This window comes from Endozoicomonas sp. 4G, assembly GCF_023822025.1.
Lineage (GTDB): Bacteria > Pseudomonadota > Gammaproteobacteria > Pseudomonadales > Endozoicomonadaceae > Endozoicomonas_A.
This window is the reverse complement of sequence record NZ_CP082909.1, coordinates 1,230,001-1,345,343: the sequence shown is the minus strand read 5'-3', so window position 1 is coordinate 1,345,343 and position 115,343 is coordinate 1,230,001. Positions and strand designations below refer to the sequence as shown.

Sequence of the window (115,343 nt, the reverse complement as noted above, 5' to 3'; positions counted from 1 at the left end):
CCCGCTTTTCTGCACACTTGATGCAAAGATCAGCATAAGGCATGGCAGCCAGGCGGGCTTCGACTATTTCATCACCACAACTGGTACAAAAACCGTAATCATCATGATTCATGCGATCCAGTGCTTTGTTAACCAGGTTAAGCTCGGCCCTGGCATCATTACCCAGCTGATCAATCACCTCGTCATTCTCCCTCTCCTGCGCCTGTTCTGACCAATCGGCACTGGCCCTGCGAGTCACATCTTTACTGATGTTTCCGAGACGAATATTCAACTCTTCTCTGCGAGACAATAACCAGACTTTCAATTTCTCGTAATCAGCCATGGAAATCCCCTGAATAAATATCAACGATTATTCTGTGTGTAAACAATTGGATGCTGAGTCCTTACGCATATTGCTTACCAGCTAAGCATAGCTACTGTTACCCATATTTCGACAGATCATTCACAACAAGTCCGGTGAAATTCGGGAGAAAAGATATTCACTGTCATTATCCCTGATGCCTGACGTGAAACCTTGGATTATAATGTCTTGAATTTTCGGGATACGGCCCGTTTTACCATTATTCAAAGTTGTAAGTCACCCGGTTTAACCGCCCCTTCCCGGGCTTTAAATGAAGTTGGGTACTTTGAGAGACAAGACAGAGTCAACATGCAAAGCCAGACAAAAAGCGCAAAAACCCACTTCAACAAGCTACAGAAGCGCCTGAGACGCGAGGTTGGCCAGGCCATCGCCGAATACAACATGATAGAGGACGGTGACCGCATCATGGTCTGCCTGTCAGGAGGGAAAGACAGCTATACCTTGCTGGATATCCTGCTGAATCTGAAGACCTACGCACCGGTCAATTTTGACGTTATTGCCGTCAACCTGGATCAGAAACAACCCGGCTTTCCTGAGCATGTTCTGCCTGAGTACCTTGAAAGCCTGAATGTTGAATATCGCATTGTCGAAGAAGATACCTACTCCATTGTCAAAGAGAAAGTGCCTGAAGGCAAAACCACATGCGCACTCTGCTCACGCCTGCGCCGTGGCATCCTGTACCGCACAGCCGGCGAGCTGAAAGCCACCAAAATTGCCCTGGGCCATCACCGGGATGATATTCTGGAAACCCTGTTCCTGAATATGTTTTACGCTGGCAAGATGAAAGCCATGCCTCCCAAGCTGGTCAGTGATGACGGTCAGCACACGGTGATACGCCCCCTGGCCTTCTGCCGCGAAAAAGATATTATCCGCTTTTCTGAGTTCAAGGCATTTCCGATTATTCCCTGCAACCTTTGTGGCTCTCAGGAAAATCTTCAGAGACAGGCGATCAAGGCCATGTTCACCGAGTGGGACAAGCGTTTCCCCGGCAGGATGGAGAGTATGTTCAGGGCCCTGAGAAATGTCGCCCCTTCTCACCTGGCGGACAGCTCACTGTTTGATTTCAAGAACCTGACAGCGGATGGCCAGCCTGTTGAAGATGGCGACACTGCTTTTGATCCGGTGGATGTGCCTCTGACCTTCAGGGATGAAAACGATGAAGACGAAAAACCCGAACAGGCTGCAATGGTGAACATTGTGAACCTCTGACAAGGATTCAACAACTTTCTTGTGAATGCCCCTCCGTATTCAAAAACAGACGTTTTGCCGGTGTCTGAATACGGAGGTATGGTTAATATTGGTCAGCGTGTGCCGCCAAATCGTACTTCAGCAAATCATTACTCTCGATCATGGCGATCAACTCTTCCACGTAATCGACCCCTCGCGAGGAGTAAGCATAAAGCCCATGGGCCAATATCGGGCCCGTAACAGGCTGCCCTACTAACTTTCTTTTTGAACGCAGCTCCCTTAAGCCCTCATAATGGTGACTGGTATTGAGATTGAACATATACGAGCGAACCGATTCAGCCGGTGAAGAAAACTTCCTGACTTCGTAAGTCGCACCTTCCGGGCGCTCACCGGGAATCACGCCGCAACCCGGAGTAAAACACCACTGGCCAAAGTAATTATTCGCTTCGACGGCAAACCTTGAAGTTCCCCAGGCCGACTCGTTGGCCGCCTGCACCAGAGCCAGGGATACCGGAATCTCATCCACCCTGTTCAGCAGGTCATTATAAAGCTCATCACTGACTTTAAGCGCTTTATCCACTCTGAACGCCTGGGCGGTATCCAACAACCACTGTTCTTCCGTTTCATGCAGAGCCGGCTTTTCCCTGAGGCTTTTAATTTTCTGACGGATACCTGCCAGACGCTCATTCTCCTCGTCAATCATGAGCTTCATGTAGGCAAAGAACTGGCTTTTCTTCTCTCCGACTTCCTTGATGGCGGCAAAGTCGGGAATGTCCTTCTCAACTTTTTTCTCAGTCCTGACCTCCTGCTCAATGACTTTTTCCACCTGTTTCGCTGCGGGGTCCTTAACCGTCTGCAAATCTCTGTTGTACCAACTCGACAGAGCCACAAGCCCAGCCAGCAGCAAAAGAAAATAACGATCAATTCTAGTCATCATGGTTTCAGCAATTCTCCTGCCCCGAAAAAAACGATACTTTTCAAACACTGCCCCAACAAAAAGCCTGCCCTGAGGCAATAACGCTTTACTTTACGTTATAAATATGGGAACACTGAAGCTAATACTGCCAGGCTCCAAGCCTGTCGCAGTAAATAATAATAACAGGATACTAACCGCTGTTTTGTAGCTGAATACGAATCAAACTATAAGTATTACCAGCTACTGGTGTACAGCCCTAATGGAGGTTGCACCATGATATTAAGTCATTTCTGGGGACTTATCTTTCATCCGGAAGAAGAGTGGAGCAGTATTCGGGAACACCCTCCCGGCATTATCCGTCTCTATCTGGGCCAGGTCATCTGGCTGGCAGCCCTGCCTGCCATCTGCACTTACCTGGGAACTACTCAAAACGGCTGGACACTGCCGGGCAGTGATCAGGTAATCAAGTTAACTGAAACCAGCGCGGCTTACATGGCATTTTTTGCCTGGCTGGCCATACTGGCTGGCGTTGCCGTTATGGGGGCTTTCATCCACTGGATGGCAGAAACCTTTGGCAGCAAAGTAACTCTGGCCCAGGCGCTGGCATTTAGCTGTTATGCCGCAGCCCCCCTTTTCCTGGCAGGACTCTGCGGACTGTATCCATCGATCTGGCTGACTATCGTCGCGGGCACTATTGCCGCTTCCTGCTCGGCCTGGATGCTGTACTCCGGTCTGCCGACGTTTATGCAGATACCTAAGGAGCAGGGATTTGTCTATGCCAGCTCAGTGCTTTGCATCGGGTTGGTTGTTCTGGTCTCCATTATGATTACTACTGTGATTTTCTGGGGTATAGGGATAGGCCCTGAATACATCCAGAGTCACTGAAGCGTCATCGCTGGTAGATGAATTAAGCGGTATCATCTGGCAGCAATTAATGTCTTGCCCCTTCATTTACTGGAGCCATAAACAGGCTGTACAGATGCTACCCCCTTGATCGAAATGCTGGCGCAAACCCGTTCCTTCAGGGGCGGGTCTAGCCAGCGCAAGGCGTTAGCCTTGCTGTGACAGTCGCTTAGAAGTTTTAACAGACTTTTCTGAAGGCGGTGTTCTCTGGCTTTCTCCAGAAGTGTTTCCCCCATAACATCGGCTTTATGCGCTCCCAGTATTCACGCCTTAATGTATAAGACGACTTTCCCTTTGGCTTGCCTACCATTTCCCTGCTGAACTCGTTTGTACGGTATTTAGTAACAAATACTAGATGTACGTTATTCCTAAATACACATGATCTACCAATCTCCATTCGTACATACAAACCTCATATTTGACAGATATTTCTAGCCAGACTAGCATGAAGCCATTCAATTCAACAGGTTATGTAATGCTTCAAGGTATCCGACTCAAAGCCAATCCAACAGATCAGCAAAAGCTGGTTCTGTCTCAGTGGATGGGCTGCGCTCGGTTTATCTGGAATGCAAAATGTGATGAACATCGCTATTACAGCACTTACGCAAAAAAATACTGCCCCATAGGTACGTATGCCCCTGTTGACGCAAAGGCAGCCCATTTCAAAAGCGAAGAGTTATCACCCTGGTTATCCGATTGTCCCAGTCAGATAATCAGAAACTCGGCTACCAACTGGTATAAGACCTACCGGAAGTACATGAATGGCTTGTGCGGCAAACCAAAGAAAAAAGCCAAGACAGACAAGGGTAGCATTTACCTCACCAATGAAGTGTTCCGGTTCGATATCTGTGAAGATGGTGTAACCCGTCTTTTCATTGGTACAAAGACCAACAATATTGGTTATTTGTCGTTTAAAACTCATCGCCCATTCAACGAACCAAAATCCATTTACATTAGAAAAGAGGCTGGTCAGTACTCCGTTTCTTTCTGTTATGACGATGGATCAGAAGAACCAGCAACAGAAAAAGAGCATTTGGAATACCTTAAAGGTGCTTCCAAAGAGTGGCTGGAAGAGCATGTTATCGGCGTCGATCGAGGTGTTGTTATACCTGTTCATACTGGCGTTAAGCCTTACGACTTTACAGAAAACCAGACAAAGAACATGGATAAGCGCCAGCGATACCTAAAGAGGTTTCAGCGTCGTTTGTCTCGCCAAACCAAAGGCTCTAACCGTCGTCAGAAAACAAAGAACAGGATTAGCAGGCAGCACAAGAAAGTAGCCAACATTCGGCAAGATTTCTGTCACAAAACCAGCCGTAAAATGGTTGACAGCAAGGCCAGGGTCATTGTTTTCGAAGATCTGAAAACCTCAAAAATGACTCGCAGGCCAAAAGCAAAAAAAGATCAAAACGGAAAGTTCATCTCCAACAAGGCGAAACAAAAAGCCGGACTGAACAAGGCCATTCTCAACGTAGGATGGCACTTCTTGGAAACCTATACCCGATATAAAGCAGCAAAAGCAGGCAAAGCTGTATTCAAAGTGCCTGCACCCTTTACGAGTCAAGAGTGTGCTGATTGCGGTCACACTCACCCCGACAACCGCAAGACACAAGAACTGTTTCTTTGCGGTCAATGTGGACACTTTGACAACGCTGACAGAAACGCCAGCATCGTAATCAAGAAACGAGCAATTAGGTTTTTTATGGACTCTGGAACGGAGTTGGTTGGCAAAGGAATTCCTGTGCTGACTAAAGGACGTGGAGCGAAATGTAAGTCGGGAAAGGGCAAGCCCTCTTCCGCAGCTCGCAATGAAACGTCAAAAAAGAAAAAAACGGTAACTACTCCGGTAGCTTGCTTAGTATTGGAAGCTCGCTCCTTTAGGGGCGAGTAGTTCACCTATCCTTCCTACATTTTCAAGCCAGTCTACTTATGTCGAACACACCATGCCCCTTTTTGCCTGCCATTGAACTACGGATCAGTGAGCTTTACTGTCTGGCCGAGCGGCACTGTCTCAGGCGATTTCCACGGCCACGGGTCAGCCTGACTTTAAGGGGTGAAACTGCGGGTCAGGCCTGGACAGAAAAAAATCTCCTGCGTCTCAACAAGCAGCTGTTCAAAGAAAATCAGGAGCATTTTCTGAAGCATACCGTGGGCCATGAAGTCGCACATCTCATTGCCCACCAGCTGTTCGGCAAAAAGATTCGTCCCCATGGCAAAGAATGGCAATGGATTATGGAAGTCATTTTCAGGCTACCGGCCCAGAGAACCCATAGCTACGACACCAGCAACGCCAGTAAAAAACCGTTTTTATACCGTTGCAGCTGCGAAGGAAAGACCATTCCACTGAGCGCCATTCGCCACAACAGGGCAACAAAAGGTACGGTCTATCTTTGCGGCCAGTGCCGGGCACCTTTGAAATTTGTTGAACAGACCCACTGTTCAAGTTAGAGTCCATGCATCAACTAATGTTAAAGACAATGTAGAAAAGCAATAATATGAAAAGTCTCAGAACCCCTTTGGAACAAGTTCAACTCAATGTCAACAGACATCCCGATCAGGTATGGCTTAATCAGCCTGATAACAGGCAATGGACTTCTTACACTTGGGGAGAAGCCGATGAGCAAGCCCGCAGGATCGCTCAGGGACTTCTGTCAAACGGACTATCAAAAGGCGATAAAGTAGCCATCATCGCCAAGAATTCAGCTGAATGGTATATCTGTGATTTAGCCATCATGATGGCAGGCTTAATCAGCGTGCCCATCTACCCCACAGCCGGGGCAGAAAATATACAATATGTACTTGAACACAGTGATGCCAAAGCTATTTTTGTTGGCAAACTGGATAGCTGCGCAGCGCTTTCAGAAGCACTTTCAGAAGCTGTGTCGGATGACTTTCTTAGCATCTCCTTTCCCTACCCTACACTTGATTGCAAAGAGCAGTGGCTCAACTGGCTGAGTACTTATGAGCCATTAAAAACGCTCCACAATCCAGATATCGACGATCTGTTTTCTCTTATCTACACCTCAGGCAGTACAGGTCTTGCCAAGGGCGTTATGATCAGCCAGAGAAATGTCGCTTCTTCAGCTATAGCCGCTGGTGAGAAGTTTTTAATTGGCAAAGATAGACGTGTGATGTCTTATTTACCGCTGGCCCATATAACTGAGCGATGCGTGGTTGAACTGCCCTCCATTTACCGCCCTACTGAGATTTTCTTCGTTGAGTCATTGGATACTTTTATAGACGACGTTCGCTATGCACGCCCCACTGCCTTTTTATCGGTCCCCAGATTATGGACTAAATTCCAGTCACAAATTCTGGCGAAAATGCCTAATGAAAAGCTTCAAACTCTCTTGAAAATCCCCTTTGTAGGTAAACTGGTATCAAAAAAAATTCGCACGGCTCTGGGTCTGCAAGAAGCTAAAATCTTTGGTTCTGGCAGCGCCCCTATATCTCCGGAAATTTTGAAGTGGTTCCATAAGCTGGGTATCAGTATCAGCGAAGGCTGGGGCATGACAGAGACCTCAGGCTTATCCTGTTGCAACCTTCCCTTCAAACTCGATCATATTGGCACAATTGGCTCTCCTCAGACTTGCGTCGAAATGTCACTTTCCGAGCAGGGTGAAATATTGATTCGAGGAGAAGCCGTGTTTCAGTCCTACTACAACAACCCTGAAGCAACAGAGGCAGCCTTTGAAAACGGTTGGTTTAAAACAGGTGATAAAGCCGTGGTAAGCCCTGACGGTTCATGGAAAATTATTGGCCGACTCAAAGAACAATTTAAAACCAGCAAAGGAAAATATGTTTCTCCAGTACCTATCGAGTCGAGCCTGGGTCGTAACCCGAATATCGAGCAAGTGTGTGTTATGGGTATCGGTCGCAAACAACCCATCGCAATGATTGTACTGGGAGAAGGCTCTTCCAAACATCGCGACCAACAGAAAAAAGAATTGGCCAGCACGATGAGATCAGTCAACGACGAACTGGAAGCTCATGAAAAGCTGGACCACATCATAGTCACTAAAACAGCCTGGAGCATTGAGAATAACCTGCTCACTCCGACACTCAAGCTAAAGCGGGATCAGCTTGAAAAGCAATATGGTCACTTTTTAACCCTGTCGCATCGTTCAGAAGTTGTTTTTGAAGAGGAGATAGGCTGACAACTGCACGGCTCGTCAGCCCCGCTGCCAATGACAGCTCTATAGCTTGAACAGGCTCCTCAGTGAGCCTCTCTCCCGTCCAATAATCGTACCAGAATGCAGGGTGACCAGAGGTCAATGTCACCTCCCTGGCCTCTTCGTTGTAGTTGAATAAACAATGCAGTTCCTTACCCTCCGCCAATTGCAGAGCAGCCTGATGCAAAGACAGCGAGGTAAATCGGGCAGCCTCTTGGCTATAACCATGGCGCAACATCAATTTACGCAACGTCGTTTTAGCAAACGGAGTGAGGTCGGGCAGCGGGTCACCTGAAAGCAGAAGCCCACCACTGGCCAGTAGGACATTACGGTGAAAGTCGTAATGGCAAGGATCTGCTGCTTGATCCACAAGCGAAACAAAGGTTCCGCAATCAGGATCGATTTGCCACAACTGACGATGTTGCCAACTGCGATAAAAGGTTTCTTTGGCAATTTGCTCAAACCGCTGGGCATCGCGCTCGACATCATCAGAGACTCTCATAGCATCAACCAGCCCTAGAGATGGCCACATGGGCGCGTTACACCCCAGCAACCAGGCATCCTGAGCGCCTTTGGCGATCGCCTCCATACCCATTCGGTAGGCCTGCACTCCGGTGACGCCGCTCTGGTAACGTTTTCCTTTGAGCGTTCCCCAATAATTGGCATCCAGTTTAAACAGCTCGACACCCCACTCTTCCCGCATAGTTCTGACAACCCGGGTTAAATGATTTTGTACTTCAGGGTGAGAGGTATCCAATACATACCAAGGAGTGCAACGCCAGCCTCCATAGGTCACATCTTCGGCTTTGAGCAGATCACCATTTTCATGACGAACAAACCAGGATGGATTCTGCCTGAACAGTTGTGACTCAGGCTGGGCAATAAACGGGGCAAGCCAAATCGCCGGTTTTTTTCCCTTGCGCCGGATATCCGCTATTAACTCCTTCACACCTCCGGAAAATTTATCCGACGGAGACAGCCAGTCGCCCATAAACGCCTGATAACCATCATCCAGCAGCACCCATTCCAGGTCGCTGAGATCACCTGCCATGGCATCCAGGTTCTGGCGAATATTATCTTCGGTAACATCGGCATAATAAGCGTACCAGGAACACCAACCGATGGGGGCTGGCTGCCGGACGCCCGCCCTTGCAGGATGATGCTGAGCGATCAACCCTGCGTATTGTTGATACAGTTGAGCAAGAGAGTCTCCAGTTAGCACAGCCACCGCTTCCAACTCTTTGCTGTCCCAGTCCTGGGGAGAAGTGCCCTCCCCGTCGATACAGGCTGAGATAACAATACCCGCTTCGTCACTGATGATTTCGAAATAGCCGGCATAGCGATAACAACAGGTAAAACCAAACAGGGTGTACCCCGCTGACTCTTCGATAACCAGATAGTTGTAGTAACGCTTACCCTGCTGCTCTCCATAAATCCGGTAACTGCTGTCGTTATCCGGGCAACGACCAATATCGACCGGTTTGTCATAGGTCCCTGAGGTTTGCGCCAACATTTGAAAGCCATCCCCCAGCAAAGTTGCACCCTGCTCGAAATCAAACTCACTGGTGAATAGTGGATAGTTGTCTGCTATAGGATCGTTATGCAAACCGATATAGCGAAAGGTCACTTCGTTGTCACAGACATCACCCAGCAAGTCTGGATTATTCACTGTGATCACTCTGTGACAGGGTAAGCGAATGGTATGAGACATAAGAAACTGCTAAAGCTGATAAAAAACCAATAGCCTAATTCGACAAGCTCCCATGCTCCAGCATAGAAGTGAATACGCTTATCAAACAGTCGAAACAACAAACCCGGCTATCAACTCCACAAAAGTCTGCCCATATTTTTCCAGCTTGTATTCACCCACCCCTGAAATATGAGACAGAGCCTCCAGGCTGGCGGGTTTAACATTAAGCATTTCATAGAGGGTTTTGTCATTGAAAATGACGTAGGCAGGAACGCCCTGCTCTTCTGCCAGTTCTTTACGACGGGCTCTCATGGCTTCCCATAGTGGACGATCATAGTCGTTAATAATAACCCGCCCCTGATCCACACTCCGGGTTTTGCCTGCGGCTCTTTCAGTGGCGTACTCGAAGCGATCCTGGCGGAGTAATAAACGCTCATTGCCTTTGAGCAGGGGGCGGCACTTTTCATTCAGTTTGAGTGCGCCATGCCCTTCTACATCAACATTTATAAACCCTCTGGCCACCAGCTGCCGGAAGACTGAACGCCACTCACTCTGTTTAAATTCGCTGCCGATACCAAAGGTGCTTATCCGACGGTGACCAAACTGGCTGACTTTGGCGGTTTCTTTGCCAATCAGCACGTCAACCAGGTGCGAGACACCAAACATCTGCCCCGTTCGGTAAACGCAGGAGAGTGCTTTTCTGGCTGCCTCTGTACCATCCCAGGTGGCCACCGGCTCCAGACAAAGGTCACAGTTGCCACACTTCTCTTTCAGAGGCTCACCGAAATATTCCAGCAACACCTGGCGGCGACAACCCGTTACTTCACAGAGAGACAACATGGCCTCCAGCTTCTGCTGCTCTATTCGCTGAATTTCAGGGGCAGCGGTAGAATTCGACTGAATCTGCCTGAGCAACATGACGTCCTGGAGGCCGTAAACCATCCAGGCGGTAGCTGGAAGCCCATCACGACCTGCCCGGCCAGTTTCCTGATAATAAGCCTCAATGCTTCTTGGCAGGTCCAGGTGAGCAACAAAGCGAACGTCCGGCTTATCAATCCCCATCCCGAAAGCCAGGGTCGCGACCATGATCATGCCGTCTTCGTTGAGAAAGCGGTGTTGATTGTGCTTGCGATCGTAGCTCGTCATCCCGCCATGATAGGGCAATGCTTTTCGACCCTGGGCATTCAGCCAGGCCGCGGTATCCTCCACCCGTTTTCTGGAAAGGCAATAGACTATGCCGGAATCTTCAGGATGCTCTTTTTCCAGAAATCTCAGTAATTGCTGCTTACCCTGCTTCTTCTGACTGATGCGGTAGAAAATATTGGCCCGGTTAAAGCTGTCAACAAACACCCGGGCCTGTTCCAGCCCCAGACGGTCGATAATTTCCTGACGGGTCCGTTTGTCTGCCGTGGCGGTCAGGGCAATTCTGGGAACGGTGGGAAAGCGTGTCTTCAGTACTGAGAGCTGTAAATATTCGGGCCTGAAGTCATGTCCCCATTGGGATACACAGTGGGCTTCGTCAATGGCAAACAGGGAAACCCGTACCTGATCCAGCTTTCTCAGCATCATTTCCGTCATCAGACGTTCGGGAGCGACATAGAGCAGATCAAGATGCCCGGTGAACAGTTCCTGTTCGATCCGGTACTGCTCTTCCATGGAGACACCAGAGTTCAGGCTTTCGGCCCGAATACCTATCTGCTTGAGATTACGGATCTGATCTTCCATCAAAGCAATCAGAGGGGATACAACAATGGCAGTACCCGCCATTACCAGAGCCGGTACCTGATAGCAAAGCGATTTACCACCGCCGGTCGGCATGAGAACCAGCGCATCACGCCCTTCTGTAACCTCCCTGATGACTTCCCCTTGAAAACCACGGAAAGATTCGAACCCGAAAGTATTTTGCAGAACATTAAGAGCAGGGTCGGCCATTACAGTCCAGTGCACATCTAAACGACAGTGATTAATTAGATTAAAACAGACGGATCAGTATAGCATCAAACTGGCACATGACCTCAACCGGGAATAAACAGGCATCTTTCAGAAAACTGATGTAAACTTCCCAACTTCAATTCATACCGGATTTTCTTTAAATGCAGGACATCTGTTCCACTCTTGAACCGCTGCTGAACAAGTATGCGGATGAGGAAGGCTTAACCTTCCACGCCATCCATGGCTTTTATACCGCCATGGCCATTGTCACCTTCGAATTGAAGACAGATGAACGTAATGAGATTCTGTTCGGAGCTCCGGTAACGCTCACCCGTGAAGACTTAGCCTCGCTCGAACAGACGCTGGACCACTTGTTACTGGCGATCGATCGACAATTTAATAAAGAAGAGGGCTTTGAGCTCTCCTGTGAAGAATTTACCGACCCGTATGATGAAGACTTGATGGACTGGTGCTGCGGTTTTCTCCAGGCCCATATCATGGCGGAAGAACAGTGGTACCAGGAAAATGAACAGGAAGTCAGTGAGCTGATGCTCCCGATCATGCTCGGCTGCGGGCTGCTTGACGATGAGCCTGAGTTTGAAGCGATCCTGCAGGATGAGCAACTGGCTGAAGATATGTGCAGCCAGATCCCGGAAGTGTTAATGGAGCTTTATCTGCTGTTTAACTCACCAGAGGAAGCCAGTGGCAAGCCACCTGCCAAACAAGCAAAACCCGCCCGAAAAGGCTCGCGTCACAAACGCCAGTGAATAGGAATCGCACGGGTAAAATGAGCGGTGTTTCCGGCTGTGAACTATGCCAGAAATATGACACCTTTTAACAAGGATCGTCTGCCTGCCTCGCCAGCTAGCCACTCAATGGAAAAAGTCACGTAGCCATTTATACTGCAAGAATCAAGGAAGATTCTCAGGAGAGAGGTTGTGGGCAATACAATTAATAACGGCGGGACTCCTTCAATAAGTCCTTCTCAAACAGCAGGCGCTGATCCACAGAATTCAATTTCCAAAACAGTCAAGGTCAACGGCAAACTCTACAATTGCAGTGCTTCGAAAGTCTGGGGCTTGAGAGTTGCACGGGAAGTTCTCGGTGTGCACGGCTTGGTTAAACCCGTCTATGACCACTTCCATAGCAAGTTGCATGAACATCGCGCTGACACTGCAGCGAACCCATCAAAACCGCCTTCAACATCGCTTTCAGAAAGAAGTGCCCGCCTACTGCCCAAGCTTCCCAACCAGGTGAATGAGCAACCCAAAACCCATTCTAAACCCGCTAACACACCGCTTGAAGTCAGACGCAGCGCTCCTGAAACCCAGGCAGCTAAAACCCTGACAGCTCCAGAAATCATTAAGAATATAGACCATGGCAAATTTGACGATGCTGATTCCAATTTCTTACTCAACAAGTTCTCGGAAACCGTCCAGCAGCTCCCTACTTCGGATATCAAGGCATTGATATTTGAACTTAGAGATAAAAAGGACTCTAGTTATGATACCGCCAAGCAAGAAGTACGAGAAATTTACGCTGAAAGAAAAGTCCCCGAAGAACTGAAAAAATTTGGTAATAATGTGCAGGGTCTCAAAGACCATTTAGCCAACCATTATGGCCGTGGCTCCAAGCTTGCAGATGCGATGCTTGCAGAGGTTGATCGTCGATTTGGTCTTCAGGAAGCTCCCGACTCCCGAACCCATGAACTTAAGGAACTGACTCCGTCCCTGCAGGGTATCTATGACTCAGACAAAGGCTCACAACTTACATTTGGCACTTTCCGGGGAGCCTCGCTTAAACTGGGCCAGGAGTTCCCCCACCAGCCTGAGGACCTTAACATTAAAAACCAATTCCAAGCTATTCAAAAAAACAGCCCCTACATAAAGGGTGATCTCGATAGAAGCCCTAAATTCATAGATGGAGCAAAGCCAAAATTCCCAAAAGACATCTTTCAGAGTGATAAAGCCCCAGGATTCGCACCCGGAGCTTTCTATCATGCTGCCAAAGTCGACCTGCCTGGTGGCAGCTTTATTGCCAGTCAGGGGCCGCTTGAGGAAACAGAAAATAACTTCATTAAGATGCTAGCTCATCACCGTCCTGCCGTATCCGTTTCTCTTGTTAATTCTATGGAACTCGCAAATCCGAAAGTTTCCAATAAACCCCCCAATAGACATTCTATCGAAGTTGGCCCGAAAACAGTCGGCGAAGAAAAAGACTGTGACGGCGTTAAGGTTAGACTGGATGGGCAGTATTCTTTTGACAAGGGCAACGTGACCGTCAAACAACTCTCCATTAACGGAGAAACACAGTTCAGGGTTTACGATAAAGGCTGGGCAGACCATACCGCCGGTACCCCGGAAAGATTGGCAAAACTGTCGGTACTGGTTGAAAAGTTACGCCAGCACCCCTCTGTTGCAAACCGGTCAGGTAACCCCACCGTCGTCAATTGCAATGCGGGAGTCGGCAGAACCGGAACCTTCATAACGATTGATAACAGCCTGCGGCAGTATCAAAAAACGGGAGAAGTTCCCCAGGATTTCACTAAAACCATTACTACCGCCCGCCAGGTCAGGAACAAATTCGTGCAAACGGCAGGACAGTTCAATACCCTCACAGCGGTTCACGGACAATTCACCCCCCTGTTTGATCCTTTACTGAAAGAAGCGGGACTGACTGTTGCAACGCCCCAAAAAGCCCCGGAACCTGAAGACAATGGGCTGGGGTATGGCTCAGAAGACTATGCCACTGTCGACAGAACAGCAGACAAAATCCGAAGAGAAAATGAGGATGAACTTTACGTAAATACCACTTTTGCAACGAAAAAAGACACTGCTGTTGAAAAGGCTCCGGACTTACCCCCCTCACCACCAGTCGCTGCCAAGAGATCGAAATACACGGGTCCTAAAAATGCCGAACAACTGGTTAATAAAATTGCTGATGGCCAGTATGGAAAAACATTACAAGCATTTAATATCAAGAAGCTGAGCAGTGAACTTACCCATGTCTTACGGCAGGCAGATCGGCAGTCAGATCAGCAGCAGCTCAATCAGATTCTTAGTTATGCCGAGACCTTGCAAGCGGACGAAAACTGGCATCAGATAGGCGATAAGATTCAAAAGCTTATTGATGACTTCAGTCGGAATAGACGCTCGCCCAGGCGCTGATATCCGTACCCCTCCTCGTTACCACTCTCCAGATTATCAATGGCACCCAAACTCCGTTTACCCTGAGCGGAGTTGAAGGGTGGTTGGTGCGGTCCTAATTAAATCTCTTCTGACACTATGATATCGACTGAATTGCTTTGGATTGCCGTTCTCATCCAGAGGCTCAGCCCCCTTATCCACTGGCCTCACGAATTACTCCTCTACAACTTTTCCTTTACCCAGGCCGGATGCAGCTCGCTCCATCTCAAGAAAGGCATGATAAGCCACATTATCACTGAAGGGCGCACTCAACTCGTCCAGCTCCTGCTTTAACTGCACTTTCGGGAATGCTTCCCGCAGGTCATTTAATACCCGACGCTGCCATTTGGGATGCAGATGCAAATCGACTTCATCAATCAGCACAATGCCAGGAGTTTCTAATGGGGCTCTCTCCATCAGATGAGGATTCAGGCGACCCGCTCTGTGTGCGATATCTGCCACTATAGCCAGAGTATTACGATAACCGTCACTCAGATTATCGAAGCTAAATAGCTGTCCGTTTTCCAGCTCAATCATCAGCTGTTGTAGGTGAACTACTCGCCCCTAAAGGAGCGAGCTTCCAATACTAAACACCTAACAAAGTAGATGTCGTTCTTTTCTTTTTTGACGTTTCACTGCCACCTGCAGGAGAAAGCTTGCCCTCTCTCGACTTACGATTGGCTCCACGTCCTATAATCAGCACGGGAACTCCCTTGCCGACCAACTCCGTTCCAGAGTCCAATTAATTGTTCGTTTTTACTACGAGTGCTGACGGTTTATTCAGCTTAAAGTGTCCGATATTATCGGTTGAGTGTGTAGTGGCACACTCTTGACTCGTAGGATATACCATCCACATTGTGGGTGGCCTCTAAATGTTTACGACATTCTGGCTTAAATAAACTTTTTGTCAAATCCAACTTTTAAAGCAAGGCTAACGCCTTGCAAGGGCTTGACCCGCCTCTAAAGAAGCGGGATTGCGCCCTTAATTTCGTTCAATATCAAAATAAAAGTACCTGCATTCAGGTATGCAAAATTGAATCGACTTACGAACCGCTTCGAGCACGCCGAATTTTTTACCTTTCTGGAACGAAGCCTGCTCCAACTGGGCAAACCATCTAAGAAACAACTTGTGACTGGAAGCTGGATCAAGGCAATCACGATAGCCTGCCGATCTGGATTCAGGCTTCGTCAGCTTTACATCTTGTTTGATAAAAGCCCCCCATGAACTTTCATGCCCATTTGCTGTCTTAACCCGCAAAGGGAGGTTTTCATAACTATGAGTTACGGATCAACACCAGTCACCAGTGGCGCGACCAGTTCAATCACCACAACGACCACGGCATCGCTGCCGTCACTGCAGGGTGCGTCGGGTTCAAATACCGGTGCGGTAGGGCTTGCTGAATTTACAATATACCCGCAGGCTACATCGTTTATTCCTGGTATTCAGGGATTTCAGGGCACAGCAACACCTATTACAGACCGACAGGTAACTGCAATCCACGCACCTCCTTTTCTTCCTCCGTTTCATCAGTGGGCCACAAAGACTCCCCCTGAAAGTAGAAAAAAAATCGATGTCGCTTACGCAGTACTAAAAAATGGAAGATTCGAAGATGCCGAAAATGCATTCTGGATCATCATAAATGAACACCTGCTTACACTGGAGATGATCGACTACCAAAGTGTCATCATAGGGCTTGCAAGATCACTAAAAGATCAAACCCGCGCAAAACAGGAACAAGCTCGCTTGCTTCTGGAAGAACTCAGGATGAGCCGAACACTCAACTCATTCGATGCTTCAATCATTCACAACCTTGATCTAACCCTGAGCCTGTGTGAGCAAGCCCTTGGACGATACCTTGATGCTGAAGCACGACTTTTGAGACTGAGACGCAAAAAGCCCAGCCACTCTCGGAAGATCCTGGTCAGAACTTCCCGCGATTTTGACGTTGATATTGCCAATGCCCGACTGTGGCAGTTTACAGGTAAACACAAGCTGGCCCAGGCGTTGCTGTTGAATGTAAAAATAGAATTGATTTACCAGCTAAGATCAAACCCAACCTCTGACGCTGTAAAAAAACTGCATAAACAACTCCACGTCGTAAACATAGCGCTGGCACGACTCTGGCAGGAGATGGGCTGCTATGAACTGGCTCAGGATCTACTGCTGAGCATGAGTAACAAGAACCGCGATGACAGCGAGGAGATTTTGTGCACCACCTCTGGAGATATTGACACTGATCTGGCCCTGGCACGACTCTGGCGATTGATGGGCAAAAATGAACTGGCTGAGAGACTGCTGCTGAACATGAGCGGTAAGCACCCCGATGCCAGTGAAGAAGAACTGTGCCAGCCTAGTGGGCATCTTGACACAGATCTGACTCTGGTGCGGCAGTGGGAAGAAAATGGCAAAAGTCACCTGGCAGAAAGACTGCTGCTGAACCTGAGCGGCAAGCGCCCCAATGCCAGTAAAGAAGAACTGTGCCAGCCCTGCGGGCACCACTCTATTGATCTGATTCGGGCGCTATTGTGGCAGACAATGGATAAATTTGAACTGACTGAAAGACTGTTGCTGAATATGAGCAACAAGAGCCCCTATCATCATGAGGAGATACTTTGCACACCCTGCGGGCATCATGAAACCGATCTGGCACTGGTGCGGTTCTGGGAGCTGGTGGGCAAATATGAGCTGGCTGAAAAACTACTGCTTAACATGCTTGGCAAGCGCCTTGATGCCAGTCTGGAAGAGCTGTGCAAGCCCTGTGGGCACAATGGCATGGACCTGGTTCTGGCACTTCTCTGGCAGCTGATGGATAAATATGAATTGTCTGAAAGACTGCTGCTGAACGCAAGTGGCAAGGGTTTCAGTAGCAGTGAAGAGAGTCTGTGCACAGCCTGTGGGCTTTACAAGATTGATCTGTCTTTGGTGCGAAACTGGGAGACAACAGGCAAATATCAGTGGGCTGAAAGGCTGCTGCTGGACACGATTGGCAAGCGCCCCGATGACAACGAGGATTGGCTATGCACCCCCTCAGGGGATCATGACACCGACCTGGCTCTACTGCGAATCTGGCGCGCAAATGGCAAACAGAAGCAAGCTGAAACGCTGGTTGAACGTTGCTATCCCCTTTATCGTACCGATGAATTTAAATCAGTACGGTTGGGCTTGTTTATTGGACAGCCAAATTTTATGGCAATGGATGCTGATTATCCGGAAAGCGTCAGTACACTACTGAAGACCTCAGTCCATTATTTCACTCTGGCCTGTCATCAGGTCAACGATGACGATATGGAATCAGGAATATCTAACTTAAACAAGTCGCTTGAACTGGTTGAGTTGATATTAAAGAAATACCCCCCGAGTGCAAGTGCTTATTCGCACAAAGCCCACTGTATTAGAATGTTAGGCGGCAGTGAGAAAGAATGGCGAGAATTATTCAACAAAGCAGATGCCCTTGATGGCAACCGTCCACAGAGAGACAAAACCAGGGCCTGGCGAAAAGACGAATCTGATGCTCTTAAGAAGATGCTAAGTCGGGAGTTTTAAATCCGACATTCACCACCCCAATCAGGAATAAATCGACTGGTACGTAGACCCTAAAATTAAAATGATTGTCGACTGGCTTTCCGTAATGCCTACCACATGTTTCTCCGTCCCGTCGATGACCCAAACATGAATGCTCTAGCAGCTGAATGTTGAGGTCTTCATCGTCCTCTTCGCTGTCGCTGTTATAGCGTCTATCGACGTGTATGCTGGTGCCGTCAAGGTTTAGGGCGTCGCACTGGAGCTTGAGATGTTTTAAGACCTTGATAGCCAGTTCAAAATAGACTTTACTGGCATTGAGTTCAAAGAGTTCATCCAGAGTCCTTCCAAGAACCTTGTCGTTTATATGCTCAGGCTTAATACCGGGCCTGATCAGTTTATCAAGGGGTTTATTGGCGAAGAACCGGGGAAACTACACAGAGAGCCTGACTACTCTCATCAGCCTCTTCCTCATACCCTCACCGAATTCGCAGATTAAGAATCTTACCCAATCTACACCTTCTGACTTTTGTGATCGTCTACTCTTTAAAGCTGTCGCTCAGTGTAGCCATTTACACGAGCTAATGAATTTTTACACAAGCTAATGACTTTAGCTCGCTTCATAATTTTACTTTGGTGTTGTCATTATGTTTCGTCTGTTTTTTGATCATTATTATCAACTGTTTAAGTTGTTGGCACTGGCTTTTGTCTCTCTGCTCATGCAGGTTAGCAGCTCCAGTGCTGACGAATGTTCGGGTCATAAAGACCCGGGAACAGCGACTCAATGTAACCCGTCAAGCGCCCCTTCAGCATCAAAAGACAAGGCTGAACCGGAACCTGGGTATTCTTTTGTGGGCAGTGAGTATGTGGGTTTCTTTATAAAAGGCTCCATTCCCCGGGAAAAAGCCATTGAGCTGGCCGGTGAGGCTTTTCAATTCGTGTCGCCGGAAGACTCACCGGAACGAGTACGCTGCGCTATGCTGGTGGTCACCATTAACATAGACAGCGCCTTCAAGATTCCATTGCCCAGCTTCTTTCAATTACTTTACACCGAGGCTATCTGGATGCTGGAACTCAGCAAAGGCTCATATCTGGCAATCAAAGCATATACTGATTCATTGAAAATGAAATATGTTCTCGAATATTTCGACAAATACAATACATCTTATGGCTCAATGACACTCAAAAAAGTAAATGGGACCGACACTTTTTCTCTCCGTTCAGAGGAGGCTCTTTTATTTTCAGCCACCTTTGGCGAATCAATAGAGAGTGATGATACATCGCTAATAGAGAATTTATGGACAAGAAGCGCTAATGGTCACTACTACAAGATTCCATGGGGGACTGCCAAACCTTCTAAGGCCTATTCCACAAAATGCCAGGTAGACGACCACCGTGACAAAAGTATCTTTGCAGACGTCATCTGGGACAATACTGGACTGCTCTACATGAAACGCAAACATGAATGTTCCATGGCGATTACCGCTGAATTACCACCATTGTCCGATTAAGCCTGTTCCAAATCTGCTTAGGGAGTTTTAAATGGAAAACCACGAACTTTTATACCCTTTGACTGTCCAATAGCACAAGTCTCCAGGACGGTCACACGGCTATGAGTTATGGATTACCACCGGCATACAGCAACGCACCCGGCACCGCATCGCAACTATTACAGCAGGGTGCGTCGGGTTCAAGTACCGGCGCGGCAGAGCCTTCTGAATTTAAAATATACCCGCAGGCTACATCGTTTATTCCTGGTATTCGGGAATTCGAGCGCACAGCAATACCTATTACAGACCGACAGGTAACTGCAATCCACCCACCTCATATTCTTCCTCTATTTCATCAGTGGGCCAGAAAGACTCCCCCTGAAATCAGCTTGTGCCATCCTACGTTGAGAATGGCCTTGTTCAGTCCGGCTTTTTGTTTCGCCTTGTTGGAGATGAACTTACCGTTTTGATCTTTTTTTGCTTTTGGCCTGCGAGTCATTTTTGAAGTTTTCAGATCCTCGAAAACAATGACCCTGGCCTTGCTATCGACCATTTTCCTGCTGGTTTGGTGGCAGAAGTCTTGCCGAATGTTGGCTACTTTCTTGTGCTGCCTGCTAATCCTGTTCTTTGTTTTCTGACGACGGTTAGAGCCTTTGGTTTGGCGAGACAAACGGCGCTGAAACCTCTTTAGGTATCGCTTTCGCTTATCCATGTTCTTTGTCTGGTTTTCTGTAAAGTCGTAAGGCTTCACGCCAGTATGAACAGGTATAACAACACCTCGATCGACGCCGATAACATGCTCTTCCAGCCACTCTTTGGAAGCACCTTTAAGGTATTCCAAATGCTCTTTTTCTGTTGCTGGTTCTTCTGATCCATCGTCATAACAGAAAGAAACGAAGTACTGACCAGCCTCTTTTCTAATGTAAATGGATTTTGGTTCGTTGAATGAGCGGTGAGTTTTAAACGACAAATAACCAATATTATTGGTCTTTGTGCCAATAAAAAGACGGGTTACACCATCTTCACAGATATCGAACCGGAACACTTCATTGGTGAGGTGAATGCTACCCTTGTCGGATTTTGGCTTTTTTTTGGCTTACCGCACTGGCCATTAATGTGTTTATGGTAGGTCTGATACCAATTGACGGCAGAATTCCTGATTATCTGGCTGGGACAATCGGATAACCAAGGTGTTAATTCTTTGCTTTTGAATTGCGAAGTCTTCTGATCGACCGGAGCATGAGTACCAACAGGACAATACTTTCTGGCGTAGGTGCTGTAGTAGCGATGTTCATCACACTTTGCATTCCAGATAACCCGAGCGCAACCCATCCACTGAGACAGAACCAACTTTTGCTGATCTGTTGGATTGGCTTTGAGTTGGATACCTTGAAGCATTACATAACCTGTTGAATTGAATGGCTTCATGCTAGTCTGGTTACAAATATCAGTCAAATATGAAGTTTGTATGTACGAACGGAAATCATGTAAATCCTGTGTATTTAGGAATAACGTACATCTAGTATTTGGTACTAAATACCGTAGAAACGTGTTCACCAAGGAAATGATCGACCGGCTACGAAGCGACTGTCACAGCAAGGCTAACGCCTTGCAAGGGCTTGACCCGCCTCTAAAGAAGCGGGATTGCGCCCTTAATTTCGTTCAAACAGGCTCAGGCGTTGCTATTGAATGTAAAAATAGCATTGACTAAAAAGCTGAAATCGAATCCAACCACTGACGATTTAGAAAAACTGAACGAACAACTCTATATCGTAAACATAGCGCTGACACGACTCTGGCAAGAAATGGGCAGCTATGAACTGGCTCAGGATCTACTGCTGAGCATGACTAACAAGGACCGCGATGACAGCGAGGAGATTTTGTGCAGCACCTCTGGAGACCTTGACACTGACCTGGCTCTGGCACGACTCTGGCGATTGATGGGCAAAAATGAACTGGCAGAAAGACTGCTGCTGAACATGAGCGGCAAGCGCCCCAATGCCAGTGAAGAAGAACTGTGCCAACCTTGGGGGCACCACGCTGTTGATCTGATTCGGGCGCTATTGTGGAAGAAAATTGGTAAATTTAAACTGGCTGAAAGACTGTTGCTGAATATGAGCAACAAGACCCCTATCAACATGAGGAGATACTTTGCACGCCCTGCGGGCATCATGAAACTGATCTGGCCCTGGTGCGGTACTGGGAGCTGGTGGGCGAATATAAGCTGGCTGAAAGACTGCTGCTTAACATGATTGACAAAACCCTTGATGCCAGTCCGGAAATTCTGTGCCAGTCCTGTGGGCACAATGACATGGACCTGCTTCTGGCACTGCTCTGGCAGCTAATGGGTAAATATGAATTGGCTGAAAGGCTGCTGCTGGACATGATTAGCAAGCGCCCCGATGACAACGAGGATTGGCTATGCACCCCCTCAGGGGATCATGACACCGACCTGGCTCTGGTGCGAACCTGGAGCGCAAGTGGCAAACTGAAGCAAGCTGAAACGCTGGTTGAACGTTGCTACCCCCTTTATCGTACCGATGAATTTAAATCAATACGGTTAAGCTTGTTTATTGGACAGCCAAATTTTATGGCAATGGATGGCGATTATCCGGAAAACGCCAGTGCACTACTGACGACCTCGATCCATTATTTCACTCTGGCCTGTCATCAGGTCAACGATGACGATATGAAATCAGGAATATCTAACTTCAATAAGGCGCTTGAACTGGTTGAGTTGATATTAAAGAAATACCCCCCGAGTGCGAGTGCTTATTCGCACAAAGCGCATTGTATTAGAATGTTGGGCGCCAGTAAGGGGGAATGGGAGGAATTATTCAAAAAAGCAAATGCCCTTGATGACGAACGTCTACAGAGAGACAAAGCCAAGGCCTGGCGAAAAGACGAATCTGATGCTCTTAAGAAAATGCTAAGTCGGAGGGTGTGACTAGAACTTTTATGCCCTTTGATTGTCCAACTGCACAAGTCTCCAGGAAGGTCACACGGCTATGAATTATGGATTACCACCCGCATACAGCAACGCAACCGGCACCGCATCGCAACCATTACAGCAGGGTGCGTCGGGTTCAAATACCAATGCGGTAGAACCCTCTGAATCTAAATTAAACCCGCAGGCTACAGCGTTTGTTCCTCATGTTCAAACAGCCGCGTTACCTATTACTGACCGACAGATAACCGTAATCCACACACCTCCTTTTCTTCAGCCAGGTCACAAGTGGGGCAGAAAACCTTATCCCCCTGATACTCAAGCAAGAATCGATGACGCTTTCAAAGCACTAAAACAAGAACGGTTCAAAACTGCAGAAGCTGCATTCTGGGTTATTATCAACACAGACCTGCATTTACTGACTCGGTTCGAGTACCAAAATCTGATCGTAGGGTTTGCAAGGTCACTGAAAGATCAAACCCACGCAAAACAGGAAGAAGCTCGCCGTTATCTGGAGCAACTCAGGCTGACTGAAAAGCCCGACCCATTAAAGGCTTCGACCATTCACAACCTTGATCTGACGCTGAGTCTATGTGAGCAGTCCCTTGGACGGTACCCCGATGCTGAAGCACGACTTTTGAGACTGAGAGACAAAAACCCCGACGACGATCGGAAGACCCTGTGCCAGACTTCCTGCAATTTTGACGTTGATATCGCCAATGCCCGGCTGTGGCAGTTTACCGGTAAATACGTGCTGGCTCAGGCGTTGCTATTGAACGTAAAAATAGAATTGACTAAAAGGCTGAAATCGAACCAAATCACTTATGATGTAGAAAGTCTGCATAAACACCTCCACACCGTAAACATAGCGCTGGCACGACTCTGGCAAGAGATGGACTGCCATGACCTGGCTCTGGATCTACTGCTGAGCATGAGTAACAAGAACCGCGATGACAGCGAGGAGACTTTGTGCACTAGCTGTGGAGACATTGACACTGATCTGGCCCTGGCACGACTCTGGCTATTGATGGGCAAAACTGAACTGGCTGAGAGACTGCTGCTGAACATGAGCGGCAAGCGCCCCGATGCCAGTGAAGAAGAACTGTGCAAGCCCAGCAGGCATCTTGAAACGGATCTGACTCTGGTGCGGCTGTGGGAAGAAAAAGGCAACTATCACCTGGCAGAAAGAATGCTGCTGAACTTGAGCGGCAAGCGCCCCAATGCCAGTGATGAAGAACTGTGCAAGCCCTGTAAAAATCGTAACGTTGATCTGACGCGGGCCCTATTGTGGAAGACGCTAGGCAAATATGAACTGACTGAAAGGCTGCTGCTGAATATGAGCAACAAGAACCCCTATCAACATGAGGAGGTTCTGTGCACGCCCTGTGGGCATTATGAAACGGATATAGCCCTGGTCCGGCACTGGGAGCTGATGGACAAATATGAGCTGGCTGAGAGACTGCTGCTTAACATGATTGGGAAGCCCCTTGATGCCAGTCCGGAATTTCTGTGCAGGCCCTGTGGACACCATGTCTTTGACCAGACTCTGGCACTGCTCTGGCAGACGATGGGTAAATATGAACTGACTGAAATATTGCTCCTGAACTTAAGTGGCAAGCGTTTCATTAGCGATGAAGAGATCCTGTGCACGCCCTGTGGGAATTACTGGATTGACCTGGCTATGGCCCGACTCTGGCAGGTAACAGGCAGACTACACTGGGCTGAAAGGCTGCTGCTGAACATGATTGGCAAGTGCCCCGATGACAGCGAAGATCAGCTATGCAAGCTCTCAGGGAATTATCACATTGATATAACTCTGATGAGAATCTGGCTGGTAACTGGTAAACATACACTGACTGAAAAACTGCTGCTGAACATGAGTGGCAAGCACCACTTTAACGATCAAGACTGTAACGATGAAGACAGGCTGTGCGAGCCTTGCGGAAATCAAGAAATTGATATGGCCCTGTTGCGAACCTGGCAAGCAAGGGGCAAACAGAAGCAAGCTGAAATACTGGTTGAACGTTGCTACGCCCTTTATCGTTCGGATGAAATTAAATTGACACGATTAAATGTATTCGTTGGACAGGCAAAGTTTATGGCAATGGTTGCCGAGTGTCCGGAAACCCCCAATACACTTCTGAAGACCTCGATCCACTACTTCACCCTGGCTTGTAAGCAGGTAACGGATGGCGATACGGAGTCAGGAATAGCTAACTTTAATAAGTCGCTTGAACTGGTTGACGCAATATTGAAGCAATACCCCCCGAGTGCGGCTGCTTATTCGCACAAAGCCCATTGTATTAGAATGTTAGGCGGCAGTGAGAAAAAATGGCGGAAATTATTCAACAAAGCAGATACCCTTGATACCGTCCGTTTAGAGAGAGACAAAACCGCGGCCTGGCGAATCAATGAATCTGATGCTCTTAAGGAGATGCTACGTCTGAGGGGCAAAAAAGTCGGAGAGCCTAAATAGATAACCATGAACTTTTATAGCCTTTGACTGTCCAACAGCCTAAGTTTCCAGGAAGGTCAAACGGTTATGAATTACGGATTACCACCCGCATACAGCAACGCACCCGGCGCGACACCGTCGCAATCGACCTTGCCTGATTCTAATAAGCAAACAAAGGCTCCCTTTAAATTAAACCCTGATGCACCGGTGTTTGTTCCTCGTCGTCAACATGCTCACCAACCTTCGATCAGCCCCCAGAATATTCTCCACAGGCAAACCACTGCTTACCAGGAACCTTCTTCTCAGACCTTGTACCCACCGGTGGAAAAGGAATCTCCTAAAAAGGCCAAAGTAAAAATCAATAGAGCTTACAGCATGCTGTCGCGCCAAAACTTCATTGATGCAGAGAACACATTTCGGTCCATCTTGCACGAATACGACGAAGACTCACTGGCTACATTTGACTACCAAAGATCAGTCATAGGACTGGCAAGATCACTAAACGAATCCAATGAAAAACAAAAAGAGGCCCGTTTGCGTCTGGAAAAACTCAGGTCGGAGCACGATTTAAACGAATTCGGGGCTTCAACCGTTCGTGACCTTGATCTGACCCTGAGTCTCAGTGAAGAGAGACTTGGGCGAATAGCTGATGCACAGGCACGACTTTTGAAACTCAGAGAAAAACAACCCGATGCTGATGAAGAAACCCTTTGCCAGCATTCCAGATTTTTTGACGCCGATATGGCTCAGGTACGGCTATGGAAGCGTACGGGAAAACTCCAACTGACTGAAAAACTGCTGCTGAGCATGAAAAAAGGGCTGACTTCAAAGCTGGATTTGCAACCACATGCTGCCAAAGTAAAAAAACTTCAAGATTTACTCCACACCGTAAATATAACGCAGGCACAATTCTGGCGGGAGACCGGCCAATATAAATTGGCTGAAGATCTGATATTACAGATGAGTGACAAACACTCCGATGACAGTATCGAGAAACTCTGTAAATCCTCGAAGAATAATGACGTCGACCTGTCTCTGGTACGAATCTGGGAAGCAACATATCAATATAAGCTGGCTGAAAAACTGCTGCTGAACATCATTGACAAGCAACCCGATGACGACGAGGAGATTCTGTGCACACCCTCTGGAAAACAGGATATTGATATAGCCCTGGCACGACTCTGGCAATTGATGCGCAAACATAAACGAACCGAAATACTGCTGCTGAACATGAGTAACAAGAACCCCGGTGACCGTGAGGATATTTTGTGCAGACCTTCCGGAAATCATGACATTGACCTGAATCTCGTAAGACAATGGGAGATAATGGACAAAAATCATCTGGCTAAAAAACTGATTGAGCGCTGCTATGCACTATATCGTTCCAGTAAATTTCAATTAGCACTGTTATGTTTATCTGCCGGGAAAGCAGAATTTATGGAAATAGTTAGCCACCTCCGGAAAAATGCCGTTACATTGCTGGCTCACTCGATCCATTATTTCAATCTGGCTTGTCAGCAAATAAACGATAATAAGACGGAGTCAGGAAAAGACAGCCTTAACAAAGCGCTTGAGTATGTGCAATCAACCATAGAAAAGTACCCCCAGACTGCGGGCGCCTACGCTCAAAAAGCGCATATTATTAGAATGTTGGGCGCCAGTGATGAAGAATGGCAGAAATTGTTCGATACTGCAGACACCATGGACGGCGAGAGAAACAGGGAGAAAGACATTAGGTGGCGAAGAGAAGAATTAGCAGCTCTTAAGAAAATAGAAGCCACCTGAAAAAAAGATACCAGCAAAAAGGCCTGAAGCGGTCACAAGACGGCCTTGCGCCCTAAAGCCAAAGAATTGTTGGATGAAGCGCGAGAGGATCTCAGGATAAAAACGGAACTAGTGCACCCAAGCTCTGATATCCGTACACCCCCTCGTTCCCACGCTCCAGAGGGTGTCGCAAAACTCTAACAACCCGTTCCCACGCTGGGACTCAAAGGGCCTAAAAGCAAGGGAATCAGAGTTTTGCGACAGCCTCATAAGGCTTATTCCAATTATCAGTGTCAAAAAAACAGACTATCCTGAATAAACTCAGCAACCTAACCGGCTTGGCAATGTACAGCTTTTACACCTTTCTAAAGTTGTTCACTATGGCATTTGTAGCAACAGTACTTTCCTTTTTCACAAATCCTGTAGTGGCCACTGGTGAATATTTAGAATGGCAGTTGCCTGTAAACCAACAAAGTGATTCTTCTATAACCGTTCGAGCCAGAACCGTTCGAGCCAGGCCGGTAAGTATTGCTACAAAAACTCAGGGCACACGAACGCAGTCTTTTACTGGCGAAGTCACTATTTTCGGGCAGATTGACCAGCCATTTATCATCTGTGCACAAGGCTTAGACTCTCAGGGCTTTACTTATGAAGCCAGTGCTGTTGTACCTTTCCCCTTTTCTGATAATGATAAATCAACCCATATTTATGTGCTTACGTTGAGTGAGCAAACGGGCAGAATGGCGATTAAAGAAAGCCAGCCTTGCCCGGTGTCTTTTAATCACCCGTATCCATTCACATCAGGGCAATATCTGCGTTCAAAAAAGCCTTTTTTAGTAGTAAATGGACGAGTAGAAAAAACGCACGATACTCAAAATGCCGGGGCAATTCCCCCTGTCGGCCTACCAATCAAGCCTACGTTGTTTCAAAGCCCTTCAGGTGGTGGCTACGACACTGACGATTACAACGATTTCAAACGCCCGCCCTTTATGCCAGCACCCGACAAAATGATGGTCGACCTGATTCTCCTGCCCACTCTGAGCCTGCCTGCAAACTGTCGTGATTATCAGCCTTTTATCGGAGTGTACCACTGGCTTACCAATACTCAGCCCGAAGGAGTAACGATTGTTGTACGGTTCGGTGATTCGCCGCCGCTTACCTTTCAAATCAGCCTGGCTGAATCCCGGGAACTGACGGATAAGCTGCTTAATACACGGGAGCTTTTACACTGGCTCGCACCTAGGCTCAGTGGCAGGGAGCACCTGATACAACAGCTTCTGGAGCTGACAGCAGACTCAGATGAACTACCCAGCCCATTATCTGAAGAAATCCTTAAATCCCTCCGAAAGCAACTGGCTATCGTGTTGGAACTACCAGATATTGAGTTCAGTCTTGAGTTTGAATGCTCGGAACTGGAACGCACTTTTAGAAGACAGACCAAGACTCAGCCCCCCCCCGGAACCAAACAGCTGGGGAACTCCCAAAGCAAAATTTCACAAAATCCTGCAGTGGCTAAAGGCAACAAACAGAGTTATTCAGGCAACCAGAAACGGCGCAAAAAAAAACAAAACCAGCCAAAGCAGAATTATCCAAAACCTGATAACAAACGTACCGATTACACTCATAATGCATTTTCCGGGCTAAGTTTCCATTTCCAGGAAGGTCAAACGGCTATGAATGATGGATTACCACCCGCATACAGCAACGCAACCGGCGCAACACCGTCGCAATCGCCCTTGCCTGATTCTAATAAGCAAACAAAGGCTCCCCCTAAATTAAACCCGGATGCACCGGTGTTTGTTCCTCGTCGTCAACATGCTCACCAACCTTCGATCAGCCATCAGAATATTCTCCACCGGCAAACCACTGCCTGCCGGAAACCTTCTTCTCAGACCTTGTACCCACCGGTAGAAAAGGAATCTCCTAAAGAGGCCAAAGTAAAAATCAATAGAGCTTACAGCATGCTGTCTCACCAAAACTTCATTGATGCAGAGAGCACATTTCGGTCCATCTTGCAAGAATACGAAGACTCACTGGCTACATACGACTACCAACAATCAGTCATAGGGTTGGCAAGATCACTAAACGAATCCAATGAAAAACAAAAAGAGGCCTGTTTGCTTCTGGAAAAACTCAGGTCCGAGCACGATTTAAACAAATTCGGGGCTTCAACCGTTCGTGACCTTGATCTGACCCTGAGTCTCAGTGAAGAGAGACTTGGGCTAATAGCTGATGCACAGGCACGACTTTTGAAACTCAGAGAAAAACAGCCCAATGCTAATGAAGAAACCCTTTGCCGGCATTCCAGATTTTTTGACGCAGATATGGCTCAGGCACGGCTATGGCAGCATACGGGAAAACCCCAACTGACTGAAAAACTGCTGCTGAGCATGAAAAAAGGGCTGACTTCAAAGCTGGATTTGCAACCACATGCTGCCAAAGTAAAAAGACTTCAACATTTACTCCAAACTGTAAATATAACTCTGGCGCAATTCTGGCGAGAGACCGGCCAATATAAATTGACTGAAGACCTGATATTGCAGATGAGTGACAAACACCCCGATGACAGTATCGAGAAACTCTGTAAACCCTCGAAGAATAATGACGTCGACCTGTCTCTGGTACGAATCTGGGAAGCAACATATCAATATAAGCTGGCTGAAAAACTGCTGCTGAACATCATTGACAAGCAACCCGATGACGACGAGGAGATTCTATGCACACCCTCTGGAAAACAGGATATTGATATAGCCCTGGCACGACTCTGGCGATTAATGCGCAAACATAAACGAACCGAAATACTACTGCTGAACATGAGTAACAAGAAGCCCGGTGACCGTGAGGATATTTTGTGCAGACCTTGCGGAAATCATGACATTGACCTGACTCTCTTAAGACAATGGGAGGTAATGGACAAAAATCATCTGGCTAAAAAACTGATTGAGCGCTGCTATGCACTATATCGTTCCAGTAAATTTCAATTAGCACTGTTATGTTTATATGCCGGGGAAGCAAAGTTTATGGAAATAGTTAGACACCACCCGACAAATGCCAATACATTGCTGTCTCACTCGATCCATTATTTCACTCTGGCTTGTCAGCAAATAAACGATAATAAGACGGAGTTAGGAAAAGACAGCCTTAACAAAGCGCTTGAGTATGCGCAATTAACCATAGAGAAGTACCCCCAGACTGCGGGCGCCTACGCTCAAAAAGCGCATATTATTAGAATGTTGGGCGCCAGTGAGGAAGAATGGCGGAAATTATTCGATACTGCGGATGCCATGGACGGCGAGAGAAGCAGAGAGAAAGGCATTAAGTGGCGAAGAAATGAATTGGCAGCTCTTAAGATAATAGAAACCACCTGGAAAAAAGATACCAGCAAAAAGCCTGAAACAGTAACAGTGCCTGAACAATGAATCAGAAAACAGGATTTCGTACGGTTGAGTACTTAATTATGGCGCTCCCGAGAGGATTTGAACCTCTGACCTATCGCTTAGGAGGCGATTGCTCTATCCAGCTGAGCTACGGGAGCATAGAAAAGCCAGCGGGCAGATTATTCCGGCTGGCTTGCTTTGCATTCTAACGAGTCGATGTAGTTTTTCAAGGAAAAAGTCGTTTTGCGTAGTGCACGGAGATAAACCCCTGCCGGAAAATCAGTCAGCTACCTTGTCATTCTGATGAGCCCGGTCACCCAAGGCTGACGCAAGTGTACTTTCGAAAGCGAGCAGCTTGTCTGCCACTCTGGCACTGTCTACTTTCAGTTTGCCTGCGAGATAAGCTTTTCTCAAAGCCAACAATCGCTCCCCGGTATGATGGCCGGGTGTACTGCCGGGAGTCTCAGTTTCGTTGTTTTGGCGGTCTTCCATGATTCCTCCTGATCGCTAAGCACCTGATAATCTCACAAGATATTTTCAGCTTCCAGAGCCAAAACATGGCTTTTTTACCATACAGGTTTTATGCCAGATTCATTAACTTATGAATCGTCAGATACTTAGCAGAATCAAGCCAGAAACGATGAAGCGAACGTTCCATTTTTTTTAAATATTTCACTCAACGAAAAAATGATTCAAACTATAACTCTGTACATCCAAAAATTTAGGCAGCATAAAAACAAGGAAAGCGAGGACAGGAACGTGATGCAATCACTGACTAACAACCTGAAAAATGCACTACAAAACAGGGTTAAGGTGATAGCCGCCCTGCTACTCATCGGATACGTTTCCGGTGCCGGAGCGGAGGTCGTTTCCTACGACGATCCCTGGGAGAAAACAAACCGCGCCATCTTTTCATTCAATGACACACTGGATACCTATGTCCTGAAACCCGTGGCTGAAGGATACGATACCGTGACCCCCAAGCCGATTCAGCAACTGGTCTCTAACTTTTTCTCAAACCTCGGCGAGATCCGCAACGCTGTCAATGCGGCGTTACAGCTCGAAGGCGGTGAAGCCCTGGCGTCTCTTGGGCGCTTTGGCATTAATTCGACGGTCGGCATGCTGGGAATGGTGGATGTCGCCACCCCACTGGGCATTGAGCGGCACTATGAGGACTTTGGCCTGACACTGGCTCACTGGGGCACGCCATCCGGGCCTTATGTGGTGCTGCCGTTACTGGGTTCAAGAACACTAAGATCCGGTATCGGTACATTGCCGGACTCAATGATGAATCTCCAGGGGCAGATTCAGCCAGAACGGGACCAGTGGACGGCCAGAGGCATCGATACCATTAACACCCGTGCGTCCCTGCTGAGCTCTGAAGCTCTGATTGTCGGTGATCGCTACACCTTTATCCGGGATGCGTACCTGCAACGTCGTGAATATCTGATTACAGGCCAGTTGCCAGAAGATGACTTCTGACGGCTTGACATCCTCCCCGCCCCGATACCGTTTCTGTTTTATCTTCTCCCCCGGCTTGCAGCAAAGCCGGGTTGGGAGTATGTTTCAACAGACTGTAAATTAATCATGGTTCAACGTCAGATGCACTCTGTTTTACTTGACGTAGATTGTCCTGACACCGATCTGGATACATCTCCCCAGCAGGCAGGATCATAAATATGGCCAGTAGTACCATTCTGGTCATTGATGATGACACAATTGTAAGAGAGAGCATCGTAGCCTATCTCGAAGACAGCGGCTTCAGTACCCTTCAGGCAGACAATGGTGAACAGGGGCTGGCTTTATTCAAAGAGACTCCCCCCGACCTGGTTCTCTGCGACCTTCGAATGCCGAAAATGGATGGACTGACGGTCCTTCGCAGCGTCCGGGAACTGTCTCCCGATACTCCCTTTATCGTGGTATCCGGTGCCGGTATCATGACCGACGTGGTACAAGCAATGCGTCTCGGGGCCTGCAACTACTTTATTAAGCCTATTGTCGACCTGGAAGTTCTGGAGTACGCCATTAACCGTGCGCTGGAAAAAGCCCAGCTGATACTTGAAAATCGCCGCTACCGGGAAAGCCTTGAAGAGGTCATTCACTCGCTGAAAAACAACCTGCACCTGTTGCAGGAAGACCAGAAGGCAGGCCGCCAGGTACAAATGAAAATGCTTCCCCAGGAGCCTCTGATCTTTGAAAACTTCAAGGTCGACCACAAGATCATCCCTTCTCTCTACCTCAGTGGTGACTTTGTTGACTACTTCGCCCTGAATGAACACAGTTTCGCCTTTTACCTGGCCGACGTCTCCGGTCATGGTGCGTCCTCAGCCTTTATTACCGTGCTGCTGAAAAACATGTCCATGAACCTACTCAAGGAATATCAGTCCCATGGCGGCCGGGCCAGGGTCAAACCTTCCCATGTGCTGAACTTTCTCAACCGCAGCCTTCTGGAAACCGGCCTGGGCAAGCACGTTGCGGTCTTTGGTGGAGTGGTCGACACCCGCGATCAGACGCTCACCTACGCTTTTGGCGGTCACTACCCTCTGCCCATTCTTTCCACTGGGGAAAAAACTCGCTGTATTCAAGGCCGTGGCTTACCGGTCGGGCTGTTTGAAAATGCCACCTTTAAAGATGTCACCATTGACTTGCCCGAACAATTTACCTTGACTATTCTGTCCGATGGCATTCTTGAGTTGTTACCACAGAAAACACTTCAAGAGAAAGAAGACTACTTGTTGTCTGTGATTAAAGAGGGAGCCGTGACGGTATCAGCCCTGACAGAAAAGCTGGGGCTCAACACCGAAGCCGCTCCGGACGATGTCGCCATACTGATTCTGAAGAGAGATAAATGACTACTGGCAAAATACTGTTCGCAAAAAACAATGGCACGCATGTTGTTAAACTGGTGGGAGAAGTGCGGTTAACCCTGTGCTCCTCACTGGAAAAGATGCTCAACAAGCCTGATTTCACATCGGTTATTATTGACCTGACCGACGCCGACACCATCGACAGTACCTCTCTGGGCCTGCTGGCCAAACTGTCTATTCAGACCAAGAAAAACCTGGGACTGGTGCCGGTTATTATTTCCACCAAAGATGACATCACCCGGATTCTGCTGAGCGTGGGCTTTGACCGGGTGTTTGTGATTGTCAGAGAGCTGGAAGGCTATGAAAACCTGAACCTGGACATGCAGGAAATCATCTGTGAAGGGAACCTGGAACAATCCGCCCAGGCCAGACAAGTTCTCGACGCCCACCAGGTGTTGATGGGCATGAACAAAGGTAACCAGAAAGCGTTCAGCGAACTGGTAAAACAACTGGAGCAAACTCAGCCCGACCCCGACCCCAAAGATAAAGGCAAGAGCTGAATCTCAGACGGCGCCCTGCGCCCGCATCCTGAGGCTTTCAACCTGCCTGACCGCCTCCAGCAGCACCTCTGGCCCGGCAGCTTTTTTGTGGGCATTTTCGCTGATATAACGGCGAAACTTACGGGCTCCTGGCTCACCCTGGTACAGACCCAGCATATGGCGGGTTATGTGACTCAGGTAAGTGCCTTTTGTAAGTTCAGACTCAATATAAGGTAACATTTTCTCAACCACCTGATGACGTTCGATCAATGGTTTGCCGGTACCATAAAGACGATTATCAACCTCAGCCATCAAATAGGGATTGTGATAAGCCTCCCGGCCCAGCATCACACCATCCACATGCTCCAGGTGCTGCTCAATCTCAACAAAGGTTCCTATGCCGCCATTGATGGTGATTTCCAGGTTCGGGAAATCTTTTTTCAACTGATACACCACCTCGGGCTTAAGAGGAGGAATATCGCGGTTTTCTTTAGGAGACAGACCCTCAAGAATCGCGATACGCGCGTGAACAATAAATGTTTGGCAACCGGCTTCAGCCACTTTACCGACAAAATCCACCAGCTCCTCATAAGAATCACGGCCATTGATGCCAATCCTGTGTTTCACCGTCACGGGAATAGCCACCGCCTGTTTCATGGCTCTGACGCCTTCTGCGACCGTTTCAGGTTCCGCCATAAGGCAGGCACCTATTCGACCATTCTGAACCCTGTCACTGGGACATCCCACGTTCAGATTAATCTCCTGATACCCGGACTGTTCAGCAAACTGCGCTGACCGGGCCAAATGTTGAGGATCATGACCACCCACCTGAAGAGCCAGTGGATACTCTTGCGGATGATGCTTGAGAAAACGGTCTTTATCGCCAAACACCAGGGCCCCGGTGGTCACCATTTCGGTATAGAGCAGAGCGTGTTCTGACAGCCGACGGTGAAAGTAGCGGCAATGTCTATCGGTCCAATCCATCATCGGGGCCACGGAAAATTTACGATCCAGGGGTTTGGGTTGAGTCACTGGTATAACGGCTTTCGAAATAAAAGAGACGGTAATGATATACCAGAAAGCTGTGTTCGGCAGTAAGGGTTAGTGATTAAGAGCCAAGTATCCACCTCCCGCCTGGTTCGGCGGGAGACTCCTTCGGTTACAGGCAGTGAATGAGGATCCTTATTTTTCAGGAAGTCTTGAAAGAATAAGGGATTCCAGGCGCTGCAAAGAGGCATCCAATCCGTCAAGGCGTTTATCTACTGCATCAAAGCGTTTATCTATTGCATCAAAGCGCCGATCATGCTCCTGCAATTTCTCAAAAGCCAGGTCCAATTTCTGTTCTTGTTGGGAGAGTTTCTCTCGAACCTCCACCTTGAAAGAATTAAGATCTGACCGGACTCTGGACACTTCGTCCTTAGTGGCTAACGTTTTCAGAAGATCTTCCAGCATATCGTTCATCCGAGCTACCTCTTTTTCGTGAAGGGCACCTCTTTGTACGGCGACATCTACCCCCCTGACTTTAAGCCATTCGGACATATCGTTACACTTTATTCGAAGATCCAAAATCTCTTCTTTGATTTCTTCCCTCAGCTCTACCTTAAGCTCCTCAAACTCCTCTCTGGTCACAGCGTTTCCAGACATTGAAAAACCTCGTTATTTTTCAGTTTTGATGAATGGGCTTTAAGATACCCGAACATTAATGTTGTCTGGAAAAGCTATTCTGTCAAATCCGACCTGTTCAAAGAACAGACATCGCCCTGGCCAGACGACCACTGCCTTCAAGCTGATAGGACTCGGTCATGGCACTGACGAAACAGGCACGGCCCGGTGTCAACTCGATAGACTGTTCCCCAGCCCTGATCGCCTGACGACCTTCTACACAAAACAGTATCTCGGCTGATCTCACCTCAAAAGGCTCACAAGCCCGCTCAGGCTCAATGATACTGAAAAGAAAATCATCAACAGGGGCAACAAAACGGGTTTCACCATTCTCTTCCTGTTCGGGTTTCAGGCACAGGTCAGCCAGGGCAATGGTGTCGAACTCAATGGTCTTGAGCAACTCAGGGACATCCACATGTTTATTGGTCAACCCGCCTCTGAGCACATTGTCAGAGCAGGCCATGATTTCCAGCGCCGTACCCTCCAGGTAAGCGTGGAGTGTCCCTGCTTTCAGAAACATAGCCTGACCGGGAGTGAGTTCGATCACATTCAGCAGCAATGGACTGAGCACACCGATATCACCCGGATAGAATTGATTCAGACGACAGACTTCTTGCCAGGCAGGATGATCCGAGGTCTCGGCAAACGACAGTGCCTCAGTAACCAGTCCCTCCTTTTCTGCGCCTTTAAGGTTCATTAAATGCTCATAAAAAGCCTTAAGGTTGCCTTCTTCAAGCCAGCATAATGCTTCTGCAAGCGGTTTCAGCTCAACCATTTTGAACAAAGCCAGCATTTCAGCCAGTGGCCGAAAACCATTCATAGCCCTGAAAGGTGTCAACGCATAGACCAGCTCAGGCTTATGGTTATCATCCCGATAGTTTCGATGAAAGGCATCCAGCGGCACGCCCAGATGATTTTCATTTGTAAACCCTGCTAATGCCTGCTGTTTATTGGGATGCGATTGAATAGACAAGGGCCTGGCAGCCGCCAGTACTTTAAACAGGAAAGGCAGAGTCTGACCAAACTTTGCCAGAGACCCTTGACCTAAGTGGGCCGCCTGACCGTCCACCAGCACGTTCAAAGCCACCGGATCATCAGCCAAAACGATAGAAGGTGCTTTGGGATGAGCACCCATCCAGAGTTCAGCCACAGGCTGGCCGGACTCATTAGCCATACCAAAAAGTTCACTCATCGCATTCAGACTGCCCCAGTCGTAATGCTGAACAGGGTTTTCCAACGGAAAGATAGCCATAAACAATCCCTTTAAGAAAAAGGCAATACTTGAAGTCCGGCTATTAAACAGTAGACGACACTCTAACACCAGCCTCGGAATACTAGTACATCATTTCAATGAGTTTGATGTGAACAATCTACGTTCATCCTGAGCGGAGTCGAAGGATGTGGACTCCGAACCAACAAGAAAGACCGTGCCCGGCACCCTTCGACTCCGCTCAGGGTGAACGGAGTCTGGGTGCCACTAATAGAGGGAACCCGTCAATTACATTGAAACCGTGCACTAGCTTTTAAGTTAAAAATTCACTTTTTAAAAATCAAAGGGTATTTCAAAACACTCCACTGTTTACCTAGACTGCGCCCAGTCCGGTTCTGGTCATTTATTGAACGCTGAATCAGTTTTTTTTCAGCGCTGGTCTTTTTCCAAACGATCTGCCGCCTCTTCCCACTATCGGCCTCCTACCCAGACTCCAATGATTTTTAAAGGTGTATTAATGACTCATTGCAGGCCTCGTATTCTTCACTCAAACAGTATTTTAACCTTTACCATTGCTTCTGTGATTTCAGGGTGGGCTTCAGGAGGTGGTAGTGCCTCAGGGGATGATAGTGGAGGCCGCTTTGACCCCAACGAATGGCCCCCCCATAAAACCAAAGTTGTAGAAGGGGTAGAATCCATTCCGAAAGGCAGTACCGTCACCGTAGGCCCCGCTGATGCATCTAAACCCGACGAGATAAATTACCTGAAAATGGTGAATGGAACATTAAACATCGAAGGTTCCCTGACGAGCGAATTACCCAGTGGCGATAAAGTGCAGGCCGGGGTTCACATGATCGTTAGCGCTGTCGGCTTGAATAATAAAGTCACTAACCAGGGCGTGCTCAGCAGTGCCCGGGATAAGAGCGGTTACGCTGCAGACGTCATCATGGCCCTGACCAAATATGGGGATAATATCAGCAACGAGGGCACACTCATTGTTCAGGGGATAAAGAGACGAACTGTACCCATAGCCTTTCAGGCTGTGCACAAAAGTTCTCAGGCCGCTAATGAGATAAATGGAACCTTTAATATTTTAGGCGCTCCCGCAATTGGCTTTCTCGTTATCAACGGGTTGGGTTCAAACAGTGGCACTCTTAACCTGTCAAGCCAATCCTCAAGCGACCAACCATCCTATGGAATGAAAGCCAGAAATCAAAATATCCACGACTCCGTAGATCAGGGTAATGCAGAAATTCGCAACAGAGGCACCCTCAACGTTAATGGCAAAAACAATTATGGTATGGCTGCAACCGTTGATGCCAATCAGCCCCCCCCGGACGGTTACTCTTCCACTGCTGCCAACTGGGCCACTATCAACGTTGCTGGCGACGGTAGCGTTGGTATGAGCACAGACACACATCGAGCTAAAGTAGACAACACTGGTAATATTTTTACCAAAGATAATGGCACTGGCATCAAAATCTCAGGCAATGGTCAGTTAGTGAATGCGGGAACTGTAAGAGGTACTGGCACCGGATTGCTTTACTCTGGTAATTTTCCAAGAGGCCTTAGCATCAGGCCCGGATACGTCATTGAGGGGTCGCCTGCCATTAAAATGGAGCAGGCGGATCAATCACCTCTGCATTTGTATGGAGGACACATAACAGGAAACATCGAGAGTGTTGATGGCAGAGATAACGCTCTTCATATTGCACCTCTCCCTGAAAAAGCCCCGGGTAAAGATACGACAGTATCCGTGAAGGGCAATATTTCCGGCTTTTCCACCATTGATATTTCCGGAACAAGCTGGAACGTGAATGGCTGGATTTCAGGGGTGACCTGTTTTGATACATCCAGTGCACCAGGGCTTAAACATATGGCGGTGTACCATTCCGGGAACTGGTCAGTCTCGAGTGTTGCATCCTTGCCTGAACGGCTCACCATTACTGCTGGTTTAAAAGGCGAGATTGAAGAGATAACGACTAACCCCCCCTCTAACAAACCCAGATCACTCAATCTGTCATTCAGCCAATCAGCTTTGGATGGTCAGGGTGAGCTTGTTGTACGAAGCTTCCCTGGGAGCACCATCAAGACGATTGATCTGTCTTCAAAAGACGACCGACCAGCTCTATTAATGCTTCTGCAAGGGGGTGAGGCAGGAACCATAAAGGGCCGTTCTGACCTGAACGATCAACTGGTACTGCATAAGGGTTCAGTGACAGGAGCGATTAATGATATCTCTACCATCATGGTAACCAATGATAATGCCAGCGCCTGGTCAGTGGCGGGGCCACTATCCAACCCCAACTCCATAACTATAAATGACGGTGCGAAGATCAACTACATCAATAGCTACTCCAGCCGCAGCAGTTACCCTGGCACTTTAAACCTGGTATTTAACCCCACCTATACCAAAAGCGACTTAGTTAAAGTGGATAACCATGGAACACTGGTCAGCCTGGACTTTTCCAGCGACGCTCACCGCCCTTCACTGCACTTTGTCCAATCCAGTGGTGGCGCTAACCTTGTAAAAGCACGCTATAAAATGAACGACACTCTTATAATGGTTTCAGGCATTATCCTGGAAATGAGCGGCTTTGATAACCTGATTATCCAGGGAGATAAATGGGACTTTTTGAGAATGAATAATCCTGTCATTGTGAACGTTGTCAAAGGCGCTGTCGTTAACAGAATCACCAATGACCTGTCGGCTAAAAAAGGAACTAATCTCCTGGTATTAGACTTTACAAAGTCTTTCCCGAATAGGTCAGTCTTTGCTATCAAGAATGAAGGCGGTGAAATCCATGAAATCGATATCTCAAAACCCAACTCCGTACGTCCGCCACTCTTACTGAACCATCTCGATGGCATCATCGAGAACATTAAAGGTCAACCAGACCACGGCGATAGTCTGTTTCTCAGCGGTGGCAAGATCACTGAATCGGTTAGTGGCATAGATAATATCTGGATCACAGGCAAACACTGGGAAAGCATTGCAATACAGAACCCATTAAGCATCACGGTGACTGAAGACGGTACAGTCGGACTGATGACGACCAGAGACGCAGATCCTGCTGGCGGTGCTTCAGCATTGCCTCTTAAATTCACCCAGTCAGCGACCCCCTTCAAAAACGTGCCATTAAACACCCGTGGCACAATAGGAGAGATCAAGTTTGATAACCCTACCACCGCTAAACGCTCACCCATCAACATTATTCAAAAGGGTGGCAGCATTGGCAGCATCCTGAGCCTGGCGGGTAAAGGTGACACTCTGGATGTTCAGAACGGTACCGTGAAAAGCGATATTATCGGGCTCGACTCCCTGACCTTCAGTGGTAAAGACACTCAGTTCGGTGGTCAGCGGATTGAAACCATGGGGACAATGACCGTTAGTGGAAAACTGACCCTGACTTCAAACCAGAAAGTGTCGGTCACTCCTGTCAAGAAGGTTCAATCGACTCCCGGTGCAACCACTGATGCGACCACTGATGCGACCACTCTCCACATTAAGAAAGGGAGTACGCTGTCTGCGACAAGAAGTAACACTGCGCTGGAAGTAGAAGGCATTTATAAGCAGGATGGCAAGCTGGAAGTTCAACTGGATAAGCAGAGCAACCCAAAAGTGCCTTATGTCAAAGCCAACTCTGTTGAAATCGGGCCTGACGCCGTTGTTTGGCTGAAGAATCAACCGGATGTCGATGAGAGCACCGAATATTATATTTTAATGCAATCATCCGACTCCAACATTAAGACACAGCCCCTCCTCGTAACGACTTCATTCACTCCTCATACCCTTTACTACCTTCGCCTGGCAGCCAAACAGCTGTTCCTTGTCAGCTACCATGTAGCGACACCCGTTGGTGATCTTGCCAGATCCGGCGGTGCCAACGATTCAGCCTCGAAAGCCATTGCAATAGCACTGACCGCCCGCCAATCAGACGACAATGCCCCATTGAACAGCTGGCTCCTGAGTCAGATCAAGAGGCTCAATAACAATCCTGCCGAAGTCGCCAAAACGGCCAACCAGATGACTCCGGACTTGTCCGGTGCTTCCATCAGTTCGGCCACCGCTGCGATCAGACAGGCCCGCACTGCCGTGGGTGCCCGACAGTCAGGCCTTCGCACCGGCATTGCTGCCGGTGACATGGTGACCTCCGGTAATGTCTGGATACAGTACGCCAACACCGATGCCACTCAGGATAAAAAGGACGGGTACAACGGCTACAAAGCCAAAACCCATGGCTTCACACTGGGTGTTGACTCTGATCTGAATCAACGAATGACGTTAGGTGTCGCCTATACCTACTCAAAGGGTGATGTAAAAGGGACCGATGATTCAACCAGCAGGTTCGATACCGAAGGCCATACCCTCAGCGTCTATTCGAGCTTTGGGCAGGGCCCTGTATTTGTCGATGGCCGCATAGGTTATAACTGGAGTAATAATGTCGGTAAACGCCAGGTTGTCAGCAATGGGATCAAGGTCAAATATGACGTCAATTCGTGGGATCTCGGCCTTCTGACCGGCTACAAAATACCTTTGGGTCAGTCAGGAGAATGGCGCTGGATGCCCCAATTGGCCTTCAACTATGTCAACATTAAGCCAGACGACTACCGGGAGCTAAGCATTAACGGTTGGTCAGACATCCTGCGATTTGCCAGAGTCAAAAGCGACACTTACGAAATACTGGAACTGGGCGCGGGTCTGAAACTGTCGGGCGATATTGCCACCGCCCGTATGATCGTTAAACCTGAGGTCAGCCTGATGGCCTTCCACGATTTCAAGGATGATCCGGTGACCATGACCGCGCAGTTTGCCCAGGGTGGCAATGCCTTCGTGGTGAACGGAGCCAAACGTGAACAAAACCGTTACCAGTTCGATGCCGTGGTTAATATGGAAAGCCACAGCAACCTGGCCTTTACCCTGAGCTATCACTATGACTGGACGGACAGTTACAAGGCCCATGGGGTTATTGCCAGGGTCAGTTATGAGTTCTGAGTGAACCACAATACAACCCCTGTGTCGCTTTTTAGGCTAAAAACTGTTTTTTTAAAAATTAAAGAATATTTCAAAACATCCCTTTGTCTACCTAAACTGCACGCAGTCCAGCTCTGATCACTTTTTAAACGCTGAATCAGACCTTCGTCGGTAGTCTTTTCCCGTCTGCCGCCTTTTTCTCACAGTGAGCCTCCTGCTCAAACTCCAATGACTTTTGAAGGTGTATCAATGAGTCATCGTCAGTCTCAGGTGTTTTTCTCAAAGAGCCTTCTTGCTTTTACCATCGCTTCTGTGATTTCCGGATGGGCTTTGGGACAAGATAACAGTAACGACTTTCCTTCCGGAGAATGGCCCCCCGAAAAAACCAAAGTTGTGACAGGAGAAGAGACCATACCGAGTGGCGTAACCATCACCGTTGGGCCCGAAGATGCAAAAACAGCCGCTGAGATAAAATTCATAGAAATGAAAGGAGGAAAATTAACCATCGAAAAAGGAGGCGCTGTCACAAGCGAATCACCTGCCCCCGCAGGGTTTGAGGTCTTTATGATAAGAAGTAAGGACGTTGGCGGTAACTCAGTCATTAATGATGGAGAACTCAGTAGTGCAAAAGACAAAACTGGTCATGCCGCTGAGGTAATCATCAGACTAGAGAAATCGAAGGATACTGCCAGCAATTACGGCACAATGAATATTCAAGGGGTAAAGAGACTAGGCCCACCCAGAGGCCTTGAACTTTTTCCAGATGATGGTTCTATTACTAATGAGAAGGGCGCAACCATTAATGCCTTAAGCGATGAAGCGATTGGTTTGATGGTTTTGAACGGTTTAGGCACAAACAAAGGCACCATTAACCTAAACGACAAATTTCCGGCTCCATCGTACGGAATGAAAGCTAGTAATTTCAAACGGTCTCCCCCCTCTCTTCAGGGTAATGCAGTGATTTTGAATGACAGCACAGGCATCATCAACGTTCAGGGTGGAAACGACTATGGCATGGCTGCAACAGTCTTTGCCCGCAGTAAGCCACCACAAGACTGCTACTCTGTCGCCGTTAACAAGGGCACTATCAATGTCATTGGTAAGGGCAGTGTTGGTCTGAGTACCGATACAGACCAGGGCCAAATAGACAACGGGTTAACGACGGGTACTGTCTTTACCCATCCGGGCACAACGGGTATCAAAATCTCCAATAATGGTGAGCTTGTGAATCCGGGGAGGATCAAAGGTACCGGCACTGGCTTGTTGCTGGAGGGTAACTTTCCACATGGCGTTCACGTTCAATACAACGGATATATTGAGGGTTCGCCTGCCATTAAAATGGGGCCGGAAACAGCAACGATCAACCCTTTGTATTTAGAAGGCGTATCCGTTAAGGGCGACATTATCGGTAACGGCAGCCAAAGCAGCTTCCTCCATATTACTCCCAAGAGCGAAGATACCCCCGTGACCATCACCGGCGATATTTCCGGCTTCACCAATATTGATGTTTCCGGAAAAGGCTGGAGCACCCGTGGCTGGATTTCAGGTGCGGCCACCCTTAATGCATCCAGTGTGATGAGTCACTTGATTGTGAGTGACAAAAAAGAATCCTTGATTAACCCCCCTGGCACTTTTTTAAGGTTTGCTACTACGGGTGATAGCAAGAACAGACTGGACGTAAGGAGTGATAAGGGAGGCAAGATAGAAAACCTGTACGTGTTCGGTAGCGCGCAGGTGAGTCTTGTCCCAGGGCTTGAACATATAAAGGTGTTCGATTCCGGGGCCTGGTCAGTTTCGCCTGATGCCGCCTTGCCCAACCTGCTCACCATTACCTCAGAATCGAAAGGTGTCATTAACGAAATTTCCACCCAGAGTCCTGCCAACAAACCCCAGTCTCTCTACCTGTCGTTCAGTGAATCAAGTTTGGTTGGCCGTAACCTTGGCGTATACAGTTTACCTGAAAGCACCATCAAGAAAATTGACCTGTCTGCCAAAGACTACCGGCCTCCTCTGTGGCTCTTTGTGGAAGGGGGCGATGTAGCAAACATCACAGGCGACCCTGATCGCTACGATGAACTGATACTGAACTCTGGTTCGGTGGCGGGTTCCGTTACCAATATCAGCAGCATCAAGGTAACAGGTTCAGAATGGAGCTTTGGGGGATGGGCCGACGGCACACGACAAGTGTCTCTGAAATCCGCTATAAATGGGATCCTTGTTTCTGACGAGGCAACTCAGGTAACAGAACCGACAGGAAAAATCCTGAATATAAAGACCAGCAGCAACCCGGTCAGCATCATCAGCAATGCTGACCAACAAGCGAATCTATGGTTGCAGGGCAAAGCCCGAATCACCGACCTGCAGGGTGCCAGAAAAATTTATCTGGAAAGTAGCGATAACTGGTCAGTGACCGGGCCAGTCACCAACCCCTACTCCATCAAAATAGAGTCTGCCGGGGGGGTTGACGATATCAGCACTGGCACTGAATCTACATCGAAAAATAAAACGCTTGCCCTGGTCTTTAATGGTGACTACGCCGACGATCACCACTTTATGGTGGATAATCATGGAACACTGAAAAACCTGAACTTTTCCAGTGATGCTAACCGCCCTCCTCTGGTGTTTATGCAATCAGGTGGCACTGTCCAGAGCGTAAAAGGCCGATCTGACATGCACGACACCCTTGTCATGGTTTCAGGCGATGTTAAGGAGCAGGCTGGCTTTGATCATCTGGTTATCCGGGGATCAGACTGGGGTTCGCTGAAAATGGATGATCCTTTTACCGTGTTCGTTAATGAAAAGGGTGTCATCAACGAAATCGTTGATCATAACCCCGTCGTCACAGAGAAAGGAAAAAATCAACTACTGGTGTCGTTCCATAATCAACCCACTTTATTGGGTCAATCCTTTAGCGTGTTCAATGATGGAAAGGTGGGAAGCCTTGATTTATCCAGTGCTGGTCACAGACCGCCACTGCAATTTGTTCAGTCAGCGGGTACTACTTTCTCTATAAAAGGCCGTCCAGATCTGGACGATAAGCTGTTTCTCGAAGGTGGCAGCATTATTCAGTCTGTCAGTGGCATACGGGACATTCGGATCATGGGCAAAGACTGGACAACCGCTGCCATACAAGATCCGGCAGGCATTATTGTGGTTGAAAGAGCTGCCGCCAGTCTGATTACCACCCGTGGCGTCAATTTGCCCGGCAATACTGCTTCAACATTGCCGCTCAGTTTCACCGCGCCACCACCGGAACCTCACTCTGGCCTTAAGAACGTCACACTCCTCAACAGTGGCACGGTGTCAGCCATTGAGTTTAATGACCTCAGTGAGCACCGCCGTCCGGGCATCAATATTATTCAGAGTGGCGGCAGCATTGGCAGTATCCTGAGCCGAACCGGTAAAGGCGACACTCTGGATGTTCAGGCAGGTATTGTGAAAGGTAATATGACCGGGCTGGACTCCATGACCTTCAGTGGTGAGGACACTCAATTCGGTGGTCAACGGATAGAAACCATGGGGACAGTAAACGTCACCGGCAAACTGACCCTGACTTCAAACCAGACCGTCTCTGTTACACCCATCAAAAAGCTTCAATCAACTCCCAGTTCAGTCACTTACATCACCAACCTCCATGTTGCAAAAGGCGGTACGCTGGCTGCAACAAGGCATAACACGGTGCTGGCAGTAGAAGGCGTTTACAGACAGGATGGCAGACTGGAATTGACCCTGGATAAGCAGAGCGATCCGAAAGCGCCTTACGTCAAAGCCAATTTCGTTAACATCGGCCCTGACGCCGTTGTTTTACTGGATAATAAAACGGATATCGTTGCGGGCACTGAATATCTTTTGATGCAATCAACCGACAGCGATATTAATACAAGACCCAGCCTCGAAACGACTACACCACTCAGTCGTTACACCCGAATCTATCCCAAACTGACTGCCAGACAGCTATTTGTTGCCAGCATTGGTAAAGGCACCTACGTAGGTGACCTTGCCAGATCCGGCGGTGCTAACAAATCGGCAATAAAAGCCATCGAAACCGCAGTCAATCGTAAGAGAAGCAGTACATCGTCCCTGCTCAACTCAGGCGACGGTGACAGTGACCCCCTGAACACCTGGGTGCTGAACGAACTCAAAAAAGACCATGACAATCCTGTCAAAATTGCCAAAATCGCCGACCAGATGACACCTGACCTGTCTGGCGCCACGGTCGGTTCGGCCATCGCTTCAATCAGGCAGGCCGTCAGTGCCGTTGGTGCCCGCCAGTCCGGGCTTCGCACCGGTATTGCTGCGGGTGATATGGTCTCTTCCGGTAATCTCTGGTTGCAGTACGCCTACAGCGATGCCACTCAGGATAAAAAGAACGGCTACTTCGGTTATCAGGCCAAAACCAATGGCTTCACACTGGGTGTCGATTCTGATCTCAATGAACGTATCACGTTAGGTGCCGCCTACACCTATACGAAGAGTGATATTAAAGGAAAAGGTGGCTCAGACAACACGATTGATAACGAAGGCCATACCTTCAGCGTATATTCCAGCTTTGAGCAAGGCCCCATGTTTGTCGATGGTCGTCTAGGTTATACCTGGGGTAAAAATGACGGGAAACGCTATGTCGGGAGCAACGAGATCAAATCAAACTATGACATCAACGCCTGGGATATCGGTCTGCTGGGTGGCTATAAAATACCGTTGGGTCAGTCAGCAGAATGGAGCTGGATTCCACAGCTGGCCTTCAACTATGCCAGCATCAAGCCAGACGACTACAGGGAGGTGGGCGTTACTGGTAGATCCAATTACCTGCGGTTTGACAGAGTTAAAAACGACACTTACGAAATACTGGAGCTAGGCGCCGGTTTAAAACTGCTGGGCGATATTGCCACAGCCAGCATGACCGTCAAACCAGAAGTCAGCCTGATGGCCTACCACGACTTCAAGGATGACCCGGTGACCATGACCGCACACTTTGCCCAGGGTGGTAATGCGTTCGTGGTGAACGGGGCCGGACGTGAACAGAGCCGTTACCAGTTCGGTGCTGCAGTTAATATGGAAAGTCGCGGCAACCTGGCCGTTACCCTGAGCTATCACTATGACTGGATGGACAGTTATGAGGCTCATGGGGTTATTGCCAGGGTGAGTTATGGGTTTTGAAAAACCGCTTTTAACCCATGTGTTGTAGACCCAGAAAACAAAATGCCTATAAAAACCCTCAGTGTTTGTCGGGTCTGCAAATCTACTCATTTCTTGTTTGAGCTTGATCAGTTTTATCGTGACTGCTTCTGACATAACCATCATTCCCATATGAAGATGTTCTTATAATAGGTTGCTTTAAGGATTTCAGTGCGGGGTTCCTTGACCGCCCTGGCAGATTGCCTCCGCCCTGCGGCGACAATTCAGTGTCCGGCAATGTGTGCTTTTAAAATATCATCAATCTGTGTCTGCCAGCCTTTACCCTGACCACGAAAATAATCCAGTACCTCAGGGCTGAGGCGGATAGACACCTGCTCCTTGGTCGGTTCTTTCTGCTGTCCGCGGGTTCGGCGGTATTCCTCAACAATTTCGGGGAGAACTTCTACAGCTGGACGGGCATTAGCAATTTCTTCATCGGTCCATTCCGGGACATCCACTGAATCCCAGTCTTCCTGACTAATGTAATCGGGCTTTTTGAGTTCTTTGCTCATATCAGATTGTATATACAAAAAAGTAATTGACAAGATAGTAAGCGGTAAAGCTTAGACCAGTTTTTTATATCTATCTTGCTAGCCCTCGCAATGCTGGCAACATCCTTCTTCCTTATAAAGTTGAGGATATACTTATCCAGATTTTGAACCGCCTATCCAAGCTTAAAAGGAAAGCTTAAAAGGACATCCACACTTACTTAAAGGGTACTTAAAAGGGGTAAATACAAGGGTGTCCTTTTTTTCGTTGTCAAATATAAGGATGCCCTTTTATTTTTGAGCATGGGTACCAGAGCTTTGCGACAGCCTCTGGAACCCGGAAACGAGCTATAAGGTGGGGCAGAATGGTTTAAACGCTTCATCATCAAAAAGTTCACACTGTGATTTTGCATCTTCTGTCTTGACGGTCAGTGTGCACATCAGCTGATAGTACAAAGGCGCATCGTCATTAGCCCGTTTAACCACAAGCGTGAGGTCAGCTTCCTGAGTCATCAATTGATGAATGCCTTTCGCCAGATATCTTGGGCAATAACCAACGATCTCCGGTGCTTCGTTGGTACGAATAACAAGGGCCATCGGGTCTTTCGGGTTCTGAAAATCCTGCATCAGTAGCAGCGGATCGCCCGACTGCAACGTTTTAATCCGGGCTCGGGCGGAGTCCGAAACATAGCGTACACCATGAACAAAAAAATCGAATTCAAAGGACCCCGTCGTGTTCTGCTGCACCTCAGGGAAAACCTGCAAATTATCAGTATTTTTAAATCCACCGGTTTTGGCCAGAATAAGCAACGGGCAATGCTGCCCCTCGATACCCAGCCAGGATAATAGCAGCTTATACTCAGGCCGACGTTCTGATAACAGTCGGTTGGCAAACAGCGGGAACAACTGCTCAGACTGATAAACCTTGGTTAAATCCTCCATACCGGTAAACGGTGTAAACCGTTTGCTTTGGCCTGCTCCCCGAGTGTATTGAAACTGGTAATGATCACCGTGCCGGGTCAGCTTGCCTACCGGGTGCCACTCCCTTTTTAACGGGTCCTGCCAGGCTAAAAATACGCTGTTTACTTTTGAATGCATAGTAGGCTCCTTCTATTTTCCAGAATCATTTGTTCCGCAAATTGAATGGCTGTGGGGGTTGTTATCTCCTCTGGTACTCACTGAAGCAGCTGACCTGTTTCGGCCTCGTCCAGCAGGCTAAGTTTATTCAGCCAGAACTCTCCAGCCCGGGGGTGTATTTCACTGGCAATCATAAAAGCATCTATGGTTTTCAATGGTTTCTTGTCGGCTTTGGACTTATAGAGTGCGCAACCGGCTTTTTTTACGTATGCCGCAACGGAAAAGCCCGGATCCTTTGTGGTCAGGCGCTGCTGTCGTGTTGCATCCCGTTCTGTGCAGCCAAGACTGGAAGCGTGATCATACGTTGGGCAAAGGTACTTTTTTCCGGTGCCATCATCCAGCAATACTGCCCAGTTTTCGTGATGCCGATCCTGATTGCTGATCAGCGCATCCAGCATAAGGTAGCCAGTAAACACGCCCGCCGCGTCCATAAACTCAGGGAATTTTCCTTGAAAGGGCGGAAGAATACCACTTTTTGCAGTTTCAAGAATGCCCATCACCCTGGCCACAGTATGCTCCCTGACCCGGACAAACCGCTTCTGCTCATTGCCAGGGTAAGTATTGTCACTGGACATTAACAGCTGGTTACCCAGCGTCATCCGCCAACCGCTACGATCCTTAATAATGCTTGGGCAGGTGACACCAACATTGCCCTGAAAACTCGCCAACTCATAGGTCGTGTGAGGGATGCCCAGCTTCTGGCATAGTTGTTCTGCCACTTTCTCCGACCAGTGTTCCCCCGTTAGCGGGCGTGACTTTTTAAACAGCCATTTCTGTCCCTGCCAGGTATACCAGAATTTTTCTTTGGTACCGAGATCCTCGGGAGAGTCCACCTCTTCCCTGATCTCAATGATTTGATAGGGTGTTTTCACGCCGGAGTTCCTGATTTTCTTGTGAGATTAGATTATTTGATGGTGACTTAGCCATTCATCAGCATGGGTAGGAGCAATTCTAGCAGTTGGGCCAGTTGCTGATTTTTGATGATTTCTTACTTATTACTTAAAAAGACATCCACACTTACTTGGTACTTAAAAGGGGTAAATATAAGGGTGTCCTTTTTTTCTTGAGGGTGTCCTTTTTTTCTTGCTTTTCTTTGTTCACTGCACCTTTGCGTGCTAACATACGTACACACAGAGAAAGGAGTTATGTTATGGAAACCAGAATACAATTTCGAGTCGATGAAGAAACGAAAAGGTTGGCTCAACAGATGACTGAAAGCCAAGGGCGAACTATTAGCGATGCCTGCCGAGAACTTACAGAACAACTTGCTGATCAGCAGAGAAAAATATTATCGCAAGAAGCTTGGTTAACGGAACAAGTCAACTTGGCTTTTGAGAAACTTGATTCTCATAAATCCAATTTTATAGAGCATGACGCGGCCAAAAATGAAATGATAAAACGCAAGGCGAAAATTCGTAAGCGAGGTTATCGTTGATGATTTATTGGGAAGTGGAGTCATTAAATGATAGAGAAAAAATCTTTGAGTTTATTTACGAATTTAACCCCATAGCTGCTGAAAAGACTGATGAAGTTATTGAAGCTAAAGTTGAGAATTTGCTAGAGCAACCCTATATGGGTGTTGAGCGTGATGGCATTCGTGGGCGTTTATTAATCATTCCAGAAGTATCAATGATTGTTTCTTACTACATCGACAATAAGAATATCCGCGTTATGCGTGTTCTGCATCAAAAACAAAAATTTCCAACAGACTAATTATTTGGTATCAACTCGCTCCCATGCCATTACATCGGAGTGTGCCCAGCCCGCCGTATGTATTCCCACGCATAGCGTGATTTCATTTGGCTCGGCCTTCAGCGGCAAGCCTGAGGTAAATGATCCAGAATTTTCTGATCATGGGTGATTAGTGGGATATTCTGTACCTGAGCATCAGCACAAATAAGTCGATCAAAAGGATCTCGTGTCCAGGGCAGCAGAATGCCCTCATCCACCAGTCTCGACATGGGGGTTTTCGACACGGTGAGTCCAATTTCGGTATAAAGAAATTGAATAATATTGTTCGGAGTCTCAGTAATTCGGCCAATCTCATTCAAGTACTGAAGTTCAAGCCTGGACATTTCCGGCAGCACGATGTCGTTATTATCCAGCATGACTTTGACTTTAGGAGAGAGCTTTCGGACTTGCCTGCCCTGTAAAAAGACGGCTATGTGAGTATCAATTAAAACCATTGTCAGGCTCCCAATCAAACACTGATTCATTCTCTAACCCGTCCTCATTGCCAATGATTATGGATTGCTCGCCCATACTTTCCAACCTGTCCAGCTTAGAGCCTTTGTTCGTCAGGCTGATTGTCAAGCTGACACCACCACGATCAACGGCTACGGATTGTCCTGTTTTTATAATCTCGTCAAAGATGGCGTAGATGTTTTTCCTGAGATTGGTCAGATTGATGGGCTCTTGTCCATTCTGCTGATTTGCCATGTTGAACCTATTTTAGTTGGGTATGTACGCTTTATTTTAGTTGCGTACGTATAAAAGTAAATACTGCATCATACCGCATCGCCTGAATTTTTAGCCCTGACCATGGAAGGAACTATCGGGGCGGCCTCTCACTGGAACGATGTGGTATCAATAAATTTTGCAATGATTGCACATTTAGCTATCATTCCCCATTATGAATAATGCAAGCAAAAAAACACTAAAGGCCATCTTTGCTAACCCAATCAATGGCAATATTGAGTGGCGCAGGGTCGAAGCGTTATTTCTGTCATTAGGGGCTGAACGTACAACCAAAGGCGGTTCTTCAGTCAGCTTTGTGCTCAACGACGTACGTGCTGACTTCCACAGACCACATCCAGATGGAGCATCGTTAAGATATCGTATCAAAGATGCTCGACGCTTTCTGGAACAAGCAGGGATCACACTATGAATATGATGAAATACGGGGATTACATTGCCAGAGTTGAGTACGATAACGAAGATCGCATCTTTGTCGGTCATCTGGCTGGCATAAAAGATATTGTTGGTTTTCACGGCTCTACCGTCGATGAACTGGAAACTGCGTTCCATACGGCAGTTGATGAATATATTGCCATCAGTGAGAAAACGGGCCGTCCAGCTCAAAGGCCATACTCAGGCAATCTTATGCTACGGATTAGTCCTGAAGTTCATGCTGCTGCTGCCACTGCTGCTGAAGCCAAAGGCAAAAGTCTTAACCAGTGGGCTTCTGAAGTTCTTGGTAATGCCTCTCAAATTTAACCGCTCTGCCTGCCAAGGCCTAAATCGGGTTAGCGTTCTGGCAGGCTGTTTAAAGTTTAACTGTGAAAAAGATCGACTCCGTTCAGTGGATACCAGTCATCAGTCATCATTTGCTCGTAAGACCACGGACAAGTATCTGGAAAGCTACTTTCGTTAAGCCTTTGATTGGCATTAACATAAAAGTTCATAGCTTCAATAGCTTTCTTTTTTGCCTCATAGTAAGAGTCTTTTAAAACATCTTCGATTCTCGGTGCTAAGCTGTGGTTTTTTTCTATTATTTTATTAACTCCATACCTTGCATTAAATACACTTTCAGCCCAACCTTTAATAACTCTTTCGGTAGCCACACTGTCTCTCAAAACCGTTGTCTGGTAATCCATTTTAAGCAAATGGAGTATGAGATTAACCAAAAAACTTTCTAACTCTCGAAGGTCTTGCTTAATACCCAACTCCAAATCCTCCAACAAATTCTCTAAATCCAGCTGGTCAAAGTCATGGTTTCTCAGCAAAGCTACCTGATTGGTTAGCCATTGATGATAGTCAGTCTCATATAAGCTATTCATCGTTTTACCTCAACTTGATACCCTGTTAATACTCCATTGCCCTACTACTGTAGGCAAATAACAGAAAGGATGCAAAATGAATTATGATCCTCTCCACACAAATACGCTCTGCGTACGCATCGATCTATACAGTGATAATAAGGTGTCGAACCTGGGTCGATCAGTGAACTTCGCGCACGGGTCATAATCTCTCCTGCCGGAACTAAAAAATCAGCGACAGGGAAAAAATAGACAAGCTGGTTTGTTTATCAAATATAAGGGTGTCCTTTTATTTCTCAGGGATTTCCTTAATTCATATTTTTTCTCTGCAATCTCTGATAAAAATTTTCGTGTGCGCCAAAATCAATCAGAGTAAGAATCAAGGAATTTTCGCTGTAGCTGTATGCGAGTAAAGTTAATTGCTTAGCCATTTTAAATTTGTAGACCCTCAAAAAATCAAGGTCATATTTCTTTCTCTCTCCGATGAGTGGGTTGGCGATTATCTTTTTTACAGCTTTGTTTAAATCAATGATTTGGTTTTTATGTAGTTTTTTCTTTGATTTAATGAAAGATTTTGTTGCTACAACCTTCATTGTTGGTCGTCCATAAAATCGTAATCAACAACCTCCCCAGAGTCCATTTCTGCCTTTGCGATCAGTATCCTCTCAACAAAGGAATAAGTTAAGTCGGGATTTTCTTCCAGGATTTTCCCAATTTTCGCCCAATGCTCTATTTGCTTGGGTGGGGTTCTACTCATCGCCGAACCAACAATAGCAGCTTTTCGGACTAACTCTTCATTTAATCTCAATGGTGCAGAAGCCATAAAAAAATCCCCAATTGATAATCACTTTATGAAAGTAGCATAATGCTACCATTGCAGCAAATAGCTACAAAAAATACCCTGTATTGGCAGCCAAAACAACGAAGAACGTGCCAACCACCCTTAACTGACCAAAAGAGCCGATAATTTTCTCAATCAGTCTTGCAAGTGCTTAACAGTGATACCCAAAGCTTGCGCCACACGGCTCAAAGTTCGATCCGTTGGCTTTGATTCCGTGTTTTCAATTTGGGCCATAGCGGATTGACTGATACCCAGCTGGTCAGCCAGTTGTACCTGGCTCAGTTTTTTATACTTGCGCCATGCAGCAATCAGACTATAACCCTGTAACTGAAAGCCCACCACTTCATGAGGGAAATAGACTTCAGTGTCCTGGCCAGTGAGTTGCAACCATTGGTCATAGGGCACGACAGCAAAAGCTGGTTTATCGGAATGGGTAATAATCTGAACGTCAGTAGGTATGTTCATCGTTTTTCCTCAACTGGATACCCCGTACTTCTAGTGCAGCCAAGCTCTGATATCCATACACTCCTCGTTACCACGCACCAGATTATCAATGGCACCCAAACTCCGTTCACCCTGAGCGGAGTCGAAGGGTGGTTGGCACAGTCTTTGTTAGTTCAGAGTCCACATCCTTCGACTCCGCTCAGGATGTACGGTCGAAGGATGCAAACTCCGAACCAACAATAAAGACCGTGCCAGTCTCCCTTCAACTCCACCCATCCTGAGCAGCATAAGGGTGTCCCTTTTATCGCATCCCTTTTATCGTATAAGTTATTCACAATATTTCCTCCGCTGTTATTTTAAAACAGACTGGGAATATTCTATGACTTGCTCAAAGTTCCAAGGGCACTCGCCAGGAAAACTATTTTGGTTAAGTTTCTGGTTTTCGTGCCGAGCGTATTTATTCATTTCATCAATAGCATCTCGTTTTGCTGCCGGATACGCACTTTTTAGTACATTGTCAGTCTGTGGTTTTAAACAAGGATTTTGTTCAATTAATAATTCAATCGCCCTTAAAGCGTTCCTAATGCTAGGTAGCCAGATGTGCTTTACGTATACGTCCACCCACGGGTCTTTTAGTACTTTCTCCTGATAGTCCCACTTGAGCACATGAAGCAATAAATTAATCAAATGTCTCTTTAACTCACGAATATGGTCTTTAATACCCACTTCCAATTCCTCAATCAAGTTTTCAACATCTAACTGATCTAATTGACCTTGAATGAGGTGTTCCCGTTGCTGACTCAACCACTGATGATAGTCAGTCTCGTATAAGCTATTCATCGTTTTACCTCAACTTGGTACCCTGTTAATCACGCCATTGCCCTACCACTGTAGGCAAATAACAGAAAGGACGCAAAATGAATTACCAAAGCACAGATGCCTTTGCCGAGGGCTTTGCCCGGGGGTCGGGCTGGTCAACTCAGCCATCGAAAGCAAAGGGGACCGGTGCACCGGGTTGGTCATGATCGCACTATTTCAGGAACAGGGCTGACACTCCCCGCCCTTTCGGGCGAGGGTTCTTAGATCGCTCCAAGAACCTTCCTGCTTCGTCACGCCTTCCCTAGGTAGGGGCTTTTAAGCCTCTACCCCCGTTCCAGTCGCTCCACAGGCTAACCCCGCCAGTCCGGCGGTTTTGATATTCTTCGCTGCGTTAATGTCCCTGTCGTGATGGGTTTTGCATTCCGGGCATTCCCATTCACGAATAGACAACGGCAGACTTTCATGGACAAATCCGCAACTGGAACAGCGTTTAGAGCTTGGAAAGAAACGGTCTATCTTAACCAGACCTCTACCCGCCCAATCAGCCTTGTATTTCAACTGACGGACAAACTCTCCCCAGTTTGCATCGGCTATATGCTTTGCCAGCTTTGGATTTTTGATCATGCCCTTCACGTTCAGAGACTCTACGCAAACAACTTGGTTCTCGTTAATGAGTTTGCGTGATGCCTGGTGGGTGGCATCCATCCGACAATCGGCAATCTTGGCATGAAGTCGTGCAACCTTGAGCTTTGCTTTGGCTCTGTTGCTACTGCCTTTTGCTTTTTTGACATCTGACGCTGAAGATAGGCGAGCTTTATCTCGTAGCGTTTGGTGTGCCTTGGGTTACCGGATTTTTCACCCTCTGAAGTGATGAACAGATCATTCAAACCTAAATCAATGCCTACTGTCTTGTTACTAATAGGCATTGGTTTAGCTTCAAACTCACACAGCATGGACACAAAGTACCGGCCTGCCCGATCTTTGATGATGGTGATACTTGAAGGATCAGAAGACAGCGGTCGGCTCCACCGGATATTCAGCGGATCTTTGCTTTTGGCAATGAAAAGCTGACCATCTTTGTATCTGAAAGCGGCCTTTGTTAGCCGGATACTTTGTCTTGAGTGTCTTTTCTTGAATTTAGGGTATTTGGCTTTTCCATTACAAAATTTCTTGAAAGCCTCTTGCTGATCTCTAAGCTTTTGTTGAAGAATCACGCTGGATACATCAGCCAGAAATGGAAACTCTGTCTTGAGCGAGACAAGCCTTTTTTCTACCTCAGAGTGGGATATGGATTTCCCGTCTTTGTAGTAGGCATCAGTGCGAAAACGAAGCGTATTGTTATAAACAAATCGAGCACAACCAAACGACTGAGCAAGTAGCTGAGTTTGCCCAGGTGTTGGGTAGAATCGTTCTTTGTAGGCTCGCTTAGTCTTCATGCGAAATATTTTACAGAAAGCATTGCCTTTCGTAAACCTTGATGTTTATTATCAGTCCTGCGGACTGACCGCTTGTATCACCGCCCGATTGGGCGATGCTTTACGCGGGAATTGGTAAATATGTAAATATAAGGGTGTCTTTTTTCTTTTACTGCGGCGACAATTCAGTGTCCTGCAATGTGCGCTTTTAAAATATTATCAATCTGTGTTTGCCAGCCTTTACCCTGACCACGAAAATAATCCAGTACCTCAGGACTAAGGCGGATAGAGACCTGTTCCTTGGTCGGTTCTTTCTGCTGTCCACGGGTTCGGCGGTACTCCTCAACAATTTCGGGGAGAACTTCTGCAGCTGGACGGGCATTTGCCCAGTCTTCTTCCGTCCATTCGGGAACATCCACTGAATCCCAGTCTTCCTGACTAATGAAGTCGGGCTTTTTGGGTTCGTTGCTCATATCGGATTGTATATACAAAAAAGTAATTGACAACATAGTAAGCGGTAAAGCTTAGACCAGTTTTTTATATCTATCTTGCTGGATATCAACTCGTTCCTGCGTTCTGAGGGTATCGCAAAACCTTGTTCCCATGCCTTTGGCCCTGTCATTAGCACATACCTTTATTGAGATCTATTATCTTTGGCGGCCAAACTGACCAGACGAAGTTGATAATCACCTACCCCACGCCACACCTGCATGAGGATCCGCACCGGTCGGTTCACCAACCCCCCGTTCATCCTGAGCGCCCTTCGACTCCGCTCAGGATGCACGGTCGAAGGATGCGGACTCCGACACAACAATAAAAACCGTGCCAATGACCCTCCGACAAGCTCAGAATAAACGACACCGATTCATGGAAATGGCATACCAGCCTGAAAATACACCAACTGTGTCGCTTTTTAGGCTAAAAACTTATTTTTTAAAAATTAAAGAGTATTTCAAAACCTGCCTTTGTCTACCTAGACTTCACGCAGACCAGCTCTGATCACTTTTTAGACGCTGAATCAGGCCTTCAGCGGTAGCCTTTTCCAACCTGTCTGCCGCTTTTCTAGCACAATGAGCCTCCGGCTCGCGCTCCAATGACTTTTGAAGGTGTATCAATGAGTCATCGTAATGCTGTCGTTTTTTACTCAAAAAGTGTTTTAGCTTTTGCCATTGCTTCTGTGATTTCTGGATGGGCTTTGGGGCAGGATAGTGGCAAAACGTTCAATGCCGGGCAATCGCAACCCGTTAAGGGCGTAACCATTTTAGAAACCTTCGATGCCGGGCAATCGCAGCCCGTTAAGGGCGTAACCACTCTAGAGGATGATGATGTAATAACGCAGAATAAGATTCTTGCCCAAGATGCATCCAATAAATACCTTTCCCCGGATGAGGCAGGCTCTGCTGGCTTGGAGAAAAATAAGGCTAACCGGTTTGAACGTGATGGGCAGCCGCCCAGAGCTGCCCAGAAAGATTACTCCGCCCCAAAAAGTGAGTTCGTTGCCTCTGGCTCCTTCGATCCACCTTCTACCCCGGTTAAGACAAGTTTCGCAGGCCTGAAAGAAGGTAAAGATAGCAAAGTTCACCCTGATGGCTGGCCCCCTGAGGTGACCAAAGTTGTGAAGCAAGGTGAAAGAGCAACCGTCGGAAGCGGTCAGGAAGTCGTTGTACAAAAAAAAGAAGGAGTACTGGAGTTCATAGATTTGCAAGGGGGGGAATTAACCATCGAACAAGGCGGTACTATCACGAGTAACATATCCGATGGTCAGCGTCCTGAGATCTATATGATCAAGAGCACTGCAGGTACCGCTAATAAAGTATTCAACAGAGGCGTGCTTAGAAGTGCAAAGTATGCTAAGGGTGTTTACGCTGCTGAAGTAATCGTCAGACTGATGGAAAAGGACGACAAAGCCAGCAATCTTGGCACAATCGATATTCAGGGGGTAAAGAGACTAAACTTACCCGCAGCCTTTGCAAGTCTTCACAAAACCGGTTCTGTTACTAATGAGGCGGAAGGAACCATTAACATCCTAAGCAATGAAGGAGTCGGTTTGGAAGTTCTCAGCGGTACCGCTACAAACAAAGGCACTATTAATTTAAACGGCGGAACACAAAACCCATCGTACGGAATGCAATGTACTGATTACAGACTTGGCCCCAATGTTCAGGATGGTGCAAAGATTTTGAATAGCGAAAAAGGCATCATCAAAGTTAGCGGAGAAAGCAATTGTGGTATGAATGTAAAAAGTACTGTTCGTCCGTCAGGGTTCGATTTTACAGCTACCAACAATGGCACCATCAATGTTACTGGCCGTGGTGGTGTTGGCATGAGTACGGATACAGACAAAGGTACGCTGAACAACTCTGGCACAATTAACACCAGTGATGGCACCACTGGTATCCAAGTCTTAAACAAGGGTAGTTTAGTCCACATAGGTACTGTGAAAGGTACCGGCACCGGATTGGTTTTCCAAGGTGACTATTCAAATAGCAACCAACTTAGCATTCGACACGGAGATGAAATTAAGGGTTCAACTGCAATTAAAATGCTGCCAAACGGTAAGTATCCACTGTATATATATGGAGGAACAATTACCGGCGACATCGTAGGTAATGGAGGCAGGAACGACGTTCTTGACATTAGCCCCGAAAGTGAAGACAAGCCAGTGTCTATAACAGGTGATATATCCGGATTTCCCACCATTGAGGTTTCTGGAACAGGCTGGACCGCTAATGGCCAGGTTATAGATGCATCGTCTATTAATACAGATCAGAAAGGCAATATTGAGAGGATCTCTACTGGAAGTCTTTCAAACAGCTCTGAATCACTCCATCTGTCGTTCAGTCAATCAAACTTGGCTGATCGCAGCCTTGCTATACACAGTTCGTCTGGGACCACTATAAAGACAGTTGACCTATCTTCCAAAGACTTTCGCCCTGCTCTACAGCTCTTTCTTGAAGGTGGTGAAGTAGGAACACTCAGAGGCCGTTCTGATTTAGCTGATGAGCTCATACTGAAAACGGGCACAGTAAAAACAGGTGTTAATAATATCCATACAATCAAGGTAAAGAGCGACACTACCAGCTCTTGGTCAGTCGCTGGGAAAGTGCTCAACCCCAATACCATACACATAGACAATACTGCGCAGGTCAGCAATATCAGTACCGACTCTAGCCCCAGTTCCGGCTCCGGCAATTTAAGTCTGGCATTTGACGGTAAGTACACCGACGACAGCTTCGTTACAGTAGATAACCATGGAACATTAGACAGCCTGAACTTTTCAGATGTTAGTGACCGTCCCAACCTGAAATTTTTACAGGGGGGAGAAGTAACCGGAGGTATCAAGGGTCGCTCTGATAAACAGGATGTACTTGAACTGAAATCTTCTGCTGTGGTGAAAGGGGCGGTTGATGACATTCATACCATCGCTGTAACGGGTAACAATTGGACTGTTGAGAAGCCGGTAACCAACCCCAGTTATATATACATAAACTCTGGAGAGGTCGGCAATATAGGCGTAAGTAACAGCTACGTAATTCAAACTCCAGAAAATCTGGCTCTGGCATTTAACGACAGCAACAAAGTCGACACCTTAACAGTGGAGAACGATGGAACACTGAACAACCTGGACTTTTCAGGTGACACAAATCGTCCCAACCTGAACTTTTTGCTAGGAGGTCAGGTAACAGGAGATATCAAGGGTCGTTCTGATAAAGATGATGTGCTTGTACTGGACAATGGTACCGTGTCAGGAGTGGTTAGTAATATCCACACCATTAAAGTAACAAGCACAGAACTCTGGAACCTTCCAAATCAGATCGCAGGTACAGAAGAAGTGGTTCTGGAGAAAAGTATTGATAAGGTCGTTGTTTCAAGCAAGGAAAAAGATGGTGAAAGAATGCCAGCACGAAGCCTGAGCATACTCAGTGACAAGCCATTAACCATCACCAGTAGTGTTAATCAACCGACAGATCTACTTTTGAGAGACGCAGCCAAGATCGCAAAGCTTGAAAATGCCAGAGGTATCACAATTGATAGTTCTAACCTGTGGTCAGTAGCAGGGCAAGTAAACAACCCCGAATCTATAGCCATAAATGAAGGTGCGTTAGTTAAAGATATCATTGCCGACGGCTCCAGCGATGACAATAAAACTTTGAATCTGTCGTTTAGTGGGACAGGTTTCAAAGAAAAATCCACCTTTAGAGTTGAGAACAAAGGAACACTGAACAATCTGGACTTTTCAGGATCACAGCAAAGACCGCCACTAGAGTTCATTCAATCAAGTGATATAAATGCCGGGCGTGTAATAGGCCTACCTGGCATGGGCGACACTCTTGTAATGAAGAAAGGCAGTGTTAAGGAACAATCTGGCTTCGACAATCTGGACATTAAGGGGGCAAGTTGGGACTCCATGACAATGGTTAACCCTAGCAGGCTTACCATTGATAAAGACGGTATCGTTACCAATATCTCTAATCGCAATCCCGTTATAACAGAGAAAGGGCAAGGGCAATTGCTATTATCGTTCAATCAACCCACTCCGCCCGGGCAGTTCTTTACACTGGATAACCATGGCCAAGTGGGGACTCTGGACTTTTCGAGTAATGCACAGAGGCCTCCGCTGCGGTTTATTCAGGCAAGTCAGCAGCCGGATTCTGTTACTGACCATATAAAAGGTCAGCGTCACATGGACGACACTCTTGTCATGGTTTCAGGCAAGGTTAATAAACTTGATGGCGTTAACAACTTGATTGTTCAGCACGATTCTGGCACTAACCCCTGGTCTTTCTCACTTGCTTATCCTTTGACCGATTTGTTTACCATTACTGCAGGTTCGAAAGGCCATATTGAGACGCTCTCGACTCAACGACCCGAAGGTTCTAATCAAAGAACTTCAGACAACGCCAGATCACTTTATCTGTCGTTCAATGAATCAGAAGATTTGCTGGGTCGTAACCTTACCGTAAATAGTTTACCTGAGAGTACCATCAAGGAGATTGATCTCACTTCCGGAGGCTACCGACCTCCTCTAAGACTCTTTATGAAAGGAGGTGCAGTAACAACAATCAAGGGTAACGATGATCGGGATGATGAACTCATACTGAATGCCGGTATGGTGGCGGGCGCGGTTGAGAATGTTCGTACAATAACGGTGACAGGCAACGAATGGGGTTTTCAGGACTGGGCCACCGGCACACGACAAGTGTCACTGGAAAAACCCATTCATCAGATCCATGTCTCAGACAATAAAGAGCATGAGGTAACCACCTCTCAAAAAGACACCCTGAGAATAAACACCAGCAACAATCCGGTCAGCATCGTCAGTAATGCTTATCAACAAGCGGATATATGGTTGCAGGGCAAGGCTCAGGTCACCTACCTCCAGGGAGCCAGAGATATCTTGCTGGACAGTGCTGACGACTGGTCAGTGACCGGGCAAGTAGAAAACCCAAAATCCATAGAGATAAGGTCTGGTGCGAAGGTCGACAACATCAGCACCAACTCCGAACCTAAACTTAAAACGTTGGCTTTAGCTTTTAACGGTAACTACGCCAACGAGGACTACTTTAAAGTAGATAACTGGGGAACACTGGGCGGGCTGGACTTTTCCAGTGACAGCGATCGGCCTTCACTGCAATTTGTTCAATCCGCTGGTGATACAGGCCATTTAAAAGGCCGACCCGGCATGAACGACACTCTTATTATGGATTCAGGTACCATTGAGGGGTCGGAAGGCTTTGACAACCTGGTTGTCAGAGGATCGGAATGGGGTCACCTGAACATGGTTAACCTCGAAAAACTAACCATTGAACAAGGTGGTGTCATTGCCAAAGTCACGGAAGGCACGCCCGTCGTAACTGGTAAAGATCAACTATCATTGTCGTTCAATCGACCCGCTTTGCTTGGACAATTCTTCACCGTGGATAACCATGGAACAGTCGGGGGACTGGACTTTTCGGCTGTTGACTCAAGACCTCCACTACGGTTTATTCAGGCAGATGGAAGTACTGAATTTATAAAAGGCCGACCTCGCATAAACGACACTCTTGTAATGGTTAAGGGCGATGTTGGTGAGCTAGATGGTGTTGACAACCTGATTGTTAAGGGAGATGAATGGAAATCCCTGACAATGAAGAACCCTACCAGCCTGACTGCTGTCAAAGGGGGCGTCATTCACAATATCACTGATGACACGGTCGAAACTTTGGCTAATGATGAGCTGTTATTGAACTTCACAGCGCCAATAGTGCAACCCCCCGGTCGTCAGACCTTCGGTATCAATAATGAAGGTGGCACAATCGACAATATCGACCTCTCAAGACCAAACCCTAAACGTCCAAAACTCTCTTTAAACCAGACCGATGGGGTCACTGGAACCATTAAAGGTCAAACAGGCCACGGCGATAGTCTGTTTCTCGGCGGTGGCAGGGTCACAGAGCGTATCAGTGGCATAGATAACATCTGGCTCGTAGGCAAAAACTGGGAGACCAATGCGGCGATAGAGAACCCATTCACCGTCGAAGTGACTGAAAACGCTGCTGCCAGCCTGATTACTACCAAAGGTGTCAATGCTAATGTCGGTCCTTTGACACTGCCTCTTAAATTCGCTCAGAAGGCGGTGCCTTACAAGAAAGTTACGCTGAACACCAGTGGCGAGGTAGGGCAGATCAAGTTGGATGACCCCGCCGCCGCCAAACGCCCACCCATCAATATTATTCAGAAGGGCGGTATCATTGGCAGCATCCAGAGCCTGCCGGGCAAAGGCGACACTCTGGATGTTCAGGCAGGTATTGTGAAAGGTAATATGACCGGGCTGGACTCCATGACCTTCAGTGGTGAGGACACTCAATTCGGTGGTCAACGGATAGAAACCATGGGGACAGTAAACGTCACCGGCAAACTGACCCTGACTTCAAACCAGACCGTCTCTGTCACAACCATCAAAAAGCTTCAATCAACTCCCAGTTCAGTCACTTACATTACCAACCTTCATGTTGCCAAAGGCGGTACGCTGACTGCAACAAGGCATAACACGGTGCTGGCAGTAGAAGGCGTTTACAGGCAGGATGGCAGACTGGAATTGACCCTGGATAAGCAGAGCGATCCAAAAGCGCCTTACGTCAAAGCCAACTTCGTTAACATCGGCCCTGACGCCGTTGTTTTACTGGATAATAAAACGGATATCGTTGCGGGCACTGAGTATCTTTTGATGCAATCAACCGACAGCGATATTAATGCAAGACCCACCCTCGAAACGACTACATCACTCAGCCGTTACACCCGAATCTATCCCAAACTGACTGCCAGACAACTGTTTGTTGCCAGCATTGGTAAAGGCACCTACGTAGGTGACCTTGCCAGATCCGGTGGTGCTAACAAATCGGCAATAAAAGCCATCGAAACCGCAGTCAATCGTAAGAGAAGCAGTGCATTGTCCCTGCTCGACTCAGGCGACGGTGACAGTGACCCCCTGAACACCTGGGTTCTAAACGAACTCAAGAAAGACCATGACAATCCTGTCAAAATTGCCAAAATCGCCGACCAGATGACACCTGACCTGTCTGGCGCCACGGTCGGTTCGGCCATCGCTTCAATCAGGCAGGCTGTTAGTGCCGTGGGTGCCCGCCAGTCCGGGCTTCGCACCGGTATTGCTACGGGTGATATGGTCTCTTCCGGTAATCTCTGGTTGCAGTACGCCTACAGCGATGCCACTCAGGATAAAAAGAACGGCTACTTCGGTTATGAGGCCAAAACCAACGGCTTCACACTGGGTGTCGATTCTGATCTGAATGAGATGATGACGTTAGGTGTCGCCTACACCTATTCAAAGAGTGATGTTAAAGGAACCGATGGCTCAAAAAAAACGATTGATGCCGAAGCCCACACTCTCAGCGCTTATTTCAGCGCTGAGCAAGGCCCTATGTTTGTCGATGGTCGTTTAGGTTACACCTGGGGTGAAAATGACGCTAAACGCTACGTTCTGGGCAATGAAATGAAGGCCAAGTATGACCTCAACTCCTGGGATGTCGATTTCCTGGCTGGCTATAAAATGGCTTTATCAGGCGAGTGGAGCTGGATTCCTCAGCTGGCCTTCAACTATGCCAGCATCAAAACAGACGACTATAAGGAGGATGGCGTTAGCGTTCAGTCAGATATCGTACGGTTTGACAGCGTGAAAAACGACACTTACGAAATAATGGAACTGGGCGCTGGTTTAAAACTGTTGGGCGATATCGACTCATCAGGTATGTCCGTCAAACCCGAAGTCAGCCTGATGGCCTACCACGACTTCAAGGATGACCCGGTGACCATGACTGCGCACTTTGCCCAGGGCGGCAGTTCATTTGTGGTGCACGGGGCCAAACGTGAGCAAAGCCGTTACCAGTTCGGTGCTGCGGTTAATATGGAGACCAGCAATAACCTAACCTTTAACCTGAGCTACAGCTATGACTGGATGGACAGCTACAAGGCTCACGGCTTTATTGCCAGGGCCAGCTATGCGTTCTGAGCAAAGACGACTCTCTCCCTGCATTGGCTGACGATTGAGGAGCCTGTAATGCGCGCTACCTGTCCCGTGAGGCTTTTGGTTGTTGTGCTGCTTTCGGGCTATGCCTCCGGCGGTTCCATGAAACGCTGGGGGCAGTGCGCCCTGATCGGCGGAATGAGCCTCCGGTTCGCGCTCTAATGACTTTTGCAGGTGTATCGATGAGTCATCGTAATGCTGTCGTTTTTTGCTCAAAGAGTGTTTTAGCTTTTGCCATTGCTTTTGTGATTTCCGGATGGGCTTTGGGACAAGATAGTGGCAAAACCTCCAATACCGGGCAATCGCAACCCATTAAGGGCGTAACCATTCTAGAACTAGAGGAGTGTAATGTAACAAAGCAGAATAAGATCCCTGCCCAAGATACCTCCAATAAATACCTTCCCCCGGACGAGACAGGCTTTGCAGGTCTGAAAAAAGGTAAGGGTAGTGCCCTTGACCTCGAAGGCCGACCCCCTGACACAACCAAAGTTGTGGGGAAAGATGAAACAGCAGCCGTCCCAAGCGATCAGAAAGTCATTGTGAAAACAAAAGAAGAAGGTCTGAAGTCCATAAATTTGCAAGGGGAGGAATTAATCATCGAACAAGGCGGTACTATCACGAGTAACTTATCCAGTGGTGAGCCTCCTGAGATTTATATGATCAAGAGCACTGCAGGTACCGGTACAAACGAAGGCACTATTAACGTAAACGACGAAACACAAAACCCATCGTACGGAATGCAATCTTTTGGTTCCAAACTCTCCCCCAATGTTCAGGGTGATGCAAAGGCGTTGAACAGCGGCACCATCAATGTTACTAGCCCTGGTGGTGTTGGCCTGAGTACAGATACAAACAAAGGTACGCTAAACAACCTTGGCACGATTAATACCAGCGATGGCACCACTGGCATCAAAGTCTCAGGAGGAGGTAAGTTGGAAAATGTGGGAACCGTAAAAGGTGCTGGTACTGGCTTGTCGTTTGAGGGTGAATTTTCAAACGGCATTAGTATTCAATCCGGTGATGTTCAGGGCTCGCCTGCGATTGAAATAACTCCGGCAACAGCAGTCAGCCCTCTGCTTTTGTATGGAGGGTCCTTTAAAGGCGACATCAAGGGCAGTGGCAGTCGTGACAAAAACAACACCCTCGCTATTGCTCCCGAAAATGAGCATACACCGGTATCCATAAAGGGTGATATTTCAGGCTTTCCCGGTATTAGTATTTCCGAAACAGGTTGGAGTGTGAGTGGCTGGATTTCAGATGCAACCACATTGGGTACATCCAGCCTGATCAATAACTTGCTTGCGAGCGACCAACCAGAATCCTTGATTGAGCCCTCTGGCGCTGGCACTTCTTTAAAGTTTGCTACAACAGCAGATAGCGCCGAGAGTCTGAATATAAGGACTCAAGAACAAGGAAAGGTAGAGAATCTGCACCTGCATGGTGTCGCTCAACTGGGTGATGTGCAGGGGCTTGGACGTATCTATGTGCACAGTTCCAAGGACTGGTCAGTGGCCGGGTCATTAGAAAACCCCGCTGCCATCAAAATAGAGTCTGGTGGGGGTGCCAAAAGTATCAGCACTGGCGCTGGCATTGGCACTACTACACCGGAACCCAAAACGCTTGCTCTGACATTTGAGAACTACACCCATAAAGAGTTCCTGGTCGAAAACCACGGAACGCTGGAGAGCCTGGACTTTTCGAGTGCTGACAGACCTCCGCTGCATTATATTCAAAAAGCGGGCACTACCAACTCCATAAAAGGCCGATCAGAACTTGGCGATAAGCTGACGCTCATCGGTGGTAAGATCGCTGACCCTGTTAGCGGAATACCGAATGTCGAGATCACCGGCGCAGGCTGGATAACCGCTGCGGTACAGGATCCCGTGAACGTTGAAGTTACTGACAGCGGCAAAGCCAGGGTGATGACTACCCGTGGTGTCAATTCTGATGTCGGTCCTTTAACACTGCCTCTTAAATTCGCTCAGAAAACTGAGCCTCACGAAAAAGTTACGTTGAACACCAGCGGCATAATAGGGGAGATCAAGTTTGATGACCCTGCCGCCGCTAAACGCCCACCTATCAACATTATTCAGAAGGGCGGCATCATTGGCAGTATCCAGAGCCAACTGGGTAAAGGTGACACTCTGGACGTTCAGGATGGTACTGTGGCGGGCGACATTATCAGGCTTGATTCCCTGGCCTTCAGTGGTCAGAAAACTGAATTCGGTGGTCAGCGGATTGAAACCATGGGAACTGTGAGCGTTACCGGAACACTGATCCTGACTTCAGACCAGACAGTGTCGGTCACTCCCGTCAAAGCCGGAAAGAATCAGTCTACACCTGGGGCAGTCATTGACACTACAACCCTCCACATTGCGAAAGACGGCACTCTGCATGCAAAACCCCCTGCTGAAACCGAGTCGTACGACCTTGGCACTGTATTGGAAGTAACAGGTACTTATAAGCAGGAGGGTAGGCTGGAAGTGCCTCTGGATCAGCAGAGAGACCCAAAAGTGCCCTACGTCAAAGCCACCAAGGTTGAAATCGGCCCTGAAGCCGTTGTTTTTCTGGATAATAAGCGGGATCTTGGTGACAAGACCGAATACCTTTTGATGCAATCAGACAGCGACATTAACGCAACGCCCACTCTCAAGATGTCTGAACTGAGCCGTTACACCCGAATCTACCCGAAACGGGTTGCCAGACAGCTATTTGTCGCCAGCATCAGTAGAGGCACTTACATAGGTGACCTTGCCAGGTCCGGCGGTGCCAACAAATCAGCAGTAAAAGCCATCGAAACGGCAGTCGATCGTAAGAGCAGCAAGTCATTGTCCCTACTCAGCTCAGGCGACAGTGATCGCCTGAGCACCTGGCTTCTGAACAAATGCGAGAAGGACGATGACAATCCTGTGAAAGTTGCCAACATCGCCGACCAGATGACACCTGACCTGTCTGGCGCGACGGTCAGTCCAGCCGTCGCTTCAATAAGACAGGCCAGCAGTGCCGTTGGTGCCCGGCAGTCTAGCCTTCGCAACGGTAATGCTGCGAGTGATATGGTCGCTTCCGGTAAACTCTGGTTGCAATATGCCTACAGCGATGCCACTCAGGATAAAAAAGATCTTTACCCCGGTTATGAGGCCAAAACCAACGGCTTCACACTGGGTGTCGATTCTGATCTGAATGAAATGATGACGTTAGGTGTCGCCTACACCTATTCCAAGAGTGATGTTAAAGGAACCGATGGCTCAAAAAAAACGATTGATGCCGAAGCCCACACTCTCAGCGCTTATTTCAGCGCTGAGCAAGGCCCTATGTTTGTCGATGGTCGCTTAGGTTACACCTGGGGTGAAAATGACGCTCAACGCTACGTTGCGGACAATGAGATCAAGGCCAAATACGACGTCAATTCCTGGGATGTCGGCCTTCTGAGTGGCTATAAAATGCCGCTGTCAGCAGAGTGGAGCTGGATTCCTCAACTGACTTTCAACTACGCCAGCATCAAACCGGATGAATATCAGGATAAATACGGCACTGGTCAGTCAGCCATCCTGATGTACGACAGGGTTAAAAGCGACACTTACGAAATAATGGAACTGGGCGCTGGCTTGAAACTGTTAGGCGATATCGCCACAACAGGCATGTCCATCAAACCTGAAGTCAGCCTGATGGCCTACCACGACTTCAAGGATGACCCGGTGACCATGACCGCGCACTTTGCCCAGGGCGGCAATGCCTTCGTGATGCACGGGGCCGAACGTGAACAAAGCCGTTACCAGTTTGGTGCTGCGGCTAATATGGAAACCAGCAATAACCTTACCTTTAACCTGAGCTACAGCTATGACTGGATGGACAGCTACAAAACTCACGGATTTATTGCCAGGGCCAGCTATGCTTTCTGAGCAATGCGTTCTGAGCAATGCGTTCTGAGCAAAGACGACTCTCTCCCTGCATTGGCTGATTATTGAGGAGCCTGTAATGTGCGTTACCTGTCCCATGAGGCTATTGATGCCGGTTGCTTTTGTTGTGCTGCTTTCGGGCTGCGCCTCCGACGGTGCCATGAAACGTTGGGGGCAGTGCGCCCTGATCGGCGGAGGTACCGGCGGTATCGTTGCCGCGGTGGTTGAAGGGGCCAGTGTCGTGCCGGGGGGTGCCGTTGCCGGTGCCTTCCTGGGGGGGCTGTTGTGCAGTGGCTCCTCTGAGACAAACGCTGACTTTGATGATGTGATCAATAGCGCCCTGGACAGTGATCAAGACGGCGTTCCTGATGAGATGGATCAGTGTCCTGGCACGCCTGCCGGTGTAGCGGTTAACGCCGAGGGATGCCCTGATTCGGATCAGGATAAGGTTCCGGATAATGTCGACCAATGTGCGGGCACGCCAGCCGGTGTTAAGGTGGATGCCATCGGTTGTCCTGCTTCCCAAAAGCTAGGGAGCATTCTCTTCAAGTTCGACAAAGCCGACCTGGATAGCAAGGCTAAGGCCCAGCTCGATCAGGTAGCGACGAAACTGAAGGAAGACCACCGCATTAAACTGAGAGCTTTTGGTTATACCGACAGCACAGGTGTCGATACCTATAATGAGCAACTCTCCAAACGCCGGGCCGAGGCCGTTAAACAGTATCTGATGGACCAGGGGGTCAATCAGAACCAGGTCGACGCCGAGGTTGGAGGCATCGTCAGAACGCATAACGAAACCTCTCAGGGTCGTGCTCTGAACCGGAAGGTGGAACTTTATTCCGGTGCCTGAGACTGACTTCTGAGGGGCTCGCCAGGGAAGGCAAGATGCGAATTTTAAGCAGCGTTTATCAGGGTTTATCCGGGTTAGCCCGAACCGTTAAAGATGGGGTGCTTTCGCGCTTCCGGGGCAAAAAGACGGAAGTGGTCAAAGATCCCGTTCGTCAAATGACGGAGCAGAGCAGCAGTGAAGCGGGCACCCGGCCTGTCGCTAATGAAAGTCTTCGTGCCAAAAAAAAACCTAAACCTGTTGTCCATAAAAGCCCTGCCGCCAATAAAGGCTACCTTTTGGCTAAAGAGCTTTCCGATCAGTCGCTGCCTGCCCACAAGGTCTCGAGTGTTGAACTTCCTCCCCGTGTTCCCTACGTTGATACGACTGAAGAAAACCAGACACCGCCTTCACGAACCCGAAAACTCCTGACAGCCCTGATGCCCGGAAACAGCCCGTTACCTGAAAATTCAGAAATCTCCATAAAAAAAGCCAAAAGGTTGCAAACCCGAAGACTGCGCAAGGGTCTGCAATCCATTAAAAGAGCAACCGGGCTGGAGGTCTCGATCCCCGGTTTTGATGATCAGGCCGCCACCCTCAGAGATTTCCTGACGGGTAACGGCGGCACTCCGGGTTACGACCAAATAAAAACCTTTTGTGATTCCGTCAAAAGCGTTATGGAAAACACAGGCCCACTGCCCGGCCTGATCAGACTGGCGGTGACTGAATATATGCTGGTACTGTCGGACCTGGGAGAGGCGGCTCAGCTCAAGGCCCTGGGCCAGAGGCAGCAACTGACTGAACGATTTTTACCGGGCCACGATGGTTTCAAAGCGCACTGTTTGCACAGGGGCATTGATCCGGTCTCGGCCTTCAACCTGAAAGACATCAGGCAGTTTCAGGAAAAACTGGTGGGTTGGCGCGACAAGCAGGGGGATTGGCATCCAGGGCTGGTTGAAAACCCGGAACTCAGTCACATTGAAGCCTTGAAAGAACAGCTGAAAGTGGAGCTGGAGGCCTTTATCGACAAGGTAGTGAGCGTTGCTCCCGAAGCCGCAACGGCGTCATCAAACCAGGAGCCGTTGCAGGCAGAAGTAGACCGTCTTTATGATCAACATGGCATCAAAACGTTACCCGACCGGCAACAAAACCCTATGGCTCAGTCTGTCGCTGAACAGCATCCTGTCCTGCAAAGTGCGACCCAATATCGGGTTCAGCTTTCTGGGAACCTGCAAAGCCATGCAGCGGTTCCCCTTGCTAAAGCCCGGATGCATCATTGGGTGTTTGAACAGCATTTAGCCGATTTAAAGACCAGACACGATCGGCTTGATCACGATCTGGCGGCACTGGAGCAGGAACTCAGCCAGGTTACGGAACGAGGGCGAGAGACACCCCAAGCGGTTAAGGAGAAAGCAATTGAGGACATCGAGACGTTGCACAAAAGACAAGCCAGGATGCTCCACTCTCCCCTGCCCACACTGATATTAAGAGACAGTAAGGGAATCCGGATAGACTCCGACTTTATCAACAAGCCTGAGCTGGATGACCAGGCCATCAGCCTCCATGTCCTTCGTTGTCAGCCAGAGCATTACCGGCAGATCAACCAGGCGCTGCTGAACACACCGGGGTTTGAAAGTCAGGAAGTTCTGAATCAGTTTAAGAATACAATGAGAAGCTTCAGAAGTGAGTGTTATCAATATGCCATCGGTGCCAAACTGCCCGGTAAGGTCTTCTCGGAAAATGACACTCAGCTTGTTAAAGACTCCCGTCAGCGAATCAACAGGGCTATGGAAAGCCTGCTGGCAAACTCCGAGGTTGATGATACGACGACTGCCTTTCACTATCTGAGGATGCAGGAAGTGGTTCTGGATAATTTTCTGACAATGAACAGGATGAGCTGACCCTTTCGTTAAACCTTCATAGCGAAAAAAAGACTGCCATGATATAAAACTCCGTTCAGGAGCCTGAGCCAGGCTGTAGTATCCAACTATTGCGACTTGACACTCTATGTCTTCACAAACCAAAGCCTGTCTTTATGCCCTGACCACAGCCCTGATGTGGTCTACCGTTGCTACTGCCTTCAAACTTACCCTCGACTATCTTGATCCGTGGCAAATGGTCTTCTGGTCGGTGTTAGCGTCAACCTTGCTGCTGGGGGGCTTTGTTGTTGCTCAGGGCAAGTGGCCGCAACTGATACAACAGGCTAAAGCGCACTTTGGCCTTTATATCCTGCTGGGATTTCTTAATCCTTTCCTTTACCACGTAGTCCTGTTTGCCGGTTATGACCTGTTGCCCGCCCAACAGGCCCAGGCCCTGAATTACAGCTGGCCTTTGGCGCTCACTTTGCTGGCGGTGCCGTTACTGGGTAACACACTGAGTTTAAAAGATGGCACCTGTTGTCTAATGGCTTACCTTGGCGTGGTGATTATCAGTACTCAGGGAGAATTGCAAAACCTCAACTTCAGTAGCCTGCCGGGTGTGCTGCTGATGCTTTCCAGCACTCTGGTCTGGGCTTTGTACTGGATTTTAAATGCCAGAAATAAGGGCGACTCTCTGGTTGGCCTGCTGTTGTGTTTTTTGTTCGGGTTGCCCTGGATCTCAGTGGCTGTGTTCTGGCAATCCAGTGTCTGGCCTATTCCTTTGGAAGGTCTCAGCGGGGCTTTTTATATAGGTCTGGTTGAGATGGGGTTTGCCTATATTTTCTGGCTCAAAGCCCTGAAGCTGGCAGAAAACACCTCGGTTATCAGCAATATCAGCTATCTCAGTCCTTTTCTTTCACTGATATTTATCGCCAATGTTCTGAATGAAAGCATTCATCCTGCGACCTATGTCGGGCTGGCAATGATTTTGGCGGCGGTTATCTTGCAACAAAGAAAACCAGCAACTGAAAAGCCGTCAGAGGCTCCAGCCATGAGCAACCATTAATGGCCAGAAACAGTTACTTTCAGTTCAAGCAGTTCCGGGTAGAACAGGGTCTGACGGCCATGAAGATTACCACTGACGCCTGTATCCTGGGCGCCAGGGCCGAGGTGGAAAACCGTCAGGCCATTCTTGATGTGGGTGCCGGAACCGGCCTGCTCAGTTTAATGGCCGCCCAGCGATCGACGGCCCGCATTGATGCGGTTGAACTGGATGATCAGGCGGCGATTCAGGCCCGGGAAAATTTTTCTGCCAGCCCATGGCAGAATCGTCTGACCTTGCATCATTGCCCCATTCAATCGTTCAGGCCTGAAAAGCGTTATGACTGCATACTCAGCAATCCTCCCTTTTTTGAGAATGCCTTTAAAGCCCCTTGTGACAAGCGATCACTGGCACGTCATACCGACAGTTTGAGTTTTCTGGATCTGGCTGAAACGATTGACAGATTGTTGTCTGAAGAGGGTAAAGCCTGGATTCTGTTACCGGTTGCATCCAGCCCGTTATTTTTGCAAGCACTCCACCGGGCCACTCGCCTGAGGCTGGAACGGACCATTGCTGTTCGCTCTTCTGACACGCATAAAGACCACCGTCACCTGTTGGTTCTGGGGCGTTCTGAGTGTGAGCATGAGCTTGAGCGGATTACGATATACAGTGAGCATCCTGTTTATACCGCTGAGGCAATGGCGCTTTTGAGAGACTATTATTTGAAGCTCTGACTTTTATTAGAGTGGATATCAGATAAAAACGGCACCTGTAAGTCAGGTGCCGTTTTTTCGTTTATTGCCCGAACAAGCCTACTGGTACGGATCTCCACCATTGTTCCGGGAGCCGTTTTCAGGTCTCTGGAATGTGTTATAGCTAGAATTATTATCCAAATCCAGGAGAGGTTTCGTTTTATCCGTCATGCCAGGTTTCTTGTCAAACGTTGTGTCAAATCTTGGATCATCAACCAAATCCAGAAGAGGTGCCGTTTCATCCGTCACGCCAAGTTTCTTATCAAACGCTGTGTCAAACGCTGTGTCAAACGTTGCCCAATTATCAGGCTTTTTTGGTAATGGAACGGCTGCTGGTGACTCCTGACCACTCTGCTCCTTAACTTGTGAAGCAGCCATTGCTTTTTGCATGTCCGGAAGAAACGGATTGTTCTTGGCCATCCCCTCCAGGCTGAACTCCTGCGCAGGTGCAGTGGCAACCTGACCAAATTGAGGAATAGGCGAATATTCCAGATGCGCTTCCACACCTTCTTCTGTCCTGGCTATCGACTCTTCCAGTCGCTTAAAGCTGTTCACACCGTACCTGGACTGGGCTTCTTTCATCAACTCGTCAAGGTTATAGCCGGGGTGTTCACCCAAGCCCAGTTCCTCACCGTAAGTGGAGAGGAAGTCCACCACCCGGCTCTGGCTCTCGGCATCCTCGGTGGCAAATTTCCGGAGTTTTGCCAGCGTTTCCTGGAAACTTTTCAGGTGGTGATATTCCCACATTCTTTCTGTATCAAAACTACCAACGCCGTTTTCTGTATCAACATCAACCCTGATTTTATCAAGCTCGGACTGAACATCTCGGGCAAACAGTGACCAGTCGTTGTGCATGAGCCGAACCGCTTCCAGTACCAGACGGTCTTTGTACAGGGGCGTATCCTGTGGCCAGTTTTCCTTGGCTGCGCACATGTAATAATCCAAACCTGGCAGACGCTTGGTGTGGCCCGCCTGTGCTGTGGCAAACTGAAGCTTGTCCGTACCCCAGATCATCTGTCTGTTACGCTGGGCTCTGACCAGAGTTTTGTGTTCTGAATGTTCATCAGGATTGTCAATAAAGGCGATAATATCTTTGTAAACTTTGTTTCTGTACTTATTGCTGATTTCCATGATACGGGAATCAATATCCAGACGATCCTGAGTAACGTTAGCGATATTCTCAGTAACACCCCGGACAAGATTCAAGGCGTCACTCTTCTGCAAAGCCAGCGTTTTCACATGGAGTCTGAAGGCATCACGAAGCGCAGCCTCGGTATCAAACTGGTCACCCATTTCTTTATATTTAAGTTCTGTGGCCAGGTGCCTGAGATCAGCCAGACGCTCCTCTGAGGCTTGCAGGGCAACGCCCAGTCGACCTACTTCCTGGATTTCTGCCTGAGTTACTTCGGTAGGACTTTTTAGCTTTTTGGCATCAAGGGCTACTTTTGCTTTGGCATAAGCGGCAAGATCGGCTTCAAACTGTTTATCTGCTTCTTTCAGTGCACTTGATTTAGCTTTGACCAGAAATTCAACAGAGGTTTTATTACCTTCAGACCCAACAACCTCCCGAGACCTCACCTCAAAACCGGCCTGGTTTTTGAGAAGTTCCGCTTGGTCAGAAGTCAGTGCTACACCTTGTTTGCTCTTCGCCTTGATGCGGTTCCCCATTATCGCTTCTTCAGCCTTGATCTGAACGACCCGCCTGGCAGTGATGCGAACTCTGGGGATACGGTCTGAGATACCGTGGGCAAGACGTTTGGCATGGAAAGCCATTATTTTAATGCCCTGAACAAAACGGCCCCAGTTTTTTACCAGCACTTTCTTAGGGTGCAAAGCCTTGACTTGCTGTGCCACTTCACTCTTGAAATGGGCTAACCGGGGGATAAGGGACTCTATGCGTGTTGTTAAACTCATCCTGACCTCTCCATGGTCAAACGCCTTGATAACTTCTGGTTAGTATAGGAAAGAAATGGAATCAGGAATGCCAATATTAGTAGAAGTCAGAATAACAACATTATAAATTCAGAATGACCGCAGAAGATAAACCGGCGTCGTAGATTCGGCAGCCACTTAAACGTAGGCACGATTGAGACGAGCTTCAGCCCATTTCTGGAACCAGGTGCATAGCAACACCACAACCCAGTAAATCAGCGCCACAGTCAGGTAGCTTTCGAAAAAACGGAAACTGCTGGCGGCTTCCATCTGAGCCCTGGCCATGATTTCAACAATCCCCAGGGTAAAGGCCAGCGATGTACTCTTGAGCAGATCAATGCCATTGTTCATCAATCCGGGAAAAGCCACCCTCGCTGCCTGGGGCAGAATAATTCTTTTCATCCCCTGGGCCCTGGACATCCCCACACTCAAGGCAGCTTCCATCTGCCCGGAATGAATACTGATAATGGCCGCCCTCATACTTTCTGACATATAGGCCGCAAAATGCAGACCCAGACCAATGATGACAGCCGCTATGGCCGGCATACCCGCAAGCGCAGGTATCAATTGTGGCAGGCCATAGTAAAACAGGAAAAGCTGAACCAGCAGCGGTGATCCCCTGAAGAAAGAGATATACAGGTCAGCCACGTAATGGAGATAAAAGGGTCGGGTAATTTTCACCAGCGCCAGCACAAGACCCAGAGACAGGGACAACAGCAGACCAGCCAGGGTCATATAAAATGTCGTATCCAGATTCATGGCGACCGTCGGCAGCATCCCGACGGTGTATTCAAAATCCATCATGCCAATACCGTTTTTAACCCGTAATGGATGGAGAGATTATCCGGCTGGTTTGGCGGTAATGTCGCCACCAAACCATTTGCCTGAAATCGTCGCCAGGGTTCCGTCTTCGGCCATGGCATCCAAAGCAGAGTTGACCTGATCTCTCAACGCCAGCCCTGCTTCATCATTAACAAAAGGCATGGCGTTTTTCAGGGTCTCAATGGGTTCACCGGCTAACTTCAGTGGCAAATCAGACTTATCAATCAGGGCCATGACACTGACCCGATCCATAACAAAAGCATCGGAACGTTTCAGCACCACATCCTGCTCAATGCCGGTGTCGTAAGTCACCACCTTGATTTTCTGCTCCGGGTCATTCTGACGCAGGATCGCTTCGAAGTTAGAACCCAGGTTCACCGCGACTCTCTTGCCTGCCAGGTCATCAATGGACTGGATGTTATTATTGTCCTCATGGACTGCTATCTGGGCACCGTCGTAAACATAAGGCTCCGAGAAAGCATATCGCTCAGCACGGGCTTCAGTCAGCGTAATCTGGTTGGCAATCGTGTTCAGCTGACCGGCTTCCAGCATACCAAACAGGCCAGAGAAGGGAGCCGTCACAAACTCCACCTCTTTGTTCAGGCGATGGCTGATCTCATTCCAGAGATCAACTTCAAATCCTTTCAGTTCACCCTGTTCCATAAAAGTGAACGGATAATAGGTGCCGGACATCCCAACTTTGACGACAGAAGTCTTTAATTCGTCGGTGCCTGTCTGGGTCTTTGCAGTCTTATCTTCAGAGCAACCTGCCAGCATTACAGACGTTGCCAGAATGGCGGTTGTTATGGTTTTTTTGAATGTAAGACCGAACATAAGTTCTCCCCCCTGAGAAAAGCTGTGGGCTACGCACTTATCATGCCCGCCCAAAATCGAAGGTGCAGATTATCAGCCTCACTATTTATAACTGAAATAATATTTTAATCACTTTTTATACGAAAAAATTATATAGGTGTTATTTCAATCATCGCTTGAACGCCTGATAAATTGAAAAACCATTTTTTACGACCAGGGTCTTACAATCACCAAAAGCCTGTTTGATGATCGGCTCATAACGAAGGAAGCTATTGGCAACAATACGCAGCTCCCCTCCTTTCTTCAGCAAGTCAGCAGAGCGGGCAAGAAACTGTTCCGTCACGGCATAATGGGTCTTAACCCCCTGATGAAAAGGAGGGTTGGAAACAATCAGGTCGAACTCGCCACTGATTTCAGATAAACCATCACTGGCCAACACATTAAAATGCTTTACGTTATTTTCCTGCAGGGTACGAGATGAACTTTCCAGAGCCAGGGCGTCGGAGTCCACCAGCGTATAATGAGCATCGGAATTCAGCTGTCCAAGAAAAGCGGCTACCACGCCAGCACCACAACCAAAATCGAGAACCCGTCTGGCCGTGCAGTTCTCAAACGTATCGAGAAGAACGGCTGTGCCCACATCAACACGTCCATGACTGAATACTCCGGGCAGCGAGAATAGAGGTAAAGTGATGCCACGAACGTTGAGCTCATAGGCACTGTAATGATCAGACTCAGAAAATTCGGTGTCATTGTTCAGAACTCCTGAAGCTTCGATCAGACTACAGTGACGAGCGTTATCCATATTTTTAACTTCAGAAAAATGCTGCCTCAGTCGTTTGCGCCAGGACTTGATGCCTTCATTGTTCTCACCTGTCAGCCAGACGACAGCCTCCTCTTTTAATAAAGGTGTAATCATTGCCAACCAGAAATCCATCAGCGGTTTGCTCTTTTGCAGGAAAATCAGCACGCCATCAAACCGGTCTGCTGTCGGTTCCACCACAGGCCCGTAGTGAAGCGTCAACTGGCTGTTTTCAGACCAGTCTTTGTTAAGGGTTCTGTAGACGGCAAAGTCCCGGGTCAGCCCACAGATTTGTTCTGTAATGCCTTCCTGAAGCATTTCTCTTCCCAGCCCATCAGCGGGCATCCCCAGCACAAGCATTTTATTACAGCTCAGCCATTCACTGTTACGAATCACCAGCTGGCTTGGGTTAGAGAGAGTTCGAGTGCTCATAGCATCCTTATATCAATCAAAAACATCACGGGGCAGAATAATATTCTATTCAAGGGAAAACGTCATAAAATGTGCGACTTATTGTTTACATGGCCGACCAAGGCTTTTAGGATTTGCGCCAGATTTTTTTCGTGCTCACTGGAGATCCCCTCATGCTCGAGCCACGAGGCGAGCTGATGCTCAGAACGCTCGCCATGCCCGCAGACACCAATCCTAACGGTGATATTTTCGGTGGCTGGCTATTGTCACAAATGGATATTGCCGGTGGTATTGCTGCCAAGCAGAGAAGTTTCAGCCGGATTTCGACGGTCGCCATTGAATCCATGTCCTTTCACCAGCCGGTGCAAGTTGGTGATGTCGTCTGTTGTTATGCCGAAATTCTTCGCGTTGGCACCACCTCTATGCGAATCAGACTGGAAGTCTGGATCACGAAAATGCCTTGTCATCAGCAACGTATTAAAGTGACGGAAGGCATCTTCACCTTTGTGGCCATTGATGAACAGGGTCGCCCTCAACCTGTCGATAGAGACCGGTAATGGAGTATAAATGCTGAAACAAAAAACTATCCTGGTGGGCATTGCCGGTGCCTCCGCTTCCGGTAAAAGCCTGCTGGCCAATACACTGGTCGAAGAGCTTCAGTCCCAGCATGTGTGCGTCATCTCTGAAGATTCTTACTACAAAGATCAGACGCACATGACCATGAAGCAAAGGGTTCAGACAAACTATGACCATCCCGATTCTATGGATCATGACCTGATGCTGGCGCACATGCAGCAGTTGAAAGAAGGTCAGACGGTGGATGTGCCACTGTACGATTACACCGTGCATAACCGTAAACAGGAGACCCGCAGGGTTCTACCTGCCCGGGTTATTTTGATTGAAGGCATTCTGTTGTTTACTTGTCCGCAGGTCCGGGAGACCTTTGACCTTCGTTTCTATATGGACACGCCACTGGACATCTGCCTGATCAGACGACTGAAGCGGGATATTGTCGAACGAGGCCGTGATGTGGATTCGGTCATCAGGCAATATCTGGAAACAGTACGCCCCATGTTCCTGCAATTTATTGAGCCTGCCCGCCAGCACGCCGACCTGATCATTCCCCACGGGGGCAAGAACAGGATTGCTATTGACCTGATTAAAACCAAGATTCAGGATTTGATTGATTAGCCTCCCCGGCAACTCGTTCCCTCGATCTGCGAGGGAACACCCCACCTGAAAACACGCTTCGGAAAACCCACCTTTGACCTCAATATCTGTTTTTGTATAATCGCCCGGTATAGGCATAGAAAGTGCGTGCGCTTTCCGGGTCACCGGTCTCTTATAGGAGCCTCCAAAATCCTGCCGCTTGTACACTTCCCTTGTCATCCACCTGTCGAAGACTAAGTCCTTAATCTGAAAACTAGTCTTTAACCTGTAAAAAGTCTTTAACCTGTAAAAAGGTCTAACGGGAAAGTTATGCGTGTTGAAGCTGATATCAAGCTGGGTTTTAAAGATGTTCTGTTCAGACCCAAGCGTTCAACCCTGAAGAGCCGGTCCCAGGTCAGCCTGGAACGTACCTTCAAATTTATTCACACCAGTCAGGAGTGGACTGGCGTCCCTGTCATTGCTGCCAATATGGACACCGTAGGCACTTTCTCTATTGCCCTGGCACTGGCCGAGCACAAGATGCTGACCGCCGTGCACAAACACTACACCATCGAAGAATGGCGGGCATTCCTGGACAACGCACCTGCTGGCATTGAAAACCATGTCATGGTGAGCAGCGGCACATCTGATGCTGACTTCACCAAACTCAACGACATCCTGGCACTAAGCGACAACCTGCGTTTTATTTGCATTGATGTTGCCAATGGCTACTCCGAACACTTTGTTCGATATGTTGCCAAAGTTCGTAAGCATCACCCCAATAAGGTCATTATTGCCGGTAACGTCGTCACCGGTGAAATGGTTGAAGAACTGATTCTGAAAGGTGCTGACATCGTTAAGGTAGGCATCGGACCCGGTTCCGTATGTACCACCCGTGTGAAAACCGGTGTTGGCTACCCACAGCTGTCTGCTACCATCGAATGCGCTGACGCCGCTCACGGTGTTGGTGGTCAGATTATCTCTGACGGTGGCTGCACCTGTGCAGGCGACGTTGCCAAAGCCTTTGGCGGTGGTGCCGACTTTGTCATGATTGGCGGCATGTTTGCCGGTCACGACGAATCCGCTGGCGAAGAAGTGGAAGAAGACGGCGAGAAATTCAAACTGTTCTACGGAATGAGTTCTGAAACAGCTATGGACAAGCACTCTGGCGGAGTGGCTAATTACCGTGCTCCTGAAGGCAAAACCGTTAAGATTCCTTATCGCGGCCCTGTCGAAGGCACTGTGCAGGACATTCTCGGCGGCGTTCGCTCCACCTGCACCTACGTAGGCGCGGCAACCCTGAAAGAGCTGACCAAGCGAACTACTTTTATTCTCGTTCAGGAACAGGAAAACAGGTTATTTAACTAACACCTGATTCCATGGCCTTGCCCTTGTCGGCAAGGCCATTGCCAGCTCAACTTCCTTTCTTAATAGGCCGCCACAATCCCTCTCGAAGTAAACTCATCCCGGATCCGTTCAAGCTGCTCCTGAGTAGGAGGAGTTACCTTTTCCAACTCATAAGTGTCGTTTAATAAGTTCCATTTATGCACCCCCAGACTGTGGTAAGGCAGTATCTCAACCTTCTCAACGTTCTTCATGGGTTCAATAAACTCAGCCAACATACCAGCGTACTGTGGGTCAATCGTATAACCATCGACGACGACATATCGAATCCAGACCGGCTTGTTAATCTCTGCCAGATAGTGCGCAAAATGCTGAGTATGGCTGCCGGTGACATAGGTCAACTTATGATGCATTTCTTCATCCATGTGCTTAATATCCAGCAGCACAAGATCAGTATTGTTTAACAGACGTATAACATCGTCGTTAATGTGCTTGGCAAAACCATTGGTATCCAGACAAGTATGAATACCTTCCTTACGACACTCTGCAAACAGGTCGGCGACAAAATCAGCCTGCAAAATAGGCTCACCGCCGGTTACCGTCACGCCGCCTGAAAGAAAGTTTTTAACTTTTTTGATTTCCCGAAACACTTCTTCGTGACTTTTCAGCTCCCCACCTTCACGAAGATCCCAGGTGTCCCGGTTGTGACAATAGCGGCATCGCATCAGGCAGCCCTGCATAAAGACCACATAGCGGATACCGGGGCCATCGACGGTTCCGAATGAATCCATGGAATGAACGCGTCCAATTGCCATAACTGACCTCAACTCAAATAGACGAATACCAAAAGCTCGGAAAAATCCCATAAAGAAGGCCGGCATAGTGCCGGCCTTCCTTCACTCAATACCCAAAAAAATTACAGAGTTGCTGTAAAGGTTCGAGCAATGACGTCTCTTTGTTGCTCGGGGGTCAAAGAGTTAAAACGAACGGCGTAGCCGGATACGCGAATGGTCAGTGAAGGATACTTGTCTGGATTTTCCACAGCATCTTCCAGCATCTCACGGTTCATAACATTCACGTTCAGGTGCTGACCACCTTCCCGCTCAACCTCATGATGGAAGTAACCATCCATCAGACCCACCAGATTGCGACGACGACCGAGTTCATCCTTACCCAGTGCTTTTGGCACAATAGAAAAGGTATAGGAAATACCGTCTTTCGCATAAGAGAATGGCAGTTTAGCCACAGAGCTTAGTGACGCTACCGCACCACTGGTATCACGACCATGCATTGGATTAGCGCCCGGACCAAATGGTTGGCCTGCACGACGACCATCTGGCGTATTACCGGTCTTCTTACCATAAACCACGTTAGAGGTAATAGTCAGGATAGACTGGGTTGGGATCGCATCACGGTAAATTTTGTGTGATGCCACCTTTTTCATAAAGGTCTCTACCAGCTCACAGGCAATCGCATCGACACGCTCTTCGTTGTTACCAAACTTCGGATAGTCGCCTTCGATTTCAAAGTCTACGGCAATACCATCTTCGTCACGAACCGGTTTCACTTTAGCGTACTTGATCGCCGACAAAGAGTCCGCAGCAACGGACAGGCCAGCAATACCAGTCGCCATGTTACGCACAATATCGCGGTCATGAAGAGCCATTAGGGAGGCTTCATAGGAATACTTATCATGCATGTAATGGATGGCATTCAGTGCTGCTACGTACTGAGTCGCCAACCAATCCATCAGACGATCCATGCTGGCATAAACCGTATCGAAATCCAGCACCTCATCTGTGATTGGAGCTACCTTGGGACCAACCTGAATCTTCAGTTTTTCATCGACACCACCGTTGATGGAGTACAACAGTGTTTTGGCCAGGTTGGCACGGGCACCAAAGAACTGCATCTGCTTACCGACAATCATAGGCGATACACAGCAGGCAATGGCGTAATCATCACTGTCCATGTCCGGACGCATCAGATCGTCATTCTCGTATTGAATGGAGCTGGTATCAATGGATACCTTGGCACAGAATTCTTTAAAGCCCTGTGGCAGAGCCTCGGACCAGAGCACGGTAATATTAGGCTCTGGTGAGGGGCCCATGGTGTAAAGGGTATGCAGGAAACGGAAGCTGTTTTTAGTCACCAGCGTACGACCATCCAGGCTCATACCACCGATGGACTCTGTCGCCCAGATAGGATCGCCGGAGAACAGTTCGTCGTACTCAGGGGTACGCAGAAAACGAACCATACGCAGTTTCATGACGAAATGGTCGATCAGTTCCTGGGCATCCACTTCCGTGATTTTGCCCGCTTCCAGGTCACGCTGGATATAAACGTCCAGGAAAGTCGCTGTACGACCCAGAGACATGGCTGCACCGTTCTGGGATTTAACCGCCGCCAAGTAAGCAAAGTAAGTCCACTGAACCGCTTCCTGAGCAGAGACAGCAGGTTGACTGATATCGCAACCATAACTGGCCGCCATCTCTTTTATCTGCATCAGGGCACGGATCTGTTCCATGATCTCTTCACGCAGTCGGATAGTCTGCTCCAGGTTTTCGCCAGACTCCAGCGCAGAATCCAGCTGGCCATGCTGTACTTTCTTGTCTGCAACTAGACGATCAATGCCGTACAGAGCAATACGACGGTAGTCACCGATAATACGTCCACGACCATAGGCGTCTGGCAGACCGGTAATCACACCGGACTTACGACAGTTACGAATAGAAGGCGTGTAAATATCAAAGACACCGGCATTATGGGTTTTGCGGTACTCAGTGAAGATCTTCTTCACCATGGGATCCAGCTTCTTCCCGTAGACTTCACAGGAAGTTTCCACCATGCGGATACCACCATTGGCAATCATACCCCGCTTCAGAGGCTTGTCAGTCTGAAGACCGACAATCTTTTCCAGATCTTTCTGAATATACCCGGCTTTGTGTGAGGTAATGGTGGAAGGCAGATCGTGATCAAAATCAATCGGGGCGTGGGTGCGGTTTTCTTCCTTGATACCCTCCATAACATCGTCCCAGAGACGACGGGTAGCTTCGGTGACATCGGCAAGGAAGTCGTCACCCCCTTCATAAGGGGTATAGTTTTTCTGGATAAAATCCCGAACATTGATATTTTCGGTCCATTCACCTTGGGCAAATCCTGCCCATCCTGCTGGTAGTTCTTTGGCTTGAGTGCTCATTGATCGCAGCTCCTGCTGTTGGAAAATCTGTATAACCATAAAAACAGACCGGTCACTTCCACGGCGCATTTTTATGGCAAAAAATTAAGTATCTAACCAAACAGAAAGGAAATGTGTATTTGTGTTGAGCTATGTCAAAAAATGATATCTGCCACTTGTTACAATACAGATATCTCGCATAGCGGTGTCAGCGGACTACCTTTCCGTCCGATAAAAACTGTCGTTTGTTGAGTTACAGAATATATTAACTAATTACTTTCCACCACTGTGCCAAATACTTATTAAAACAGCTATTCGCGAACCATTTATACGACGATTATAAACTGAATGGTCGATATGATAGCACACCCTGCACAGAGACGAGCCTAACCAGGAGACAGTAATACCCCCGATTAACGAAAAAGTCATGAACACCTGAGTACTTATTTGAAACTGACTGAGGCATTACGACAATGGGCATATAATAAAATCAACTTTAAAACGGATAATATTTGCAAATAGACTTTTATTAAGTCCAATTTAATTAATTAGTTATTAACATTTTCTCAAAATTCAAAAATATTATTTAAATAAACAACCTTAAAAATGTTCGACTGCTATCATTGCCTCCAAACATTAGCGCGCCGCTGAAGAAACTTCACACCAGCCCTGGTCATACATAATGGCCATAAGTTGTTAATGTGTCGTTAAGTAACCGACCCAACACTCCGTTTTTAGCCTGCCCCCTGGGAGCCTGTCGGATTTAATCGTCGGACAGTCTTGGGTTCGTCAGGTTCTCAGGTAACGTCTTTTCATTTAGGTACTGTTACCTATTCATGCATTAATGGAGATTTAATACCATCGTATCACTAATAAACAATCTAATTTTCTGGGATAAATCTCCTTTGGAGGTAGTAGTGAGCAAATATATTTACGCCACTGTTTACGAACAATTTACCGGCTTAAAACCACCTGAGCCAAAGTCACATAAGCCCCGCAGAAGAAGAGGCTATGGACACCCTTATAGAATGCGGTTGAATATGCAGGAATCGGAGGGTCAGGATCAAGACTTGCCGACCAGCGAGAGCGATCATTTCAACAATGATGAACTGAGTTTCCAGCCGGAGCCGGTCAGGCAACCTCTAACTCGACATCAAAATTACGCAATCAGAACAACGCCTCAGAAACCTATTGAGTGCCAAGGTCTCATTGAAGAGCAAAAGACTTCATGCTCGCCCAAGGTGACTTACAAAAAACGTCGCCACTACGAGCCGACTGTCACCAATGAAAGTCTGGATCCGACCAGCTTATAAAGGATCGTCAGCTTCCCGGAATCACATCATGAATTAATTGCCCGTAGTGTTTTTACGGGCAATTTTTCGTGGGTTCTTTTTCGGAACCATCAGCCAAAACAGTCATTGTCAGCCGTTGGCAAATCGTTAAAAAGACCTGGACTTCAGATAGCGCTCATAATCCGGAATCTTTCTTTCGTGACTCTGGCCCATCATGTCTGAAGAAAACATAAACTCAGCAGAGCTTTGGTTACAGGCCACCGGGATATTCCAGACCGCGGCAATTCTCAGCAACGCTTTCACGTCTGGATCATGGGGCTGGGACTCAAAGGGATCCCAGAAAAATACCAACAGATCCAGCTTGCTTTCAGAGATCAAGGCACCAACCTGCTGATCGCCACCCAAAGGGCCACTGATAAACTTTTTAATGGGCAGAGACAGCGTCTTTTCCAGAAGGCCACCGGTGGTGCCAGTGGCATACAACTGATGATTGGCCAGCTCATCACGATGACGCAGAGCCCACTCCACCAGCTCTTCCTTCTTTTTGTCGTGAGCCACCAGTGCTATGTTCTTTTTGACGGGTACGACATGTGTTTTATATTTCATTGAGAATATTCCAATCCAGACAAAAGATGACTGGGATATTTAACTGCTTAAGCGATTGCTGTCAAATCATCTCCCTGCAACTTACTGAAAAAATCGAAAGTAAAGCAAAAACCAGGGATTTCTGTTAGATTACTGCGTTTGCCCAAGAGCCATATCCTTTTCATCCATGAGCACTATAACCCTGGCCCCCATGGAAGGTGTCGTTGATTACCTGCTGCGGGAACTGCTGACTGAGGCTGGCGGCATTGACCTGTGTGTAACAGAATTTATCCGTATCACGGACACCCGGTTGCCGACACAAACCTTTCACCGGATCTGCCCGGAACTCAAGCACGGCTGTCGCACCCGAAGCGGAACACCTGTTCATATTCAGTTTCTTGGCAATAATCCGCAGATGATGGCCTACAATGCCGCCAAAGCTGCCCGGCTTGGGGCACTGGGGGTGGATTTGAACTTTGGATGTCCTGCTAAAACCGTGAATCGCCATAAAGGAGGCGCAGTCCTCCTGAAAGAACCCGAACTTATTTATGAGATTGTTTCAGCGGTGCGCAACGCGGTTCCTGCGCAAGTGCCCGTCACCGCCAAAATGAGACTGGGCTATCTGGATAGCGACCTTGCCCTGGAAAATGCCCGGGCCATAGAAAGTGCTGGCGCAAACTCTCTGGCGGTTCATGCCAGAACCAAACTTCAGGGTTATAAACCCCCTGCCCACTGGCAGGAATTGGTTCAGCTGCGAGAAGCACTGTCCATTCCGCTGGTGGCGAATGGTGATATCTTCAAAATCGAGGATGCGCAACGCTGCCGGGAAGTGTCTGGCTGTCAGGACATTATGATTGGCCGGGGTATTCTGCGTGATCCGGATCTGCCTGCGGCCATTGTCGCCAGTCAACACAACCCGTGTCAGGAAGAACGCTGGACCCGCTCTCTGTTACTGATCCAGAGGTTTACCGAAAAAGTGGTCTCTGCCCCGGCACACCCGGAGCAGGAACACCCTTATTTCATCAACAACCCCAGGCGCTATCTGGATGGCAGACTGAAACAGTGGCTGAGCATGATGAGCAAAAGTTCTGACAACGCCCGCAAACTGTTTGAAAAAGTAAAGCGGGAGACTTGTCTGCAAACACTGTCGCATATAATCCAGTCGGCTTCCTGAGGCGCCCAGACTGCTCATAACCAGGGAATACGCCTTAGCTTTCCCTGGTTATACGACAATCATCCCTTTAAAATGAATAACGGGCAGTCAGTGAGTATTCACTGGAATAAAGATGGGCACGCAGTTGCTCGTCCTGAAGACCTCTTGAGTTTACAAAAGCATTCATGCCGCTCTCTACCTTACCCAGGTCAACATAGCGATAACCCAGCGAGAAGTTCACATTTTTGATGGGCTCATAGCCGACACCCACACCCACTGCATAAATCAGATTGGTGTCTGTGTTGTTATGATATTGGCGTGATGGAACACCCTGCCAGCCGCTGGATTCAATTTTCGCGACACCCAGCCCGCCCGTGGCATAAGCAGAAAAGCCAGCGCCGATCTCCATATCTCGATAGACGTTGAACATAACACGTTGAGCATCCGCATAGTGATTATTCAGACTACCCGCGAAAGTACTGGAATCACTGGTAAAATGCACTTCCTGAGTGGCAGTGTATTCACCTTCGAGACGCCAGTTATTACCAAAGTCATATCCCAGAGCCAGTGAGTAAGTATTCGCTTTATCCTTATCATCGCCTTCAACGAAACTTCCGATGCCAGGTCGCAGACTATTCTCCATACCTTCTGCCTTAACATTGGCAGACAGAAAACCAAGAGAACCATAATAGCCCGCATCAGAGGTAGATTCGTTAGCGACTGCCTGATGGCTCATTAAGGCCAAAGCCAATGCTGATGGCAAAACTACAAAGGGTGACAGTGACTTTTTGTTAGACGATTTCATGGACTTTATCCTTATTATGTGTGGAGGCTGGGAGGTTAAGCACCGGGTTGATTATGAAAGCTGAGCATTGCCTGAAACTTTCCTGAAGATTACAGACTGGAAAGGAGCCCGCATCCTGCATCAATTGACAACCTCACTGGCCAGCGGTAGATTCGCGGTCAACCAACAACCCTCACATCGGCTGGATCGCAGGGGATTCCTGCTGGTTCTTCCACCCTTGATTAGAGACCCTGCATGAGCAAAAAAGACGCCCCCCTTCAACAGCAGCACTTAAAGCGCCCCGTGACTCATGCAGACCTTGAATGGAAAGAGAACGGCCAACCTGCATCCACCGCATTTGATGATATTTACTTTTCTACCGCTTCAGGCATCGAGGAAACCCGGCACGTATTTATTGAGGGAAACGATCTACCCAAGCGTTTTGCCGCTTTGAATCAGAATGAAAGCTTTACGGTTGGAGAAACCGGCTTTGGCACAGGGCTCAACTTTCTCTGTGCCTGGGCCTGTTTCGATAATGAAGCACCTGAGTCGGCAAGACTGCATTTTATATCAACCGAAAAGTATCCACTGTCTTGTAATGATCTCCAGAAAGCACTCTCGATGTTTCCTGAGCTGGCAAAATACACGACTCTACTTGTTGAATGCTATATGCCCGCCATTGAAGGACATCAGCATTTCAGCTTCGCAGATGGCAGAGTAAAACTGACGCTGTGCATGGGCGACGTGCTGAATACCCTGCCAGAATTGGAAGGCCGGGTGGATGCCTGGTTTCTCGATGGCTTCAGCCCGGCAAAAAACCCTGAAATGTGGCAGCCGGAACTGTTCACGACGATGGCCGCCAAAAGCCACCCGGACACCACCTTCGCAACCTTTACGGCAGCTAGAATGGTCAGGGACGGTCTCACTCAGGCGGGCTTCAGTGTCGAAAAAAGCGACGGCTTCGGGCACAAACGGGATATGATCAAAGGCAGGCTGACTCAAACCGCCAAAAAACAAAAGACCAGGCCGCTATGGTTTCATAATCCTTCTCAGCATGGTAACAATGGCACGATTCAAAACGCCATCGTCGTCGGTGGCGGACTGGTAGGCTGTAGCACGGCAAGAGCCCTTGCCGAAAGGGGTTGGCAAGTCACTCTGATCGAGCAACATCAGGCCCTGGCCATGGAGGCATCTGGTAATCCTCAGGGGATTCTTTACACCAAGTTGTCGGCCAATAAAACGCCACTCAGTCGATTTATTACCCAGGGCTACCTGTACTCTATCCATTTATTGGGCTCTTTTGCCAGCAAGCAACCGGAACTCTGGCAACAATCCGGTGTCGTGCAACTTGCTATCAATGACAAGGTTAAAAAACGCCATCAGGATCTTGCCCGGCATTTTCCCGAAGACTTTCTTAGCTTCCTGCCCGGCCATCAGCTTTCCAAAATCGCTGGCATACCACTGGATCACGATGGTCTGTATTTCCCGGATGCGGGCTGGGTTCGCCCTGCCCTGTTCTGTCAGACTCTGGCCAACCACAGCAATATCAAAGTCGTTTCGAATACCAGGCTGGAGTCTCTGGAATATGAAGCTGATGGCTGGACTCTAAACCTGATGAGTGACGGCGCTCCCCAGACAATACAGTCCCGCAATGTCATCATTGCCTGTGCTAAAGCATCCAGCCAATTACCTGCACTGAACTTTATTCCACTGAAAAACATCAGAGGGCAAATCACCGAGATCGGCTGTACTGACGACAGCGCACTACTAAAAACAACCGTCTGCGGCGAAGGCTATGCAGCACCTGCCGCCTATGGTCGTCACACCATTGGCGCCACTTTCGATTTTGACAGTGACTCGGCTGAGGTTCTTACAGAAGGTCACCAGAAAAACCTGGCGATGCAAAAAGACTGTGCGCCTGAACTCTACCGGGCCCTGGGAGGGGAGCAGGCCAACATTCTGGGAGGCAGGGCCAGCTTTCGTTGCACGACACCTGACTACATGCCGGCGGTGGGGGCCATTGTTGACCGGGAAGACTTTCTGAATGAGTTTGCCATGCTCCGCAAGAACATGAAGCACCCATTCAGCCAGCCTCCCCGATACCTGAAGGGTCTGTATATCAATGCCGGTCACGGCTCCAGAGGATTGATTACCGCACCGCTATCGGGAGAACTGCTGGCAGCACAGATGAATGGCGAGTGCTCACCGGTTGCCTCTGACCTTCTGGATCATTTGAATCCTACCCGGTTTCTGGTGAGGGCGATGAGTCGAAATCGGAGCTAGGAGCCAGGCGGCAGGCAAATTCCAGTCCCTCCCAGACTACAGTACCCTTCCGGATTCTTGGCCAGGTATTGTTGATGATAAGCCTCGGCATAATAAAAGACCGGGGCATCAACAATTTCTGTGGTAATACTGCCTTTGCCGCTTTCGTTCAATGCTGCCTGATAGTGAGCCATGGATTCACGGGCTTTCTTACCCTGCTCATCGGAAGTGGTATAAATCGCAGAGCGGTACTGAGTGCCCCGGTCATTACCCTGCTTCATGCCCTGGGTAGGGTCATGAGACTCCCAAAACAGTTTCAGCAGGGCTTTCAGGGGGATAACGCCCGGATCAAAAGCTATCATGACCACTTCAGCGTGACCGGTGCCACCAGTACAAACTTCTTCATAGGTCGGGTTAGGCGTATAACCTCCCGCATAACCGACTGCCGTCGTCCAGACGCCAGCCTGTTTCCAGAACAGCCTTTCGGCCCCCCAGAAACAGCCCATACCGACATAGACCACCTCCAGCTCAGCAGGGAAAGGTGGCACAAGAGAATGGCCGTTAACATAATGTTCCGCAGGCACTTCCATCGCTTGCTTACGCCCTTTCAAAGCGTTTTCCTTACTGGGCAGTTGCTGTTTATCAAACGACATTTTGAGCCTACTAAATTATGGCTTTTAAAAGGATCTCAGTTGACAATCACCACCTGGTCAGAATCGACACTTCGATGGACATCATTGAGAATCAACATCTCGCCATCACTGGCACCGGCCACAATCTGAATATGGCGACCACTCTCAACACCGAATGAAATCACGGTACTGTTTGCCAGCTCTTTGCTGTCGTCCAACTTGAACAATTCGCGCTGTGAATGAGCGACAGCATTGACTGGCCTTTCGATGAACAAGGCATCTTCTACGGTGTCAACAATAATGTCGGCTGAGACAGACTGGTCCGGCCTGGAACCTGTGGGTGGCAGATCGTCAAATGCTACTTCAACGGTGACTGTTCCTTCAATCACTTTCGGGCTGATTCGAGTCACTTTGCCGGTTGCCGTCTCACGACGGTTGTCTATTTGTACCGGAAGTCCAACGGTTACTTTTTCCACTTGTGTTTGGGGGACTTTGATTTTGGCAACCAGATCAGAGGTACTCCCGGCAACGGCCAGAGTTTCCCCAGCGCTAACACTCTGACCCAGCACCACAGGCAACTCCTGAAGAACGCCCTGGATACCTGCCCTGACGGTAAGCTGTTCGACCTTATTTCGTAATGATTTCAGGGCTCCATTGGCCTGCTTGATTTTCTCTTGCTGAATCTTCAGGGCTTCCTGGTGAACCAGAAGCAACTGCTCCCTTTGTCCTGTCAGGATTTTCACACGCTCAGCCAACTGCCTCTCTTTCAGTCGCGTGGTGTTATAGGTAAGACGGGAAATCGTTCCGCTTTCAATCAGTCTTTCCTCAGCATTAAGCCTGAAGCGTACGGTTTCATAGTCGGCCTTGAGTTGCGCCAGGCTCGCCTCTTCAGCCATCAACTCCCGGCTATTGTTCAGCCGAATCATTCTCAGGTTGGCCTGTTCCTGTATCAAGTCCTGCTCAACTCGTTCCAGGTCTTGCAACAGGTCAGGGTTTCCCAGCTGAAGAATGGCACTGTCGGGTTCAACTATGGCTCCCGGCTTCAGGTAAATCTCATCGACAGTGGCGGCAGTCCTTGAGGTCAGCCTTTTTTGCCGATTAGATACCAGAGTACCGTAGGCCTCAATCCCGACCGTAAAATCCCCCTGATTCACTTCACCCAAAATCAAATCTTTACGCTGTAAGGTTTCACTGCTGGCAGGTTTAGACCACTGCCAGACAATAACAAAAACTACAGCCAGAAACGCTAGCAGCCACTTCCAGTGACCAGTCAGTTTTGTTTTTTTATCTTCAACTGGAATATCCATTTTTAACGTCCTAACTCAGGTCTGCCTTTCTGCCAAAAAACTGATTATTGTGTACGCAGGCTGGCAACAGGCCAACGTGTAGCCAACGGCCTGACGGGTAACCAGGTCGAGAAAAGTGACACCGTAAAAATAAGCACAGCTGCACACAATATGGGGAAAATTTGCACAACCAAAAGTTCGTCTGAATATTGTCGTACAATACTATAAAGCAGCCCACTCAACAGTACACTGATCAGACCACCCGCCAGCATTGGCTTTATAGTGTTAAGCAAAGCCCCCTTTACAATGACTGTGGGACTTGCTCCCAATGCCATCTGGACGCCTATCTCGAAGCGACGCAAACTGGTGTTATAACTGACCACTCCATAGATACCAACAGCTGCCAGCAGCAGGGAAAGCAGGGTCAATGACAGGCTGATGACAGCAGTCGTGATTTCCTGGTTCAGCTGCTGCAAGCGCCAGCTTGACATTGCAACTGCATCGCTCAATCTCAGCCCCGGATCAATGTCTTTGAGGAAAACTTTCCATTCATGGTCAGTTAACTGCTGACCAGATTTCATTCGCACCGCAAACTGCAGTGTCGTATGATAAATCGTCAGTGCGCCATACCCAGGCATCAGAACAAAATTCTGCAATGATCCAGTAGAGGATGGTGAGGTTAAACGATCCACGATACCTACAATTCGAAATTGGAGATCAGTGTATTTCAGGTTCAAGCTCTTGCCTATTGCCGATTCATCAGGGTACAGCTCCTTAGCCAGATCTTTTGAAACAATAGCAACACGAGCACGATCTCTGACTTCATCCTGAGTAAAGTTTCTGCCCAATAGTAGAGTCTGCCCAATGACAGCCAGATACTCATTACTGACAATATTTCTTTGTACTCTATTTACGGGCTGCAAATCACCAGCAAACCGTTCCACTGTAAAATAATCAGGGTACGATAGTGGATTGCCAAATGAAGTAGCCGATTCTGCAACCATCGGATGTTTGAGCAAAGCCTCTTGAATTTGCTGGGAAACAGCAGGCGAGTTCGCTTTATTATCCGGGCTGACCTTCAGGTGAACCAGATTGGTCAGATCAAGCCCAGTAGGTCGTGAAATCACTTCCAGCATCGGCACCAGCAGACTGATAGACGCTACCACCAACACTCCTGCCAATGCCACCTGACTGGCAACCAGAGTTTGTCTGACCCATTGCGATACCTGCCGACCGACGCCTTTACCGCTACTGTGGACCTGAGAAACCAGGGATTGGTACCGAACACTTCTGAGAGACATGAACGAAAAAACTACAGCTATGGATACAGCAATAGCCAATGTCACCAGCACCATAACACTATCAATCGATAGCTCATTGAGCCGGGCCAGATAATCGCTGGCATACCGGGTTAATAACTGGAAACCCAGGCTAGAAACCATAACAGCCAGTACGCTGATCAGGATGGCCAGAATCAGGTTTTCAGCCAATAAGGCATGGAATAAATGACTGCGCCGCGCCCCGAAAATAGCTCTTATCGCCAGAGGCCGTTGTAACTGAGCACTTCTTGCAATGACCAGATTGACTGTATTGGTAAAACCAATCAGAAGTAATCCAACGCTCGATGCCAGAAGCAAAAGTGCCGTATTCCTGCTGGCACCACTGGTCTGTTCTTCAAGTTTGACCAGATTGGCCAGAAATGAATCTTCCATCCACTCCAGAGAACTGGTTGCCTGTTCATAGACGGTATTGAGCGCATGTTCTGCACGCTGAGGGGTGACAGATTGCTGAAGCCTGCCCAGTACTGCCCTGGTATCTCTGGCACTGTTCCAGTTATTGCGACCGGCTTCATCGGTGATGTAATAGTCCCAGGTCAGCCAGATATCGCTGCCAGCAGGGCCACTGTTATACAACGATGGTTCTACGAATGAAGAACCAATAACTCCGATTACCCGGAAGCTTTTACCATTCAGTTCAATCGTCTTGCCGATGATGTCTGGCTGACTATTGAAATAACGCTGCCAGGTGTCATAACCGAGAACCGCTACTGCCTGGTTGCTGCCCGGCTTTTCTGAGTCAGCAAACCCTCTCCCAAGAGCCATAGGAACTCCAAGCAGAGAAAAATATTCCGGTGTCACAAAGCTGACTACTCTATCGGGTAATTCCGGATGACTACTAAGCTCCTGTGTCGTATAAGCCGCCATGGCTACTTGCTCAAAAACATCATCCTGTTCATAAATTTTCATTAATCCGGGGTAAGTATTGACATTTTGAGCTTTGACCTGCCCCTTTGAACTATAAGTTCCCTGTACTGAATAGAGATTATCCTGTTCAGGGTAAGGCAGAGGTTCAAGAAATATCAGCTTTACCAGTGCCAGGGCACAAACCAGCCCACCCAGACATAACCCCAGCGTGGCAACCACGGTCAGGCTGTATGCAGGCGCTTTGCGTAAACTGGTTGCCGCCAGCTTTAGCTCTGCCCAAAACGAAGACACCCGTCGCTCAATCATAAGCAGGCTCCCTGACTTGTGCTGATACATTATGGGGAGTGCTGATCTGTCCATCTTTCAGCTTTAGTCTTGTTTTGGCCATACCGGCATAACGGGGGTCATGGGTTACCAGGCAGATAGTTGAGCCTTCGTCGTTCAATTGTGACAACATGTCCATAACCGCATCGCCGTTTGTGGAATCCAGGTTACCCGTTGGCTCATCAACCAGCAGTATTGCGGGTTCTGCCACCAAAGCTCTGGCAATGGCAACACGCTGTTGCTGACCGCCTGAAAGCTGATTGGGCTTATGCCCAGCCCGGTGACTCAGCTCAACCTTGGCAAGACAGTGCTCTACTCTCTCTTTGATATAGGAACGGCTGAAAGATTGGCGATGGTATCTCAGGGGTAAAGCAACATTATCAAAGACGGTCAGTTCATCAATCAGGTTAAAGGACTGAAAGACAAAGCCGATTTTTTCAGCACGAATAGCAGCCGCTTCTGACAGGCTGAGCTGATGGGCATTAACGCCATCAATCAGATACTGACCGGATGAGGGGGTATCCAGCAGCCCCATCAAAGTCAGCAGAGTCGATTTTCCACACCCGGAAGGACCGGACACGGAAACATACTCCCCTTCATAGATGGTGAGATCCAGGTCTCGTAAGGCCAGGGTTTGTACGGAGTCTGTCGCAAAGGTTTTGCAGATTCCGCGCATTTCTATCTTCTTGGCTTTCATTTTTTTATTATTTCTTTAAAAATTTCGATTAATGGTAATCCGTCAATCCAAAGCTTGAACTCGTTATTATTCAGCTCAGGAGTTCCGTTGGGTAAGATTTTTCCTAAACGCAATCAAGCAGAAAGGGGGGGGGAATCCTCATAGCAATATACACGACTAAAGCCGTATTGCTTTGTGAGCAAAGCGATCAACTCGAGGCGATTGTTACTGAAAGACGAGAGTGTTTGTCTCTTACTAAAACTGTTGACTAACTCCATATACCTATTTCCGTCTTTTATTTATTAGTTTTTTTTGTACTGCAGACGCTGCGGTCAAGATATCTTCTTAAAATTTACAAGTCAAGGGTTCGCCTCCCGGTGTTTTCAGGCTGTCAAGCTGCACTTAAAGCTTTTCAAACCTCACCCCAAACTGGTAGATTAATACCAGCTAACAGCCTCGAGAGATCTCATCAACTTGTCTTAACGGATAAACCAAAAGCACAACGGGATGTGGAACTCTCGATACAAGAAGAATAACAGCAGGTACACCACCATGAACATGGATTACATCATTCTAGCCCTGTCACTTTTTCTCCCCGCCGTTTACGGTTTTGCTTTGTTACTGTCCCTGGCTTTTGAACCTGAAAACTGACCGCCTGCCAGTTGCTGAGCCAATCGCTCAGCAAACCGCTCTACACGACACCAGTCTGTGAACTCACGATCTTCTGACGGGGCGCTTGAGCCATCGCTGATCCTGAAGATCAGGCTTAACAACTGTTTTTGGAAGAAGTTGTAACGAGACAGTTTGAACGCCCCTGCGAACACTTCGACATCAACGGGTTGCAGCGAGCTGTTGCGCAGGTACTTGGTGAGATAGGGGTTTTGGTGCGGCTCAATTCTGTTAGCCTTTCTGGCCGTCAGATTGACCGAGAAAAAGTAGCAGGGCTTGCTGTTCAACGCCCCGGCATTTTGCTCTACGAAACGACAAAAATCCCGGTGATGATGGCCATATCGGACAGAACTGCCCAGCATAAACGCATCGTATTGTTTCAGCCTGATATCGGTTGTTGACCCTTCCAGGTGAATCGTATCCACCTCGTGACCGTTGTGGTTGAGGATTGAGCGCATCCTTTCGATGATTTTCTGCGTCTGACCTTCGCTGGATGCAAACAGCATTAGAACTTTAGACATTGCTTTGACTCACAACTCTGCAATAGATGCCACAATATATGCCACAATATATGCCACAATGATCGCAGACAATCTGTTCATTTACATTGAACAGGGTCAATTAAACACTCCCACAACTGGCAGAAAAGACATTCTCGTCGTATTTTGTAGTCTGCATTGGAAAAAACAAATGACTTTCAGCCGTGTGAACGCTGTTTGTTTCCGGACATAACTCTAAAAAATAACGAGCTCTTATGAAGGACATGCCCCCCCTGAAAAGCCTCCTCCTGAAAAACCATCCTGCGGCCCTGTTCGGAGTGTTTCTCTGGGGTCTGGCGGTGATTCTGATCTTTGTCAAAGTCGTCCTGGAACCGGGCCATCATACCGTGCTGGACAGTTACCTGCTGGGCGCTGAGCGATGGATCGACCGGGTAAAACTCTACTCAGGACCGGGAGGGTTTATCTATACGCCTACCTTTGCCGTGCTGTTTGTGCCGGTCACCAAACTGCCGGTTTTTCTTGCCGACCTGCTATGGCGTTTATTTACCATAGGCCTTTATGCCTGGGCCAGCCTGAGACTGTTGAAGCACTTTCAGGAATACTCCGGGGAAACACTTTTTAACCGGTTTGGATTATTCAGTCTGATAGCGGTTCCCCTTGCTTTCTCGGGCTTTCGAAACGGGCAGTTCAATGTCGTCCTTATTGCCGCCATGATGCTGGTAGTCAGCCAGATCATAGAGCAACGCTGGAATTCGGCGGCCCTGATTCTGGCTTTTATTATGAGCCTGAAACCCACCTTTATTGTCTTTTTCCTGCTGGCAACCACATTGTTCAGGCCGCTCTGGCTAAGAGTGCCGGTGATGCTGCTGGCCTTTCTGTCATTACCTCTGATGTTTGGGCTGGACTACGGAGTTGAGCAGTACAAGCATTTTCTTGAAATGGCTCACTCGGCTGTTGACCTGGGAGTCACAACCCCCAACTGGGCCAGTTTCTTTAATATTCCCGCACAGCTTTTTAACGTCTCCGTGCCCGAGAGTCTGCAGAACATTATAAAAGTCATGCTGGCTGCCATCACCTGGGCCGCTTGCTTTTATGCCATTGTTCGTCATGGCACCAAAAATGGCCTGATTTATTTATTGAGTTTTGCTGCCTGCTATCACGTTATGTTCAACCCCAGAAGCGTCAATACCGATTACATTATTCTCGGTACCACGCTGGCCTTCTGGTTTGCTACTGCTGCTTTTCAGTGGCGAGATAAAACACTGACGTGGACAACCGGTCTGATTGCCCTTGGTGTTCTGTTCGCGTTTGATATTTCAAGAACTCTGGTGACAGGCGCCACCAGCTGGTTTAACCCGCTGATGGCGACCGTTTTCACTGGCGTTCTGATCTGGCAATTGAGCAGGAAAAGGGTGTTTGCACCCTGAACCCCAGACAAAAATTTGCTGCTTAACCCTTGTAGAGTTTGGGGTTAAGCACATCCCTCAGCCAGTCACCCAGCAGGTTAATCACCAGCACCAGTGTCACCAGAACGACACCGGGGATCACCGTAATCCACCAGCTGCCAGAGAAAATATACTCAAAGCCACTCGAGATCAGCGAGCCCAATGACGGTTCTGACACCGGCATCCCCAGCCCCAGGAAAGACAAGGCAGCTTCACTGATAATGGCATTGGCAATCTGCACGGTTGAGATCACCAGGATGGGAGACAGGCAGTTGGGCAGAATATGACGAAACATAATACGCCCGGAGCCAAAGCCCATCACTCTGGCAGCCTCAACATACTCTTTCTTTTTCTCAGCCAGAACGGATGCACGAATCGTTCGGGCGTACTGTGGCCATTCGGCAATACCGATGACCAGAATCAGCATCCACATCGCCAACTTGCTGTACAACTCTGATCCAAAGGAGGCCTGAAAAATAGCCAGTACGACAATGGCCACCATCATGGTGGAGAACGATAACTGAATATCTGCCAGTCGCATCAGGAAACCATCAACCCGTCCCCCCACATAGCCAGCAGTCAAACCGATAACAATGCCCAGCAACGCCTGGAGCAAGACCGCCAGGAAACCGATGGTGATGGAGATTCTGGCACCATAAAGAATGGTGCTCAGCATATCCCGGCCCTGAGAGTCTGTTCCCAGTAAGAATCGCCCGTCGCCTTCTTCACTCCAATAAGGCGCTATCTCGGAATCCATAATATCGATGGTGGCAAGATCATAAGGATTGGTCGGCGCAATAACCGGTGCCAGCAAGGCCGCAGCGACCATAACCGCCAATAGCAAAGCCGCCACCATGGCCAGACGGTCATTGACGAAGCTGTGCCAGATATTGGACTGACGAATCTTCTGCCAGGTAGAAGGCGCCTGTTGTGCGCCGACTTCATTTATGGGCAACTCACTCATTGGCTGCCTCCTGCCAGTTTTACGGTTGGGTTAATCAGGCCGTAGATCAGGTCCACCAGGGTATTCACCATCACAAAAATGCCACCGACAACGATCAGATAGGCAACAATCAAAGGGGTATCAACACGGTTTACGGCTTCGAGGAACATAAAGCCCATGCCCGGCCACTGGAACACGGTTTCTGTCAAAATGGTATAGGCGACCATGGTTCCGATCTGGACACCTCCTACCGTGATAACCGGCAGCATGGTGTTTTTCAACGCGTGCAAGAAGTAAACACGAGCTTTCTGCAAACCTTTGGCTTTGGCAAACTTTACATATTCCGTGTGCAGGGCTTCCACCATTTCGGAACGAATCAGACGAATAAACAGAGGCAGCATGATACTGGCCAGAGAAATAGACGGCAGAATCAAATGCAGCCAGCCACTTTGGGTCAAAAAGCCGGTTTCCCAACTGCCAAAGACATGGGTTAATTCACCCCGTCCGTAGGAGGGCAGCCATTCCAGCTCAATAGAAAACACATAAATACCGAATATTGCGGTCAGAAAAACAGGGACAGAAATACCCAGAATACTGACCCCGAGAATCAATTTGGTCAAAAAACTGTTTGGCCGTATGGCACTGTAAACACCTGCTGGAATAGCTATCAAGACAATCAGCAGGGTGGCACCGAATACCAGCTCAAGCGTCGCTGGCAGTTTATCCAGAATCACTTCCAGGGCGGGCTCTTTAAAGAAGTAAGAAGTGCCCAGGTCGCCCTGAACGGCATTGGCTAGAAAGCGACCGTATTGCACCAGAAAAGGATCGTTCAGGCCCAGCTCATCACGCAGCGCCTCTCTTTCTGCTTCTGAGACGGACACACCCACCATCTCTCTGAGAGGATCACCCAGATTATCCTGGATAGAGAAACTGATCAGGCTGATGACAAACATCACCACCAGACCCTGCATCAGTCTCCTGAATAAAAATAACAACATAAAAAATCCTGCAGCGTTTGTTGTACTTCTGTAAATGCCGCTCTATGCGAATGACGAATCAGAGAAGGAAAAAATCAAAAAAGGGCCGGTCTGAGCCGACCCTGTCACGGCTACTTTTCGCTAAGGGCTATTTTTCGCTAACCACCAGATCCCCCAGGTATGGGTTGTTCATAATGTTAATCACTTCTTCAGCGTTCACACCTTTACGAACCCCCCAGGCCAGGTTTTCCCAGTGCAGTGGCACGTAGGCTGCCTCCTGGTATAACTCCTTCTCAACTTCCTGCAGCAGCTTGGCGCGTTTGTCCATGTTGGTTTCAGTCCCTGCTGCTTTCACCAGCTTATCGATGGACTCGTTGCAGTAGTTACCACTGTTGTACTGACCCCAACCCGTGGTGGCATCGGCGCAGGCGGTCAGGTATTCCGTCATATTGGCGGAATCTTCGGTATCTGCGTGCCAGCCGATCATCATCATGTCAGCAGCACGCTCATCAAAGGCTGGCCAGTACTGTGCCTTAGGCACGGTTTTCAGATCAACCTTGATGTTGATACGGTCCAACATGCTGGCTACGGCCTGGGCAATTTTGGCATCGTTAATGTAGCGGTTGTTTGGCGCCATCATGGTGACGGAGAAGCCCTCTTCATAGCCTGCTTCTTTCATCAGCTGTTTGGCTTTCTTGAGGTCGTAACGAGGTTCCAGGTCTTCAACAAAACCGGCATAACCTTCAGGTCCCTGCTGGGCAGCCGCTTCAGCAAAGCCCTTCATAATCTTTTTAACAATGCCTTCGTTATTGATGGCGTGGACAATCGCCTGACGAACCCGCTTGTCCTTGAAGGCTTCAACTCGATCCTGGTTCAGCTGGAAAGTGATGATACGGGAACCGGTCAGGGTGATCAGGTCAGTATCGTGAGAACGTTCTATACGCTGATGGTCATTAGGCGGCACCGGGTAGATAAAGTCGACACCACCGGACAGCAGAGCAGCAACACGTGTCGCATTTTCCTTGATCGGCGTCAGAGTGATTTCGTCGACGTTACCCGGAGACTGCTTGTCCCAGTAGTCATCAAAACGCTCAAATTCCATTTTAACGCCCTGCTGGCGCTCGGTGACAATGTAAGGGCCGGTACCGGAAATATTACGGGAAGCAAAGCTATCGCCATGCTTTACGATCAGCCCTTTATCACGGCCTTTTTCATCTTTACCGCTGTAGAACTGGCTGTCCATGGGAAAGATGTAAGTGGCCGTGTTCAGAACCAATGGGTAAGGCTTTTTAGTCACCAGATCAAAGGTGTAGTCGTCGATCACTTTCAGCTCAGCAAATGGCGCAAAGATCGCTTTGTAGTCGGCACTGTTGACCAGACGATCGAAAGTCCACTTAACGTCTTTGGTCGTCAGTGTATTACCAGAATGGAACTTAACGCCTTTTCTCAGGGTAAAGCGCATGGTCAGATCGTCGATCCGCTCCCACTTCTCGGCCAGCCGCGGCTCAAAGCTCAGATCCTTATCCCAGCGCAGCAGTGGATCAAAGGACATATGCGCCATCTGCAGGGTAGCACCTGACAGCTGCTCATAAGGATCCAGAGAAACAGGGTCAGCGTCGTAAGCAATTTTCAGGGAAGCAGCCTGTACACTCAGAGCCAATGTAGAAGCCAGAGCAACGCCAGCCAGTGACTTGATCATTTTTTTCATTATTTTACCCCTTGGGCAGGTCAATCAACGTTTTTATACTTTTCAGGAAACAGCTTTCCGGGAGCCTGGCATTTACACCAATGCCACCGGTGCCGGTTGCTCGACTTCCAACCCCTGATGGGAGAGGTGATCGATTTTCGGCATCAATTCAATCAGGCTCCGGGTGTAGTCGTGCTCAGGCGCAGTAAACAGTTTTTCGGTTTCATCCACTTCCAGCAGGGTTCCGTGCTTCATCACCCCAACCCGGTCACACATCTGGCGGATAACCGTCAGGTCGTGACTGATGAACAGCATGGTCAGGCCCAGTTCATCCTGAAGATCCTTCAGCAGATTGAGTATCTGTGCCTGAACCGATACATCCAGTGCCGATGTAGGTTCATCACAAATCAGGAAACGGGGGCGGGTAGCCAGTGCCCTGGCAATGGAAATACGCTGGCGCTGACCACCGGAAAATTCATGGGGATACCTGATCCCGGCCTTACTGCCCAGGCCAACATGATCCAGCAAGTCAGCGGTGATCTGTCGAATCTGCTGTTCAGACTCAGCCAGACCGTGAAAACGAATGGGCTCGGCAATAATGTCGTTAACATTCATACGGGCATTCAGACTGGAGTAGGGATTCTGGAATACCATTTGAATCTGTCGTCTAAAAAGCTTACGAGCTTTTTTGTCCAGCCGAGCCATATCATGACCTGCGAAAAAAACCTGCCCGGAGTCAGGCTGGTAAAGCCCCGCAATCACCCGGGCAATGGTTGACTTACCTGAGCCTGATTCGCCCACCAGACCAAAGGTTTCACCGTCGCGCACTTGAAATGACACCTTGTTGGATGCCGTCACATAACGACGGTTTTTTTGCAGGAAAGCAGACCGGGTTTCAAACTTGAGCATGACCTTGTCAACGCTCAGAAGATTCTCGTCTTCTATAACGCCAAAAGATTCACGCTGACCCAACCAGTGACTTTTAACATCAATACTGCGAGTTTCAACTTTTTCAATGTATTCAACTCGGGGAAAACGGTGCAGCTTAATATCCGTTCTTGGAACAGCACTGATCAGACTCTGTGTATAAGGATGCCCGGGGTTTTCCAGAATCTGCCGAGCCTTACCGATCTCAACCAGTTCGCCCCGGTACATCACCGCAACCCGGTCAGTCACGTTGGCGATGACACCCATATCATGAGTGACTAATAGACAGCCGACCTGTCTCTCCTTACAGAGTTCACGAATCAAATCAAGAATCTGATTTTGAATAGAAACGTCCAGGGCAGTAGTCGGCTCATCAGCAATAATTAATTCAGGCTCACCAGCCAGGGCAATGGCAATAACGACCCGTTGACGCATACCACCGGAAAATTGATGGGGATACTGCCTGATTCTAACTTCCGGCTCGGGAATGCCTACGGCTTTCAGCAGGTCGAGTGCTTTGCTAAAAGCGTCCGCGGGATTTAATCCGAGGTTTTCGGTGATGGTTTCAACTAACTGGGTTTTGATGGTCAGCAGCGGGTTTAATGAAGTCATTGGATCTTGAAAAATAAATCCAACCCGTCTGCCACGCACTTTACGAATAGCTTCACCGGAAAGGCCTGAAATGGTTTCACCATTCAACCTGATTTCACCACCCGCGACACGGCCGGGAGCACTGAGCAGATCAATAATGGCATTGCCAACCGTGGATTTACCGGCTCCGGACTCCCCCACAAGACCCAGAATTTCACCTTTGGCAACCGTGAAAGACATTCCCTTTACGGCCACAGCAACACCGTGACGTGAGGGAAATTCAATGCGCAGGTCATTGACTTCCAATAAGGACATGCGTGCCCCTCAAGTTTATTGTGAAAACACAGTCGTTTGTTGATACCTGCTCTGAGTAAACGAAAAAATCTTAAAAAATAATTATCCGGTTACTCGCTTATCAGCCGGTTTTTTTAATGACTGCTTTTTCATCTCATTCTTATTTTGGCGCTTTGCCAACCCTGTCACTGCCGGGCACAAGCCGCAGCATTGAGCAAGGTTTGGGTCAAAGCTTCGTGGCCCGAAAGGCGCGCATTCGGGCAAACTGGAGGGAACTATAACCAGATCGTCAAAAAATAGGAAGACCCGGATAGCCAACGACACCGGTTCGGCAGGTGTCATTAGCGGGCATTTCGTGTAGAAGGGAGTGCTATCAAGCCGTTCTCATACCGCCTGATACAAACCAGTTACGGCAAAGCTGCATGTAAACACCGTAGGGGCGAGCCATCAGAACCAGAGCACCAATTTGACCGAGGCAAGCGGCGATAATCTGTTCTATTGTTGCACCGGTGGCAGCCACCAGAGCGACATAAACCGGAATCTGGAAAGAGACAAATGCCACTATATCCAGCACCGTCTCCCCGACTCTTGTCGATCCGAATAAACGACTGTAGCTCATTACCCAGTCACGATAGATACCATAAGGACGAGCTACCAGCATATTAACCGGAATACTTAACAAACGAGACTGCAGGGATTGCTCAATAGTCAACCCGGCCACCAGAATCTCCACCAGCATTCCAACCACCAACCCGAAACTGATCAGGGCAAATGTATCTGCCAGTGTTTCTCGTTTAATTGACATGTCACTCCCCCTGAGTGCAGACAATAGAAAACCTCTGACGTAAGTCACGCCAGAAAAAAAGTATGAAAAAATGAAAATCTATTGGGTTGCTGGCCGCTAAGGATTCAAGCGGTAGAGACACCTATTCCACGCGGCATAATTTATACCTGACACAGACAATTTACAACAGTGAAAAACTTTGTTTTATGATCAAATGTCAAAATATAATTCTATATAAATGATATATTACAGCCCAATAAACCTAATACAATAGATGGAGCAACAAGTCTCACTAACAGCAAATTAACTTCTTAATCGATTATTAAATATCTGGTGGGTTTTTGATCAGGGTTTGTGGCCAGACAACAAAAAACCCTGCCCTTCAGTAAAAGAAAGTACAGGGTTTAATTTCCCGCAGGATTGTCGAGTCGAGGTCAGGCCGACTTGGCCAGGGGCTGTAGAGGAAATACTTTCATGACCGAGTATTGTGCACCCTCTGCCGTTGTCTCGCTCTTCATCAATACCACTTCATTCACCGTCATACGGTAACTGGGCATATTGAAGAAATGGCTGTGGGTCACATGATGCTGCTGCTTGAAACGGGCCAGTGTCACATGAGGTCGGAAGTTGCGCATTTCACGACGCATTCCGCACATCTGAGCGCCTTCTTCACAAATTCGTGACAATGCATTCAACTGCTGGCCTGAATGTATATTTAAAGCCAGCGCCCTGGGTCTGTGTGCGTCAGGGAAAAATTCGAAACACCCGGTCATGCAGTCGAAACCGCGAACGTTGGCCAGAGCACTTTCGATATAGCTGGAAAACTGCTCAAGACTCTGTTCGTCGCATTCACCCAGGAAGCGCAGTGTGATGTGTTGCTGCTGCGGCACCATCCAGCGCAGTTTGTGCTGAAGCAGATCACCAGCGCGGTGCCGTGCTTTTTTGTGCAGCGTCGCGGCAAGCTCCAGCGGAATCCTGACAGCGATAAATGCACGGACATTTTTTTGATCTTTTACTTTCATCAGACACTTCAACTATCACCGCTTATTGCCAGCATTATGACTTGATTCAGGTCATATAGCGACGATAATCAGTTAAAAAGATTAGGAATGTGCAAGCCTGTCAGCCAGTGCTTTCAGGGCTTGACGATTGGGCTTGAGGCCGCTGGGTACCTGCTCAACCGGAAGCAAACGAATCATATCAGGAATCTTGAATCGACTGATAGTGCCTGCAAGCTTTTGTTTTGTAAATACTTCATTAAGAAATCCTGATTCAGTTTGTACAAAAGCAAACGGCCTTTGCCCATACTCGTCACTTCTTACCGGTACGACAACCGCCATGGTGATATCATCAATACTGAGTAAGGCCTTTTCAATTTCTTCGGGATGGATGTTCTCACCACCGGAGATCAGCATGTTATCTATACGACCAATAACCGTTATTTGATCGCCGGAATACTCGCCAAGATCGCCGGTGTGATACCAGCCCTGCTTATCGACGATAGAAATCATTCTGCCGTCCTCAAAATAACCTGCCGATAAGGTTTTGCCCCTGACCAGAATCTCTCCGGAAGCCGCTATAGTCACCTCCCGATGGGGCAATGGTGCGCCTGAGGTCACTCCAGAGCCGACAAATTCAGGGATTCCGGTACACACCTGGGCGCTCATTTCAGTCATACCATAAGTGGTTAAAATCCTGATGCCCTTCTTCTGAACCTGCGACACCAGCTCAGGAGACGCAAACCCGCCACCCAGCAGAATGTATTTCAGTTCACTGTTATCCAGCAGATCAGCTCCCCGAACCAACAATCTGCGCAACTGAGTATTCACCAACGATAGATGGGTGATTCGCTGCTCCACCAGCAATTGCTGTAATGGCGCTTTTTGCGTGTCTATGATCATCCCGGCTCCTGCGAGCAGGCAACGAACAACAATGCCAAAGCCCCCCACATGGAACAGTGGCAGAGACAGCAGCCAGCTATCATGCTCGGTCAGCGGTATACAGGATTGAGAGCCCATGGCACTGTATACATGATTTGAAAACGTATGACTGACGGCTTTGGGCACACCGGTCGTGCCTGACGTTGCAATCAGATCAAACATAGCTTCCGGATCGATGGTGAAACGGGAATCCACGGTTTTGGATTGACCGAAGAAGGTCGGCCATTGCAAGCCGGTTACCTCTTCAAACCCTTCATGCAGCGTCCACTGGGCTCCTATCTTCTGGCAATACTGCCGCTTCTGCTCAGCAGGCATTTGCGGATTGACCGGGCAATAGACCCACTGACTTCTCAGGCAGGCTATGATCAGTATGACCGCATCCCAGGCACAGGTTAACGGCATCAGAATCCGATCACCTTTCCTGACACCCTGGCTAACAAAAGCATCACGGAGTGTCTCTACCCTTGCATCCAGCTCGGCACGGGTAACGGGCTGCCCATTTACCCTGATCGCAATCCCGTGTGGATCTTTGAGCGTCCACTCTCTCAGCGGGCAGAACGATAACGCCATACCTTCTCCATAGCACTGAGTAAATCTAAAGACAGTGGCTGACCATATTCAGGCAACCGACAAAATCCGGGGTTCTGAAAAGCAGAGAGCGTATCAAGACCGGGACTTTCCAGAGGATCACAGTGAAGGCTGAGTTGTTCGATAAGACTCACTCCCAGGGCACTTTCGAAGGAAGAACTGAAAACGACTCTGATCGTTTTCTTCCTGGCCCAGTCAGCCAGAGATAAACATTTCGACACACCACCCACCAGGGTTGGTTTTAATACAACAGCCCTGAGCCCATTTTCAGCCCTGAATCCATTTATTTTTAACAGACTCCTGTCGAACGCAGGTCTTTGCAATGTTTCATCCAGACCGTATCCCACCCCGGTCTCCCGGAATAATCGAGGGAATTCTTCACAACAGGGTGTAGGCTCTTCGATATAGCTGATTCTGCTGACAGGCACCTGCCGGGCAAAATCCACAGCCTCATCGAAAGACCAGCGCTGGTTCGCATCCAGCCTCAGCTTTACAGTGACAGGAATGCGATCAAGCACTTGCTTAACCACTGCCGCATCCTGCCCGGTGCGATGGCGTCCAACCTTTAACTTGAACTCATCGGGCCATTTCCCGGACCAGTCCTCCAGGCGTTTCAGCGTTAATGCATCGGCTCCCATCAGCAGGGGAGACTCAGGGGCTTTCTGTTGACGCCAACGCCCTTGACTGAGGCTGAACTGAATACTTTCAATGGCAAAAGCAACCGATGGATAAAGAAGACTGTGATCGGGTAATTTCCCGGCGCAGTAGTGTTCTGCTGCCTCTTTCAGCTGTTGCTGAGCTTCAGCGACAGTTTCACGACTGAAGTCGGGCAGTGGTGCCGCTTCGCCGTAATGAAAAAGCCCGTTCTGATCAATCATCTCCAGAATGAGACCCTGACGCTCAGTCAAAGTGACCGTTTTTAACGGAAGGGGCTTGCTCAGCGGTTGTTGATATCGGTAGACGCTGCAGGACTGAAACGGTGCTTGTGTCATAGTGAATTCAAGATCACAACAGTAACTGCCTTATGGTCGCTGCCAGTGCTTCTGGCTGCTCCCGATGAATATTGTGACCGGCCTTCTTAATCTCATGAACACTATGAAAGCAACCCTCCTCCAGCAGACGGTGAGCGATCGTCTGAAATTTCAAGTCACGCTCACCACAGAAATAATGCGATGTCCCTGAAGAACGGTTAAGAGCCCCCCAGAATTCCGGCTGCCGGGACAGACTGAATGCCTCAAGCGCCCATGCCAGCGATTCGCCATTCACACCCGCCTCACCTTGCTCAGAAGACACGCCTTTCGCTGGATGACGTGAGCAACGATCATGCATCAGTCGCTCCCGCTCATAACTGTTCAAATCGGCAAAAACAGGCTGGTGATACCAGCGTTGCAGGACTTCGTTAAGTGGGTCATTGCGAAACTGCTCTGCCCAGCCCTGATCATTCTGCCAGCGAACCTGACGCTCATTGTCGTTTTCCAGACCGGGATGAGATGACTCGACCAGCAGCCGGTCAATAGCCTCCCCTTCCTGAATCAGATGACTCATGGCCAGTCGCCCACCCAATGAATAACCCAGCAAGCTGTAATGATCGAGCCCCAGTTGCGAAAGCGTTCCCCGCAGCAGATCACTGAACCCTTCAAAGGCGTTATCCTGACTGACTTTGACACCATAGCTTTTGCCATGGCCGGGTAAATCCACAGCCACCAGATAGAGATCATTTTCAAGGTGTCTGGCCAGCCCTTCCCAATCCCCGGAATCGCCCAGAAAACCATGCAATAAAACCAGCGGCACACCTTCACGGATGCCCCAGGTTCGGTAAGCAAGATTGGTTTCGTTCATGTCAACATCTCCAGCTGGCTCAGCGCCTGTTTTATCTGCTCAGCAGCCTGACCGGGTCGAGTGGTCACTTCAATGACTGAAGCACCTGGCTTCTGGCTCACCTGCTTCAACAAAGCTGCCAGTGCCTCACGACTGTCGGGCTGGTAATAAGATAGTCCAAACATGTTGGCCGCCTGACGGGCATTCAAACCATGAGGGGTGACAAAATATTTCTGTGCGGCTTCGGGCTGATCCTCAACCGGCAGCATGTTAAAAATACCACCGCCGTCATTATTAATGACCAACAGCGCAAAAGGTGAGTTCAGTTGCCTGAGCTGTTGCAGGGAGTTTAAGTCGTGAAGGAAAGACAGATCACCGATGACCGCCACCATGAACCTTTGCTCACCCAGCGCACAACCCGCTGCCGTAGCGACCAACCCGTCAATACCACTGGCACCACGGTTAGCGTATACCTGCCCGGTCTGAGAGAGAGAAAACATATCCAATAGCCGAATGGGCAGACTATTGCCAACAAAAAGACTACTGTGGTCAGGTAACAGCTTGGTCAGATACGCACCCAGCCAACGTTCCGTCAATGCACCCGGCGCCGAATCCAGCTCAGCTACAAAAGTGTGAACCCTTTGAGATAACTGTTCGACCTGATCTTTCCATAGCGAGTCTTTCCATAGCGAATCTTTCCATATCGAATCAGTGCCCTGATTACCGGAAAGCCCAGTCAACATACGACAGACATCATTTACAGGCCCCACCAGTCGATAGGTCTGGCAGTGACCGGTATCCATCCGGCGAAAGGCCTGACCTACCATCCAGTAGTGCTGCCACTCACCTTCAGAAATGAATTTATCCAGTCGCTTTGACACCAGGTGACCCCCCACCTGAATGATTCGGTCGGCCTGGCTCAACAGTGTTTTTCCGGCTTTGCTGGCCAGCAGCAGATCGGGGTGGGGAATGGCCGTCGGATGGCCGTGAAGCTGGGATTGAAGATCGGCCAGCAAAGGCCAGCCCAATACCTGGGCCAACTCTGCAACCGCTTTTGCAGACGCCTGCTCCTCAATCCGGCCCGCTATGATCAGACCTTTGCCCGTCGAAAATGCTGACCAGTCCACAGGGCTTTTGTCCAGTGATACATTCAGCTCAGTATCATAGACAGTATGAGGTGTATTGGCTGAGCACCAGAATGACAGTCGATTAAGGTAACCTGAAAAATCAGACTCTCTTCCTTCCGGGTACAAAGGTTCCCGAAACATGCAGTTGATATGCATGGGCAGCCCCTGCTGACAGGAGCGGGCAAAGGCCTGATCAATACTGGTCAATAACCAGCTGGGAGGAATATGCTCATCCGGTGTCGGCAGTTTTAACGTGGCACCGGGATAGCCGGCATAAATATCCTGCTGCTCAATGGCCTGATTGGCGCCACAGTCAATAAGCTCAGGTGGTCGATCAGCGGTAACGATCACCAGTGGCACACCCGACTGCCTGGCTTCTATGATGGCGGGGTAGAGGTTGGCAACCGCCGTCCCGGAAGTGGTTATCACAGCAACCGGTTTACGAGTACTTTTAGCCAACCCCAGGGCAAAGAAACCCAAACCACGCTCATCAAAGTGCACGTGTTTTTCAAACTTGCTGTGTTCTGCTGCCACCAGTGTCAAAGTGGCAGAGCGGGAGCCCGGTGCAATACAGACATGCTCCACACCCAACCGACTCAACTCTTCCAGAATCAGTGCTGACCACAAAAAATTAAGGCTAGGATGCCTGGTGGGAAAGGTCATGAGAACTTCCAATAATAGGGTTAGACACATCCTTGACGCTGGCTTGATGATCCAACAGTGACAACACCGTTCCGATCTTGTTATGCAACTCCTGCCATTCGTCCCGGGCATCTGAACCATTAACTATCCCGGCACCGGAAAACACCGTGAACTGTTTCTCTTCCAGCAGGGCGCTGCGAATCGATACGGTGAACTCGCTGCACTTTTTACCCAGCACACCACAGGTTCCGGCGTAAAGGCCTCTATTATAGACTTCATGCTCTTCAATGAAGTGTCTTGCTACTGCCCTGGGCTCACCACCCACGGCTGGCGTAGGATGCAAAAGAGAAAGCAGCTGACTGTCGCTGACCCCTTCCTTGAGCACACCCCTGATTAACTGCCTTAAATGCTGAATCGTTTTTAGTTTGACCACGGAATGACTGCGGTCAAATTCCAGATCGCTGCAGATGGATTCCAGTCGTGTGCGAATATCTTCCAGAACCAGACGATTCTCATGGACGTTCTTTGAGTCATTGAGCAGACGCAGCTCCAGTTTGAAGTCTTCATCTCGATCGCTGCCCCGCCGGGTTGTCCCTGCCAGGGCTTCAGTCTGAACCACGTGATCCACCCGGCGAAACAAACGTTCCGGAGAGCAGCCAAAGAACAGCGAACCCTGATCGGATTCAAAGGCAAAAACGTAAGACCTCGGGTTTGCCAGCTGCCAATGATAGAGCAGGCTCCAGGGATCCAGTTGCCCTTCCAGGAGGTTCATCCGTGCCTCTCTGGAAAGTACTACTTTTTTCAGTGCTCCTGACTCGACCCCCTCAAGAGCCTTTCCGATCAGTGAAGCCCAGTGTTCGTTATCAGGTGTGAACTCAGGAGTTCCCAATAGACAATGACTATCCGTTCCTGCCAGTGTCCAATTGGCTCGGGCAAGGTAGTCCAGCACCTTTTCAATACTGGTGCTCCATGACCGTTCATCATGACCCAGCAGATGACAGGCCAGCGAACACCCTTTTCGGGTCTGAACCACTTCGATCACCGGGAAAAAGAATTCGCCATAGCCAAATTCTGGCCAGATCATCTTCTGGCTATCTGAGAAAGACAGGTAACCAAGGCAGCGCGTTGCTTTATCCAACATCGCATCCACCTTCTGGAAGCAGGTGTTTACCTCAGACTGCTCTTTAACCCTGAACCGCCAGACTTTTCCCAAGCCTGCTACTTTGTAGTCACTTTCGCGATCTTGCCAGTAGCTTTTCCCTGGTAGTGTCTGGTCTGCCAGCCAGTTGAATAGATTAATCATAGGAAGGGGCTGTTCTATCCGTACCAGAGCCTGCCCTGGTGCATCGGACAACCGAAGCTGTCTCAGCCGCTCAGTCAGCTCTGCCAACTGACTTCGAACTTCTTCTATCAACACCCTACTCCCCAAGCACTTAGGCCAAATTCAGATACTAAATTGTACGTATTGGCATCAATCCCTTCAGGATGGTATTTACCGAAGCAGTAATGAGAAACCTTACGGAAATGGTATTATGGGATCTAACATAAATACTCTGGAACTGGATCGAGTATGGCAACCAACGGCGAATCCGCCAGAAAATGGCTGAAAGAAAACCAAAGCAAGGTTTCTCTTGAACGTATACGACAAATTCGGGATAACATCTCAAACAAACTACAGGACCTGGATGAATCGGACGAGAGCTACTCTGGCCTGTTGGAAGCCCTGGACGTGATGGACGGTCATCTGCTTCAGGGAGAACAGGAATCAACGGCACCAGAAAGCAAGTCGGTCAATCTGGATTTAAGTCCACTGATTCCTCAGTCCGAACCTCAAGCGCCTCAACTCAGCGTACAAGAGAAAAAATTGAAGTTTCAGCAGTTGCTGAAAACCGGGAAGCTTTAGCGTTCTACCACCCCGCCACCGTGGGATTCAGTGTGGAATTTTCAAACGCTTGCACTCGGCGACGACCAGATCATAACTCCAGGTCTGGTCCTGAGGAGCAGGCTCCTCATGCTCAATCAGCTTGTGACACATCTGCATGGGATTCAACCCCTTCTTCTTCAATCGCTCCAGAACCTGTTTCAGCGCAGTATCATGAGGATCAGTTACATCATTCTGCTGATGGCGCTTTTTGACAGCCACTTTCAATTGCTTCATGACAGCCTCTCTGTTTCATGACCAAGATTTGTTACCGGGAACAGACACCTCTTACTTTATACTCAATTAATTGATTCTGCGTGCTTAAAACGCGCTTAAAACGCGCTTAAAACGCGCTTAAAACGCGCTTAAAAATAGTTATGACGACAGCGAAGGCTCTTCGTCATCAAAACGGGAAGCAGAACAAGTCCTGCTCTCGACTTTTTCAAAACGATCGACCATATCTCTGGAGGGCTTGCGTCCCAAAAAGCTGAATAAAACGCAAGCTATCATGGAGATCACAAACCCCGGTACTATTTCATAAAGATCGAACACACCACCGGATAATGGTTTCCAGATCAATACGGTGACAGCACCCACAACAATGCCCGCCATGGCTCCCAGACCCGTCATTCGTTTCCAATAAAGAGACAGGAGCAAGGCCGGCCCGAAAGCAGCCCCCAGGCCAGCCCAGGCATAAGACACCATTCCAAGAACACTGCTGTCGGGATTCATTGCCAGCCAGGTGGCAATCACGGCAATGCCGATAACCGCCAGTCGACCTACCAGCAACACTTCCCGGGTACCGGCGTTAACCCTGAAAAGATCCCGATAGAAGTCTTCAGCAAAAGCCGTAGAACAAACCAGCAACTGAGAATCAGCCGTGCTCATAATGGCCGCCAGGATAGCAGCCAGTAAAATCCCGGCAATCACTGGATGGAAAAGCGTATTCACCATCAACATAAAGATGGCTTCCGGATCATCCAGCTGTATACCAGACCTCTGGGTATAAACAATACCCGCCAGACCCACCAGTAAGGCACCCAGCATACAAATGCCTGTCCAGCTTACGGCAATTCGTCTGGCCAGAGTCAGTTGACCTGAAGATTGCACGGCCTTGAACCTGGCCAGGATATGGGGTTGACCAAAGTAACCCAACCCCCACCCCAGTAAGGAGAAAATAGTAATAAATGAAAGCGTCTGACCTTCACTGGTCGTAAAGAGATTGAGGAGTTCCGGGTTCAGCTCTCTGATTTCCACGAACACCTGATCCGCCCCACCACTGACTTCAAGTGCCGCAATGGGTACAATCAGCAAAGCGGCTGACATGAGTAACCCCTGTATCAGATCCGTCCAGCAAACCGCCAGAAAGCCACCAAACAAGGTATAAGAGATCACCGACAACATGCCAATGATCACAGCCCATTCATATTCGATACCAAATACAGATTCAAAAAGCTTGCCCCCGGCCACCAGGCCAGAGCTGGTATAAAACAGGAAGAAAATAAGAATAAATGCAGCTGATACGGGTTGCAGAAGCCCTTTGCGATCTTCAAAACGACTGGCAAAGTACTCTGGCAAGGTCAGGGAATCATCAGCAACCACGCTGTAAATCCTCAAACGCCTAGCGACAATCAACCAGTTCAGCCAGGTTCCACCCAGCAACCCTGCTGCCAGCCAGAAGGCTTCCAGACCCGCCGCAAATGCGTAGCCCGGCAAACCAAGCAGCAACCAGCCACTCATATCAGATGCTCCGGCACTTAAAGCGGCCGACCATGGGCCCAGTGAGCGCCCCCCAAGAAAATAATCCGCTGAGCTGACTGTTCTCTGCCAGGCAATATAGCCGACGCCTAACATCACAGTAAAATAAACTAAGAAAGTCAGAATTATCTGCAGGTTTCCTTCAGACATAATTGATTCCCTGAGTTGTCGTTAATAGTTTTTTTATCAAATTAGTTCATTTATCGCTCATCCGTGATATTTATGTATTTTTATAGCCCTCTGAATTAATCGCCCTCTTTTTCCCACAACGCAAAAACCCCAGTCGATCTCTCAACTGGGGTTTTGCTGTATTCAATGCCTGGCGATGACCTACTCTCACATGGGGAAACCCCACACTACCATCGGCGATGCGTCGTTTCACTACCGAGTTCGGGATGGGATCGGGTGGTTCCAACGCTCTATGGTCACCAGGCAAAACTGGTTTGAACCGGAGGTTCAAAGCCGTAAGGCTTTAAGGCTTTAAGGCTTTAAGGCTTTAAGGCTTTAAAGTTTATTTCAATCCGGTTCTGGAATCCTGTCTAAATAAGCTTTTTCTTGCTTCACACTCTTCATGTATGGCTTGTCTTAAAACCTTACAGCCTTACAGCTTTAAAGCCTTAAAACCCGCAGCTTCGCTGCGCTGCGCAAATCGCTTTGGCGTTATATGGTCAAGCCTCTCGAGTCATTAGTACGGGTTAGCTCAACGCCTCACAACGCTTACACACCCCGCCTATCAACGTCGTAGTCTTCAACGTCTCTTATGGGCCTTGCGGCCAGGGAAGTCTCATCTTGAAGGGGGCTTCCCGCTTAGATGCTTTCAGCGGTTATCCCGTCCGAACTTAGCTACCGGGCAATGCGTCTGGCGACACAACCCGAACACCAGTGGTTCGTCCACCCCGGTCCTCTCGTACTAGGAGCAGCTCTCCTCAAACTTCCAACGTCCACGGCAGATAGGGACCGAACTGTCTCACGACGTTCTAAACCCAGCTCGCGTACCACTTTAAATGGCGAACAGCCATACCCTTGGGACCGGCTTCAGCCCCAGGATGTGATGAGCCGACATCGAGGTGCCAAACACCGCCGTCGATGTGAACTCTTGGGCGGTATCAGCCTGTTATCCCCGGAGTACCTTTTATCCGTTGAGCGATGGCCCTTCCATTCAGAACCACCGGATCACTATGACCTACTTTCGTACCTGCTCGAGATGTACCTCTCGCAGTCAAGCTGGCTTGTACCATTACACTAACCGCACGATGTCCGACCGTGCTTAGCCAACCTTCGTGCTCCTCCGTTACTCTTTGGGAGGAGACCGCCCCAGTCAAACTACCCACCACACAATGTCCCCGATCCTGGTAAAGGACCTGGGTTAGAACCTCAATATTGCCAGGGTGGTATTTCAAGGTTGGCTCCATGCAGACTGGCGTCCACACTTCAAAGCCTCCCACCTATCCTACACAAGCAACATCAAGATCCACTGTGAAGCTGTAGTAAAGGTTCACGGGGTCTTTCCGTCTAGCCGCGGATACACTGCATCTTAACAGCGATTTCAATTTCACTGAGTCCTGGGTGGAGACAGCGTGGCCATCGTTACGCCATTCGTGCAGGTCGGAACTTACCCGACAAGGAATTTCGCTACCTTAGGACCGTTATAGTTACGGCCGCCGTTTACTCGGGCTTCGATCAAGAGCTTCTCCGAAGATAACCCCATCAATTAACCTTCGAGCACCGGGCAGGCGTCACACCGTATACGTCCACTTACGTGTTAGCACAGTGCTGTGTTTTTAATAAACAGTCGCAGCCACCTGGTATCTTCGACCACCGCCAGCTTGGGGAGCTTCAGCCCATAAAGAGCAGTCCCGTCACCAGCAGCGGCGCACCTTCTCCCGAAGTTACGGTGCCATTTTGCCTAGTTCCTTCACCCAGGTTCTCTCAAGCGCCTTGGTATTCTCTACCTGACCACCTGTGTCGGTTTCGGGTACGGTCCCTTTTGACCTGATGCTTAGAAGGTTTTCCTGGAAGCCTGGCATCAACCACTTCCCCACCTTGGTGGGTTCGTCATCAGTTCTCGGCTTTGTGGACCCGGATTTTCCTGAGTCCACAGCCTACGACCTTAAACCCGGATAACCATCACCGGGCTGGCCTAGCCTTCTCCGTCACTCCATCGCAGTCAAAAGGGGTACAGGAATATTAACCTGTTTCCCATCGATTACGTCTTTCGACCTCACCTTAGGGGCCGACTCACCCTGCGCCGATTAGCGTTGCGCAGGAACCCTTGGTCTTCCGGCGAGGGAGCCTCTCACTCCCTTTATCGTTACTCATGTCAGCATTCGCACTTCTGATACCTCCAGCCCACCTCCCGGTTGACCTTCTACGGCTTACAGAACGCTCCTCTACCGGTGTCAGAAGACAGATGACAGAAGACGGAGGACAGATTGATCCGGTATAAATTCCACCGACTCAGTCTATCCAAATCCTTTGTCATCTTTGCCAGATGCTCGAACAGTTAAACCGATTGTCTGCTTTATAAAAGCTAACGACTGTCTTCTGTCCTCTGTCATCTGTCTTCTGACCCCCCGTAGCTTCGGTGAATAGTTTGAGCCCCGTTACATCTTCCGCGCGAGCCGACTCGACCAGTGAGCTATTACGCTTTCTTTAAAGGGTGGCTGCTTCTAAGCCAACCTCCTGGCTGTCTGGGCCTTCTCACATCGTTTCCCACTTAACTATTACTTTGGGACCTTAGCTGACGGTCTGGGTTGTTTCCCTTTCCACGACGGACGTTAGCACCCGCCGTGTGTCTCCCGTGATTGCACTCATCGGTATTCGGAGTTTGCATGGGGTTGGTAAGCCGGGATGGCCCCCTAGCCCAAACAGTGCTCTACCCCCGATGGTGAGACACGAGGCGCTACCTAAATAGCTTTCGAGGAGAACCAGCTATCTCCGGGCTTGATTAGCCTTTCACTCCTATCCACAAGTCATCCCCTGGCTTTTCAACGACAGTGGGTTCGGTCCTCCAATCA

The 115,343-nt window shown here is 48.5% G+C and carries 86 protein-coding genes, 1 tRNA gene, 2 rRNA genes and 1 pseudogene (2 of these 90 only partly in view); 38 read left to right on the top strand and 52 right to left on the bottom strand.

What is annotated here, in order from left to right:
- A protein-coding gene (locus K7B67_RS04985) for a TraR/DksA family transcriptional regulator (protein WP_252179266.1) crosses the window boundary here: on the bottom strand, nucleotides 1-322 show its 5' portion. The gene continues 14 nt to the left of window position 1, outside the view; 322 of the gene's 336 nt are visible here — the first part of the coding sequence; the start codon lies at nucleotides 320-322; the stop codon falls past the left edge of the window.
- Between the two features lie 327 nt (nucleotides 323-649).
- On the opposite strand from K7B67_RS04985, the gene ttcA reads away from it, so the two are divergent.
- The gene (gene ttcA / locus K7B67_RS04980; protein ID WP_252179265.1) at nucleotides 650-1,570 is read left to right on the top strand and encodes a tRNA 2-thiocytidine(32) synthetase TtcA; all 921 of its coding nucleotides are present in this window, start codon (nucleotides 650-652) and stop codon (nucleotides 1,568-1,570) included.
- Nucleotides 1,571-1,652: 82 nt separating this feature from the next.
- Here the strand turns inward: ttcA and K7B67_RS04975 are convergent, their stop codons facing one another.
- Entirely contained in the window at nucleotides 1,653-2,486 is an 834-nt protein-coding gene (locus K7B67_RS04975) for a glucosaminidase domain-containing protein (protein ID WP_252179264.1), read from the bottom strand.
- Nucleotides 2,487-2,738: 252 nt separating this feature from the next.
- Between K7B67_RS04975 and K7B67_RS04970 the strand changes: the two genes are divergently transcribed.
- The 4 genes from K7B67_RS04970 (at nucleotide 2,739) to K7B67_RS04955 (ending at nucleotide 7,525) form a co-directional block, all read left to right on the top strand.
- Nucleotides 2,739-3,350 carry a Yip1 family protein gene (locus tag K7B67_RS04970; RefSeq protein WP_252179263.1) on the top strand — a complete coding sequence of 204 codons (612 nt, stop codon included), beginning with the start codon at nucleotides 2,739-2,741 and terminating at the stop codon, nucleotides 3,348-3,350.
- A 493-nt stretch (nucleotides 3,351-3,843) separates the two neighbouring features.
- Nucleotides 3,844-5,259 carry a transposase gene (locus K7B67_RS04965; protein WP_252179262.1) on the top strand — a complete coding sequence of 472 codons (1,416 nt, stop codon included), beginning with the start codon at nucleotides 3,844-3,846 and terminating at the stop codon, nucleotides 5,257-5,259.
- A gap of 38 nt (nucleotides 5,260-5,297) precedes the next feature.
- A complete protein-coding gene (locus K7B67_RS04960; RefSeq protein ID WP_252179261.1) occupies nucleotides 5,298-5,816 on the top strand; it encodes a SprT family zinc-dependent metalloprotease in 519 nt (172 codons plus the stop codon).
- 47 nt (nucleotides 5,817-5,863) lie between these two features.
- Nucleotides 5,864-7,525 carry an AMP-binding protein gene (locus tag K7B67_RS04955; RefSeq protein WP_252179260.1) on the top strand — a complete coding sequence of 554 codons (1,662 nt, stop codon included), beginning with the start codon at nucleotides 5,864-5,866 and terminating at the stop codon, nucleotides 7,523-7,525.
- On the opposite strand, the gene K7B67_RS04950 is transcribed toward K7B67_RS04955, so the two are convergent.
- Nucleotides 7,431-9,251, bottom strand: coding sequence for an alpha-galactosidase (locus K7B67_RS04950; RefSeq protein ID WP_252179259.1), 1,821 nt, complete (start codon nucleotides 9,249-9,251; stop codon nucleotides 7,431-7,433). The genes K7B67_RS04955 and K7B67_RS04950 overlap by 95 nt on opposite strands.
- Before the next feature lie 81 nt (nucleotides 9,252-9,332).
- On the bottom strand, nucleotides 9,333-11,162 hold the full coding sequence (gene recQ / locus K7B67_RS04945) for a DNA helicase RecQ (RefSeq protein WP_252179258.1): 1,830 nt from the start codon (nucleotides 11,160-11,162) through the stop codon (nucleotides 9,333-9,335).
- Between the two features lie 161 nt (nucleotides 11,163-11,323).
- Between recQ and K7B67_RS04940 the strand changes: the two genes are divergently transcribed.
- Complete coding sequence (locus K7B67_RS04940; RefSeq protein WP_252179257.1) at nucleotides 11,324-11,929, top strand: YecA family protein; 606 nt, start codon at nucleotides 11,324-11,326, stop codon at nucleotides 11,927-11,929.
- Between the two features lie 339 nt (nucleotides 11,930-12,268).
- Complete coding sequence (locus K7B67_RS04935; RefSeq protein ID WP_252179256.1) at nucleotides 12,269-14,329, top strand: tyrosine-protein phosphatase; 2,061 nt, start codon at nucleotides 12,269-12,271, stop codon at nucleotides 14,327-14,329.
- A 192-nt stretch (nucleotides 14,330-14,521) separates the two neighbouring features.
- On the opposite strand, the gene K7B67_RS04930 is transcribed toward K7B67_RS04935, so the two are convergent.
- A complete protein-coding gene (locus K7B67_RS04930) occupies nucleotides 14,522-14,884 on the bottom strand; it encodes an AAA family ATPase (protein ID WP_252179255.1) in 363 nt (120 codons plus the stop codon).
- A 739-nt stretch (nucleotides 14,885-15,623) separates the two neighbouring features.
- On the opposite strand from K7B67_RS04930, the gene K7B67_RS04925 reads away from it, so the two are divergent.
- The gene (locus K7B67_RS04925) at nucleotides 15,624-17,891 is read left to right on the top strand and encodes a hypothetical protein (RefSeq protein ID WP_252179254.1); all 2,268 of its coding nucleotides are present in this window, start codon (nucleotides 15,624-15,626) and stop codon (nucleotides 17,889-17,891) included.
- 623 nt (nucleotides 17,892-18,514) lie between these two features.
- Nucleotides 18,515-19,378: a hypothetical protein gene (locus K7B67_RS04920; RefSeq protein WP_252179253.1), complete on the top strand. Its 864-nt coding sequence runs from the start codon at nucleotides 18,515-18,517 to the stop codon at nucleotides 19,376-19,378.
- 334 nt (nucleotides 19,379-19,712) lie between these two features.
- Here the strand turns inward: K7B67_RS04920 and K7B67_RS04915 are convergent, their stop codons facing one another.
- Nucleotides 19,713-20,402: an RNA-guided endonuclease TnpB family protein gene (locus K7B67_RS04915; protein WP_252179252.1), complete on the bottom strand. Its 690-nt coding sequence runs from the start codon at nucleotides 20,400-20,402 to the stop codon at nucleotides 19,713-19,715.
- Nucleotides 20,369-20,755 carry a helix-turn-helix domain-containing protein gene (locus tag K7B67_RS04910; RefSeq protein ID WP_252179251.1) on the bottom strand — a complete coding sequence of 129 codons (387 nt, stop codon included), beginning with the start codon at nucleotides 20,753-20,755 and terminating at the stop codon, nucleotides 20,369-20,371. The genes K7B67_RS04915 and K7B67_RS04910 overlap by 34 nt, the downstream gene beginning before the upstream one ends.
- A gap of 28 nt (nucleotides 20,756-20,783) precedes the next feature.
- Between K7B67_RS04910 and K7B67_RS23975 the strand changes: the two genes are divergently transcribed.
- The 6 genes from K7B67_RS23975 to K7B67_RS04885 all read left to right on the top strand — a co-directional run bounded on the left by K7B67_RS23975 (nucleotide 20,784) and on the right by K7B67_RS04885 (nucleotide 29,942).
- The gene (locus K7B67_RS23975) at nucleotides 20,784-21,068 is read left to right on the top strand and encodes a transposase (protein ID WP_346658254.1); all 285 of its coding nucleotides are present in this window, start codon (nucleotides 20,784-20,786) and stop codon (nucleotides 21,066-21,068) included.
- Nucleotides 21,037-21,609 (top strand): hypothetical protein, encoded by a 573-nt coding sequence (locus K7B67_RS04905; protein WP_252179250.1) that lies wholly within the window; start codon nucleotides 21,037-21,039, stop codon nucleotides 21,607-21,609. Before K7B67_RS23975 ends, K7B67_RS04905 begins: the two co-directional genes overlap by 32 nt.
- On the top strand, nucleotides 21,606-22,304 hold the full coding sequence (locus K7B67_RS04900; protein ID WP_252179249.1) for a hypothetical protein: 699 nt from the start codon (nucleotides 21,606-21,608) through the stop codon (nucleotides 22,302-22,304). Before K7B67_RS04905 ends, K7B67_RS04900 begins: the two co-directional genes overlap by 4 nt.
- A 61-nt stretch (nucleotides 22,305-22,365) precedes the next feature.
- On the top strand, nucleotides 22,366-24,780 hold the full coding sequence (locus tag K7B67_RS04895) for a hypothetical protein (protein ID WP_252179248.1): 2,415 nt from the start codon (nucleotides 22,366-22,368) through the stop codon (nucleotides 24,778-24,780).
- Between the two features lie 66 nt (nucleotides 24,781-24,846).
- Nucleotides 24,847-26,544 carry a PABP-interacting PAM2 motif-containing protein gene (locus K7B67_RS04890; RefSeq protein ID WP_252179247.1) on the top strand — a complete coding sequence of 566 codons (1,698 nt, stop codon included), beginning with the start codon at nucleotides 24,847-24,849 and terminating at the stop codon, nucleotides 26,542-26,544.
- 404 nt (nucleotides 26,545-26,948) lie between these two features.
- On the top strand, nucleotides 26,949-29,942 hold the full coding sequence (locus K7B67_RS04885) for a hypothetical protein (protein ID WP_252179246.1): 2,994 nt from the start codon (nucleotides 26,949-26,951) through the stop codon (nucleotides 29,940-29,942).
- A 39-nt stretch (nucleotides 29,943-29,981) separates the two neighbouring features.
- Here the strand turns inward: K7B67_RS04885 and K7B67_RS04880 are convergent.
- Nucleotides 29,982-30,058 (bottom strand) — tRNA-Arg (locus tag K7B67_RS04880).
- A 121-nt stretch (nucleotides 30,059-30,179) separates the two neighbouring features.
- On the bottom strand, nucleotides 30,180-30,392 hold the full coding sequence (locus K7B67_RS04875; RefSeq protein WP_252179245.1) for a hypothetical protein: 213 nt from the start codon (nucleotides 30,390-30,392) through the stop codon (nucleotides 30,180-30,182).
- 270 nt (nucleotides 30,393-30,662) lie between these two features.
- Here K7B67_RS04875 and K7B67_RS04870 point away from each other — a divergent pair, with 270 nt between their 5' ends.
- From K7B67_RS04870 to K7B67_RS04860, 3 genes are all read left to right on the top strand, one after another.
- Nucleotides 30,663-31,382 (top strand): VacJ family lipoprotein, encoded by a 720-nt coding sequence (locus K7B67_RS04870; protein ID WP_252179244.1) that lies wholly within the window; start codon nucleotides 30,663-30,665, stop codon nucleotides 31,380-31,382.
- Between the two features lie 197 nt (nucleotides 31,383-31,579).
- A complete protein-coding gene (locus tag K7B67_RS04865) occupies nucleotides 31,580-32,752 on the top strand; it encodes a SpoIIE family protein phosphatase (protein WP_252179243.1) in 1,173 nt (390 codons plus the stop codon).
- Nucleotides 32,749-33,267 (top strand): STAS domain-containing protein, encoded by a 519-nt coding sequence (locus K7B67_RS04860; RefSeq protein ID WP_252179242.1) that lies wholly within the window; start codon nucleotides 32,749-32,751, stop codon nucleotides 33,265-33,267. Before K7B67_RS04865 ends, K7B67_RS04860 begins: the two co-directional genes overlap by 4 nt.
- A gap of 3 nt (nucleotides 33,268-33,270) precedes the next feature.
- On the opposite strand, the gene dusA is transcribed toward K7B67_RS04860, so the two are convergent.
- The 3 genes from dusA to manA form a co-directional block, all read right to left on the bottom strand.
- Nucleotides 33,271-34,278 carry a tRNA dihydrouridine(20/20a) synthase DusA gene (dusA, locus tag K7B67_RS04855; RefSeq protein WP_256484725.1) on the bottom strand — a complete coding sequence of 336 codons (1,008 nt, stop codon included), beginning with the start codon at nucleotides 34,276-34,278 and terminating at the stop codon, nucleotides 33,271-33,273.
- A 150-nt stretch (nucleotides 34,279-34,428) separates the two neighbouring features.
- Nucleotides 34,429-34,890, bottom strand: coding sequence for a hypothetical protein (locus tag K7B67_RS04850; protein WP_252179241.1), 462 nt, complete (start codon nucleotides 34,888-34,890; stop codon nucleotides 34,429-34,431).
- Nucleotides 34,891-34,987: 97 nt separating this feature from the next.
- Nucleotides 34,988-36,160, bottom strand: a complete 1,173-nt coding sequence (gene manA / locus K7B67_RS04845; protein ID WP_252179240.1) for a mannose-6-phosphate isomerase, class I — start codon at nucleotides 36,158-36,160, stop codon at nucleotides 34,988-34,990.
- Nucleotides 36,161-36,635: 475 nt separating this feature from the next.
- On the opposite strand from manA, the gene K7B67_RS04840 reads away from it, so the two are divergent.
- Nucleotides 36,636-41,114 carry an autotransporter outer membrane beta-barrel domain-containing protein gene (locus K7B67_RS04840; protein ID WP_252179239.1) on the top strand — a complete coding sequence of 1,493 codons (4,479 nt, stop codon included), beginning with the start codon at nucleotides 36,636-36,638 and terminating at the stop codon, nucleotides 41,112-41,114.
- 228 nt (nucleotides 41,115-41,342) lie between these two features.
- Complete coding sequence (locus tag K7B67_RS04835; RefSeq protein WP_252179238.1) at nucleotides 41,343-46,250, top strand: autotransporter outer membrane beta-barrel domain-containing protein; 4,908 nt, start codon at nucleotides 41,343-41,345, stop codon at nucleotides 46,248-46,250.
- Between the two features lie 242 nt (nucleotides 46,251-46,492).
- Here the strand turns inward: K7B67_RS04835 and K7B67_RS04830 are convergent, their stop codons facing one another.
- The 3 genes from K7B67_RS04830 to K7B67_RS04820 form a co-directional block, all read right to left on the bottom strand.
- Nucleotides 46,493-46,780, bottom strand: coding sequence for a BrnA antitoxin family protein (locus tag K7B67_RS04830; RefSeq protein ID WP_252179237.1), 288 nt, complete (start codon nucleotides 46,778-46,780; stop codon nucleotides 46,493-46,495).
- Between the two features lie 324 nt (nucleotides 46,781-47,104).
- Nucleotides 47,105-47,854, bottom strand: a complete 750-nt coding sequence (locus tag K7B67_RS04825) for an HIRAN domain-containing protein (RefSeq protein WP_252179236.1) — start codon at nucleotides 47,852-47,854, stop codon at nucleotides 47,105-47,107.
- Between the two features lie 77 nt (nucleotides 47,855-47,931).
- A complete protein-coding gene (locus K7B67_RS04820) occupies nucleotides 47,932-48,765 on the bottom strand; it encodes a hypothetical protein (protein WP_252179235.1) in 834 nt (277 codons plus the stop codon).
- 278 nt (nucleotides 48,766-49,043) lie between these two features.
- Between K7B67_RS04820 and K7B67_RS04815 the strand changes: the two genes are divergently transcribed.
- Nucleotides 49,044-49,328 carry a type II toxin-antitoxin system RelB/DinJ family antitoxin gene (locus K7B67_RS04815; RefSeq protein ID WP_252179234.1) on the top strand — a complete coding sequence of 95 codons (285 nt, stop codon included), beginning with the start codon at nucleotides 49,044-49,046 and terminating at the stop codon, nucleotides 49,326-49,328.
- Nucleotides 49,328-49,606, top strand: coding sequence for a type II toxin-antitoxin system RelE/ParE family toxin (locus K7B67_RS04810; RefSeq protein ID WP_252179233.1), 279 nt, complete (start codon nucleotides 49,328-49,330; stop codon nucleotides 49,604-49,606). The genes K7B67_RS04815 and K7B67_RS04810 overlap by 1 nt, the downstream gene beginning before the upstream one ends.
- 98 nt (nucleotides 49,607-49,704) lie before the next feature.
- On the opposite strand, the gene K7B67_RS04805 is transcribed toward K7B67_RS04810, so the two are convergent.
- Entirely contained in the window at nucleotides 49,705-50,079 is a 375-nt protein-coding gene (locus tag K7B67_RS04805; protein ID WP_252179232.1) for a hypothetical protein, read from the bottom strand.
- Nucleotides 50,066-50,332 carry a hypothetical protein gene (locus K7B67_RS04800; protein ID WP_252179231.1) on the bottom strand — a complete coding sequence of 89 codons (267 nt, stop codon included), beginning with the start codon at nucleotides 50,330-50,332 and terminating at the stop codon, nucleotides 50,066-50,068. Before K7B67_RS04800 ends, K7B67_RS04805 begins: the two co-directional genes overlap by 14 nt.
- 193 nt (nucleotides 50,333-50,525) lie before the next feature.
- On the opposite strand from K7B67_RS04800, the gene K7B67_RS04795 reads away from it, so the two are divergent.
- Together K7B67_RS04795 and K7B67_RS04790 are read left to right on the top strand one after the other, a co-directional pair.
- A complete protein-coding gene (locus K7B67_RS04795; RefSeq protein ID WP_252179230.1) occupies nucleotides 50,526-50,780 on the top strand; it encodes a type II toxin-antitoxin system HicA family toxin in 255 nt (84 codons plus the stop codon).
- Nucleotides 50,777-51,109, top strand: coding sequence for a type II toxin-antitoxin system HicB family antitoxin (locus K7B67_RS04790; RefSeq protein ID WP_252179229.1), 333 nt, complete (start codon nucleotides 50,777-50,779; stop codon nucleotides 51,107-51,109). Before K7B67_RS04795 ends, K7B67_RS04790 begins: the two co-directional genes overlap by 4 nt.
- A 56-nt stretch (nucleotides 51,110-51,165) precedes the next feature.
- Here the strand turns inward: K7B67_RS04790 and K7B67_RS04785 are convergent, their stop codons facing one another.
- The 7 genes and pseudogenes from K7B67_RS04785 to K7B67_RS04750 form a co-directional block, all read right to left on the bottom strand.
- Nucleotides 51,166-51,672 carry a DUF29 domain-containing protein gene (locus K7B67_RS04785; protein WP_252179228.1) on the bottom strand — a complete coding sequence of 169 codons (507 nt, stop codon included), beginning with the start codon at nucleotides 51,670-51,672 and terminating at the stop codon, nucleotides 51,166-51,168.
- A 287-nt stretch (nucleotides 51,673-51,959) separates the two neighbouring features.
- Complete coding sequence (locus K7B67_RS04775) at nucleotides 51,960-52,244, bottom strand: type II toxin-antitoxin system RelE/ParE family toxin (RefSeq protein WP_252179227.1); 285 nt, start codon at nucleotides 52,242-52,244, stop codon at nucleotides 51,960-51,962.
- On the bottom strand, nucleotides 52,241-52,474 hold the full coding sequence (locus tag K7B67_RS04770) for a ParD-like family protein (RefSeq protein WP_252179226.1): 234 nt from the start codon (nucleotides 52,472-52,474) through the stop codon (nucleotides 52,241-52,243). The genes K7B67_RS04775 and K7B67_RS04770 overlap by 4 nt, the downstream gene beginning before the upstream one ends.
- Before the next feature lie 153 nt (nucleotides 52,475-52,627).
- Nucleotides 52,628-52,957 carry a helix-turn-helix transcriptional regulator gene (locus tag K7B67_RS04765; protein ID WP_252179225.1) on the bottom strand — a complete coding sequence of 110 codons (330 nt, stop codon included), beginning with the start codon at nucleotides 52,955-52,957 and terminating at the stop codon, nucleotides 52,628-52,630.
- 330 nt (nucleotides 52,958-53,287) lie between these two features.
- Nucleotides 53,288-53,776: a DUF29 domain-containing protein gene (locus K7B67_RS04760; protein ID WP_252179224.1), complete on the bottom strand. Its 489-nt coding sequence runs from the start codon at nucleotides 53,774-53,776 to the stop codon at nucleotides 53,288-53,290.
- Between the two features lie 294 nt (nucleotides 53,777-54,070).
- Nucleotides 54,071-55,191: pseudogene (locus tag K7B67_RS04755) on the bottom strand (RNA-guided endonuclease TnpB family protein).
- Nucleotides 55,192-55,355: 164 nt separating this feature from the next.
- The gene (locus K7B67_RS04750; RefSeq protein WP_252179223.1) at nucleotides 55,356-55,643 is read right to left on the bottom strand and encodes a BrnA antitoxin family protein; all 288 of its coding nucleotides are present in this window, start codon (nucleotides 55,641-55,643) and stop codon (nucleotides 55,356-55,358) included.
- Nucleotides 55,644-56,284: 641 nt separating this feature from the next.
- Here K7B67_RS04750 and K7B67_RS04745 point away from each other — a divergent pair.
- From K7B67_RS04745 to K7B67_RS04720, 6 genes are all read left to right on the top strand, one after another.
- Nucleotides 56,285-63,676: an autotransporter domain-containing protein gene (locus K7B67_RS04745; RefSeq protein WP_252179222.1), complete on the top strand. Its 7,392-nt coding sequence runs from the start codon at nucleotides 56,285-56,287 to the stop codon at nucleotides 63,674-63,676.
- Between the two features lie 197 nt (nucleotides 63,677-63,873).
- Nucleotides 63,874-67,590, top strand: a complete 3,717-nt coding sequence (locus tag K7B67_RS04740; RefSeq protein WP_252179221.1) for an autotransporter outer membrane beta-barrel domain-containing protein — start codon at nucleotides 63,874-63,876, stop codon at nucleotides 67,588-67,590.
- A gap of 76 nt (nucleotides 67,591-67,666) precedes the next feature.
- A complete protein-coding gene (locus K7B67_RS04735; RefSeq protein ID WP_252179220.1) occupies nucleotides 67,667-68,437 on the top strand; it encodes an OmpA family protein in 771 nt (256 codons plus the stop codon).
- 35 nt (nucleotides 68,438-68,472) lie between these two features.
- The gene (locus tag K7B67_RS04730) at nucleotides 68,473-70,314 is read left to right on the top strand and encodes a hypothetical protein (protein ID WP_252179219.1); all 1,842 of its coding nucleotides are present in this window, start codon (nucleotides 68,473-68,475) and stop codon (nucleotides 70,312-70,314) included.
- Between the two features lie 106 nt (nucleotides 70,315-70,420).
- On the top strand, nucleotides 70,421-71,338 hold the full coding sequence (locus tag K7B67_RS04725; RefSeq protein ID WP_252179218.1) for a DMT family transporter: 918 nt from the start codon (nucleotides 70,421-70,423) through the stop codon (nucleotides 71,336-71,338).
- Complete coding sequence (locus K7B67_RS04720) at nucleotides 71,338-72,048, top strand: methyltransferase (RefSeq protein ID WP_252179217.1); 711 nt, start codon at nucleotides 71,338-71,340, stop codon at nucleotides 72,046-72,048. The genes K7B67_RS04725 and K7B67_RS04720 overlap by 1 nt, the downstream gene beginning before the upstream one ends.
- A gap of 78 nt (nucleotides 72,049-72,126) precedes the next feature.
- Here K7B67_RS04720 and K7B67_RS04715 read toward each other — a convergent pair whose 3' ends face one another.
- The 4 genes from K7B67_RS04715 to K7B67_RS04700 all read right to left on the bottom strand — a co-directional run bounded on the left by K7B67_RS04715 (nucleotide 72,127) and on the right by K7B67_RS04700 (nucleotide 76,867).
- Entirely contained in the window at nucleotides 72,127-73,980 is a 1,854-nt protein-coding gene (locus tag K7B67_RS04715; protein ID WP_252179216.1) for a hypothetical protein, read from the bottom strand.
- Between the two features lie 156 nt (nucleotides 73,981-74,136).
- Nucleotides 74,137-74,802 carry an amino acid ABC transporter permease gene (locus K7B67_RS04710; protein WP_252179215.1) on the bottom strand — a complete coding sequence of 222 codons (666 nt, stop codon included), beginning with the start codon at nucleotides 74,800-74,802 and terminating at the stop codon, nucleotides 74,137-74,139.
- Between the two features lie 36 nt (nucleotides 74,803-74,838).
- Nucleotides 74,839-75,654, bottom strand: a complete 816-nt coding sequence (locus tag K7B67_RS04705; protein WP_252179214.1) for an amino acid ABC transporter substrate-binding protein — start codon at nucleotides 75,652-75,654, stop codon at nucleotides 74,839-74,841.
- A 148-nt stretch (nucleotides 75,655-75,802) separates the two neighbouring features.
- Entirely contained in the window at nucleotides 75,803-76,867 is a 1,065-nt protein-coding gene (locus tag K7B67_RS04700) for a class I SAM-dependent methyltransferase (protein WP_252179213.1), read from the bottom strand.
- A gap of 152 nt (nucleotides 76,868-77,019) precedes the next feature.
- On the opposite strand from K7B67_RS04700, the gene yciA reads away from it, so the two are divergent.
- From yciA to K7B67_RS04685, 3 genes are all read left to right on the top strand, one after another.
- Complete coding sequence (yciA, locus tag K7B67_RS04695) at nucleotides 77,020-77,403, top strand: acyl-CoA thioester hydrolase YciA (RefSeq protein WP_252179212.1); 384 nt, start codon at nucleotides 77,020-77,022, stop codon at nucleotides 77,401-77,403.
- A gap of 10 nt (nucleotides 77,404-77,413) precedes the next feature.
- On the top strand, nucleotides 77,414-78,037 hold the full coding sequence (gene udk, locus K7B67_RS04690) for a uridine kinase (RefSeq protein ID WP_252179211.1): 624 nt from the start codon (nucleotides 77,414-77,416) through the stop codon (nucleotides 78,035-78,037).
- Between the two features lie 288 nt (nucleotides 78,038-78,325).
- Nucleotides 78,326-79,363, top strand: coding sequence for a GMP reductase (locus tag K7B67_RS04685; RefSeq protein WP_252179210.1), 1,038 nt, complete (start codon nucleotides 78,326-78,328; stop codon nucleotides 79,361-79,363).
- A 59-nt stretch (nucleotides 79,364-79,422) separates the two neighbouring features.
- Here the strand turns inward: K7B67_RS04685 and pflA are convergent, their stop codons facing one another.
- Both pflA and pflB read right to left on the bottom strand, forming a co-directional pair.
- Complete coding sequence (gene pflA, locus K7B67_RS04680) at nucleotides 79,423-80,154, bottom strand: pyruvate formate-lyase-activating protein (protein WP_252179209.1); 732 nt, start codon at nucleotides 80,152-80,154, stop codon at nucleotides 79,423-79,425.
- Nucleotides 80,155-80,255: 101 nt separating this feature from the next.
- Nucleotides 80,256-82,538 (bottom strand): formate C-acetyltransferase, encoded by a 2,283-nt coding sequence (pflB, locus tag K7B67_RS04675; RefSeq protein ID WP_252179208.1) that lies wholly within the window; start codon nucleotides 82,536-82,538, stop codon nucleotides 80,256-80,258.
- Nucleotides 82,539-83,434: 896 nt separating this feature from the next.
- Here pflB and K7B67_RS04670 point away from each other — a divergent pair.
- Entirely contained in the window at nucleotides 83,435-83,830 is a 396-nt protein-coding gene (locus tag K7B67_RS04670; RefSeq protein ID WP_252179207.1) for a hypothetical protein, read from the top strand.
- 126 nt (nucleotides 83,831-83,956) lie between these two features.
- On the opposite strand, the gene K7B67_RS04665 is transcribed toward K7B67_RS04670, so the two are convergent.
- Nucleotides 83,957-84,415, bottom strand: coding sequence for a methylglyoxal synthase (locus tag K7B67_RS04665; protein WP_252179206.1), 459 nt, complete (start codon nucleotides 84,413-84,415; stop codon nucleotides 83,957-83,959).
- Between the two features lie 166 nt (nucleotides 84,416-84,581).
- On the opposite strand from K7B67_RS04665, the gene K7B67_RS04660 reads away from it, so the two are divergent.
- Nucleotides 84,582-85,568, top strand: a complete 987-nt coding sequence (locus K7B67_RS04660; protein WP_252179205.1) for a tRNA-dihydrouridine synthase — start codon at nucleotides 84,582-84,584, stop codon at nucleotides 85,566-85,568.
- Nucleotides 85,569-85,635: 67 nt separating this feature from the next.
- Here K7B67_RS04660 and K7B67_RS04655 read toward each other — a convergent pair whose 3' ends face one another.
- Complete coding sequence (locus K7B67_RS04655) at nucleotides 85,636-86,352, bottom strand: porin family protein (protein ID WP_252179204.1); 717 nt, start codon at nucleotides 86,350-86,352, stop codon at nucleotides 85,636-85,638.
- A gap of 234 nt (nucleotides 86,353-86,586) precedes the next feature.
- Between K7B67_RS04655 and mnmC the strand changes: the two genes are divergently transcribed.
- Complete coding sequence (mnmC, locus tag K7B67_RS04650) at nucleotides 86,587-88,614, top strand: bifunctional tRNA (5-methylaminomethyl-2-thiouridine)(34)-methyltransferase MnmD/FAD-dependent 5-carboxymethylaminomethyl-2-thiouridine(34) oxidoreductase MnmC (protein ID WP_252179203.1); 2,028 nt, start codon at nucleotides 86,587-86,589, stop codon at nucleotides 88,612-88,614.
- Here mnmC and msrA read toward each other — a convergent pair.
- From msrA to hemG, 5 genes are all read right to left on the bottom strand, one after another.
- Entirely contained in the window at nucleotides 88,611-89,246 is a 636-nt protein-coding gene (gene msrA, locus K7B67_RS04645; protein ID WP_252179202.1) for a peptide-methionine (S)-S-oxide reductase MsrA, read from the bottom strand. The two genes, mnmC and msrA, sit on opposite strands and share 4 nt — an antisense overlap.
- A 35-nt stretch (nucleotides 89,247-89,281) precedes the next feature.
- Nucleotides 89,282-90,532, bottom strand: coding sequence for an HlyD family efflux transporter periplasmic adaptor subunit (locus tag K7B67_RS04640; RefSeq protein WP_252179201.1), 1,251 nt, complete (start codon nucleotides 90,530-90,532; stop codon nucleotides 89,282-89,284).
- Nucleotides 90,533-90,576: 44 nt separating this feature from the next.
- Nucleotides 90,577-93,021, bottom strand: coding sequence for an ABC transporter permease (locus tag K7B67_RS04635; protein ID WP_252179200.1), 2,445 nt, complete (start codon nucleotides 93,019-93,021; stop codon nucleotides 90,577-90,579).
- Nucleotides 93,014-93,715 carry an ABC transporter ATP-binding protein gene (locus tag K7B67_RS04630; protein ID WP_252179199.1) on the bottom strand — a complete coding sequence of 234 codons (702 nt, stop codon included), beginning with the start codon at nucleotides 93,713-93,715 and terminating at the stop codon, nucleotides 93,014-93,016. The genes K7B67_RS04635 and K7B67_RS04630 overlap by 8 nt, the downstream gene beginning before the upstream one ends.
- 602 nt (nucleotides 93,716-94,317) lie before the next feature.
- The gene (gene hemG / locus K7B67_RS04625; protein WP_252179198.1) at nucleotides 94,318-94,905 is read right to left on the bottom strand and encodes a menaquinone-dependent protoporphyrinogen IX dehydrogenase; all 588 of its coding nucleotides are present in this window, start codon (nucleotides 94,903-94,905) and stop codon (nucleotides 94,318-94,320) included.
- Nucleotides 94,906-95,138: 233 nt separating this feature from the next.
- Here hemG and K7B67_RS04620 point away from each other — a divergent pair, with 233 nt between their 5' ends.
- A complete protein-coding gene (locus tag K7B67_RS04620) occupies nucleotides 95,139-96,311 on the top strand; it encodes a glycosyltransferase family 87 protein (RefSeq protein WP_252179197.1) in 1,173 nt (390 codons plus the stop codon).
- Between the two features lie 22 nt (nucleotides 96,312-96,333).
- Here K7B67_RS04620 and K7B67_RS04615 read toward each other — a convergent pair whose 3' ends face one another.
- The 11 genes from K7B67_RS04615 to K7B67_RS04565 all read right to left on the bottom strand — a co-directional run bounded on the left by K7B67_RS04615 (nucleotide 96,334) and on the right by K7B67_RS04565 (nucleotide 110,061).
- Nucleotides 96,334-97,293, bottom strand: coding sequence for an ABC transporter permease (locus K7B67_RS04615; protein WP_252179196.1), 960 nt, complete (start codon nucleotides 97,291-97,293; stop codon nucleotides 96,334-96,336).
- Nucleotides 97,290-98,270 carry an ABC transporter permease gene (locus K7B67_RS04610; protein WP_252179195.1) on the bottom strand — a complete coding sequence of 327 codons (981 nt, stop codon included), beginning with the start codon at nucleotides 98,268-98,270 and terminating at the stop codon, nucleotides 97,290-97,292. The genes K7B67_RS04615 and K7B67_RS04610 overlap by 4 nt, the downstream gene beginning before the upstream one ends.
- A 127-nt stretch (nucleotides 98,271-98,397) precedes the next feature.
- Nucleotides 98,398-99,957 (bottom strand): ABC transporter substrate-binding protein, encoded by a 1,560-nt coding sequence (locus K7B67_RS04605; RefSeq protein ID WP_252179194.1) that lies wholly within the window; start codon nucleotides 99,955-99,957, stop codon nucleotides 98,398-98,400.
- Between the two features lie 72 nt (nucleotides 99,958-100,029).
- Nucleotides 100,030-101,769, bottom strand: coding sequence for an ABC transporter ATP-binding protein (locus K7B67_RS04600; protein WP_252179193.1), 1,740 nt, complete (start codon nucleotides 101,767-101,769; stop codon nucleotides 100,030-100,032).
- 352 nt (nucleotides 101,770-102,121) lie between these two features.
- A complete protein-coding gene (gene alaE / locus K7B67_RS04595; protein WP_252179192.1) occupies nucleotides 102,122-102,553 on the bottom strand; it encodes an L-alanine exporter AlaE in 432 nt (143 codons plus the stop codon).
- Between the two features lie 413 nt (nucleotides 102,554-102,966).
- A complete protein-coding gene (gene thpR / locus K7B67_RS04590) occupies nucleotides 102,967-103,554 on the bottom strand; it encodes an RNA 2',3'-cyclic phosphodiesterase (protein ID WP_252179191.1) in 588 nt (195 codons plus the stop codon).
- 81 nt (nucleotides 103,555-103,635) lie between these two features.
- The gene (gene menE, locus K7B67_RS04585) at nucleotides 103,636-105,042 is read right to left on the bottom strand and encodes an o-succinylbenzoate--CoA ligase (RefSeq protein WP_252179190.1); all 1,407 of its coding nucleotides are present in this window, start codon (nucleotides 105,040-105,042) and stop codon (nucleotides 103,636-103,638) included.
- Complete coding sequence (gene menC / locus K7B67_RS04580; protein WP_252179189.1) at nucleotides 105,018-106,052, bottom strand: o-succinylbenzoate synthase; 1,035 nt, start codon at nucleotides 106,050-106,052, stop codon at nucleotides 105,018-105,020. Before menC ends, menE begins: the two co-directional genes overlap by 25 nt.
- Before the next feature lie 13 nt (nucleotides 106,053-106,065).
- Complete coding sequence (menH, locus tag K7B67_RS04575) at nucleotides 106,066-106,899, bottom strand: 2-succinyl-6-hydroxy-2,4-cyclohexadiene-1-carboxylate synthase (protein ID WP_252179188.1); 834 nt, start codon at nucleotides 106,897-106,899, stop codon at nucleotides 106,066-106,068.
- Nucleotides 106,896-108,668 carry a 2-succinyl-5-enolpyruvyl-6-hydroxy-3-cyclohexene-1-carboxylic-acid synthase gene (gene menD, locus K7B67_RS04570; RefSeq protein ID WP_252179187.1) on the bottom strand — a complete coding sequence of 591 codons (1,773 nt, stop codon included), beginning with the start codon at nucleotides 108,666-108,668 and terminating at the stop codon, nucleotides 106,896-106,898. Before menD ends, menH begins: the two co-directional genes overlap by 4 nt.
- Nucleotides 108,643-110,061, bottom strand: coding sequence for an isochorismate synthase (locus K7B67_RS04565; protein ID WP_252179186.1), 1,419 nt, complete (start codon nucleotides 110,059-110,061; stop codon nucleotides 108,643-108,645). The genes menD and K7B67_RS04565 overlap by 26 nt, the downstream gene beginning before the upstream one ends.
- 156 nt (nucleotides 110,062-110,217) lie before the next feature.
- Between K7B67_RS04565 and K7B67_RS04560 the strand changes: the two genes are divergently transcribed.
- Complete coding sequence (locus tag K7B67_RS04560) at nucleotides 110,218-110,550, top strand: hypothetical protein (RefSeq protein WP_252179185.1); 333 nt, start codon at nucleotides 110,218-110,220, stop codon at nucleotides 110,548-110,550.
- A 27-nt stretch (nucleotides 110,551-110,577) separates the two neighbouring features.
- Here K7B67_RS04560 and K7B67_RS04555 read toward each other — a convergent pair whose 3' ends face one another.
- The 4 genes from K7B67_RS04555 to K7B67_RS04540 form a co-directional block, all read right to left on the bottom strand.
- The gene (locus K7B67_RS04555) at nucleotides 110,578-110,805 is read right to left on the bottom strand and encodes a hypothetical protein (protein ID WP_252179184.1); all 228 of its coding nucleotides are present in this window, start codon (nucleotides 110,803-110,805) and stop codon (nucleotides 110,578-110,580) included.
- 138 nt (nucleotides 110,806-110,943) lie between these two features.
- Entirely contained in the window at nucleotides 110,944-112,476 is a 1,533-nt protein-coding gene (putP, locus tag K7B67_RS04550) for a sodium/proline symporter PutP (protein ID WP_252179183.1), read from the bottom strand.
- 167 nt (nucleotides 112,477-112,643) lie between these two features.
- Nucleotides 112,644-112,759: ribosomal RNA gene (rrf, locus tag K7B67_RS04545) — 5S ribosomal RNA — on the bottom strand.
- Between the two features lie 231 nt (nucleotides 112,760-112,990).
- A 23S ribosomal RNA gene (locus K7B67_RS04540) occupies nucleotides 112,991-115,343 on the bottom strand (it continues 725 nt past the right edge of the window).

Bases quoted from the DNA above. Each gene is read 5' to 3' on its own strand.
- ttcA (WP_252179265.1), top strand. From the start codon at position 650: ATGCAAAGCCAGACAAAAAGCGCAAAAACCCACTTCAACAAGCTACAG.
- K7B67_RS04975 (WP_252179264.1), bottom strand. From the start codon at position 2,486: ATGATGACTAGAATTGATCGTTATTTTCTTTTGCTGCTGGCTGGGCTT.
- K7B67_RS04970 (WP_252179263.1), top strand. From the start codon at position 2,739: ATGATATTAAGTCATTTCTGGGGACTTATCTTTCATCCGGAAGAAGAG.
- K7B67_RS04965 (WP_252179262.1), top strand. From the start codon at position 3,844: ATGCTTCAAGGTATCCGACTCAAAGCCAATCCAACAGATCAGCAAAAG.
- K7B67_RS04960 (WP_252179261.1), top strand. From the start codon at position 5,298: ATGTCGAACACACCATGCCCCTTTTTGCCTGCCATTGAACTACGGATC.
- K7B67_RS04955 (WP_252179260.1), top strand. From the start codon at position 5,864: ATGAAAAGTCTCAGAACCCCTTTGGAACAAGTTCAACTCAATGTCAAC.
- K7B67_RS04950 (WP_252179259.1), bottom strand. From the start codon at position 9,251: ATGTCTCATACCATTCGCTTACCCTGTCACAGAGTGATCACAGTGAAT.
- recQ (WP_252179258.1), bottom strand. From the start codon at position 11,162: ATGGCCGACCCTGCTCTTAATGTTCTGCAAAATACTTTCGGGTTCGAA.
- K7B67_RS04940 (WP_252179257.1), top strand. From the start codon at position 11,324: ATGCAGGACATCTGTTCCACTCTTGAACCGCTGCTGAACAAGTATGCG.
- K7B67_RS04930 (WP_252179255.1), bottom strand. From the start codon at position 14,884: ATGATTGAGCTGGAAAACGGACAGCTATTTAGCTTCGATAATCTGAGT.
- K7B67_RS04925 (WP_252179254.1), top strand. From the start codon at position 15,624: ATGAGTTACGGATCAACACCAGTCACCAGTGGCGCGACCAGTTCAATC.
- K7B67_RS04920 (WP_252179253.1), top strand. From the start codon at position 18,515: ATGTTTCGTCTGTTTTTTGATCATTATTATCAACTGTTTAAGTTGTTG.
- K7B67_RS04910 (WP_252179251.1), bottom strand. From the start codon at position 20,755: ATGCTTCAAGGTATCCAACTCAAAGCCAATCCAACAGATCAGCAAAAG.
- K7B67_RS23975 (WP_346658254.1), top strand. From the start codon at position 20,784: ATGCTAGTCTGGTTACAAATATCAGTCAAATATGAAGTTTGTATGTAC.
- K7B67_RS04900 (WP_252179249.1), top strand. From the start codon at position 21,606: ATGATTGACAAAACCCTTGATGCCAGTCCGGAAATTCTGTGCCAGTCC.
- K7B67_RS04895 (WP_252179248.1), top strand. From the start codon at position 22,366: ATGAATTATGGATTACCACCCGCATACAGCAACGCAACCGGCACCGCA.
- K7B67_RS04890 (WP_252179247.1), top strand. From the start codon at position 24,847: ATGAATTACGGATTACCACCCGCATACAGCAACGCACCCGGCGCGACA.
- K7B67_RS04875 (WP_252179245.1), bottom strand. From the start codon at position 30,392: ATGGAAGACCGCCAAAACAACGAAACTGAGACTCCCGGCAGTACACCC.
- K7B67_RS04870 (WP_252179244.1), top strand. From the start codon at position 30,663: ATGCAATCACTGACTAACAACCTGAAAAATGCACTACAAAACAGGGTT.
- K7B67_RS04865 (WP_252179243.1), top strand. From the start codon at position 31,580: ATGGCCAGTAGTACCATTCTGGTCATTGATGATGACACAATTGTAAGA.
- K7B67_RS04860 (WP_252179242.1), top strand. From the start codon at position 32,749: ATGACTACTGGCAAAATACTGTTCGCAAAAAACAATGGCACGCATGTT.
- K7B67_RS04850 (WP_252179241.1), bottom strand. From the start codon at position 34,890: ATGTCTGGAAACGCTGTGACCAGAGAGGAGTTTGAGGAGCTTAAGGTA.
- manA (WP_252179240.1), bottom strand. From the start codon at position 36,160: ATGGCTATCTTTCCGTTGGAAAACCCTGTTCAGCATTACGACTGGGGC.
- K7B67_RS04840 (WP_252179239.1), top strand. From the start codon at position 36,636: ATGACTCATTGCAGGCCTCGTATTCTTCACTCAAACAGTATTTTAACC.
- K7B67_RS04835 (WP_252179238.1), top strand. From the start codon at position 41,343: ATGAGTCATCGTCAGTCTCAGGTGTTTTTCTCAAAGAGCCTTCTTGCT.
- K7B67_RS04830 (WP_252179237.1), bottom strand. From the start codon at position 46,780: ATGAGCAAAGAACTCAAAAAGCCCGATTACATTAGTCAGGAAGACTGG.
- K7B67_RS04825 (WP_252179236.1), bottom strand. From the start codon at position 47,854: ATGCATTCAAAAGTAAACAGCGTATTTTTAGCCTGGCAGGACCCGTTA.
- K7B67_RS04815 (WP_252179234.1), top strand. From the start codon at position 49,044: ATGGAAACCAGAATACAATTTCGAGTCGATGAAGAAACGAAAAGGTTG.
- K7B67_RS04810 (WP_252179233.1), top strand. From the start codon at position 49,328: ATGATTTATTGGGAAGTGGAGTCATTAAATGATAGAGAAAAAATCTTT.
- K7B67_RS04805 (WP_252179232.1), bottom strand. From the start codon at position 50,079: ATGGTTTTAATTGATACTCACATAGCCGTCTTTTTACAGGGCAGGCAA.
- K7B67_RS04800 (WP_252179231.1), bottom strand. From the start codon at position 50,332: ATGGCAAATCAGCAGAATGGACAAGAGCCCATCAATCTGACCAATCTC.
- K7B67_RS04795 (WP_252179230.1), top strand. From the start codon at position 50,526: ATGAATAATGCAAGCAAAAAAACACTAAAGGCCATCTTTGCTAACCCA.
- K7B67_RS04790 (WP_252179229.1), top strand. From the start codon at position 50,777: ATGAATATGATGAAATACGGGGATTACATTGCCAGAGTTGAGTACGAT.
- K7B67_RS04785 (WP_252179228.1), bottom strand. From the start codon at position 51,672: ATGAATAGCTTATATGAGACTGACTATCATCAATGGCTAACCAATCAG.
- K7B67_RS04775 (WP_252179227.1), bottom strand. From the start codon at position 52,244: ATGAAGGTTGTAGCAACAAAATCTTTCATTAAATCAAAGAAAAAACTA.
- K7B67_RS04770 (WP_252179226.1), bottom strand. From the start codon at position 52,474: ATGGCTTCTGCACCATTGAGATTAAATGAAGAGTTAGTCCGAAAAGCT.
- K7B67_RS04765 (WP_252179225.1), bottom strand. From the start codon at position 52,957: ATGAACATACCTACTGACGTTCAGATTATTACCCATTCCGATAAACCA.
- K7B67_RS04760 (WP_252179224.1), bottom strand. From the start codon at position 53,776: ATGAATAGCTTATACGAGACTGACTATCATCAGTGGTTGAGTCAGCAA.
- K7B67_RS04750 (WP_252179223.1), bottom strand. From the start codon at position 55,643: ATGAGCAACGAACCCAAAAAGCCCGACTTCATTAGTCAGGAAGACTGG.
- K7B67_RS04745 (WP_252179222.1), top strand. From the start codon at position 56,285: ATGAGTCATCGTAATGCTGTCGTTTTTTACTCAAAAAGTGTTTTAGCT.
- K7B67_RS04740 (WP_252179221.1), top strand. From the start codon at position 63,874: ATGAGTCATCGTAATGCTGTCGTTTTTTGCTCAAAGAGTGTTTTAGCT.
- K7B67_RS04735 (WP_252179220.1), top strand. From the start codon at position 67,667: ATGTGCGTTACCTGTCCCATGAGGCTATTGATGCCGGTTGCTTTTGTT.
- K7B67_RS04730 (WP_252179219.1), top strand. From the start codon at position 68,473: ATGCGAATTTTAAGCAGCGTTTATCAGGGTTTATCCGGGTTAGCCCGA.
- K7B67_RS04725 (WP_252179218.1), top strand. From the start codon at position 70,421: ATGTCTTCACAAACCAAAGCCTGTCTTTATGCCCTGACCACAGCCCTG.
- K7B67_RS04720 (WP_252179217.1), top strand. From the start codon at position 71,338: ATGGCCAGAAACAGTTACTTTCAGTTCAAGCAGTTCCGGGTAGAACAG.
- K7B67_RS04715 (WP_252179216.1), bottom strand. From the start codon at position 73,980: ATGAGTTTAACAACACGCATAGAGTCCCTTATCCCCCGGTTAGCCCAT.
- K7B67_RS04710 (WP_252179215.1), bottom strand. From the start codon at position 74,802: ATGATGGATTTTGAATACACCGTCGGGATGCTGCCGACGGTCGCCATG.
- K7B67_RS04705 (WP_252179214.1), bottom strand. From the start codon at position 75,654: ATGTTCGGTCTTACATTCAAAAAAACCATAACAACCGCCATTCTGGCA.
- K7B67_RS04700 (WP_252179213.1), bottom strand. From the start codon at position 76,867: ATGAGCACTCGAACTCTCTCTAACCCAAGCCAGCTGGTGATTCGTAAC.
- yciA (WP_252179212.1), top strand. From the start codon at position 77,020: ATGCTCGAGCCACGAGGCGAGCTGATGCTCAGAACGCTCGCCATGCCC.
- udk (WP_252179211.1), top strand. From the start codon at position 77,414: ATGCTGAAACAAAAAACTATCCTGGTGGGCATTGCCGGTGCCTCCGCT.
- K7B67_RS04685 (WP_252179210.1), top strand. From the start codon at position 78,326: ATGCGTGTTGAAGCTGATATCAAGCTGGGTTTTAAAGATGTTCTGTTC.
- pflA (WP_252179209.1), bottom strand. From the start codon at position 80,154: ATGGCAATTGGACGCGTTCATTCCATGGATTCATTCGGAACCGTCGAT.
- pflB (WP_252179208.1), bottom strand. From the start codon at position 82,538: ATGAGCACTCAAGCCAAAGAACTACCAGCAGGATGGGCAGGATTTGCC.
- K7B67_RS04665 (WP_252179206.1), bottom strand. From the start codon at position 84,415: ATGAAATATAAAACACATGTCGTACCCGTCAAAAAGAACATAGCACTG.
- K7B67_RS04660 (WP_252179205.1), top strand. From the start codon at position 84,582: ATGAGCACTATAACCCTGGCCCCCATGGAAGGTGTCGTTGATTACCTG.
- K7B67_RS04655 (WP_252179204.1), bottom strand. From the start codon at position 86,352: ATGAAATCGTCTAACAAAAAGTCACTGTCACCCTTTGTAGTTTTGCCA.
- mnmC (WP_252179203.1), top strand. From the start codon at position 86,587: ATGAGCAAAAAAGACGCCCCCCTTCAACAGCAGCACTTAAAGCGCCCC.
- msrA (WP_252179202.1), bottom strand. From the start codon at position 89,246: ATGTCGTTTGATAAACAGCAACTGCCCAGTAAGGAAAACGCTTTGAAA.
- K7B67_RS04640 (WP_252179201.1), bottom strand. From the start codon at position 90,532: ATGGATATTCCAGTTGAAGATAAAAAAACAAAACTGACTGGTCACTGG.
- K7B67_RS04635 (WP_252179200.1), bottom strand. From the start codon at position 93,021: ATGATTGAGCGACGGGTGTCTTCGTTTTGGGCAGAGCTAAAGCTGGCG.
- K7B67_RS04630 (WP_252179199.1), bottom strand. From the start codon at position 93,715: ATGCGCGGAATCTGCAAAACCTTTGCGACAGACTCCGTACAAACCCTG.
- hemG (WP_252179198.1), bottom strand. From the start codon at position 94,905: ATGTCTAAAGTTCTAATGCTGTTTGCATCCAGCGAAGGTCAGACGCAG.
- K7B67_RS04620 (WP_252179197.1), top strand. From the start codon at position 95,139: ATGAAGGACATGCCCCCCCTGAAAAGCCTCCTCCTGAAAAACCATCCT.
- K7B67_RS04615 (WP_252179196.1), bottom strand. From the start codon at position 97,293: ATGAGTGAGTTGCCCATAAATGAAGTCGGCGCACAACAGGCGCCTTCT.
- K7B67_RS04610 (WP_252179195.1), bottom strand. From the start codon at position 98,270: ATGTTGTTATTTTTATTCAGGAGACTGATGCAGGGTCTGGTGGTGATG.
- K7B67_RS04605 (WP_252179194.1), bottom strand. From the start codon at position 99,957: ATGAAAAAAATGATCAAGTCACTGGCTGGCGTTGCTCTGGCTTCTACA.
- K7B67_RS04600 (WP_252179193.1), bottom strand. From the start codon at position 101,769: ATGTCCTTATTGGAAGTCAATGACCTGCGCATTGAATTTCCCTCACGT.
- alaE (WP_252179192.1), bottom strand. From the start codon at position 102,553: ATGTCAATTAAACGAGAAACACTGGCAGATACATTTGCCCTGATCAGT.
- thpR (WP_252179191.1), bottom strand. From the start codon at position 103,554: ATGAAAGTAAAAGATCAAAAAAATGTCCGTGCATTTATCGCTGTCAGG.
- menE (WP_252179190.1), bottom strand. From the start codon at position 105,042: ATGGCGTTATCGTTCTGCCCGCTGAGAGAGTGGACGCTCAAAGATCCA.
- menC (WP_252179189.1), bottom strand. From the start codon at position 106,052: ATGACACAAGCACCGTTTCAGTCCTGCAGCGTCTACCGATATCAACAA.
- menH (WP_252179188.1), bottom strand. From the start codon at position 106,899: ATGAACGAAACCAATCTTGCTTACCGAACCTGGGGCATCCGTGAAGGT.
- menD (WP_252179187.1), bottom strand. From the start codon at position 108,668: ATGACCTTTCCCACCAGGCATCCTAGCCTTAATTTTTTGTGGTCAGCA.
- K7B67_RS04560 (WP_252179185.1), top strand. From the start codon at position 110,218: ATGGCAACCAACGGCGAATCCGCCAGAAAATGGCTGAAAGAAAACCAA.
- K7B67_RS04555 (WP_252179184.1), bottom strand. From the start codon at position 110,805: ATGAAGCAATTGAAAGTGGCTGTCAAAAAGCGCCATCAGCAGAATGAT.
- putP (WP_252179183.1), bottom strand. From the start codon at position 112,476: ATGTCTGAAGGAAACCTGCAGATAATTCTGACTTTCTTAGTTTATTTT.